At 35.9% G+C, this 115,343-nt stretch carries 93 protein-coding genes, 5 tRNA genes and 5 pseudogenes (2 of these 103 cut by a window edge); 61 read left to right on the forward strand and 42 right to left on the reverse strand.

What is annotated here, in order from left to right; genetic code table 11:
• Window positions 1–1,046: the 5' portion of an FAD-binding protein gene (locus PVV65_RS01080; protein WP_273788885.1), read on the reverse strand. The gene continues 202 nt to the left of window position 1, outside the view; only the first 1,046 of its 1,248 coding nucleotides appear in the window; the start codon lies at window positions 1,044–1,046; its stop codon lies beyond the left edge, outside the window.
• Window positions 1,047–1,092: 46 nt separating this feature from the next.
• Entirely contained in the window at window positions 1,093–1,341 is a 249-nt protein-coding gene (locus tag PVV65_RS01085) for a zinc-finger domain-containing protein (protein ID WP_273788886.1), read from the reverse strand.
• 325 nt (window positions 1,342–1,666) lie between these two features.
• On the opposite strand from PVV65_RS01085, the gene PVV65_RS01090 reads away from it, so the two are divergent.
• Together PVV65_RS01090 and ppx are read left to right on the forward strand one after the other, a co-directional pair.
• Window positions 1,667–3,850: an RNA degradosome polyphosphate kinase gene (locus PVV65_RS01090; RefSeq protein ID WP_273788887.1), complete on the forward strand. Its 2,184-nt coding sequence runs from the start codon at window positions 1,667–1,669 to the stop codon at window positions 3,848–3,850.
• 6 nt (window positions 3,851–3,856) lie between these two features.
• The gene (ppx, locus tag PVV65_RS01095; RefSeq protein ID WP_273788888.1) at window positions 3,857–5,374 is read left to right on the forward strand and encodes an exopolyphosphatase; all 1,518 of its coding nucleotides are present in this window, start codon (window positions 3,857–3,859) and stop codon (window positions 5,372–5,374) included.
• Between the two features lie 440 nt (window positions 5,375–5,814).
• On the opposite strand, the gene rnd is transcribed toward ppx, so the two are convergent.
• Window positions 5,815–6,969, reverse strand: coding sequence for a ribonuclease D (rnd, locus tag PVV65_RS01100; RefSeq protein WP_273788889.1), 1,155 nt, complete (start codon window positions 6,967–6,969; stop codon window positions 5,815–5,817).
• A 134-nt stretch (window positions 6,970–7,103) separates the two neighbouring features.
• Here rnd and aspS point away from each other — a divergent pair, with 134 nt between their 5' ends.
• Together aspS and parC are read left to right on the forward strand one after the other, a co-directional pair.
• Complete coding sequence (gene aspS / locus PVV65_RS01105) at window positions 7,104–8,897, forward strand: aspartate--tRNA ligase (protein WP_273788890.1); 1,794 nt, start codon at window positions 7,104–7,106, stop codon at window positions 8,895–8,897.
• Window positions 8,898–10,130: 1,233 nt separating this feature from the next.
• Window positions 10,131–12,380, forward strand: a complete 2,250-nt coding sequence (gene parC, locus PVV65_RS01110) for a DNA topoisomerase IV subunit A (RefSeq protein WP_273788891.1) — start codon at window positions 10,131–10,133, stop codon at window positions 12,378–12,380.
• A 500-nt stretch (window positions 12,381–12,880) separates the two neighbouring features.
• Here parC and PVV65_RS01115 read toward each other — a convergent pair whose 3' ends face one another.
• The 10 genes from PVV65_RS01115 to rpe form a co-directional block, all read right to left on the reverse strand.
• A complete protein-coding gene (locus PVV65_RS01115) occupies window positions 12,881–14,158 on the reverse strand; it encodes a multidrug effflux MFS transporter (protein ID WP_273788892.1) in 1,278 nt (425 codons plus the stop codon).
• Window positions 14,159–14,231: 73 nt separating this feature from the next.
• Window positions 14,232–14,564: a Grx4 family monothiol glutaredoxin gene (grxD, locus tag PVV65_RS01120; RefSeq protein ID WP_273788893.1), complete on the reverse strand. Its 333-nt coding sequence runs from the start codon at window positions 14,562–14,564 to the stop codon at window positions 14,232–14,234.
• 95 nt (window positions 14,565–14,659) lie between these two features.
• Window positions 14,660–14,893, reverse strand: coding sequence for a BolA family transcriptional regulator (locus PVV65_RS01125; protein ID WP_273788983.1), 234 nt, complete (start codon window positions 14,891–14,893; stop codon window positions 14,660–14,662).
• Between the two features lie 62 nt (window positions 14,894–14,955).
• Window positions 14,956–17,166, reverse strand: coding sequence for a phosphoribosylformylglycinamidine synthase subunit PurL (purL, locus tag PVV65_RS01130; protein ID WP_273788894.1), 2,211 nt, complete (start codon window positions 17,164–17,166; stop codon window positions 14,956–14,958).
• A 290-nt stretch (window positions 17,167–17,456) separates the two neighbouring features.
• Window positions 17,457–18,128: a phosphoribosylformylglycinamidine synthase subunit PurQ gene (purQ, locus tag PVV65_RS01135; protein ID WP_273788895.1), complete on the reverse strand. Its 672-nt coding sequence runs from the start codon at window positions 18,126–18,128 to the stop codon at window positions 17,457–17,459.
• 11 nt (window positions 18,129–18,139) lie between these two features.
• Window positions 18,140–18,379: a phosphoribosylformylglycinamidine synthase subunit PurS gene (purS, locus tag PVV65_RS01140; protein ID WP_273788896.1), complete on the reverse strand. Its 240-nt coding sequence runs from the start codon at window positions 18,377–18,379 to the stop codon at window positions 18,140–18,142.
• Window positions 18,380–18,467: 88 nt separating this feature from the next.
• Window positions 18,468–19,232, reverse strand: a complete 765-nt coding sequence (gene purC, locus PVV65_RS01145) for a phosphoribosylaminoimidazolesuccinocarboxamide synthase (protein WP_273788897.1) — start codon at window positions 19,230–19,232, stop codon at window positions 18,468–18,470.
• A gap of 196 nt (window positions 19,233–19,428) precedes the next feature.
• The gene (locus PVV65_RS01150; RefSeq protein WP_273788898.1) at window positions 19,429–19,977 is read right to left on the reverse strand and encodes an alpha/beta hydrolase; all 549 of its coding nucleotides are present in this window, start codon (window positions 19,975–19,977) and stop codon (window positions 19,429–19,431) included.
• Window positions 19,978–20,052: 75 nt separating this feature from the next.
• Entirely contained in the window at window positions 20,053–21,360 is a 1,308-nt protein-coding gene (gene purB / locus PVV65_RS01155) for an adenylosuccinate lyase (RefSeq protein ID WP_273788899.1), read from the reverse strand.
• A gap of 10 nt (window positions 21,361–21,370) precedes the next feature.
• On the reverse strand, window positions 21,371–22,045 hold the full coding sequence (gene rpe / locus PVV65_RS01160) for a ribulose-phosphate 3-epimerase (protein ID WP_273754234.1): 675 nt from the start codon (window positions 22,043–22,045) through the stop codon (window positions 21,371–21,373).
• A gap of 143 nt (window positions 22,046–22,188) precedes the next feature.
• Between rpe and PVV65_RS01165 the strand changes: the two genes are divergently transcribed.
• Window positions 22,189–22,722 (forward strand): flavin reductase, encoded by a 534-nt coding sequence (locus PVV65_RS01165; protein WP_273754233.1) that lies wholly within the window; start codon window positions 22,189–22,191, stop codon window positions 22,720–22,722.
• Between the two features lie 306 nt (window positions 22,723–23,028).
• A complete protein-coding gene (gene dksA, locus PVV65_RS01170) occupies window positions 23,029–23,445 on the forward strand; it encodes an RNA polymerase-binding protein DksA (protein ID WP_273788900.1) in 417 nt (138 codons plus the stop codon).
• Between the two features lie 60 nt (window positions 23,446–23,505).
• Here dksA and PVV65_RS01175 read toward each other — a convergent pair whose 3' ends face one another.
• Window positions 23,506–23,982, reverse strand: a complete 477-nt coding sequence (locus PVV65_RS01175) for a flagellar biosynthetic protein FliO (protein ID WP_273754231.1) — start codon at window positions 23,980–23,982, stop codon at window positions 23,506–23,508.
• 213 nt (window positions 23,983–24,195) lie between these two features.
• Between PVV65_RS01175 and PVV65_RS01180 the strand changes: the two genes are divergently transcribed.
• On the forward strand, window positions 24,196–26,733 hold the full coding sequence (locus tag PVV65_RS01180; RefSeq protein ID WP_273788901.1) for a response regulator: 2,538 nt from the start codon (window positions 24,196–24,198) through the stop codon (window positions 26,731–26,733).
• A 275-nt stretch (window positions 26,734–27,008) separates the two neighbouring features.
• Here the strand turns inward: PVV65_RS01180 and purN are convergent, their stop codons facing one another.
• Window positions 27,009–27,620: a phosphoribosylglycinamide formyltransferase gene (gene purN, locus PVV65_RS01185; protein WP_273788902.1), complete on the reverse strand. Its 612-nt coding sequence runs from the start codon at window positions 27,618–27,620 to the stop codon at window positions 27,009–27,011.
• Entirely contained in the window at window positions 27,617–28,696 is a 1,080-nt protein-coding gene (purM, locus tag PVV65_RS01190; protein WP_273788903.1) for a phosphoribosylformylglycinamidine cyclo-ligase, read from the reverse strand. The genes purN and purM overlap by 4 nt, the downstream gene beginning before the upstream one ends.
• A 159-nt stretch (window positions 28,697–28,855) precedes the next feature.
• Here purM and PVV65_RS01195 point away from each other — a divergent pair, with 159 nt between their 5' ends.
• From PVV65_RS01195 to PVV65_RS01225, 7 genes are all read left to right on the forward strand, one after another.
• The gene (locus PVV65_RS01195; RefSeq protein WP_273788904.1) at window positions 28,856–30,067 is read left to right on the forward strand and encodes an AI-2E family transporter; all 1,212 of its coding nucleotides are present in this window, start codon (window positions 28,856–28,858) and stop codon (window positions 30,065–30,067) included.
• Window positions 30,064–30,753, forward strand: a complete 690-nt coding sequence (hdaA, locus tag PVV65_RS01200) for a DnaA regulatory inactivator HdaA (RefSeq protein WP_273788905.1) — start codon at window positions 30,064–30,066, stop codon at window positions 30,751–30,753. Before PVV65_RS01195 ends, hdaA begins: the two co-directional genes overlap by 4 nt.
• A gap of 715 nt (window positions 30,754–31,468) precedes the next feature.
• Window positions 31,469–31,545 (forward strand) — tRNA-Pro (locus PVV65_RS01205).
• An 89-nt stretch (window positions 31,546–31,634) separates the two neighbouring features.
• Complete coding sequence (locus PVV65_RS01210; protein WP_273754224.1) at window positions 31,635–31,940, forward strand: ETC complex I subunit; 306 nt, start codon at window positions 31,635–31,637, stop codon at window positions 31,938–31,940.
• 46 nt (window positions 31,941–31,986) lie between these two features.
• Window positions 31,987–32,063: transfer RNA gene (locus PVV65_RS01215), tRNA-Arg, on the forward strand.
• A gap of 389 nt (window positions 32,064–32,452) precedes the next feature.
• Window positions 32,453–32,734: a type II toxin-antitoxin system RelE/ParE family toxin gene (locus tag PVV65_RS01220; protein WP_273788906.1), complete on the forward strand. Its 282-nt coding sequence runs from the start codon at window positions 32,453–32,455 to the stop codon at window positions 32,732–32,734.
• A 15-nt stretch (window positions 32,735–32,749) separates the two neighbouring features.
• Window positions 32,750–33,049 carry a HigA family addiction module antitoxin gene (locus PVV65_RS01225; protein ID WP_273788907.1) on the forward strand — a complete coding sequence of 100 codons (300 nt, stop codon included), beginning with the start codon at window positions 32,750–32,752 and terminating at the stop codon, window positions 33,047–33,049.
• 54 nt (window positions 33,050–33,103) lie between these two features.
• Here PVV65_RS01225 and PVV65_RS01230 read toward each other — a convergent pair.
• From PVV65_RS01230 to PVV65_RS01250, 5 genes and pseudogenes are all read right to left on the reverse strand, one after another.
• Window positions 33,104–33,839: pseudogene (locus tag PVV65_RS01230) on the reverse strand (tyrosine-type recombinase/integrase); the annotation flags it as partial.
• Between the two features lie 70 nt (window positions 33,840–33,909).
• On the reverse strand, window positions 33,910–34,071 hold the full coding sequence (locus tag PVV65_RS01235) for a hypothetical protein (RefSeq protein WP_273788992.1): 162 nt from the start codon (window positions 34,069–34,071) through the stop codon (window positions 33,910–33,912).
• Window positions 34,072–34,083: 12 nt separating this feature from the next.
• Window positions 34,084–34,835 (reverse strand): annotated as a pseudogene (locus PVV65_RS01240) (antA/AntB antirepressor family protein).
• A gap of 65 nt (window positions 34,836–34,900) precedes the next feature.
• Window positions 34,901–35,277 (reverse strand): annotated as a pseudogene (locus PVV65_RS01245) (hypothetical protein).
• Between the two features lie 272 nt (window positions 35,278–35,549).
• On the reverse strand, window positions 35,550–35,903 hold the full coding sequence (locus PVV65_RS01250) for a helix-turn-helix domain-containing protein (RefSeq protein ID WP_005773900.1): 354 nt from the start codon (window positions 35,901–35,903) through the stop codon (window positions 35,550–35,552).
• Window positions 35,904–35,990: 87 nt separating this feature from the next.
• Between PVV65_RS01250 and PVV65_RS01255 the strand changes: the two genes are divergently transcribed.
• The 6 genes and pseudogenes from PVV65_RS01255 (at window position 35,991) to PVV65_RS01285 (ending at window position 39,266) form a co-directional block, all read left to right on the forward strand.
• Window positions 35,991–36,197, forward strand: a complete 207-nt coding sequence (locus PVV65_RS01255; protein WP_273788908.1) for a DNA-binding transcriptional regulator — start codon at window positions 35,991–35,993, stop codon at window positions 36,195–36,197.
• Window positions 36,198–37,104: 907 nt separating this feature from the next.
• Entirely contained in the window at window positions 37,105–37,572 is a 468-nt protein-coding gene (locus PVV65_RS01260) for a crossover junction endodeoxyribonuclease RuvC (RefSeq protein WP_273788909.1), read from the forward strand.
• Window positions 37,565–38,439: pseudogene (locus PVV65_RS01265) on the forward strand (YdaU family protein); the annotation flags it as partial. The gene PVV65_RS01260 and the pseudogene PVV65_RS01265, both read left to right, overlap by 8 nt.
• 11 nt (window positions 38,440–38,450) lie before the next feature.
• Window positions 38,451–38,655: pseudogene (locus tag PVV65_RS01270) on the forward strand (hypothetical protein).
• A gap of 116 nt (window positions 38,656–38,771) precedes the next feature.
• On the forward strand, window positions 38,772–39,002 hold the full coding sequence (locus PVV65_RS01280) for a hypothetical protein (protein WP_273788912.1): 231 nt from the start codon (window positions 38,772–38,774) through the stop codon (window positions 39,000–39,002).
• 9 nt (window positions 39,003–39,011) lie between these two features.
• Window positions 39,012–39,266, forward strand: a complete 255-nt coding sequence (locus PVV65_RS01285; RefSeq protein WP_273754216.1) for a hypothetical protein — start codon at window positions 39,012–39,014, stop codon at window positions 39,264–39,266.
• A gap of 129 nt (window positions 39,267–39,395) precedes the next feature.
• Here PVV65_RS01285 and PVV65_RS01290 read toward each other — a convergent pair.
• Window positions 39,396–39,471 (reverse strand) — tRNA-Val (locus PVV65_RS01290).
• Window positions 39,472–39,643: 172 nt separating this feature from the next.
• On the opposite strand from PVV65_RS01290, the gene PVV65_RS01295 reads away from it, so the two are divergent.
• From PVV65_RS01295 to PVV65_RS01410, 24 genes are all read left to right on the forward strand, one after another.
• Window positions 39,644–39,720, forward strand: a tRNA-Asp gene (locus tag PVV65_RS01295).
• A gap of 297 nt (window positions 39,721–40,017) precedes the next feature.
• On the forward strand, window positions 40,018–40,383 hold the full coding sequence (locus tag PVV65_RS01300; protein ID WP_273754215.1) for an NADH-quinone oxidoreductase subunit A: 366 nt from the start codon (window positions 40,018–40,020) through the stop codon (window positions 40,381–40,383).
• On the forward strand, window positions 40,374–40,955 hold the full coding sequence (locus PVV65_RS01305) for an NADH-quinone oxidoreductase subunit B family protein (RefSeq protein WP_273788913.1): 582 nt from the start codon (window positions 40,374–40,376) through the stop codon (window positions 40,953–40,955). Before PVV65_RS01300 ends, PVV65_RS01305 begins: the two co-directional genes overlap by 10 nt.
• Before the next feature lie 16 nt (window positions 40,956–40,971).
• Complete coding sequence (locus PVV65_RS01310; RefSeq protein WP_273788984.1) at window positions 40,972–41,580, forward strand: NADH-quinone oxidoreductase subunit C; 609 nt, start codon at window positions 40,972–40,974, stop codon at window positions 41,578–41,580.
• A gap of 119 nt (window positions 41,581–41,699) precedes the next feature.
• Window positions 41,700–42,890, forward strand: coding sequence for an NADH-quinone oxidoreductase subunit D (locus PVV65_RS01315; RefSeq protein WP_273788914.1), 1,191 nt, complete (start codon window positions 41,700–41,702; stop codon window positions 42,888–42,890).
• Window positions 42,890–43,546 carry an NADH-quinone oxidoreductase subunit NuoE gene (nuoE, locus tag PVV65_RS01320; protein WP_273788915.1) on the forward strand — a complete coding sequence of 219 codons (657 nt, stop codon included), beginning with the start codon at window positions 42,890–42,892 and terminating at the stop codon, window positions 43,544–43,546. The genes PVV65_RS01315 and nuoE overlap by 1 nt, the downstream gene beginning before the upstream one ends.
• A gap of 163 nt (window positions 43,547–43,709) precedes the next feature.
• Window positions 43,710–45,017 (forward strand): NADH-quinone oxidoreductase subunit NuoF, encoded by a 1,308-nt coding sequence (gene nuoF / locus PVV65_RS01325; protein WP_273788916.1) that lies wholly within the window; start codon window positions 43,710–43,712, stop codon window positions 45,015–45,017.
• A gap of 64 nt (window positions 45,018–45,081) precedes the next feature.
• A complete protein-coding gene (gene nuoG, locus PVV65_RS01330) occupies window positions 45,082–47,151 on the forward strand; it encodes an NADH-quinone oxidoreductase subunit NuoG (RefSeq protein WP_273788917.1) in 2,070 nt (689 codons plus the stop codon).
• 22 nt (window positions 47,152–47,173) lie between these two features.
• Window positions 47,174–48,220 (forward strand): NADH-quinone oxidoreductase subunit NuoH, encoded by a 1,047-nt coding sequence (gene nuoH / locus PVV65_RS01335; RefSeq protein WP_273788985.1) that lies wholly within the window; start codon window positions 47,174–47,176, stop codon window positions 48,218–48,220.
• Between the two features lie 14 nt (window positions 48,221–48,234).
• Window positions 48,235–48,726 (forward strand): NADH-quinone oxidoreductase subunit NuoI, encoded by a 492-nt coding sequence (nuoI, locus tag PVV65_RS01340; RefSeq protein ID WP_273754345.1) that lies wholly within the window; start codon window positions 48,235–48,237, stop codon window positions 48,724–48,726.
• A 92-nt stretch (window positions 48,727–48,818) separates the two neighbouring features.
• On the forward strand, window positions 48,819–49,439 hold the full coding sequence (locus PVV65_RS01345; RefSeq protein ID WP_273754209.1) for an NADH-quinone oxidoreductase subunit J: 621 nt from the start codon (window positions 48,819–48,821) through the stop codon (window positions 49,437–49,439).
• 13 nt (window positions 49,440–49,452) lie between these two features.
• Complete coding sequence (gene nuoK / locus PVV65_RS01350; RefSeq protein ID WP_120102367.1) at window positions 49,453–49,761, forward strand: NADH-quinone oxidoreductase subunit NuoK; 309 nt, start codon at window positions 49,453–49,455, stop codon at window positions 49,759–49,761.
• Window positions 49,762–49,767: 6 nt separating this feature from the next.
• The gene (nuoL, locus tag PVV65_RS01355; protein ID WP_273788986.1) at window positions 49,768–51,732 is read left to right on the forward strand and encodes an NADH-quinone oxidoreductase subunit L; all 1,965 of its coding nucleotides are present in this window, start codon (window positions 49,768–49,770) and stop codon (window positions 51,730–51,732) included.
• The gene (locus PVV65_RS01360) at window positions 51,732–53,201 is read left to right on the forward strand and encodes an NADH-quinone oxidoreductase subunit M (protein WP_273788987.1); all 1,470 of its coding nucleotides are present in this window, start codon (window positions 51,732–51,734) and stop codon (window positions 53,199–53,201) included. The genes nuoL and PVV65_RS01360 overlap by 1 nt, the downstream gene beginning before the upstream one ends.
• Before the next feature lie 17 nt (window positions 53,202–53,218).
• Window positions 53,219–54,673 carry an NADH-quinone oxidoreductase subunit NuoN gene (gene nuoN, locus PVV65_RS01365; RefSeq protein ID WP_273754208.1) on the forward strand — a complete coding sequence of 485 codons (1,455 nt, stop codon included), beginning with the start codon at window positions 53,219–53,221 and terminating at the stop codon, window positions 54,671–54,673.
• Between the two features lie 2 nt (window positions 54,674–54,675).
• Window positions 54,676–55,479: a biotin--[acetyl-CoA-carboxylase] ligase gene (locus tag PVV65_RS01370; RefSeq protein ID WP_273754207.1), complete on the forward strand. Its 804-nt coding sequence runs from the start codon at window positions 54,676–54,678 to the stop codon at window positions 55,477–55,479.
• A gap of 53 nt (window positions 55,480–55,532) precedes the next feature.
• Window positions 55,533–57,209, forward strand: a complete 1,677-nt coding sequence (locus PVV65_RS01375) for a ribonuclease J (protein ID WP_273788918.1) — start codon at window positions 55,533–55,535, stop codon at window positions 57,207–57,209.
• 201 nt (window positions 57,210–57,410) lie between these two features.
• Window positions 57,411–58,736, forward strand: coding sequence for a proline--tRNA ligase (gene proS, locus PVV65_RS01380; RefSeq protein ID WP_273788919.1), 1,326 nt, complete (start codon window positions 57,411–57,413; stop codon window positions 58,734–58,736).
• A gap of 11 nt (window positions 58,737–58,747) precedes the next feature.
• Window positions 58,748–60,016, forward strand: coding sequence for a lipoprotein-releasing ABC transporter permease subunit (locus PVV65_RS01385; RefSeq protein WP_273788920.1), 1,269 nt, complete (start codon window positions 58,748–58,750; stop codon window positions 60,014–60,016).
• On the forward strand, window positions 60,016–60,696 hold the full coding sequence (locus PVV65_RS01390; RefSeq protein WP_273754203.1) for an ABC transporter ATP-binding protein: 681 nt from the start codon (window positions 60,016–60,018) through the stop codon (window positions 60,694–60,696). Before PVV65_RS01385 ends, PVV65_RS01390 begins: the two co-directional genes overlap by 1 nt.
• A gap of 66 nt (window positions 60,697–60,762) precedes the next feature.
• Window positions 60,763–61,050 (forward strand): succinate dehydrogenase assembly factor 2, encoded by a 288-nt coding sequence (locus tag PVV65_RS01395; RefSeq protein WP_273754202.1) that lies wholly within the window; start codon window positions 60,763–60,765, stop codon window positions 61,048–61,050.
• Window positions 61,051–61,055: 5 nt separating this feature from the next.
• Window positions 61,056–64,556 (forward strand): transcription-repair coupling factor, encoded by a 3,501-nt coding sequence (mfd, locus tag PVV65_RS01400; RefSeq protein WP_273788921.1) that lies wholly within the window; start codon window positions 61,056–61,058, stop codon window positions 64,554–64,556.
• Between the two features lie 391 nt (window positions 64,557–64,947).
• Window positions 64,948–65,214, forward strand: a complete 267-nt coding sequence (locus PVV65_RS01405) for a hypothetical protein (RefSeq protein ID WP_273788922.1) — start codon at window positions 64,948–64,950, stop codon at window positions 65,212–65,214.
• A 2,370-nt stretch (window positions 65,215–67,584) separates the two neighbouring features.
• Window positions 67,585–68,196 carry an invasion associated locus B family protein gene (locus tag PVV65_RS01410; RefSeq protein ID WP_273788923.1) on the forward strand — a complete coding sequence of 204 codons (612 nt, stop codon included), beginning with the start codon at window positions 67,585–67,587 and terminating at the stop codon, window positions 68,194–68,196.
• 92 nt (window positions 68,197–68,288) lie between these two features.
• Here the strand turns inward: PVV65_RS01410 and PVV65_RS01415 are convergent, their stop codons facing one another.
• Window positions 68,289–70,922, reverse strand: a complete 2,634-nt coding sequence (locus PVV65_RS01415) for a ribonuclease E/G (RefSeq protein ID WP_273788924.1) — start codon at window positions 70,920–70,922, stop codon at window positions 68,289–68,291.
• A gap of 606 nt (window positions 70,923–71,528) precedes the next feature.
• On the opposite strand from PVV65_RS01415, the gene PVV65_RS01420 reads away from it, so the two are divergent.
• The 3 genes from PVV65_RS01420 to prfB all read left to right on the forward strand — a co-directional run bounded on the left by PVV65_RS01420 (window position 71,529) and on the right by prfB (window position 76,698).
• A complete protein-coding gene (locus PVV65_RS01420; RefSeq protein ID WP_273788925.1) occupies window positions 71,529–72,758 on the forward strand; it encodes an N-acetylmuramoyl-L-alanine amidase in 1,230 nt (409 codons plus the stop codon).
• A 172-nt stretch (window positions 72,759–72,930) separates the two neighbouring features.
• Complete coding sequence (locus PVV65_RS01425) at window positions 72,931–75,399, forward strand: penicillin-binding protein 1A (RefSeq protein WP_273788926.1); 2,469 nt, start codon at window positions 72,931–72,933, stop codon at window positions 75,397–75,399.
• A gap of 170 nt (window positions 75,400–75,569) precedes the next feature.
• Window positions 75,570–76,698 (forward strand): peptide chain release factor 2 gene (gene prfB / locus PVV65_RS01430; RefSeq protein ID WP_273788927.1). Its coding sequence is split into 2 segments (ribosomal slippage): window positions 75,570–75,638 and window positions 75,640–76,698, totalling 1,128 coding nucleotides; the frame shifts between segments, so codons are not numbered across the junction.
• Between the two features lie 370 nt (window positions 76,699–77,068).
• Here prfB and PVV65_RS01435 read toward each other — a convergent pair.
• From PVV65_RS01435 to PVV65_RS01445, 3 genes are all read right to left on the reverse strand, one after another.
• Window positions 77,069–77,545, reverse strand: a complete 477-nt coding sequence (locus PVV65_RS01435; RefSeq protein ID WP_273788928.1) for a peroxiredoxin — start codon at window positions 77,543–77,545, stop codon at window positions 77,069–77,071.
• Between the two features lie 215 nt (window positions 77,546–77,760).
• Window positions 77,761–79,014: a tyrosine--tRNA ligase gene (gene tyrS / locus PVV65_RS01440; RefSeq protein ID WP_273788929.1), complete on the reverse strand. Its 1,254-nt coding sequence runs from the start codon at window positions 79,012–79,014 to the stop codon at window positions 77,761–77,763.
• 326 nt (window positions 79,015–79,340) lie between these two features.
• A complete protein-coding gene (locus tag PVV65_RS01445) occupies window positions 79,341–80,021 on the reverse strand; it encodes an alpha/beta hydrolase (protein WP_139413204.1) in 681 nt (226 codons plus the stop codon).
• A gap of 159 nt (window positions 80,022–80,180) precedes the next feature.
• Here PVV65_RS01445 and PVV65_RS01450 point away from each other — a divergent pair, with 159 nt between their 5' ends.
• From PVV65_RS01450 to PVV65_RS01490, 9 genes are all read left to right on the forward strand, one after another.
• Window positions 80,181–81,326 carry a cysteine desulfurase family protein gene (locus tag PVV65_RS01450; RefSeq protein ID WP_273754191.1) on the forward strand — a complete coding sequence of 382 codons (1,146 nt, stop codon included), beginning with the start codon at window positions 80,181–80,183 and terminating at the stop codon, window positions 81,324–81,326.
• 146 nt (window positions 81,327–81,472) lie between these two features.
• Entirely contained in the window at window positions 81,473–82,984 is a 1,512-nt protein-coding gene (sufB, locus tag PVV65_RS01455; protein WP_273754190.1) for a Fe-S cluster assembly protein SufB, read from the forward strand.
• A gap of 151 nt (window positions 82,985–83,135) precedes the next feature.
• The gene (gene sufC / locus PVV65_RS01460) at window positions 83,136–83,891 is read left to right on the forward strand and encodes a Fe-S cluster assembly ATPase SufC (protein ID WP_273788988.1); all 756 of its coding nucleotides are present in this window, start codon (window positions 83,136–83,138) and stop codon (window positions 83,889–83,891) included.
• Between the two features lie 7 nt (window positions 83,892–83,898).
• On the forward strand, window positions 83,899–85,161 hold the full coding sequence (gene sufD, locus PVV65_RS01465; RefSeq protein WP_273788989.1) for a Fe-S cluster assembly protein SufD: 1,263 nt from the start codon (window positions 83,899–83,901) through the stop codon (window positions 85,159–85,161).
• 10 nt (window positions 85,162–85,171) lie between these two features.
• Window positions 85,172–86,416, forward strand: a complete 1,245-nt coding sequence (locus tag PVV65_RS01470; RefSeq protein ID WP_273788930.1) for a cysteine desulfurase — start codon at window positions 85,172–85,174, stop codon at window positions 86,414–86,416.
• Window positions 86,409–86,810 (forward strand): SUF system Fe-S cluster assembly protein, encoded by a 402-nt coding sequence (locus tag PVV65_RS01475; RefSeq protein WP_120122310.1) that lies wholly within the window; start codon window positions 86,409–86,411, stop codon window positions 86,808–86,810. The genes PVV65_RS01470 and PVV65_RS01475 overlap by 8 nt, the downstream gene beginning before the upstream one ends.
• 83 nt (window positions 86,811–86,893) lie before the next feature.
• Window positions 86,894–88,513, forward strand: coding sequence for a site-specific DNA-methyltransferase (locus tag PVV65_RS01480; protein WP_273788931.1), 1,620 nt, complete (start codon window positions 86,894–86,896; stop codon window positions 88,511–88,513).
• 22 nt (window positions 88,514–88,535) lie between these two features.
• Window positions 88,536–91,265, forward strand: coding sequence for a DEAD/DEAH box helicase (locus PVV65_RS01485; RefSeq protein WP_273788932.1), 2,730 nt, complete (start codon window positions 88,536–88,538; stop codon window positions 91,263–91,265).
• A 574-nt stretch (window positions 91,266–91,839) separates the two neighbouring features.
• On the forward strand, window positions 91,840–92,406 hold the full coding sequence (locus PVV65_RS01490; protein ID WP_273788933.1) for a hypothetical protein: 567 nt from the start codon (window positions 91,840–91,842) through the stop codon (window positions 92,404–92,406).
• A 602-nt stretch (window positions 92,407–93,008) separates the two neighbouring features.
• Here the strand turns inward: PVV65_RS01490 and sodC are convergent.
• The 4 genes from sodC to PVV65_RS01510 form a co-directional block, all read right to left on the reverse strand.
• Window positions 93,009–93,533, reverse strand: a complete 525-nt coding sequence (gene sodC, locus PVV65_RS01495) for a superoxide dismutase [Cu-Zn] SodC (protein ID WP_273788934.1) — start codon at window positions 93,531–93,533, stop codon at window positions 93,009–93,011.
• A 408-nt stretch (window positions 93,534–93,941) separates the two neighbouring features.
• Window positions 93,942–94,298 carry a hypothetical protein gene (locus tag PVV65_RS01500; protein WP_273788935.1) on the reverse strand — a complete coding sequence of 119 codons (357 nt, stop codon included), beginning with the start codon at window positions 94,296–94,298 and terminating at the stop codon, window positions 93,942–93,944.
• Window positions 94,276–94,620: a hypothetical protein gene (locus PVV65_RS01505; protein ID WP_273788936.1), complete on the reverse strand. Its 345-nt coding sequence runs from the start codon at window positions 94,618–94,620 to the stop codon at window positions 94,276–94,278. Before PVV65_RS01505 ends, PVV65_RS01500 begins: the two co-directional genes overlap by 23 nt.
• A gap of 803 nt (window positions 94,621–95,423) precedes the next feature.
• On the reverse strand, window positions 95,424–96,650 hold the full coding sequence (locus tag PVV65_RS01510; RefSeq protein WP_273788937.1) for a UbiH/UbiF family hydroxylase: 1,227 nt from the start codon (window positions 96,648–96,650) through the stop codon (window positions 95,424–95,426).
• 180 nt (window positions 96,651–96,830) lie between these two features.
• Here PVV65_RS01510 and pcsA point away from each other — a divergent pair, with 180 nt between their 5' ends.
• From pcsA to PVV65_RS01525, 3 genes are read left to right on the forward strand one after another with little or no spacing between them, the layout of a single operon-like run.
• Window positions 96,831–97,649 carry a phosphatidylcholine synthase gene (pcsA, locus tag PVV65_RS01515; RefSeq protein WP_273788938.1) on the forward strand — a complete coding sequence of 273 codons (819 nt, stop codon included), beginning with the start codon at window positions 96,831–96,833 and terminating at the stop codon, window positions 97,647–97,649.
• Between the two features lie 29 nt (window positions 97,650–97,678).
• Window positions 97,679–98,725, forward strand: coding sequence for an enoyl-CoA hydratase/isomerase family protein (locus PVV65_RS01520; RefSeq protein ID WP_273754173.1), 1,047 nt, complete (start codon window positions 97,679–97,681; stop codon window positions 98,723–98,725).
• Window positions 98,722–99,135 carry a DUF6163 family protein gene (locus PVV65_RS01525; protein WP_273754171.1) on the forward strand — a complete coding sequence of 138 codons (414 nt, stop codon included), beginning with the start codon at window positions 98,722–98,724 and terminating at the stop codon, window positions 99,133–99,135. Before PVV65_RS01520 ends, PVV65_RS01525 begins: the two co-directional genes overlap by 4 nt.
• Before the next feature lie 287 nt (window positions 99,136–99,422).
• On the opposite strand, the gene PVV65_RS01530 is transcribed toward PVV65_RS01525, so the two are convergent.
• The 9 genes from PVV65_RS01530 to PVV65_RS01570 form a co-directional block, all read right to left on the reverse strand.
• Window positions 99,423–99,779: a hypothetical protein gene (locus PVV65_RS01530; protein WP_273788939.1), complete on the reverse strand. Its 357-nt coding sequence runs from the start codon at window positions 99,777–99,779 to the stop codon at window positions 99,423–99,425.
• Between the two features lie 103 nt (window positions 99,780–99,882).
• Window positions 99,883–100,692 carry an MBL fold metallo-hydrolase gene (locus tag PVV65_RS01535; RefSeq protein WP_273788940.1) on the reverse strand — a complete coding sequence of 270 codons (810 nt, stop codon included), beginning with the start codon at window positions 100,690–100,692 and terminating at the stop codon, window positions 99,883–99,885.
• Between the two features lie 10 nt (window positions 100,693–100,702).
• Complete coding sequence (locus PVV65_RS01540) at window positions 100,703–101,476, reverse strand: TatD family hydrolase (RefSeq protein WP_273754168.1); 774 nt, start codon at window positions 101,474–101,476, stop codon at window positions 100,703–100,705.
• Complete coding sequence (gene metG / locus PVV65_RS01545; protein ID WP_273788941.1) at window positions 101,466–103,025, reverse strand: methionine--tRNA ligase; 1,560 nt, start codon at window positions 103,023–103,025, stop codon at window positions 101,466–101,468. The genes PVV65_RS01540 and metG overlap by 11 nt, the downstream gene beginning before the upstream one ends.
• A gap of 76 nt (window positions 103,026–103,101) precedes the next feature.
• Entirely contained in the window at window positions 103,102–104,148 is a 1,047-nt protein-coding gene (locus PVV65_RS01550; RefSeq protein ID WP_273788942.1) for a DNA polymerase III subunit delta', read from the reverse strand.
• A complete protein-coding gene (gene tmk / locus PVV65_RS01555) occupies window positions 104,145–104,789 on the reverse strand; it encodes a dTMP kinase (RefSeq protein WP_273788943.1) in 645 nt (214 codons plus the stop codon). Before tmk ends, PVV65_RS01550 begins: the two co-directional genes overlap by 4 nt.
• A 29-nt stretch (window positions 104,790–104,818) precedes the next feature.
• Window positions 104,819–105,982: a D-alanyl-D-alanine carboxypeptidase family protein gene (locus PVV65_RS01560; RefSeq protein ID WP_273788990.1), complete on the reverse strand. Its 1,164-nt coding sequence runs from the start codon at window positions 105,980–105,982 to the stop codon at window positions 104,819–104,821.
• Between the two features lie 922 nt (window positions 105,983–106,904).
• A complete protein-coding gene (locus tag PVV65_RS01565; protein ID WP_273788944.1) occupies window positions 106,905–107,801 on the reverse strand; it encodes a septal ring lytic transglycosylase RlpA family protein in 897 nt (298 codons plus the stop codon).
• Window positions 107,802–108,381: 580 nt separating this feature from the next.
• A tRNA-Lys gene (locus PVV65_RS01570) sits at window positions 108,382–108,457 on the reverse strand.
• Window positions 108,458–109,727: 1,270 nt separating this feature from the next.
• Between PVV65_RS01570 and lexA the strand changes: the two genes are divergently transcribed.
• Entirely contained in the window at window positions 109,728–110,441 is a 714-nt protein-coding gene (lexA, locus tag PVV65_RS01575; protein WP_273754161.1) for a transcriptional repressor LexA, read from the forward strand.
• A 464-nt stretch (window positions 110,442–110,905) separates the two neighbouring features.
• Window positions 110,906–112,219 carry a 30S ribosomal protein S12 methylthiotransferase RimO gene (gene rimO, locus PVV65_RS01580; RefSeq protein ID WP_273788945.1) on the forward strand — a complete coding sequence of 438 codons (1,314 nt, stop codon included), beginning with the start codon at window positions 110,906–110,908 and terminating at the stop codon, window positions 112,217–112,219.
• Window positions 112,220–112,753: 534 nt separating this feature from the next.
• Here the strand turns inward: rimO and ttcA are convergent.
• From ttcA to murI, 3 genes are all read right to left on the reverse strand, one after another.
• Entirely contained in the window at window positions 112,754–113,626 is an 873-nt protein-coding gene (gene ttcA / locus PVV65_RS01585) for a tRNA 2-thiocytidine(32) synthetase TtcA (RefSeq protein WP_273788946.1), read from the reverse strand.
• Window positions 113,627–113,887: 261 nt separating this feature from the next.
• Window positions 113,888–114,505 (reverse strand): 30S ribosomal protein S4, encoded by a 618-nt coding sequence (gene rpsD / locus PVV65_RS01590; protein ID WP_273788947.1) that lies wholly within the window; start codon window positions 114,503–114,505, stop codon window positions 113,888–113,890.
• Window positions 114,506–114,676: 171 nt separating this feature from the next.
• A protein-coding gene (gene murI, locus PVV65_RS01595; RefSeq protein ID WP_273788948.1) for a glutamate racemase crosses the window boundary here: on the reverse strand, window positions 114,677–115,343 show its 3' portion. It continues 161 nt past the right edge of the window; 667 of the gene's 828 nt are visible here — the last part of the coding sequence; its start codon lies beyond the right edge, outside the window; its stop codon occupies window positions 114,677–114,679.

A 115,343-nucleotide genomic window follows, 5' to 3' on the forward strand; every position in this document is an offset into this window, starting at 1 on the left:
TCGTAAAGCAAAAGTGCTTTTGTTAATGAAAGATCTTTCAATGAAAGTACTTCTGCTAATGTTGCAGCATCTTCGATTGCCATAGCAGCCCCTTGCGCTGCAAAAGGTAAAGCTGCATGCGCACAATCGCCAACAAATACTTGTCTCTCTAAGCCTAGAAAACGATTTCGTTTCATGTGAAAGAGCGGCCAATACCTCCATTCATCAATATGATCAAAGATTTGTAATATTTTTGAATTCCAACCTTTAAAAAGAGATTTGAGTTTTTCTTTATCTCCTTTATGGGCCCATCCTTCTTTTGAACTTTCTCCATTCGTGATGGCAACAAAATTAAAAATTTTTTCTGATGACTGAAGGGGATAGACAACAAGATGATTGTTGGGGCCCATCCACGCTGTGATTGTCTTCATATTTTGCAACGAAGAACGAAAGTTTTGGGGAAGATTATCAGATTCTGTTGTTGCACGCCAAGCAATAAAGCCACTAAAATTTGCTTTTTCATGAAAAGGAGATTGTTGCCGTAATGTTGACCAAACACCATCACACCCGATCAGGAGGGGCGTTGAATAAAGCTGTTTTGTTGCTGTATCTGCTTTTATTGTCGTTATTTTAATGTTGGTTGCAGAGTGGGTAGAAGATATGATTGTTTCGCCTGCTTTGTATTTAATGAGAGGGTTTTCAATTACTGCATTATATAAAATTTTTTGTAAAGCCGCACGATGAATGGTCATATAAGGGGCTTTCCAATATTTTTCTGTTAGATTGATAAGATGAGCATGTAGACGTGTTTTTAAAGATATTCCATCTTTTAACGCAAGAAAATCTGGGATTATTGCGACTTCAGTGAGTTTGTTAAGAAGGTTCCAGTGAGCAAAAATAGACGTTGCATTTGGAGTGAGTTGAATACCAGCACCTATCGTTTCAAGTTGCTTACACTTTTCGAGGATGGTGCTTGCAATTCCTTTATGAGCAAGTGCTAAAGCGGTGCTTAAACCAGCAATTCCTCCTCCAACGATGATGGGTGATTTCTCCACAAATGATTTCATATTAAATAAGCAAAACTAAAAGAGTGGTAAAAAGCCCGATAACGCATTATACTAGATCTTCTGGATGATATAAACATCCTGTTGGGTTTGTTTGATCGTAGGAAAGTGAAGAAACATAACGATAAAGGGTTGAGCAATAAGGGCAGATTTTCTCATCTGCTGCTCCCATATCGATAAAGATATGGGGATGATCGAATGGTTGTGTCGCCCCTACACACATAAATTCTTTCACACCAATTTCAATTGTTTTATATCCAAGATCATTTTGGAAATGGGGGATGTTATGATCAGCCATGGTGTATAAACTCCAGAATAAATTGTTTCATCACGTATGATAAGGCTCTTCTATTTTACAAGCGTGAGTTTGTAATAATGCTTATAATAATGCAAGATTCTTTTTAAGGAAAAGTGCTCTTCTTTTATGCTATATAGAATAATTTTCATGTGTTTAGCACTTTGCGTATGGAACTTGTTTCTAAGTATTTTTAAATATTAAATGGAAACATAATAATAAAAATGAGACATTGATGTATTATGAAGATGATAACATATTATAGAGTGTTATGTGCGGTATTTCATCAAGGATTTTAGAAAGTATAAAATAAGATTAATGAGCATATATGGAACAGAGGGTGGTAGATAAAATTTCTATATCGGATATAACAATGAAAAATCCGGTGCGGTTTATTAATCGAGAATTTTCATGGCTACAATTTAATAATCGTGTTTTGATGGAAGCGGCTAATTCGAAACATCCTTTATTAGAACGCTTACAATTTCTTTCGATTTCAGCAACAAATCTTGATGAGTTTTTTATGGTTCGTGTTGCTGGTCTTGTAGCTCAAATTCGTGCTCATGTTACAGCGTGCAGTGCAGATGGGTATACTCCACAGGAACAACTTGATGTTGTGTTAGCTGAGATTTCACAGTTGCAGGCTCATCAACTACGGGAATTGAATGTTTTACGTGGTGAATTAAAAAAGAATAATATTGAAATTATTTGTTCTGATGATCTTTCAGAAATTGAAAAATCATGGCTTGAAAAATATTTTCTTGATACAATTTTGCCTGTTTTAAAACCTTTGCCTGTTAATTCTACACATCCTTTTCCCTTTATTCCTAATTTAGGGCTTTGTCTTGCATTTCAATTGTCCGAAGAGGCAGATCAATACGCATGTACAGTTTTATTGCCCATTTCAAAGCTTTTGAGGCGTTTTATTCTTCTTCCTCAAGAAGAAGGGCATGATTTTCGTTTTATTGCATCTGAAGATGTTATTTATCTTTTTATCAAATATCTATTTCCTCACCATGAGATTAGTGAAATTGGTATATTTAGAGTGATTCGTGATAGCGATATTGAAGTAGAAGAAGAAGCGGAGGATCTTGTTCATTTTTTTGAAAAGGCACTTAAAAGGCGGCGGCGTGGGCAGGTTATTCGTGTTGAATTTGACGCAAAAATGCCAGAGAATTTACGCCAATTTATAGCAAATTGTCTTGTTGTTCCTGATAACTGTATTCATGTTCTTGATGGGCTTTTGGCACTTAATATGGTTTCAGAAATTGTTTCTATTCCCCGTGATGAGCTCAAATTTATCCCCTATATTCCTCGTGTTCCGGAATCTCTTCGTAAACATAATGGGGATTGTTTTGCGGCTATTCGTGAAAATGATATTGTGATTCATCACCCTTATGAAACATTTGATGTTGTTGTCCAATTTTTACGTCAAGCTGCCCACGATCCTGATGTTGTGGAAATCAAACAAACACTTTATCGCACATCAAATGATAGTCCAATTGTTAGTGCTTTGATTGAAGCCGCTAAACGGGGAAAGTCTGTGACTGCTTTGGTAGAACTTAAAGCACGTTTTGATGAGGAAGCAAATATTCGTTGGGCACGGGATCTTGAATGTGCTGGAGTTCAAGTTATTTTTGGTTTTATTACCTTAAAAACACATGCCAAGATGTCTCTGGTTGTGAGACGTGAAGGAAAACATCTTTGTTCTTATGTTCATCTTGGAACAGGAAATTATCATCCCGTTAACGCTAAAACTTATACGGATCTTTCTTTTTTTTCCACGAACGATGATATCGCTCATGATGTTGTGTTATTGTTCAATTATATTGCGCAATATGAGCGTCCACATGAAACAATGAAGATTGCGTTTTCACCCTTAACTTTGCGTGGTCGTATTCTTCAACATATTGAAGAAGAAATTGCTCATGCCCAACAAGGAAAGTTTGCTGCTATTTGGATGAAAGTAAATGCATTGGTTGATCCTGAAATTATTGATGCTTTATATCGAGCTAGTCAAGCAGGGGTACAAATTGATTTGGTTGTGCGGGGGATATGTTGTTTACGTCCTCGTATTCCAGGAATTTCGGATAATATTCGTGTAAAATCAATTGTTGGGCGTTTTCTTGAACATAGTCGTATTTTTTGTTTTGGGAATGGTCAAGATTTGCCTAATGAAAATGCACTTGTTTACTTAGGCTCTGCTGATATGATGCCTCGTAATCTAAACTACCGTGTTGAAATATTGGTTCCAGTTTTTAATAAAATAGTGCGGCGGCAGATTCTTTTACAAATTATGGTGGCTAATCTCATTGATAATCAACAAAGCTTTGATATACTCAAGGATGGAACATCAAAACGTATCACACCGCAGAGAGGTGAAAGTCCGTTTAATGCGCAGGAGTATTTTATGGCCAATACAGGTTTTGCGGGGGAGAATGAGTCTTTTGAATCTTCCATTTTGCGCTTGGTTGCATTGCACCGGCAACGAGCTGAAATCTATAAAGACTGAAATCCAATGACATATAGAGATGCTCAAGGCCGGTTAAAAGGGCGTAAGCCTGTTGCTGTTATTGACATTGGATCAAATTCTGTTCGGTTGGTTATTTATGAGGGGCTTGTTCGCTCACCAACGGTTTTGTTTAATGAAAAGATCCTTTGTGGTCTCGGTCATGGTGTAGCAAGAACGGGATTTTTAGAAGAAAAAGCGATGAAAATGGCGTTGCAAACGCTCAAGCGATTTCGTACGCTTTGTCAACAAATTGGAGCTGATGAGGTCTATACTTTAGCAACAGCAGCAGCACGAGATGCAAAAAATGGTGTCACGTTTATTCAAAGTGCTGAAGATATTATACAAAATAAAATATATCTGCTTTCAGGAAGTGAAGAAGCGATGTATTCAGCCTATGGGGTTGTTTCTACCTTTTATCAGCCAAAGGGTATTTCTGGAGATCTTGGGGGTGGAAGTCTAGAACTTATTGATATTGATCATTCTGATGTCGGTGAAGGGATAACGCTTCCATTGGGTGGTTTACGACTACAGTATATGTCAAATAATGATAGTGCTGTTGCTGCAAAAATTGTACATGAGCAATTTTATAAATCTTCTGTCTCACGTCCGTGTAAAGGTATGGCACGTCATTTTTATGCTGTAGGGGGGACATGGCGTAATTTGGCGAAACTCCATATGGCAATGAAACATTATCGACTCCCAGTTATGCATGGCTATGAAGTTGATGCTATGGAAATGGAGAGTTTTTTACGTTTTGTAGCAAGCGGCAATATTGATAATATGAGGGGGATTGCGGCGGTTTCACAGAATCGTCGGAAACTTTTATCGTATGGGGCAATTGTCCTTATTGAACTCATTCAGTGTATGGGGTTTGAAAAGATAATCTTTTCTGGTGCTGGCGTTCGTGAAGGTTTTCTTTATTCACGCTTGCCACAGGCGATTCGACTTTCAGACCCTCTCATTGCTGCCTGTACAGAAATGGCTATTTTACGGGCACGTTCTCCAAAACAAGCAGAAGAGCTTATTAATTTTACGACGAATGCCTTTGATGTTTTTGGAATTTCAGAAACTGAGAATGAATGCCGTTATCGTCAAGCGGCTTGTCTTCTTGCTGATATTGGTTGGCGTATACATCCAGATTATCGGGGTAATGAAGCAGCCAATCAGATAGCACTAGGGTCTTACCCAGGAATTTCTCATGAAGGGCGCCTTTATGCAGCGCTTGCTGTTTTTTTTCGCAATACGAGTGTACTGATTGATAAAGAATCTCTTCCTATTTTTCAATTAGCAAAGCAAAATCTTATTGAGAAAGCACATATCCTTGGTGAAACCATGCGTATTGCTCATCTTTTTAGCGCTTCTGTTGCAGGGATTTTACCTCATTTACTGTGGCTTAAAAAAGAAGATCATATTGTTTTGCAGATTCCCAAAAATTATGCTGGATTATTAGGAGAACGCCCTCTTGGACGATTAAAGAAGTTATCAAAAATAATAAATCAACCTCTTGCTTTTAAAATTTCTTGATTTTTCCTCCTAATTTATTCGCGTTTTAGATCTTAAAAGATTAGGTATTGCAATTTTGATTAAGAATTTTTTTAAACTTTTATGAAAAAATTCGTGTTTTTTAGATTTTTTTAACAAGGTTGTTATTTGGTTGATCTGACAAAGATTAAGCTGTCCTCTTTAGTAAGCGTTTATTATTTAAGTTTCTAAATTTGTCAGCAGCAGATTTTATTTATCCTATGAGCATACCAGTTGATGTAGATAATAAGGAGCGTAAAGGATTTTTTTTATGAGAATGTTTCAAATTTATTCAAAAGTTCTTTTATATTATTTCAAATAAAATTGATTTTATAAAGTACGATTACAATTTTTTTTCTTTTGAGTTTCCGCTCATCGTAATATAAAATAGGTCCCTCTTTAGGAGATTTTATAGAAATCTTAGAATGTGGGGGAAATGCCCATTAAAGCTGTTTTGTGCTTATTTTTCCATCATTAAAGTAAAAACCTATCTGCCCCTTTAGGAGTTGTTCGGCTTTTTGACCAAATATTTCATAGCGCCAACCATTCATAGCGGGGATATTTTTCTTCGTTCCTCCATTAGCAATTTTTTCTAAATCATTAGATGTTGCAATAATTTTAGGGGCAATACTGTTTTCGTTTGCAACAAGTTTTAATAATACTTTAAGCAGATCAATAACAGCGGCTGTTGTATCATTGAGTGGATTATGTTTGGGGATGGGAGGTAAAGTAGAAAGGTCGACCTCTAAACCTTCATGGATAGCTTTAATTAATGATTGTGCAATTGAGCGTTTATCCCAATTTTTATTAAGACTGCGCAATCGTTTTAATGCAGTTTCATCTTTTGGTTGTTGGGTTGCTATTTCTATAAGACATTCATCTTTCATGATATGGCGACGGGGTATATTGTATTTTCGTGCTTCACGTTCCCGCCAAGCTGCTATTTTTTGTAATACAGCAAGTTCACGCGGCTTTTTAACTTTTCCTTTCACCTTTTCCCATGCTTCATCTTCTGGCATATCATAGGTTTTGGGATTCAAAAGGACTGCTATTTCATCGTTCATCCAGTGAACACGTTGATTTTTTTCTAACCTCTTTTTTAAGAGGAGGTAAACATCTCTTAGATGAGTGACATCAGCAAGGGCATAGAGCAGTTGTTTTTCAGACAGCGGGCGACAACTCCAGTCTGTAAAGCGGGAGGATTTATCAAGATGATGTCCTGTGCAGCGTTGTACAATTTGATCATAGGAGATAGAATCACCAAATCCACAAATTGATCCTGCTATTTGTGTGTCGAAGAGAGGGGAAGGAATAACACCTCCAAGATGATAAATTGTTTCAATATCTTGGCGGGCAGCATGAAAAACTTTGACAACTTTTTTATTGATCATAAGGTCAAAAAAGGGCTGTAAATCAATATCTGGCGCTATGGGATCAATGAGAACTGTAACATCTGGTGATGCGAGCTGAATTAAACACAGTTGAGGCCAAAAAGTTGTTTCGCGGATAAACTCAGTATCAACTGTTACAAAGTCAGAGGTACGTAGAGTGTTAAGTGCGATTTCAAGATCTGTTGTTTGTGTAATAAGATTCATCATTCTATTATAATTCAATAAATTTAAATTTGTCTTTTATTGACTTTATTTTCGCGTTTTTATTCTCATATCTTGACAAATGGTTATTAAAAAGCGTTTGTAGCGCATGTGAATATTATAATCAAAGGCAAAAAAACATGCACCGTTATCGTAGTCATCATTGTGCGGCTCTTCGTAGATGTGATGTAGGAACACAAGTTCGTCTTTCGGGGTGGGTTCATCGTGTTCGTGATCATGGAGGAATTCTTTTTGTGGATTTACGTGATCATTTTGGAATCACACAAATTGTTGCGGATCCAGCTTCTCCGGCTTTTAAAGTTATTGAAAAAGTGCGTTCTGAATGGGTTATTCGTGTGGATGGGGAGGTATGTGCACGTTCTGATGAGGTTATTAATGCAACGCTTCCAACAGGTGAGATTGAAATTTTTGCACAAGAGGTAGAAATTCTTTCAAAATCTGAAGAGCTTCCTTTACCGGTTTTTGGTGAGCCTGATTATCCAGAAGATATCCGATTAAAATATCGTTTTCTTGATTTGCGTCGGGAGACTATGCACAAAAATATCATGCGTCGGACTGAAATTATTGCGGCTATGAGACGGGCTATGCAAAATAATGGTTTTACGGAGTTCACAACACCGCTTTTGACAGCCTCATCGCCGGAAGGTGCACGTGATTTTTTGGTTCCAAGTCGTGTTCATCAGGGAAAATTTTATGCACTACCGCAAGCACCACAACAATATAAACAGTTGTTGATGATGTCAGGTTTTGATCGTTATTTTCAAATTGCACCATGTTTTAGAGATGAGGATCCACGGGCTGACCGTCTTCCTGGTGAGTTTTATCAATTAGATGTTGAAATGAGTTTTGTTGAGCAGGAAGATGTTTTAACAACTATGGAATCTATTATGCGTTCTATTTTTGAAGAATTTGCAAATGGAAAAACAGTGACACAAAACTTTCCTCGCATTTCTTATGATGAAGCAATGCGGAAATACGGTTCTGATAAGCCGGACCTGCGTAATCCGATTATTATGGAAGATGTTTCTCAGCATTTTTACAATTCTGGTTTCAAAGTTTTTGCCCAGATTTTAGCAAATGATGAAAATGCACAAGTATGGGCTATTCCGGCTAAAACGGGTGGAAGCCGTGCTTTTTGTGATCGTATGAATGGATGGGCACAAGGTGAGGGACAACCTGGGCTTGGTTATATTTTCTGGCGTGAAGAGGACGGAAAATTTGAAGGAGCAGGGCCTATTGCCAAAAATATTGGTGAACAGCGAACTGAAGCGCTTCGTATGCAACTTGGACTTGAAAGTGGTGATGCTTGTTTTTTTGTAGCAGGAGATCCCAAAAAATTTGCATCTTTTGCTGGAGCAGCTCGCACACGGGTAGGAGAAGAATTAGACCTTGTCGATAGAGAGAGTTTCTCTTTAGCGTGGATTGTTGATTTTCCATTTTTTGAATGGAATGAAGATGAGAAAAAGATTGATTTTGCCCATAATCCTTTTTCTATGCCTCAAGGAGGAGAAAATGCTCTTGAGTGTCAAGATCCTCTTACGCTTAAAGCTTTTCAATATGATCTTGTTTGTAATGGTTATGAGATTGCATCCGGTGGAATTCGTAATCACTTGCCTGAAATGATGCTTAAAGTTTTTGAACTTGTAGGACTTTCTAAGGAAGTTGTGAAAGATCGTTTTGGTGGTCTTTATCGCGCATTCCATTATGGAGCTCCACCCCATGGCGGTATGGCTGCGGGAATTGACCGCATCATTATGCTGTTGCAAGGTGTTAAAAATTTACGTGAAGTTGCTTTATTTCCTATGAATCAACAGGCACTTGATCTTTTGATGAGTGCGCCATCTGATGTTTCTTCTACACAATTACGTGATTTAGGAATCCGCATGGCTCCTCCTCACAAAAATAATTCATAAAATCGATTTATAGATTGTTGTCGTCTCTTTCTCAGTAGTGCAAAACTTTGATGCATCTCAAGAGAATATCTGTTGTTTATGGACTTAGAGAGGTAAAAAATGCTATTATATTAATCCTTCAAGAGGCATTGTTTATAAAAAATATCTCTCAATGTAGTCGATCTTGTGTTATGATGCTCGCTCGTAAAGAATATAATTGAAAACCTCATGAATGATATAAAAGCCATTGCCATCTTTATTGATAAAGGATAAGTTCATCATTTTCCTTTCTAGGTTTTTATATTGCTGGTGGTTTTTGTATGCAAAGGGTCTCAGTATTTGGTTCCTTTCTTAGATAGTCGCTCCTTCCTTTGTGATAAACAGGAAAGTGATTGTGATTGATTTATTATGAATAAATTGGAAATGAGAAAACTTTAGAATACTTGGGATTTTATTTTAAGTTGTAAATGAATAAATTATCTTTATATATCAATACCTTATCTGTATTTTGTTGAAGTTTTTACAAGATTATAAAAGATAATTATCTCTCTTTGTGTTTATGAAAATAATGCATTTTAGCTTCTTATTAACTTAATCTTAAGCACTCTATAAGCTTTGAATATTTTTTAAGTTTTTCATAGAAAAACGGGATGAAGTTGTTATACAATCCACCTTTATATTAAAAGATGATTTTAAAAAGGTGCTTTTGTTAGCCCTAAAAGGATGGAATAGCTCTTTATAGCCGTTAAATTATATCATTGGATTTAGTAAAGCTTTCGATAAGATTTTTGTTGAGAATAATCTGTATGCAAAATATTTTTTTGGAAGAAATTGTTGTTGTTGAAAAAATGATAAAAACTTATTTCACATCGTTTTGAAAAGTTATATCGTAACTCCAGTTTGCTTAGTAATAATGGCGTAGTTTTTTAGATTTTTATTTATTTAAAAAGACTTGTTTCTTTCCTTAACAATGAAAATATTTTCTACTTCTTTTGGTTTATTTTTTATCTTTTAAAGAGGATCTTGAAAGAAGTTTTCGATAATGTATTAAATATTTTCATATATTGTTTAGAACAAGAGGGAAGAGATATGTATAAATTTTTCAAATTGATATAATTTTCTGTTCATGTTCTAATTACAACGTTTATTTTTATGTTGTTGACTTTTAATAAAAAAGTTTACTCATAAAAGTTTTCATTAAATAAATCCTACACAATAATTTCTTATTATTGTGGGAATTTTTGTTCTAACATTATGTCTGATAAAATGAATTTACCTTTTGATGATGAACATATTGAGCCAATAGAATTACGTTCTGCTTTACAGGAACGCTATTTAGCTTATGCACTTTCTACGATTACGCATCGTGCATTGCCTGATGTGCGTGATGGGTTGAAACCTGTCCATCGTCGGATTGTTCATGCAATGCGTCTTCTCAAACTGAACCCTGGACAATCTTATGCGAAATGTGCGCGGATTGTTGGTGATGTCATGGGAAAATTTCATCCTCATGGAGATGCTTCTATTTATGATGCTTTGGTGCGTTTGGCTCAAAGTTTTGCGGTTCGTTATCCGTTGGTTGATGGACAAGGCAACTTTGGTAATATTGATGGTGATAATGCTGCGGCTATGCGTTATACCGAAGCACGCATGACTGAAGTAGCTGCGTTGTTGCTTGAGGGAATTAATGAAAATGCTATTGATTTTCGTTTGACCTATAATGAAGAAGATGAAGAGCCTGTTGTTCTACCAGGTGCTTTTCCTAATCTTTTAGCCAATGGTTCTTCAGGTATTGCTGTTGGTATGGCAACATCTATTCCTCCTCACAATGTTGCTGAGCTCTGTGATGCGGCGCTGCATTTGATTGCACATCCGGATACGCGTGATGAGGATTTAAATCAATTTGTACTGGGACCTGATTTCCCAACCGGTGGTATTTTGGTTGAAGCTAAAAAGAGTATTGAGGAATCTTATCGTATAGGGCGGGGTTTTTTTCGATTACGTTCACGTTGGCATCAGGAAACTGGTAACCGTGGTTCTTATGTGATTGTTGTAACTGAAATTCCCTATCAAATTCAAAAGTCACGCCTTATTGAAAAAACTGCGGAATTGTTGCTTGCGCGACGCTTACCAATGCTTGAGGATATTCAAGATGAATCAGCAGAAGATATCCGCATTGTGCTTGTTCCTAAAAATCGATCGGTTGATCCTGAACTTCTTATGGAATCCCTTTTTAAATTGACTGATTTTGAAGTAAGGTTTCCTCTTAATCTTAATGTTCTATCTTTGGGAAAAAGACCCAATGTTCTCTCGCTGCGAGAAAGTTTGCAACAATGGCTTGAACATCGTCAAGAAGTACTTATTCGACGCTCTAACTATCGGCTTGATCAAATTGATGGCCGATTGGAAACTCTTCATGGCTATCTTATTGCCTATTTGAATCTCGATGAGGTCATTCAGATTATTCGTGAAGAAGATGAACCGAAAAAGGAGTTGATTAAGCGTTTTGAATTAACAGAAAATCAAGCTGAAGCTATTCTTAATATGCGTTTGCGCTCTCTACGTAAGCTTGAGGAATTTGAAATTCGTAAAGAATTTGAAAATTTAAAGGCTGAAAAAGAAAAACTACAGAATTTGTTAGCTTCTCCTATAAAACAATGGAAAATGATTTCAGAAGAAATTAAAAAAGTTCGCAATACTTTTGGTCCTGAAACGCTCTTAGGAAAAAGGCGTACGACATTTGAAGAAGCACCAAGACATGATCTTGACGATATTCAACAAGCAATGATCGAAAAAGAACCGGTGACTGTTGTTATTTCTGAAAAGGGGTGGATGCGTGCTTTGAAGGGACATTTGAACGACTATAAAGCGCTTTCTTTTAAAGAAGGAGACCGTTTAAAGTTAGCATTTCCTGCATTTACGACCGATAAGATTGTGCTGATAAGTACTGGTGGAAAGTTTTTTGCGCTTGGTGCAAATAGTTTGCCTGGAGGACGAGGACATGGTGAGCCCATTCGTCTTGTCGTTGATATGGATGATGAGCATGATGTTCTTACAGCTTTTGTGCATCATGCAGAAGAAAAATTGCTCTTAGTTTCATCTCAGGGCAATGGCTTTATTGTTCCTGCTACAGAAGTGATTGCCAATACACGAAAAGGAAAGCAAGTGATGAATGTGAAGTCTCCTGATAAGGTAAAGCTTTGTGTTTCGGTCAATGGTGATCATGTTGCCGTGGTTGGTGAAAACCGCAAAATGCTTATTTTTTCTATTGAACAAATACCGGAAATGAATCGTGGTAAAGGGGTTCGTTTACAACGTTACAAGGAAGGTGGTATTGTTGATGCCAAGACTTTTAATTTATCAGAAGGCTTAAGTTGGCAGGATACCGCTGAACGAATCTTTAACCGTCAAGCTGGTGATCTCATTGAATGGATGGGAACACGTGCGGGTGTCGGACGTCTGGTTCCAAAAGGATTTCCAAAATCAGGAAAATTTACCAATTAAATAATAGAACGTTTTTATTTCAAACCTATAAAAGTGTAAAAGAAATGCTTATTTGTTTTTATTATATGATAATACATTAATTTATAATAATATTATTCTTATCTCAAATAAGAGGCTCTAATATCTATAGATTTTGTTATTTAAACCTTCTTGATGTTGAAACAATCAAAATGATTTGTTTGTACACCATAAATGAATTGGTATTGTAAATAGAAATTTATAAAGAAAAGAATTAAATTTTTTTTATGAATTGTTTCAAGTACCAAGAGCTGTTGTAAGATTGGGAACTGAAATATAAATGTAATAGGTTTACACGCTTCATAAGTGTGAGAATGATAGAAAGTTTATATCATTCATAAGAGCTGTCGTGAAATGATTTGATGCTTTGAGAAGTGTATTATCTTTAAAAAAATATACGAATATTTAAGTCAAGGGGGTCCTATTTGGAGGCATTCTGTTTTGTGTGAAAGGCATATCTTTCTTGTTCAAGAAAGATTTTATTAATTTTCTCTTAAGCATGATTGTTCGTTAGGATTATGATGATATTGCCTAAAGAGATGACCACGTTCAGCCCATAAGACAAGAAGGATAGCAACGAGACTGAGAAAGAAAAATCCTGCTGAGTTTGGAATGGTTGTTTCATTAAATTGTTGGGCTATAAAAAAGCTCAGTCCTGCACCGATAGATGTTTGGAGGAAGCCGGAGACAGAAGAGGCTGTACCAGCAATTTCTCCCACAGATTCTAGAGCAAGTGTATTAAAATTGGCCATAATACCTCCGCAGGTAAACATTAATATACAATATAATGTCATATAAAAGGGGAAAGGGATAACGCCACCTGCTAAGATAGATCCAATAAACCAAATGCATGAAGTGGCACAAAAGAGCAAAAGCATCGTATGGGCAATACGCCGCATTCCAAGACGTCCAACAAGTTGAGAATTCATAAATGATGAAAAAGCCTGAAATGCAGCACCGATGGCAAATGCTATTGGAAACCAAAAGCCTAAATTATAAATTCCTTCATAGGTTTGTTGTGATGTATTAACAGCAATAAAAATGCAGCCTAAAATGATGGACGTTGCGAGTGTGTAGCAAAGTGTTGTACGATTTGTCACAACAATCCATAAGTTGTGTTTAATGGAAGAAAAGGAAAGAGGGCGTTGTTCATGGAGTGTTTCAGGCAAGCGAAATAGAATCCAAATCATCAACCCAAAACTAATCATTGCCATGAAAACAAAAATAAATTGCCAGTGCCCGAGCAGTAAAATGATTTGTCCTGTTGCGGGACCAATCATGGGCGCCACAAGAAAAACCATCATAACAATAGACATGACTTCTGCCATTTTACGACCACTGTAGAGATCACGGACGACAGAAACTGTAAGGACGCGCATAGACGCTCCCCCAATGCCTTGCAAGACACGCAAAATAAGCAAGAGAGAAAAATCAGTTACAAAGGCACAACCAATCGCCGTAAATGAGTAAAAAGCAAGCCCAATAAGCATAAGTTTACGTCGCCCATATCGATCGCTGATTGGACCAAAAAATATTTGAGAAATACCATAACTAATAAGATAACTCGAAATGATATAATGTTGATCATTCTCGTTGAGAACATTTAATCCTTCCAAAATATTGGGCATAGCTGGTAACATGATATCTACAGCTATAGCGTTAATAGCCATGAGTGAAGCAATTAGAATAACAAATTCTTTATAACCAATTTTTTTTCTAATCGCATCACTATGCGTTTGTTCATCAACTGAATATGACATATGGCATCCTTGAAATAAAAAAATTTCTTCTGAAAACAGCTCTTTTTAAGAGTCTGAATAAAATGAAAGATACCTATGACTGATTACAAGGAATATTCTTTTCTTTCAAAATTTTCTGTAACTCATTGTTTTGAAACATTTCTTTAACAATATCACAGCCTCCGATAAATTCACCTTTGATATAAAGCTGTGGAATTGTTGGCCAATTTGAATAGTCTTTGATCCCTTGACGCAATTCGTCGGAAGTCAGAATATTAATCCCTTTATAATTTAATCCTAAATAGTTAAGGATTTGAACAACCTGTCCTGAAAAACCACATTGTGGAGCATCAGGTGTTCCTTTCATGAATAAAATGACATCGTTTGCTTTAATTTCGTTGTCAATAAAATCACGAATAGTGGTCATTTTTATCCCTCAATATTTCAGATTTTTATAAGTGCATAATGTTCGCACTATTTTTTAATCTTATTGAATGAGTGAATGCAAGAAGAAATTTTAGATTATTTTGGGATATTTGTTTGTAACATTAAGGCGTGAAGTTCATTTCCCATATTACCTTTAAGGGCATCGTAGACCATTTTATGTTGCTGAACACGGGTTTTACCACGAAAACTTTCAGAAATAACTTCTGCAGCATAATGTTCCCCATCTCCAGCAAGATCACGAATTGTTACAGTAGCATCAGGAATACCTTCACGAATAAGCTTTTCAATTGTATGAGCACTCATTGCCATCATTATTCTCCTATGTCGTTCATTTTTTCGCAAGAGTTGTTTTTAAGAGAAAGAATAAATTTTTACGCTTCACCCATAAACTGTGGAAACCAGTTCTCATAAGCTTGTGTAAGATTTTTTAATGAAAGTGTGAATATCTCATCTATATTAAGGGAATCTCCCTCAACGTGACCTAGCTCTATTAAAGAAACGGCATGGTTTTGTGCATGCTCTTTAAGACTGTTGAGAGCATCAGGCTTGACGGCTAAAAGATAACGTCCTTGGTCTTCTCCAAAAAGTTCTGCATGGTGGGGAGATTTATTGCTTAATTTTACCTTGATTCCTTTACCTGCTTTAATGACCATTTCTGCAAGTGCAATCGCTAGTCCTCCATCAGAAATGTCATGAGCGGCATGAACAAAACCGTTATGAATGACATCTCGGACAAATTGACCATGCTTTTTTTCAAGTTGTAAATCTACAGGGGGAGGGGCACCTGCATCAATATTTAAAATGTCACGTGCATAGATTGATTGTCCTAAATGAGAGCCGCAATCTCCCACTAAAATGATACTATCTCCATTTTGCATACCACTTATTGTTACCATTTTTGACCAATCACTTAGAAGGCCTACACCAGCAATTGTAGGGGTAGGAAGAATAGCTTCTCCATTTGTTTCATTGTAAAGAGAAACATTGCCTGAAACGATAGGGAAGTCGAGGATTCTGCAAGCTTCTCCGATGCCTTTAATTGCAAAAACGACTTGTCCCATGATTTCAGATTTTTCAGGGTTTCCAAAATTGAGATTATCTGTCGCAGCTAGTGGTATTGCACCTGTCGTGCTAATATTTCTCCAGCATTCTGCAACAGCTTGTTTTCCTCCCTCATAAGGGTCTGCTTCACAATAACGCGGTGTTACATCAGAAGAAAAAGCAAGAGCTCGTTTACTCTTATTACTGACGCGGATAACGCCTGCGTCACTTCCTGGACAAATAAGGCTATTTCCTTGGATAAGCGTATCATATTGTTCATAAACCCATCGTCGTGAACTTTGATTAGCAGAATTCAATAAAGTCAAAAGCACATCACCAAGATTCTCAACTTTTTTGACGTCTTCTGCTTTCAGAGGTGTTTTTTTTGCAGGTTCACTCCAAGGACGATCATAAACAGGTGCTTCATCACCAAGTTCTTTGATGGGAAGATTAACAACTTCTTCTCCTTGATGAAAGACACGGAAACGTAAATCATCAGTGGTTTTTCCAATAATGGAAAAATGGAGCCCCCACTTATGAAAAATTGCTGCTGCTTGTTTTTCTAGCTCTGGTTTAAGGACCATGAGCATGCGCTCTTGACTTTCAGAAAGCATCATTTCATAGGCTGTCATATTTTCTTCACGAACGGGAACTTTATCGAGATTAAGCTGTATGCCTAGATTTCCCTTTGCACCCATTTCAACGGCAGAAGAGGTGAGACCTGCGGCTCCCATGTCCTGAATAGCAACCACGGCTCCAAGTTCCATGAGCTCTAAACATGCTTCAAGAAGACATTTTTCTGTAAAAGGATCACCAACTTGAACGGTTGGGCGTTTTTCACTGATTGAATCATCAAATTCAGCAGAAGCCATTGTTGCGCCACCAACACCATCGCGCCCTGTTTTTGCACCAAGATAAACAACAGGGAGTCCGATTCCTTGTGCTTTGGAATAAAAAAGAGCATCTGTCTTTGCAATACCGGCAACAAAAGCGTTAACGAGGATATTGCCATTATAGCGCTCATCAAAATTGACTTCTCCACCAACTGTTGGAACACCAAAAGAATTGCTGTAACCACCTATTCCAGACACAACACCAGAGACAAGATGGCGTGTTCGAGGGTGATCAGGAGCACCAAAACGCAATGCATTCATCGCTGCAACAGGACGGGCACCCATTGTAAAGACATCACGTAAAATACCACCAACGCCTGTCGCAGCCCCTTGATAAGGTTCGATATAAGAAGGATGATTATGACTTTCCATCTTGAAAACAACACATTGCCCCTCACCAATATCAACAACACCAGCATTTTCACCAGGACCTTGAATAACACACTTTCCTTCTGTGGGAAGCGTTTTGAGCCATTTTTTAGAGGATTTATAGGAACAATGCTCGTTCCACATTGCAGAAAAAATTCCCAGTTCAGTAAATGTTGGTTCTCTTCCGATTAATGTCAGGATACGTTGATATTCATCCTCTTTTAAGCCGTGTTGTGCAATGAGCTTTGGTGTAATCATAATGTTATTACAAGGATTCATGAGTATTTACCCGTCAAATTAATCGAAGTTTAGCATTTTATTTTTTTTAATCTAGCAGCTTAGATTATGGAAGACTATGTGGTTTAATAAAAAATATTCATCTATAAGCTGAAGATCTCGTTCGTTAGGTTGGATGGGTTTCAAGACCAAAAACAATCTTAAATGATTATGTTTTGAGAGTATAATATCCATTGTTATTTGTATAGAATTTCTGTTTATAAATTTACAGCACGAGAAATGATATAGACCTTTGTTTTTTTTAGTTATTGAGTACAAGGATTTTTTTAGCATCACCTATTGACTAATTCTAAAGCACTTTGAAAAAGTAAGCGACCGTCAATCCCTCCATGAGCAGGTTCAATAAAGTTTTCAGGATGCGGCATCATACCAAGAATATTACCAGCTTTATTAACAATACCAGCAATATCTTTTATTGAGCCGTTAGGGTTTGTATTTTCTGCATAGCGAAAAACAATTTGTTCATGATCTTCCATCTGTTTTAATGTTTCGCTATCAGCAAAGTAATTTCCATCGTGGTGGGCAACAGGACAACGAATAATTTGTCCTTTAGAATAATATCGAGAAAATTTTGTCTTGGCGTTAACGACTTCAAGTTTGACTTTACGACAAACAAATTTTAAGGAAGCGTTACGCATTAAAGTTCCCGGTAATAATCCAGCTTCCAACAAAATTTGAAATCCATTACAAACACCTATTATCGTAATCCCTTTTTGTGCTTTTTCACGAATAGCTTTTAAGATGGGGGTTCGCGCTCCAATAGCCCCACATCGCAAATAGTCGCCATAAGAAAAACCACCTGGAATAATAATAACATCTACATCTGGAATTGTTGTTTCTGTTTGCCAAATTTTTAACGGCTCAACTCCTGTTATATGATGCACTGCTGCAATCATATCTCGGTCGCGATTTAATCCAGGAAGTTGAATGATGGCAGTTTTCATGGGTGTTCCACTTACAGAAGTTCGATAGTATAATTTTCAATGACAGTATTTGCGAGTAATTCTTCACACATCTTCTCAAGTTTTTTCTTTGCTATTTCAGGTAGTTGATCATCAAGAACAATATCAAAAACTTTTCCTTGACGAATGGAGTGAATACCTTCGAAAGCTAAAGTTTTTAAAGCACCGACGATTGCTTCTCCTTGTGGATCAAGGACGCTTTCTTTTAAAGTAACTGTAATGCGTGCTTTCATTTTTTGCTTCCTGTTTTTAAAAGACCCTTTTCTTTGAAGAGAAGTGTATTGATAGAAGGGGGTAATTATTTTACCTTGATTCGTTTTCTTATTTTACCAAGACAGGACCACTTGGCCGAGTTGGTTCATTTTCATTCATAATACCAAGGCGTTTGGCAACCTCTTGATAGGCATTAATAAGTCCTCCCATATCACGACGAAAACGGTCTTTATCCATCTTTTCTCGTGTTTGCATATCCCATAGTCGTGCAGAATCAGGTGAAATTTCATCAGCAAGAACAATGCGCATTGTTTCATCTTGCCACAGGCGGCCAAACTCCATTTTTAAATCAATTAACTGGATATTGACACCGGCAAAAAGCCCAGAAAGAAAATCATTAATACGAATTGAAAGTTGCATGATATCTTCTAGCTCTTGTGGGACAGCCCACCCAAAAGCAGTGATATGTTCTTCTGTCACCATCGGATCATCGAGAGAATCATTTTTATAGTAGAACTCAATGATAGACTGCGGTAGTGGGGTCCCTTCTTCTAGTCCTAAACGTTTTGCAAGAGAGCCAGCCGCGACATTGCGAACAACAACTTCCAATGGAATAATTTCCACCGCTTTAATAAGCTGTTCGCGCATATTTATGCGTTTGATGAAATGTGTTGGGATACCCAAACGTCCAAGATGGCTAAAGATATGTTCCGAAATCCGGTTATTTAAAACCCCTTTTCCGTCGATAATTTCATGTTTTTTTGCATTAAAGGCCGTGGCATCATCTTTAAAAAACTGAATATACGTTCCTGGTTCAGGTCCTTCATACAAAATTTTGGCCTTGCCTTCATAAATACGGTGGCGACGATTCATAATAATTCTCTATTTATCTTGAGAGGTTTTTAATAACATTAGCAAGTGATACTATCCTAATTGATCGAAATTCTCAATGATATTGCTATGATACTTTTATAATTTTTGTCATGGTACACATTGACCTAAAGATAGAGATACAGAGCAATGAGAAAAAGGATACCTTCTTTGGGATCAAATTTTTGTAAGTTTTGGATCAGATTTTTGCAAGAAATTGAGAAAGAACCATAAGCCCTTCTGGCCAAGGTCCGTGTCCAGATTCGGCGTTAATATGGCCAGAATAGCCAGCATCAACAAGGAGTGAACCCCAGTCATGGGCGATTTTTTCTGCTACTGAAAATTGACAAAATTCATCGTTGCGGCTGGCTATGATAATAGAAGGAAAAGGTAACTTTTGACGATGATAAGGGCCAAATGTCATTAAATGTTTGGGACGTATTTTTTCATTAGCGACATCGGGAGGCGCCACAAAGAAAGCGCCACAAATTTTTTCTGCATTTTGTACAGTTGCTTGAAGTGCGGTAGGAACACCTAATGAATGAGCAATAATCATAACGGGCCTTTGAGCTTGTGCAATGGCGGTTTTAACTTCATTAACCCACTCGTCACAAACAGGTTTTGACCAATGGGCTTGCTCTACACGGCGGGCTGTCGACAGTTTTTTTTCCCAACGTGTTTGCCAATGATCAGAACCAGATCCTTTGTAGCCAGGAATAATAAGAATATCGAGTTGATTTGCTTTCATGAATTATTATTTTCTTTGTTACAATAGTTTTTTTGATCATAGAGGGAATAGCTTCGGGCTTTCTATATTGTTGTTCTACTGCTGTTCAAAAACACGTTTAAAAATCGTGTTGATATGTTTGGTGTGGTAAGAAAGATCAAATTTTTCTCGAAGCTCTGCCTCACTTAAAACTTTGCTAACATCTTTGTCGTTGAGCAGTTCTTCTAAAAAATCTTTTCCTTGTTCCCAAACCTTCATCGCATTTCGTTGTACAATCCGATACGAATCTTCGCGGCTGATTCCTGCTTGTGTGAGTGCCAAAAGTACTCGTTGTGAGTGAACAAGACCTCGAAATTTATTGAGATTTTTTTGCATATTTTCTGGATAGACAATTAAATTTTCAATGACGGATGTGAGGCGAGAAAGAGCAAAATCAAGTGTAATCGTTGCATCAGGGCCAATGTAACGCTCAACAGATGAATGAGAAATATCGCGTTCATGCCAAAGTGCTACATTTTCCATAGCAGGGAGTGTAAATGCTCGAACCATCCGGGCTAATCCCGTTAAATTTTCTGTTAAAACTGGATTGCGTTTATGAGGCATTGCTGATGAGCCTTTTTGCCCTGGTGAGAAATGTTCCTCTGCTTCGAGAACTTCTGTTCGCTGTAAATGGCGTATTTCTATTGCTAACCTTTCAATAGAGGACGCAATAACACCAAGTGTTGCAAAAAACATCGCATGACGATCCCGTGGTATAACTTGGGTGGAAACGGGTTCAGCACGCATTCTCAAGGCTTTTGCAACGTATTCTTCAACGCGTGGATCGATATTGGCAAAAGTTCCTACAGCGCCTGAAATCGCACAAGTAGAAATTTCTTCGCGTGCTGCAAGAAGGCGTTTGCGACAACGGAAAAATTCAGCGTATGCGAGAGCGAATTTGACTCCAAATGTTGTTGGTTCAGCATGAATGCCATGACTTCGCCCAATAGTGATAGTTTCTTTATGTTCAAAAGCACGTCTTTTTAAGGCTTCAAGAAGTTGGTCTATATCCTTGAGCAAGATATCACTCGCCCGCATCAATTGAATGCTCAGCGTTGTATCAAGAACATCAGATGATGTCATGCCTTGGTGGATAAAACGTGCTTCGGGTCCAATGAATTCAGCAAGGTGGGTTAAAAAAGCAATAACATCATGTTTGGTAATGGCTTCAATTTCATCAATACGATTGACATCAAATTCAGCGGACTCTCCTTTTTCCCAAATGACTTTAGCGGCTTCTTTCGGAATAACTCCCAGTTGAGCAAGAGCATCACAGGCATGGGCTTCAATTTCAAACCAAATACGATATTTCGTTTCGGGGGACCAAATTGCTACCATTTCAGGGCGGGAATAACGTGCGATCATTATTTTTTCCTTATTGTGAGAGAAGTGCGGCTTGGCGTAATGCACTCATGCGTGTTTTGTAAAGCTCTTTGTTTCCGTTTTTATAAATTGCAGAGCCTGCGACAAATACATTTGCACCAGCTTTTGCAGTTATTCCAATTGTATCAACGGTGATACCACCATCAACTTCAAGATCAATAGGGCGGTTTGCAATCATACTTTTAACGCGCTTAATTTTATCTTTTATTTCTGGAATAAAATTTTGTCCACCAAAGCCGGGATTGACTGTCATGATGAGGATGAGATCTAATTGATCAAGCAAATATTCAAGGACATGTTCAGGAGTGCTTGGATTGAGTGCAACGCCTGCTTTTTTACCCATTGCTTTGATTGTTTGGAGTGAACGATGAATATGGGGACTTGCTTCAGCATGAATGGTTATAATATCTGCACCCGCTTTTGCAAAAGCTTCCAAATAAGGATCAACCGGTTTAATCATCAAGTGGACATCAAATATTGCTTTAGTTAATGGACGCAGAGCCTTGACGATTTCAGGGCCAAAGGTGATATTAGGAACAAAGTGTCCATCCATAATATCGAGATGGAGCCAATCTGCACCAGCATCAACAACATCTAATATTTCTTGCCCAAGTTTAGAAAAATCAGACGCCAAGAGCGAAGGTGAAATGAGATGAGAATGGGGCATAAAAATCTCCTTGATTGGCTGTTTTATCATGTCGCTGTGTATACACAAATATCTTTTGTGTTATGACGAAAAAGAAAAATACGTATTATAGATTTTTTTATACAAAGATCGCTTGAAATTTTAAAGTTTGATAAGTGAAAGATATGTCGAATCATAAAACATGTTTGAAGCCTGAACTTCAAGATAATATTACCGTTTCTTCGCAAGAATATCGAGATGCTATGAGCCATTTTGCAGGCGCTGTGCATATTGTGACAACAGATGGCATTAAAGGAAAGCGTGGGGTGACTGTTTCAGCGTGTTGCTCTTTATCAGATGATCCTCCAACTCTTCTTGTTTGTCTCATGCGCCATAATATGAAGAATCATGTGTTTATGGAGAATGGAATTTTTTGTGTTAATAGCTTGGCAGGAAAACATCGTCCATTAGCAGATATTTTTTCGAGGCGTTGCAATGTTACACAAAATGAGCGTTTTGATATGGCTCAATGGAGAACTTTGCAAACAGGGGCACCTAGTCTTTCAGATGCTTTAGCATCTTTTGACTGTCGTTTAATTTGTTGGCATGAACATGCAACCCATTGTGTATTGATTGGTGAAGTTGTTGCAATCAATCGTAGTCAAGAAAAAGATGCTTTGATGTATTTGAAGCGTGGATATCACACTTTGCCTTTATAAAGATTTTTATTTTTTTTGCATGGATGAAATGATTCATTGGTATTCCATTTAAATTTAGTGCACTGAAGAAGGAGGAGGGGGATGGTTCTGAACTTTAATTTTTCTTCTTTTGAGGTTTCTCAATAAATGAGAAAGATGATTTTGGGATGATCTTTGATCAAAAGTCCAAACTTAGACAAAAAAGTAGTTAAAGCTAAATTTGAACATATTTTTAGATTGTTATGAAAAAACATTTTACTCTTGTGTTGAGGAGTATTGCACAATATATAGACCCCACAGAGCAGATGTGGAGGTTTTTTTTATTGCATGAGCGAAGAGATTGATGGTCAATATCGCCCTAGTGAAGATGAGCCTTTTATGAATGAACGTCAGAAGGCGTATTTTCGAGCTAAATTGGTTTCTTGGAAAAATGATATCTTAAAAGAAGTGCGTGAGACTTTGGAAAATTTGCAAGAAGAGAATGTTGGTCAACCAGATTTAACTGATCGGGCATCTTGTGAAACTGATCGTACAATTGAATTACGTGCTCGTGATCGTCAAAGGAAACTTATTGCAAAAATAGATGCTGCCTTGGAGCGAATTGATAATGGGACATATGGTTTTTGTGAAGAAACAGGCGAGCCTATTAGTATAAAGCGTCTTGAGGCTCGGCCGATTGCCGTTTTGTCACTGGAAGCACAAGAGCGTCACGAACGACGTGAAAAAGTTTATCGTGATGATTGATGATTAAAATCATGAGAACGATAAACGAATGAAGTTACGTGAGTAATCAAATTGTATATTTTATTTTGGAGTGGTAGGAATAAACAAAGATGGCTCTTGCCTCCCTTCAATTTCGGCTGTGATGGCTGAATCTTTTACTGCTTGATTCGTAAAAGAAGAGGAGACTTTATCTGGCGTATCGTTTCCTTCTGTAAGAGAGGGAATAGGATGGGGGGGGATTTCTCTCTTTTCTGTTCTGGATGTGCTGGTAATATCGGATTCTACAACCATATCTGTTAATCCACCAATAAGGAGTAAATGTTCTTTATTATCACAACGGACTAAAACAAGGCGGCGTGTTCGATCTATAGAAATTGATTCACATAATGCTAACCGTGATAGACTTTTTTTTCTATTAGTGTTGAACCTTCTCATATTTAAACGGCGTAAAAACAATATAATTACCATAAGAGCTATGATTGTTATTATAAAAAACAAAAAACTTATCGTTATGTTTGCAGCAGATACACCTATTTGGTCTGATAACCAGATAACCATAGATTTTCTCCCATTATGGTATGGAAACTACCGTTTTTTATTGAGATAAATTTATAAACACACCCTTAAAAGATCCACTTAAAGACAAGAAATAAACTTTTTAACATTAAGTGAGCTTCCTTAGAAAGATGATATCATAGTATATATTTTATAACAATGAATATAAAGGAAGTTTCTTGATATAAGAAACAGTTAAATCTAAGGCAAAGAGAGATGGATAAAGATTTTGAGAATAATGAAAGATCAGCGTCTTCGTTTTCTGTGCGTCGGAGAGTTGTGATTTTAGGTATTATTTTTATCTTCGTTTTCCTTTTCACTGTGGGCATTTTAGATTTTTTTTATCCACAAAGTTATTTGCAAAAGGCTGTGGTAGCATCTTTTTTGATTCTAGCAACGATCGGTGTTGCAACACTCATTTTAAGTGGAATGGGAATTTTAAGGTACCACGCATCGTGGCAGCATGAGGATTTTGATTTTAACATCTTTAATAAGGGCGATGATGCAGTTGTAATCTCTGATCTTTCTGGTTTTGTTTATTATTCTAATCAAAACTATCAAAAAATTCTAACCTATAAGCCTGAAGGGTCTTGTTATAGGGTTATTGCTGATCTTCCAGGAGCTGGTGCACTTTCCTATCGCCTAAAAGTTGCAGCCTGTAATAATCTTTCAGCACAAGAAGAGTTAAGAGTAGAGCAACCAATTTTTACCGATTCTACACAAAAAAAATCTGTTTGGTATAACATCTCTGTTCAACCTATTACAAAACAGAAAAAAAAGCTTTTATTTTGGCGCATTAGTGATATTTCGCATTTACAACAAACCCGAGAAGTTTTTTTCTCTAACCTTCAAGAGGCGATTAATCACTTAGATCAAGCTCCTGTTGGTTTTATATCCATTAATGCACAAGGTACACTTCTTTATGCCAATGCGGTTTTTGCTGAATGGTTCTCTATTGATTTAGCAAATTTTTCGGTTGGTCAATATCATTTTGATCCATTATTTGAGAGCGTTGGCGCTAAGAGTTCATGGAGTGATATTTGTTTACAAACCAACAGATATCAAAACTCAGGTTACTCTTTACCTTATAGATTTTCATTATGTTTAAATTCACAGACGATAGGAGAGAAAATATTTCATTGTTTTATTTCTACTTCTTCTCTCTTAGAGGAGGAAGCCGTTTATCGTATTGTGATTATTCCACAACAAATAAAAAAAGAAGAGGATGATCAATCAAAATTACCGAGCATATTAGAAGAATATTTTGATGCGAGTCCTTTTGCAATCGCTGTGGTAAATCAGGAGGGGCAATTGATTCACATGAATAATGCTTTTTCATCACTTACGGAATCTATGGATAAGACTATCAATTTTTATGATATTATTTCTCGTCGTGATTGTATACAGTTAGAGCGTGCCTTTCAAAAAATTGCGACCAATAAAAATTATTTTGTTTCTTTGGAAACGGTTCTAGAAAAGAATGAAGAGCGCCATTTACGCCTCCATGTGATGTCTATACCACCCTATCATGGTGATACTCTACAAGATTTAGTTATTATCTCTGTCATTGAAACAACAGAACAAAAAACACTTGAAGATAAAATGATGCAAAGTCAGAAGATGCAAGCTGTTGGACAATTGGCAGGCGGCATTGCTCATGATTTTAATAATGTTTTGACAGCAATTTTAATGTCATGTGATCTTCTTTTAAATACGCATCGTAGCTCTGATCCTGCTCATGCTGATCTGATCAATATTAAAAATAATGCTAATCGTGCAGCTGCTCTTGTCCAACAATTACTCGCTTTTTCTAGAAAGCAAACACTTAGACCTGAAGAAGTTGATTTTACAGAGTTTTTATCAGATATTCGCAATCTGATTTTACCACTTTTAGGGAATAATATTCAGCTAAAAATTATCCATGGAAGAGATTTGTGGAGCGTTGAAGTCGATCAGGCATCTTTCCAGCGTGTGATTATGAATTTGGTTATTAATGCGCGTGATGCCATGTTTGATGGAGGTATTGTTACGATTGCTACAAACAATGTTACAAAACAACAAAGTGCTGAATTTAATCATTTTGGTTTAGCAATTGGTGAATATGTGCAATTGACTATTTCAGATACAGGAACTGGGATATCTGCTGCTATACAAGAAAAAATGTTTGAGCCTTTTTTTACAACCAAAGAAGTTGGAAAAGGAACAGGCCTTGGTTTATCCATGGTTTATGGAATAATCAAGCAGAGTGGTGGGTATATTTATTGTGAAAGTAAAGAGGGAGAAGGAGCAACATTTCATATTTTTCTACCCCGTTATATCCCAGATATAAAAGGAGAAATTTCTCAAAATATTGAAAAAGAGGAAGAGAAAGATATAGACTTAACAGGATCTGCGACTGTTTTATTGGTTGAAGATGAGGATGCGGTCAGAATGGGGGGGGTAAGAGCTCTTCAAATGAGAGGATATACAGTTTTAGAGGCGGCAAGTGGGGTGGAAGCCCTTTCTATTCTTGAGGAAAAAAAAGGCATTGTTGATATTATTGTTTCCGATGTGGTGATGCCAGAAATGGATGGGCCCACTTTATTGAAGGAAGTCCGTAAAAACTATCCTGATATCAAGTTTCTTTTCGTTTCTGGATATGCAAAAGATGCTTTTGCTAAGAATCTTCCAAAAGATGCTGTTTTTGGTTTTTTATCTAAACCTTTTACACTCAAACAGTTAGCTCTAACAGTTAAAGAAACACTTTCATCATGACACAAAAATAGATGCAATAAAAAAATTGATGTTTTAAGATTTTTTAAGAAAAATAGAGAGTATTTTGATCAATAGAGAGCGCATGGTAATGTCCAGAAAACGAAATCAAAAAGAACGATTTGGAAATTTAAATAAAACTCAAAAAAGATTGCACATTCTACGCAAGAATTTATGAAGAAATAGACTTCACCTGGTAAACTTTAAAGTTTTTTATTATAGATCTAAAGATAAACTCTATTTACAACGTTAAAAAATGTTATAGATCGCTAATATCCTTAAAAGGATAAGAGTTGTTGTTGCGTATCGGCTATACCACTCTTTCCTTCAATAAATGCTTTTAAGGCTTCTGGATAGAGTTTATGCTCTGCTTTAAGAACTCTTTGCGCTAAGCACTCAGAGGTATCATCAGGATAGACCGGAACAGCTGCTTGGGCAAGGATTTTTCCAGCATCCATGTCTTCTGTAACAAGATGAATAGTGCAACCTGTAATTTTTACGCCTGCTTGTAAAACTCTTTCATGTGTGTTTAAGCCTTTAAATGAAGGTAAAAGAGAAGGATGAATATTTAAAATTCGTCCCTCATAAAGTTTTACAAAACGCGATGAGATAAGGCGCATATACCCCGCAAAGCAGAGAAAATCCGGTTTATATTGATCTAAAATCGTGAAAATACCTTCTTCATGCTCTTCTTTTGTGTTGTAGATTTTACGATCAATAATATGAATAGGTAAGTTATAATTTTGTGCTTTTTCAATACCATTTGCGCGTGGATTATCGCAAATAACTGCGACGATTTTAGCAGGATATCCCTTTTGTTGGCTTGCTTGGGCAAGGGCGACCATATTGGACCCATTACCAGATATGAAAACGACGATTTGTTTTTTCATAAATGCAGTACCCCTTTATAAAGTATTCCCTTATTTTGATCTTCGCGTTTTGTTAAAGTGCCAAGAGGTGTCACAGTCTCTCCATTTTTTTCAAGAGCTTGCGTAATTGTTTCAGCGGTATGCTGTGCTACAATAATGATCATGCCAATACCACAATTGAATGTTCGTAACATTTCTGTTTCTTCTATTTTACCTTGTTTGGCAATCCATGAAAATACGGAGGGAACATTGATATTAGAAAGATTAATTTCAGCGCAAAGAGAAGAGGGAATGACACGTGGAATATTTTCAGGAAAGCCTCCACCCGTAATATGCGCTAGAGCTTTAATTCCTTTGTATTCTCGCATGATGGGAAGAAGCGATTTCACGTAAATGCGTGTTGGTGTCAGGAGTGCTGTACCAAGGCTGTTTTGGGGGGCAAAAGGGGCAGGGTCATTCCATTTGAGATGACTTTGTTGAATGATTCGTCGAACAAGCGAAAAGCCGTTGGAATGAATTCCAGAGGCGCTTAGACCTAGGATAATATCGCCTTCTGTCAAGTCTTTTGAAGGGAGCAGCATGCTGCGTTCACATGCGCCTACAGCAAAACCTGCTAGATCATAATCACCTTCTGCATACATGCCTGGCATTTCTGCGGTTTCTCCCCCAATAAGAGCAGCACCGGCTTGTTTACATCCTTCTGCAATGCCAGAAACAATTGCCGCACCTTGTTCAGGATCAAGTTTTCCAGTTGCAAAATAATCCAGAAAAAAAAGAGGTTCCGCCCCTTGTACAAGTAAATCATTGACACACATAGCGACCAGATCAATACCAACAGTATTATGGTGTCCACCTTCAATGGCAATTTTTAGTTTTGTTCCCACTCCATCATTGGCTGCGACTAAGATAGGATCTGCAAACCCGGCTGCTTTTAAATCAAAAAGGCCACCAAAACCACCAATTTCTGCATCTGCTCCGGCTCGTTTTGTCGCACGTATAAAGGGTTTAATTTTTTCTACCATAGCATTACCCATATCGATGTTTACACCGGCTTTTGCGTAGGTAAGATTATTATTTGTAAGATCTTGATTGCTCATTGGAGCCTTCCTTTAGTGGAAAATCAGGTTTTAATGTTATTCAATGCCATGATAGAGTTTTCTCTGCAAGAGATATTGGAAAGAAAATAAGCAACTTTACTTGTACCTTATTTTGAAGATGTTTATAATTTTTGTGAAGAATTTTTTTTAGGATATTTTATGAGCAAGATATCAGATAATCATGGACAGTCTTCGTGGGAACTTATGAAAAAGAAAGGGAGTGAGAACACATCCCGTAACCGTTATAAGACTTATGTGCCTGCATATACGCAATTACCTTTGCCGAATAATATGAAAAGACAAATCTTTTTTTGGCTGGGAGCGCTGATTTTTTTTATTCTTTTTATGTTCGTTTTTGGATCAATTTTGCTTCCTTTTGTAGCAGGAATTGTGTTGGCTTATTTTCTTAATCCCATTGTTCAATTGCTTGAAAAGTTTGGTATTCGTCGTGTTTTTGGTACTGTCCTCATTACCTTATTTATTGTTATTATCTTTGTTGCTGCTTTAGTTATTCTGATTCCTATTATTAGTTCGCAAATACAGCAATTTGTGAGTGATGGCTTACCTGTTTATATTAATCGTATTCAAACCTTTTTTGTTGAACATGATTTTGATTGGATAAGGCACTATTTTGGAAGTGATCCAAATGAATTACGGAGTAATATTAAAGGGCTTTTAGGAGAAGGTTCTGATTTTATTACATCTCTTTTGAATTCACTTTTGAAATCAGGAAAGTCTATCGTTAATATCGTTAGTCTATTTGTTGTGGCACCTGTGGTAACATTTTATATGTTATTAGATTGGCCACGTATGGTGACAGCAATTGATTCGTTAATACCGCGTGATCATCTTGAAACCGTTCGAAGTATTTTTCATGAAATGGACAGAGCTATAGCAGGCTTTGTTCGTGGACAAGGAACCGTTTGCCTCATATTGGGGGGCTATTATGCTATTGGTTTAACGATTGCAGGGCTCAATTTTGGTCTTTTGGTTGGTATGTTTATTGGCCTTATTAGCTTTATTCCTTATATCGGAACAATGAGTGGTTTTCTCCTTTCTGTTGGGATTGCATGGGTCCAGTTTTATCCCAATAATTGGGGGGGAATCATTATTGTGATGGTACTTTTTTTAATTGGTCAGTTTATTGAAGGTTATATTCTTCAACCAAAACTTGTTGGTTCATCAGTGGGATTACATCCCGTGTGGTTGATGTTTTCGCTTTTTGCTTTTTCTTCACTCTTTGGTTTTACTGGTATGCTTGTTGCTGTTCCTGCAGCGGCGGCTGTGGGTGTTTTAGTTCGTTTTGCCCTACATACTTATCTTAGTTCTCAGATGTATTCGCGAAGTGGAAAGTCGGAGACGCTAAAATGAATGGGCGAGAAACGCAATTATCTTTAAATTTTCCTTATGAACCGATTTTTCAATTTGATGATTTAGTCGTGACGGATAGCAATCGTATGGCTTTTCAGCTTATTGATCATTGGCCCAATTGGCGCTTACCTATTGCCGTTTTGGTTGGAAAAGAAGGAGCTGGAAAAACGCACTTTTCGAGTATATGGCTGCAAAAAGCAAATGCATTTAGGATTCAGCATAATAAAATTGATCAAGCTGTTGCTATGGCTTCTTTAGGTAGATCATTTTTAATAGAGGATATTGATTCTGGTGAAATTAGTGAAACAGAACTTTTTCATTTAATTAACAGTGTTAAGCAAACAAATGTTGATGCGCGACAAGCTACTTTATTGATGACGGCACGAACACTCCCTTCTACTTGGAATCTAAAGTTAAATGATCTAAAAAGTCGTCTTAATTCGGTGATGTTCGTTGAAATTAATCAGCCTGATGATGCATTGTTAACAGCTGTTGCCTTTAAGCTTTTTTCCGATAGACAGCTTATTGTACATCCAGATACAGTTTATTATCTTATCAGCCGTTGTGAACGTTCTTTATTTTCATTGAAACATGTTATTGATTCTGTTGATCAATTGGCGTTACAAAGAAAAAGAAAAATAACGCGTGCTGTGATTGCCGAAGTTTTGAATAGAAAAAAAACGTAAATACTTCTTATCATGGCTTTACATGTTCTTCCTTTTATTATTGTTTGAATATAAGGAAGGACACGTCATTTAAGTTTTCTGCTTTTAATATCTGTTAAAAGTAAAGGATATTATTTTTACTTTTTCATGCGTGCAAGAAATGGCTTTGAGATTTTATTGGATGAGTATTTTTTTTCATCACTTTTACAAGCTATATATTTTTGCATTTGAAAATGTTTCTAAAAAGAGCCCCTTATTCTATTTATCATAAAAATTTTTATAGTTTGAAAAAATGTTTATTGTTTATGGACTTGAATTATAGGAAAAGCGAGAGTTTTTTCATCTTTGGAAGAATAGAAAAGGGAGAAAAATGCTTAATAGAGATGGATTTTATAGTAAGTACAGTGGAAATATTATATTTTCTTTAGGAATTTTTTTTGTAATATCTAAGTCGTTTTTTAAACTCTATCTGTAGAATGTGTTCTGATACAGTGGATAGTTTCCTTAAAGCAGAATAAAATTATGAAACCCTTATAAGAGGTGCATTATTTTTTACATCGGTTAGATTTTTGTACGGATTCTATTTTTGCGAATAAATGTGTTATTGAGGAGAAAAAAATTTAAAAACATTCTTTTTTGTAAAGAAATGCAACAAAATTGAAAAAAAGTACGTTTTTTCTCTTGCACTTCTATTGTGAAAATTTTAGGAAATGTGCATCAAATAGATGTTAAATAGCGGAGCGTAGCGCAGTCTGGTAGCGCACCTGATTTGGGATCAGGGGGTCGTAGGTTCGAATCCTATCGCTCCGACCATATTTGATGAGGTGTATGAGGATGAACCAATTGGGTACGTGTGGTGAAAAACAATCATTAAAATATTGTATAATCTGAAGGGAAGAGGCATGGTCGCACGTATTTATAGTCCTGCTAAAACAGCTATGCAGTCAGGTAAGGGGAATACAGGCTTTTGGATTCTACAGTATGAGCCGATAAAAGCAAAAATGCTAGAGCCTCTTATGGGTTACACAGCGACATCTGATATGAATAGTCAGGTAAGAATCCAATTTAATAGAAAGGAAGAAGCCATTGCTTTTGCACGCAAGAATGCTATCCCTTATCGTGTAGAAAAAACACATATGTCGATTCGGCGTGCCGTTTCTTATTCTGATAATTTTCGCAGTAATCGGCAGCAATCTTGGACACATTAAGTTAGAGATGCTATTTTAGATTGGGAAAATAATCAGTTGGGTGTTTGGTCCCGTAGCTCAGCTGGATAGAGCAACGGCCTTCTAAGCCGTGGGTCACAGGTTCGAATCCTGTCGGGATCACCATATTTAAGAAAATTAATAGATAATAGATAGAAGTATTCAAGAGTTTTCCTTTCATTCTATTAATTTATTTTCTGTCCCCCCCTGAGTCTTTTCATGTTTTTTATTGGTTGTTTGTGTATAAAATGATGCCATGCTGTTTTCTATTCAGCCTAGAAGTGCTTTAAGCTGTGATGGGGGGAATGCTATATTTATATAAAATCAATAATTTATATAAAGGTTAGGGAATTTTATGGTTATTGATTTTATTAGCTTGTTTTTCTGTCTATCCCGAACCTTTTTATAGATTATTTTCAATCATTTTATCCAAATATGAAACTAAATTTGGTCGTATAGAACTTGACTCTTATTTTTATTAATCGTATAGTTATGATATACGATAAGGGGTGGTAATGGCAATTGTGAGTTTCAAACATAAGGGCTTAAAATTATTTTATACAACAGGTTCCACAAAAGCGATTCGACCAGATCACGTAAAAAAATTACGCGTTATCTTGACAGCTTTAACAAGTGCTACGACGCCTGAAATGTTGAAAGCACCTGCCTTTAAAATGCATCCTCTTAAAGGTGAACTTACAGGATACTATTCCATATGGGTGAATGGAAATTGGCGTGTTACTTTTCGCTTTATAGGAACAGATGTGGAGCTTGTTGATTATCAAGATTACCATTGATGAAAGGAATAAAAAATGATGCATAATCCTGCACATCCGGGTGAAGTTTTAAAAGTAGCTTTCTTAGAAGAAATGGGGCTATCAATACAAAAATTAGCTGATCACCTCCATATGACAAGAGCTTCTCTCTCAAGAGTGATTAACGGACATGCTTCTATGAGTACCGAGCTTGCAGTTAAATTAGAGTTGGCTGGTTTTAGTAAAGCAAAATTTTGGTTAGATATGCAAACAAACTATAATTTATGGCAAACAATGCAACAAGCACAACCACCTATTTCTCCTCTAGTTTCTGATGATAATCAAACAAATATTTGATTTTATTCATAATTTTATGATGCTTTGCTTTATTTGTAGTTGCTATCCATTGCCTTAGTTTTTTTGAAGTTTTTTAATTGCTTCTATTGCAAGGCGTTTACTATCGGCTGTTTTGGTATAAAGGGATGCCATTTTATCTTCTGTCCAGCCCCAAAAAAAGCGCTTTCATTTGTGAAACTGTAGCACCAGCATTGGCGGCACGTGTTGCAGCTAATTTTCGCAATCCATGGGCTGATTTTTTAATACCCGCCGCATTACACGCCTTACGAAATAGATTGCCAAAACTTTCTTTTACGAGTTTATTTCCATTTTTTCCGCAGATGAATGTTTCATTACCAATAGGACCAATTTTAAGAGTTTCTGCTAATTCAGGTAAAATTGGTAAAAAAACGTCTGTTTTAAATTGGCTCTTTTCTGTTTTAAGATGGATGATATTATCTTTGACATCTTTCCAGCCGATACGAACTGCATCACCACGACGCAAGCCGGTATACAAAAGGACGTCAATCCATACACGTTCATGTGTACCATGGGAGCAATGGTGATAATATCTGTCTATGTCCTCTTCTAGCCATGGTAGTAATCCCTCTCTGTTTAAAGATTTTGGTGCTTTTATATTAAAAGCGGGGTTTCTATTTAAAAGAGCATTATCAACCGCCCAATTAAAAAGACCGTTTAGAGAAGTTAAAAAGTGTCTTGCTGCTGCGGGAGTATCACGCCTTCTGTCTACAGCATCAAGAATATGTTGTTTTTCTATACTTTTATATGAGCGATCACCAAAAATCTTAGCATTCCCAAAAAAACTCTGCATTATCATAAACTACAGCATCATCATAAACAGCAGCATTATTATCATATATTCAGCAATTGCCATCATGTGATAAGTTTCTTTCCTTTTCAATAAAATCACCTAAGGTACCTGCTTTGATATAAGCAAAATCTCTCAATGCACGGATACGATAAGTTAACTTATTTCCGTATATCCAAATTGTCTCATCAGTCAGTTCGTATTTCTTTTCCATAGTGACAGCCTCTTAATGCATGCTTTGTCTTTTAAGCTCTTGTGACAGCACACCAATTCCTTTTGCTGTGATTTTTGCGCAAGGAATGACTTCTTCTATTCCACTAGCGGTTTGAAGTGTGATGGTTGGACAGTCCATCAGTTGCTTTTGGATTTTGTCTTGATAAGGAAGTAAATTTCCACCTGCTGCACGTCTATAAACCCAACCTTTTTGCTGTAAGAATTGAATGAATTGTTTTGGTTGCATCTCGAGGATTTTCGCGGCTTCTGTAAGACCGAAGAGTCCATTATGACGCTGTAAACTTTCAAGTGCCATGGCTTTTGGTTTAAGGGTACTCACTTCACTTTTTAAGGTCTCTAATTGTGTGACGCTTTCTAAAAGCAGTTTTTTTTTACAAAGAGAGGGTTTTCTAGAGCGTTTGCAAGATTTAATTGAGGGAATTGTTTTACACGCCGCTCGCATTCAATGAAATATTGACGGGCTTCTTTACCTTTTTCGTTACGCTCTAACATGGAAAGTTTTTTTGCCATGTCTAAGGTAAGGTGGTATTCCATGCTTGGACGCCCTCTTAAGGATTTCGCTAAAATTTTAGCGAAAATTATAAAATCTTGATTTTCTTGGAAATTATATTCTTTAATACGATTTTTAATCCAATCTCTAAAATTGGAATTAACTTCCAAAAATGCATGCAATTCACGTGCGTTGACCGTTTGAACGGTTTCGTGTTTGATTGTATTTTGTTGGATAGCAATAGGCTTTTCCATTACGAACCTCATATTGACGGGACTTGATGAATGAAAGGGGCGCTTTTAAATGCGCCCTTCAGAATTTAAAGCACATCACAAGTACGCAAACGGTGTTGTTGTTCGTAAGAACCGTACATTGCATCGTCATATTCACGCTGTTTTATATCGTCTAAAAAAAACCGTATGCTGTGCTGTGTAAAATAAAGTCGTGAGATATGTTTTCGTTGAAACACTGTTCTTCACTTTCTCTAAGATAAAATTCCGCGATATCTTCAGAAATGTCTTCACAACTATTCTCAGAAGGATTTATACGAAAGATTTGGATTGCATCATCTCCCTCATCAACAATGCTTAGAATTTGGCTTTCATCAAGTGGTCCAGACTCTGCAATGTTTTGATCATCATCATTATAGACAACTAATAAAATTTCATCAGAATTTATAAGAATTGGATTTTCCATAATTTTTCCTCCCTAACGCCTCTTGGCAATTGTTTGTGCGTGGTTTATGGAATATATATAATACGCATAATGCATACATATCAACAATAAAATATGCATTATGTATATTTTATTTTTAACGATATAAAAATCTTGTAAGAAGATTTTTTCTAAATGACGATTCTCATGAAAGGAGAAAGTGAATGGTTATGAAAACAATAAAAAGTGATATAGAATTAGATAACAAAATTATGCAGCTGGTTTCTACATTTAGTAATGAAAGAAAAAAGCTTTTATTTTTTTTCTTTTGCATGCAGGCGATTTAAAAGGTGAAGAATTGTTTCTTTATCTGGCTGAGTTGTTTTTTGTAGTAGATTAATAATTTGCTCATCAACGGTTTGTTTTGTCGCGGGGATTGGAAAGGAGGGACCGTCTCCCTCTCCGGTTAATAACCACCCTTCACTAATTCTAAATGCTTTTGCATATTTTGCAGATGCCCGTGATATTCCTCTTAATCCTTGTTCGTGCTGTATATAGCTAGAGTAGTTCCAGCCAAAATATCTAGCTGCTTCTTTTGCACTCCTAAAACCACGCGCTAAACGTGCTTTTATTAATCTAGCAGATTGGTCTATCGTGTTACTAAGCATTTTTATCTCCTTAATATATTCATATTGCATATAATTGGTATGCATTTCGACTTGACTTTTAAGTAGTCATAATGCATATCATTTTTTATGGGAAAAATAGCAGTAAAACAGTTACGTAAAAATCTGAATTTAACTCTGAAAGAAATGGCAGAACGGTTAGGCGTCAACAAATCAACAGTATGGCGTTGGGAAAATATGGTGTTCCTTCAAGGGGAGCCGTTGCATATCTTCTCGAAGCGTTATGGAATAAACAATCACCTCCAACGTCTTCTTTTGTCAACGGTTTCAGTTTGAGTGAAAAGCCGTGTGAACAAAATAAGATGGTACAACCTCAATATGAAGAAAGGAAATAAAGATGGATTACGGTTTACCAATATCATTACTGTCCATATCGATTATTGTTTTGAATATTATTGTATTTTTTCATTGGTATAATAACAGATAGGAGAAGAAAATAAGATAACTAAAGACTTAGACCTTACAGCTTGTTTTTAGTGTATAACTCTTTATTTAATCTTTTATTCATCGCGAGTGAGGGAACGATATAGAGTGCGTTCTGTCTTGGATATCTTAGCCCAAAAATTCAATCTTTGTGTCTCTGAAAAACGAAAAAAGCCAATGCAATAAAAAGCTTTAAGTGTTTTATTGGGATAGTTAGAGGAAGTATGTTCTACAATAATATTTATAGGATTTACTATATCTGGTTGCATAGCTTGAATAGTCAATAAAATTGTAAGTTCCTTCTTACTCTCTACATTAAACAGGTCAAATGTACTCTCTGGTTCCGGTTTTAACTGAGGATCTATTAAGTTGATGTGTTTAGGTTTTATAGGGATATTGACGCTTTGTTCTTTAATAATTTTGTGATTTGGACTGGGATAGAGAGCTTCAACAAATTGAAACGGATTTTGGGGATCTAGCCAGATATTATTTATCTTAATTGCTTGTTTTGTGGGATTGTAGAAGGTTAAATCTACTTTGAATGTGGGATTTTCATTTGAATCGTAAGGTACATTTGCTAGCGTTTTTGTATAATTAATTTGTAATTTAGGCCCTAGAGATTGTTGTTTGCGTTTTCATATCTGTCCAAACTGAAACACTAGCATGAATAGCAGTAGCAGCGAGAGATATTGTAGAAAAGTATTCAAATATCGTTAACATTTCCCCCCCTCATTTCAAAAATAACTAATGGAACATTAAAATGACTAACACGATTCTCTGTCTTGATCTAGGTACTAAGACTGGCTGGGCTATATGTGGTGCTGATGGTCACATAACAAGCGATACAAAACATTTTCAATCACGCCGTTTTGAAGGCGGTGGTATGCGTTATCTGCGCTTTAAGAAATGGCTTTCTGAACTAAAGAGGTCTGTTGATGAAATTGACGCGGTGTATTTTGAAAAAGTACGCCGGCATGTGGGGACTGATGCAGCGTATGTTTACGGTGGCTTTCTAGCAACTTTAACGGCTTGGTGTGAACATCATCAGATACCGTACGAAGGCATTCCAGTTGGTACGATTAAGAAAGCGACAACGGGGAAGGGTAATGCTTCAAAAGGAGAAATGATTAAAGCGGTGTGTGCAAAAGGGCACGCGCCTAAAGATGATAATGAAGCAGATGCTTTGGCAATTTTATATTTAAAGAAAGAAGGGGGTACACATGTCTAATGGTATGCCATGGGTAAGATTTTATTTGTATGACTGGATAAGTGGTACAAATGGAATGACATTGGAGCAAAGGGGCGCTTATATGACGCTTCTCGTTCTCATGTATGAAAAAAAAGCACCACTTAAAACAGATTTTGAAACGCTTGCACGCGCTTGCAATTGTTCGCAGAAAAAATTTGCAGCTATTGTCGAATACTAATGAGGAATGATAAACTTGTTGAGACAGATAATGGATTGTGGAATACGCGCGTTGAAGAAGAGCTGAACGATTTTGCTGATAAAAAAGACAACATATCGCAAGTTCGTAGTGAAGCTGGTAAAAAGGTGTGCAAGCAAAATCAAGCTATAAAGAACCAGAATAAGAATATATATAAAAAAACTAAAACTATCATTTTAGCAAAAAAAGAAATTAATTCTGAAAATTTAGAAACAAACGATTTGGTTCAAGAGCCAACAGAGGTTGATACCCTCCAAAGCCAATCAGAACAAAACACAACATCATCAGAACCCCAACCTCCCATTCACGAGCAAGAAAACGTTCCGAAAAAAGCCAAGCAGGTTAATACTGATCGAGGTTGTCGATTGTCTGCTGATTTTGAACCCAATTATGATTTTGCACTTGCAGAGGGCTTGCCTCCAGAGCGTATCAAAGTCGAAATGGCAAAATTTCGTGACTACTGGCGTTCAAAAGCCGGTGCAAATGAATCAAAATCGATTGGCAAGCAACAATGGCGTAACTGGGTACGCAAGGCGATTGATGATTTAGAAAAAACAAAAAACACAAACAACAATGGTGGAAACAATGGAAACTTTTCAAAAGATCAAAGAACTCGTGGTGGTATCGGAGAGGCAATCCGTAACCTTATCCGTAAAGAAATCTGTCTCTTCTGTTAGCGGCTTTAGCCATTTTTTTTTATGATTTTAGGCAAAGCTTTTCAGCTTGGCAAGAAAAGCGAGCGGCAAAAACAAACAGAGACAGCATTAAAGAAAGCGAGAACACGCCTTGAGGTAGAAAATGAAATTAATCAAAAAAGTGATGCTGGTGTGCGTGCTGCTTTGTCTCGTTGGATGCGCGGCCAATAGGTCTGTTTCTTGTGTTGGTTGGTTGCCCATTTATTTAGACAAGCAAGATCTGAACGCTCTCAGTCCCAATTTAGCAAGAGATATTTTAAAGCATAATCAACAGGGAGCACGCTTATGTGGGTGGCAAAATGAGTAGCAATCAAAGTAAGCGGGGAAAAAACCTTTCGGAAACAGAACGACGGCTGCTTCACGAGATGATAGAAACCTATCAAGGCTTAAAGATGATGTCAGGCATTATGAAGTGGATTACCTTCATTATCTTTATCTTTGTAATGGATTTGTCCCGTTTCATCGATGCCATAGAAAATAGCTTCTCACACTTTAAAAAGTGGCTCACGAAGAGTTAAGGAAGATTTATGTTTGATATTCCTAATAGAATTAGATTTTTAAAAACTCATCATAATGGTGATACAAGCTTAGCACAGGAGAGCCTCTTAACATCAGGAACGAATCTTCAATGGCAAGAAATTTTAAATGATCTTCTTCTAGGTAGTCATCATTATAGTAGAAAAAATAAAGCCAAAAATTATGATACTAGTTTTCCTCTTAATTTAGGAAAAGAGAAATATCGTAAGATTTTTTATTCTAAAGTTCTCATAAAAAATACCTAGAAAAGAAGTTCTGATTCGCAATAATTGAGAGGCATGTTGCAAAATCCTATTCCCTCACCTTTATTCTAGCTCCCCTAACCCTAAAAAACATATGAAAAATAAATAAGTTACATAAAAGGTGAAAGCATATGGTGGGCGATGAGAGACTCGAACTCCCGACATCCTCGGTGTAAACGAGGCGCTCTACCAGCTGAGCTAATCGCCCAATGCAATGATCAGCAATTGGATGGGTCCTCTTTAAGGAAAAAATTTTCTAAACGCAAGAATAAAGATGGTATTTGATAATTTTTTAAAAAAATGCATAATCCTTCTTGACATAAACGTGTGAACCCCTTACACGACCGCTTGTACCAAGAATAAGTTGGTGTAAAGAATGCGCGGGTGTAGCTCAGTTGGTTAGAGTGCTGGCCTGTCACGCCGGAGGTCGCGGGTTCGAGCCCCGTCACTCGCGCCATTTCTTGTTTCCTTATGGGATTTCTTTTTAAGATATTCATGTGCTATGGATTAGGTAGTGAAGTGTCTACTTTTTGGGGGATATGTTTTTTCTTCCTTTTTACATGGTTTATAAGAATAGGGCTTGCGTCTTTCGTTGCTCTGCGTTACCTATGCCGATAAGAAAAGTATCGCTCTGTATACCTTTTAAGCATTATGAGTAGAATGAATAGAGCGATTATTTGAATTTATCTGTTTGACCTCGCAATATCGAGTCATTGTGTTAAGTTCTGGTATTTTGTTACGATGGAAGAGGGTTATGGCTTATTTATTGAGCTCTTATCTACCAGTTTTGATTTTTATTATTGTCTCAGCAGTTATTGCTGGGGTTTTGTTGATTACACCGTACATTGTAGCATACCGTTCTCCCGATCCTGAAAAGTTATCGGCTTATGAATGTGGATTTAATTCATTTAGTGATGCACGCATGAAGTTTGATATTCGTTTCTATTTGGTTTCAATTTTGTTTATTATTTTTGATCTTGAAGTTGCTTTTCTTTTTCCTTGGGCCGTTTCATTCGAATCGATAGGTATATTTGGCTTTTGGTCTATGATTGTGTTTTTAGCGATTTTGACTATTGGATTTATATATGAATGGAAAAAAGGAGCGCTTGAATGGAATTAATATCTAATAATTCAACGATTACAGCTCCAAAACCAAAGGGAATCATCGATCCCAATACCGGTGAATTGATAGGATCAGATGATAAGTTTTTTCGTGATATTAATGCGGAATTATCAGATAAGGGTTTTTTAGTTACCTCAGCCGATGCTTTGATTACTTGGGCGCGCACTGGTTCTCTCATGTGGATGAGTTTTGGCTTAGCTTGTTGTGCTGTCGAAATGATGCAGTGTTCCATGCCTCACTATGATAATGAGCGCTTTGGATATGCCCCACGCGCTTCGCCCCGCCAATCAGATGTGATGGTAGTTGCAGGTACTCTAACAAATAAGATGGCACCAGCTCTAAGAAAAGTCTATGATCAAATGCCGGAGCCGCGTTATGTGATCTCTATGGGATCGTGTGCTAACGGTGGTGGGTATTACCATTATTCTTATTCAGTTGTACGTGGGTGTGATCGTATTGTGCCTGTGGATATTTATGTTCCAGGGTGTCCTCCTACAGCGGAAGCGTTGCTGTACGGTATATTATTGCTGCAGAAAAAAATTCGTCGTACAGGTTCCATAGAGCGATAGGGGTTTCATTATTATGATGAATGAAACATTGGTTGAACTTTCTAACTATTTGAAAGACAAATTAGGCGATAAGCTTGAAGAAACCATTCTTGCATTTGGTGAATTAACGATTATATCGCGTCTTGATGCAATTACAGATGTGTTAATGTTTGTTCGTGATGATTCTCGCTGTCAGTTTATTAATATTACAGATATTAGTGGAGTTGATTACCCATCTCGCGATAAGCGTTTTGATGTCTCTTATCAATTATTGTCTCCTCGTGAGAATTTACGTTTACGTGTTAAGGTTCGTACAGATGAAAATACTCCAGTTGCTTCTGCGTGTTCTATTTATCCTGGAGCAGAGTGGTATGAGCGTGAGACGTACGATATGTACGGGGTTTTATTTTCAGGGCATCCCGATTTAAGGCGGATTTTAACGGATTATGGATTTGAAGGGCATCCTTTACGTAAAGATTTTCCCGTAACTGGATTTGTTGAATGTCGTTATGATAATGAAGCAAAGAGAGTGATTTATGAGCCTGTTGTTTTGCGACAAGAGATGCGCAGTTTCGACTTTCTTTCTCCTTGGGAAGGAGCACAATATGTTTTGCCATGTGATGAAAAAGGAGATGTCAAGAAATGATATGGGGGCTGATAAATCTTTAGGTTAGGGTGTAGGTCTTTAAAAATACCAGTTTTAGGTATAATGAGAGTTTTTGTTAACGTTTGATATGAAGTTTTTTAAAAAGCAAGGGGTTGATTGTGGCTGAGGTCAATGTTCGAAACTTTAATATCAATTTTGGTCCGCAGCATCCTGCAGCGCATGGCGTTTTGCGCATGGTTTTGGAATTGGACGGTGAAGTTGTTGAGCGTGTAGATCCGCATATTGGATTATTGCATCGCGGTACTGAAAAATTAATGGAAACAAAAACATATCTTCAAGCTGGTCCTTATCTGGATCGTTTAGATTATGTTGCTCCTATGAATCAAGAGCATGCTTTTGTACTTGCTATTGAAAAATTATTAGGGGTTAAAGTTCCAAAGCGAGGGCAATTAATACGTGTTTTGTTTTCTGAAATTGGACGTATTCTTAATCATTTGCTTAACGTAACGACACAGGCGATGGATGTTGGTGCTTTGACTCCACCACTTTGGGGATTTGAACAACGTGAAAGATTGATGATTTTTTATGAACGTGCGTGCGGGGCACGTCTTCATGCCAATTATTTTCGCCCCGGTGGTGTGCATCAAGACTTACCAGAATCCTTAATTGAGGATATTGGTAATTTTATTGATCCGTTTCTTATTGCTCTTGGTAAGCTTGATGCACTTATAACACCAAATCGGATTTTCAAACAGCGTAATGTAGATATTGGTGTGGTGAGTATTGATGAGGCTTGGGCGCGTGGTTTTTCTGGGGTTATGATTCGTGGAGCCGGTGTAGCATGGGATTTGCGTAAGAGCCAACCTTATGAGTGTTATGATGAAATGGAATTTGATATTCCTGTAGGTAAGAATAGTGATTGTTATGACCGTTATTTGATTCGTATGGAAGAGATGCGGCAATCAGCAAAAATTATGCGCCAATGCGTGAATCGTTTGCTTAGTACTGAAAAAAATGGACCAGTTTCGAGTTTAGATCGTAAAATTGTACCCCCAAAGCGAAGCGAAATGAAAAGTTCGATGGAAGCGCTTATTCATCATTTTAAACTTTATACAGAAGGTTTTCATACGCCTCCTGGTGAGGTATATGCTGCTGTGGAAGCTCCAAAGGGTGAGTTTGGAGTTTATCTTGTTTCTGATGGAACCAATAAGCCTTATCGTGTCAAGTTGCGTGCTCCTGGGTTTGCTCATCTTCAGGCTATGGACTTTTTAACCAGAGGGCATATGTTGGCGGATGCTACCGCTATTTTGGGTTCAATTGATATTGTTTTTGGGGAGGTTGATCGCTAATGTCCGTGCGCCGTCTTGCAGATGATATCTCACAGCCCGCAGAGTTTTCTTTTACAAAGGAAAATCAGATATGGGTGAAGAATACCATAGAGAAATATCCTGTAGGGCGCGAGCAGTCTGCTGTTATTCCATTACTCATGCGTGCACAAGAGCAAGATGGTTGGGTTACGCGTGCTGCAATTGAGCATATTGCCCAAATTCTTTCTATGGCTTATATTCGAGTTCTAGAGGTTGCAACTTTTTATACTCAGTTTCAACTTAAACCTGTAGGGACAAAAGCACATATTCAAGTGTGTGGTACAACTCCCTGTATGTTACGTGGATCTGATGAATTGATTAAAGTTTGTCAGAAAAAAATTCATCATGATCCTTTCGTTACTAATCCGGATGGAACATTATCATGGGAAGAGGTAGAGTGTCTTGGCGCTTGTGTTAATGCTCCCATGGTTATGATTTTCAAGGATACTTATGAAGATCTTACAGCTGAGCGTCTTGAAGAAATTATTGATGCATTTGAAGCGGGAAAAGGTTCTGAAATAACGGTTGGTCCACAAAACAGTCGTCAATCATCGGAGCCGATTAGTGGTTTAACCTCTCTTCTTGAGGATGAAGAAAAAAGGAAATCTCTCAAATCTTCAAAGAAAAAAGGATCATAAAGGAATGGGGGGTGAGTGAGATATTTTTTTGAAAAGATATTTCATTATTTTATCCACATTATAACAATGTTTAATTAAAAGTAGAAAGTTTTTAAGAAATTTAAAAAAATTGCATTTGAGGAAAAGCTAAAAATGCTACGGGTAATAGAGAAAAAGGTGGGGTATGCTCGCTGATAAAGATCGTATCTTCACCAATATTTATGGTTTAAAAGACAAATCGTTAAAGGCTGCGATGTTGCGTGGGCATTGGAGTGGTCTGAAAGAGATTATTGATAAAGGTCGTGATTGGATCATCGATGAAGTGAAAGCGTCAGGTTTACGTGGGCGTGGTGGTGCTGGTTTTCCTACAGGAATGAAATGGTCATTTATGCCCAAACAAAGTGATGGTCGTCCTCATTATTTGGTTGTAAATGCTGATGAATCAGAGCCTGGGACATGTAAAGACCGTGATATTTTACGCCATGATCCCCATACTCTCATTGAAGGATGTGCAATTGCTACTTTTGCCATGGGAGCAAATGTTGCTTTTATTTATATTCGCGGTGAATATATTCGTGAGCGTGAAGCACTGCAAGCGGCTGTTGATGAGTGTTATAGTGCCGGTTTACTAGGTAAAAAAACAAAATATGGTCATGCATGTGATATTATTATTCATCATGGTGCGGGTGCTTATATTTGTGGTGAAGAAACGGCTCTTCTTGAGAGTCTTGAGGGAAAAAAGGGACAACCTCGGCTTAAACCACCATTCCCTGCAAATATGGGAATTTATGGATGTCCAACGACTGTTAATAATGTAGAATCTATTGCCGTTGTTCCAACGATTTTGCGTCGGGGTGCTTCCTGGTTTTCATCAATTGGACGTGCAAATAATGTTGGAACGAAATTGTTTATGGTTTCTGGGCATGTGAATGCACCTTGTACATTTGAAGAAGCTCTTGGTGTTTCTTTTCGTGAGTTAATTGAAAAACATACCGGTGGTATTCGTGGAGGTTGGAATAATCTTTTGGCAGTTATTCCAGGTGGTGCTTCTTGTCCAGTTGTTCGTGGAGAGGATATGGTTGATGCGATCATGGATTTTGATGGGATGCGCGATGTCGGGTCTTCTTTTGGTACCGGTGGTGTTATTGTTATGGATAAATCAACGGATATTATCAGGGCAATTTGGCGTATAGCAGCTTTTTTCAAACATGAAAGTTGTGGTCAGTGTACGCCATGTCGTGAGGGTACGGGGTGGATGATGCGTCTTTTAGGGCGTATGGTTGAGGGAAGAGCTCAAAAACGTGAAATTGATCTTTTGTTTGAAGTGTCTAAACAGGTTGAAGGTCATACTATCTGCGCTCTTGGTGATGCAGCAGCATGGCCTATACAGGGATTGATACGAAATTTTCGCCCAGAAATTGAGCGTAGAATTGATGATTATACACGAAATGTTGTGCAAAGGAAAAATATTGCTTTGGAAGCGGTTGGATAGAGATTTTTGTTTTAAGAGCAATGAAATGCAAGTTTAAGTGGATTATCCGCAGGCTGGATGAGTGATGATAAATATCAAAGTTGATGGTAAAGAGATTGAAGTCCCTGATTACTATACGTTGCTTCAGGCAGCGGAGGCAGCTGGTGCTGAAGTACCACGTTTTTGTTTTCATGAAACTTTATCAATTGCTGGAAATTGTCGCATGTGCTTGGTTGAGGTTAAGGGAGGACCTCCAAAACCTCAGGCTTCTTGTGCGATGGGGGTTCGTGATTTGCGTGCAGGGCCTAATGGTGAAGCACCAGAAATTTTTACCAATACAGAGATGGTAAAGAAAGCCCGTGAAGGTGTGATGGAGTTCCTTCTCATCAATCATCCTTTGGATTGTCCTGTCTGTGATCAGGGAGGAGAATGTGATCTTCAAGATCAAGCAATGCTCTATGGACGTGATTGTTCTCGCTATACAGAAAATAAGCGTGCTGTAGAAGATAAATATATTGGTCCTCTTGTCAAAACGGTTATGACACGCTGCATTCATTGTACACGTTGTGTCCGTTTTACAACAGAAGTAGCAGGTATTTCTGAGCTTGGATTGATCGGTCGTGGTGAAGATGCTGAAATTACGACATATCTTGAAAAAGCTATGACATCTGAGTTACAGGGCAATGTTATTGATCTTTGTCCAGTAGGAGCTTTAACTTCAAAGCCTTATGCATTTCATGCACGTCCTTGGGAGTTGATTAAAACAGAATCGATTGATGTTATGGATGCGCTTGGCAGTGCGATCCGTATTGATAGCCGCGGCCGTGAAGTGATGCGGATCATGCCGCGTACGAATGAAGATGTAAATGAGGAATGGATCTCTGATAAGACGCGTTTTATTTGGGATGGGTTACGAACTCAGCGTCTTGATAGACCATATGTACGCAAAGATGGAAAACTTCAGCCTGTAAGTTGGGTAGAAGCTTTTGAAAAGATTAAAATGGTGGTTTCTAAAACCTTGCCAGAAAAAATAGGGGCAATTGCAGGGGATCTTGCCTCTGTTGAAGAAATGTATGCCCTTAAAGCATTACTGATCTCGTTGGGTTCAAAGCTTTTTGATTGTCGTCAAAAAGGAGTTGCTTTGTCGCCAGAGTTTGGACGTTCGAGTTATATTTTTAATCCTACAATTGCGGGGATTGAACAAGCTGATGCATTGCTCATTGTGGGCTCTAATCCACGCCATGAAGCTGCTGTTTTAAATGCGCGTATTTTAAAACGCCAACGGATGGGAAATTTTCCTGTTGCGCTCATTGGAGAGGAAGTGGATTTACGTTATCCTTATTCTTATCTTGGATCTGGGGGTGATGCTTTAAATACACTTATTGGTGGAGAGGATGCTTTTTTTAATGTTTTAAAAAAAGCAAAGAGACCTCTTATTCTTATCGGAGAGGGGGCGATTTGCGGAAATGAAGGGTTATCTGTTTTAAAAAACCTTGCTAAATTAGCGGATAATATTGGTGCTCTTAGTGAAGAATGGAATGGATTTGGGATTCTTCATAATGCAGCGTCAATCGTTGGAGGGTTAGATATAGGCTTTACTTCTAAGCTTGGGGTTGCAAATATTCTTAAAACCTGTGAAGTTTTATTTTTGCTTGGTGCTGATGAAGTGGAATTGACCAATATAAAAGCGTTTAAAATTTATATTGGTAGCCATGGTGATAATGGTGCGCATGCGGCTGATGTTATTTTACCTGCATCAACTTATACTGAAAAATCAGGACTTTATGTGAATACAGAAGGGCGTGTTCAAATGACAAATCGGGCTGGTTTTGCTCCAGGTGAAGCAAAAGAAGATTGGGCTATTTTGCGTGCCTTATCAGATGTTTTAGGACAAAGACTCCCCTTTGATTCTCTTTCTCAATTAAGACAATGCTTATTTAATGATTACCCACATCTTTGTGCCATTGATGATATAATGCCTTCTGATATAAGTGGTCTTAAGGCGCTTGGTTCGAAAATGGTTTCCCTAGAAAGTCAAGCATTTACTTCTATGGTTAAAGACTTTTATTTGACAAATCCGATAGCACGTGCTTCTGCCGTTATGGCTGAATGTTCATCTCTTACAAAAAGCCGTGCTATGCAAGCTGTAGAGTAAGGGCAAAGGAAAAGGAATAATGATGTATGATTTCTTTATGACTTGGCTGTTGCCATTACTTATTGTCGTTGGAAAAACGCTTCTTCTTTTGGTCGTTCTGTTGATTTTAGTTGCTTATCTTCTCTATGCAGATAGAAAGATTTGGGCTGCTGTACAATTGCGACGTGGTCCCAATGTTGTTGGTCCGTGGGGATTACTACAGTCTTTTGCAGATTTAATTAAATTTGTTGTGAAAGAACCTATTATCCCAGCAGGTGCAAATAAGGGGGTTTTTCTTTTAGCTCCTTTTGTTTCAGCAACACTTGCTTTATCAACTTGGGCTGTTATCCCTGTCAATGAGGGATGGGAAGTTGCAAAGATTAATGTTGGATTGCTTTATATCTTAGCCATTTCATCTCTTGAAGTTTATGGTGTTATTATGGGGGGATGGGCATCAAATTCAAAATATCCTTTCTTAGGAGCTCTTCGTTCAGCAGCACAAATGGTTTCTTATGAAGTTTCTATTGGTTTTGTTCTTGTGACTGTTATTTTAGTAAGTGGTTCGTTGGATCTCACAACCATTGTTCTTAAACAAAATCATGGACTTGGTACAACTCTAGGTCTTCCTTTTAATAGTTTTCTCGATTGGAATTGGCTCATTCTTTTTCCAATGTTTATTATCTTTTTTATTTCTGCGCTCGCAGAAACAAACCGTCCTCCCTTTGATTTAGTGGAAGCAGAATCTGAGCTTGTTGCTGGTCATATGGTTGAATATTCTTCAACGCCATATATGCTCTTCTTTCTTGGTGAATATGTTGCTATTGTTTTAATGTGCGCATTAACAACCATTTTATTTTTAGGCGGTTGGCTCCCTCCTTTAGATGTTTGGTGGCTTAATTGGGTTCCCGGTATCATTTGGTTTGTTCTAAAAGTTTGTTTTGTATTTTTTTGGTTCGCTATGGTCAAAGCTTTTGTTCCACGTTATCGTTATGATCAACTCATGCGGCTTGGTTGGAAGGTTTTTCTTCCTCTCTCGTTAGCAATGGTTGTCATAACTGCTGCTTTTTTAAAGTATAGTGGTTTTTCTTAAGAGGAGTTTTTATGATGTCAGTTTTTTTTCAGGCAGCAAAGTCACTTCTTCTCTTAGAGTTTATGAGTGCTTTTTTCTTAGCTATGCGTCAATTTTTTGCACCAAAGCCTACGATTAATTATCCTTATGAGAAGGGTTTTGTTTCTGAGCGTTTCCGTGGAGAACATGCACTTCGTCGTTACCCAAATGGTGAAGAACGCTGCATTGCTTGTAAATTATGTGAAGCAATTTGCCCTGCACAAGCAATTACCATTGAAGCAGGACCGAGGCGTAATGATGGTACACGGAGGACTGTCCGTTATGATATAGATATGGTTAAGTGTATTTACTGTGGTTTTTGTCAAGAAGCTTGTCCAGTTGAAGCTATTGTAGAAGGGCCAAATTTTGAATTTGCCACAGAAACGCGAGAAGAACTGTATTATGATAAAGAAAAGCTTTTAAGCAATGGAGATCGCTGGGAGCGAGAAATTGCTCGTAATATATTGATGGATGCACCTTACCGTTAAGTGTATCATTTGAGGTATCGGATAATTTTTCCGATAAATTGTAATCTGGTATGAAGTTTGTACCAATTATTTAAATAATTAAGGAGAAGCCCATGCTAACAGATCTAGCGGCGGCATTTTTCTATTTGTTTGCTTTTATTATGCTAACAAGTGCAGTGATTGTTATTACAGCACGCAATCCTGTACATTCTGTTTTATTTTTAATATTGGCATTTTTTAATGCTGCAGCTTTATTTTTGCTTGCAGGAGCAGAGTTTTTGGGACTGATTCTGCTTGTTGTTTATGTTGGAGCTGTCGCTGTTTTATTTTTATTTGTCGTTATGATGCTCGATGTTGATTTTGCTGAGTTAAAGAGTGGCGCTCTTCGATATGCGCCTATTGGAGCTCTTATTGGCGTTATTATCGCTGTAGAATTGATTGTTGTTTTTGTGAGTAGCCATTTTTCTCCAGTTCTTAAAACGCATGTTACACAGCCAATGCCAGATTTAGGGCAGCGAACAAATACACAAGCATTAGGAGATATTCTCTATACGGATTATGTTTTCTATTTTCAAATTGCTGGAATAATTTTATTAGTTGCAATGATTGGTGCTATTGTTTTAACACTTTGTCATAGATCGGGAGTTAAACGACAATCCATCGCAGAGCAAGTTTCTAGAACAGTAGAAAGTGCTATTGAAATCAAGCAAGTTGAATCAGGTAAAGGTATTTAAGGGGGCTATGGTTATGTATATCGATATTGCGCATTATCTTACTGTTTCTGCTTTGATGTTTACAATTGGTATTGCTGGAATTTTTCTCAACAGAAAAAATGTGATTATCATTTTGATGTCTATTGAGCTTATATTACTCTCCGTTAATATAAATTTTGTCGCATTTTCGGCATTTCTTCATGATCTCGTTGGTCAGATATTTGCTTTATTTGTCTTAACCGTCGCAGCTGCTGAAGCTGCTATTGGTTTAGCAATTCTTGTCGTTTTTTTCCGTAATCGTGGTTCCATTGCGGTTGAAGATGTTAACGTAATGAAAGGCTAACCCGTGATGTATTATACGATTGTCTTTCTTCCGCTTTTGGGTTTTTTAATTGCAGCATTAGGTGGAAAAACCATAGGAGATCGTGCAAGCGAGTTGATAACATGTAGCTTTATGGTGATTGTTGCCATATTGTCGTGGATAGCATTTTTCAATCTTGCACTTGGTCATACTTTAGCGATTGATGTATTCGTATTACATTGGCTTACCATTGGTGATTTAAGCTTTGACTGGGCTCTTCATATTGATACATTAACAGCTGTTATGCTTATTGTGGTAAACAGTGTTTCGGCATTAGTGCATATTTATTCAATTGGTTATATGCATCATGACCCTTCAAGGTCGCGTTTTTTTTCTTATCTTTCTCTCTTTACATTTATGATGCTGATGTTGGTGACATCCAATAATTTGATCCAGATGTTTTTTGGCTGGGAAGGTGTAGGACTTGCTTCTTATTTGCTTATTGGTTTTTGGTTTCAGAGAGATTCTGCGAATAAAGCTGCAATGAAAGCTTTTGTGGTTAATCGTGTTGGAGACTTTGGTTTTCTCTTAGGAATATTTAGTGTTTTTGTTTTATTCCAATCGGTTGATTTTGCTTCTATTTTTGCAAAAGCCGCAGACAATAGCTTTATACAAAATATGACATTTTTAGGTTGGCAGCTTGATGGACAAGCAGCAATTACTGTTACATGTCTTTTATTATTTATTGGTGCGATGGGAAAATCAGCACAATTTCTTTTACATACTTGGCTGCCTGATGCTATGGAAGGACCAACGCCTGTATCAGCTCTTATTCATGCTGCTACAATGGTCACAGCTGGTGTTTTTATGGTTGCGCGTATGTCACCAATTTTTGAACTCTCTTCGATTGCTTTGACAGTGATTGTTATTATTGGAGCCACAACTGCGTTTTTTGCAGCAACTGTAGGATTGGTGCAGAATGATATTAAACGTGTTATTGCTTATTCTACATGTTCACAACTCGGGTATATGTTTGTCGCCCTTGGTGTTGGAGCTTATGGAGCAGCTGTTTTTCATCTTTTTACCCATGCTTTTTTTAAAGCCTTATTGTTTCTTGGTGCGGGTTCTGTCATTCATGCTGTCTCCGATGAACAAGATATGCGAAAAATGGGTGGGTTACGCAAGCATATAAAGATAACTTATTGGATGATGATGATAGGCACCATTGCCTTAACAGGAGTTGGGATTCCAGGAACAGTTTTCGGGACTGCTGGTTTTTTCTCCAAAGATGCGATTATAGAATCTGCTTTTGCATCGCATAATATTGCGGCAGGATATGCTTTCTATCTTCTTGTTATTGCTGCCTTTTTAACAAGTTTTTACTCATGGCGGCTTATCTTTATGACATTTCATGGTAAACCACGCGCTACAGTTGATATTATGCATCATGTTCATGAATCTCCCCCAGTGATGTTGATTCCACTGTTTATTTTATCTCTTGGAGCAATATTTGCTGGTGTTGTTTTTCACCCTTATTTTTTTGGTGACTTATATGATGCTTTTTGGAAGGAAGCATTATTTACAAGCAGCCACAACCACATTCTTCATGATGCGCATCATGTTTTTAATTGGGTAAAGTGGTCGCCATTTATAGCAATGGTTTTTGGGTTTATGTTTGCCTATTTGTTTTATATTTCTTTTCCATCTCTTCCCAAGAAAATGGCTCGTATTATGCCAGGAGTATATCAATTTCTTTACCAAAAATGGTATTTTGATCAATTATATCACTTTTTGTTTGTTCGTCCTATCTTTAAGATTGGTTCTTTTCTTTGGAAAGTGGGGGACGGTAAAATTATTGATGGTCTAGGTCCGAATGGTATTGCAGCACGTGTTGTTGATATTACAAATAGAGTTGTTCGGATGCAAACAGGCTATCTTTACCACTATGCATTTGCGATGCTGATAGGTATTGCATTGCTGATTACATGGATGATGATCGGGGGCGTGAACTAATGACCGATTGGCCTATTCTTTCTACGGTTACATTTTTGCCACTAGTGGGTGTACTGCTTATTTTATTTATCAAAGATGATAGTGAAGCTGCGCGCCATAATATACGCAATGTCGCACTTTTTACGACGATATTTGTTTTTATTATTTCTTTAATTATTTGGGTAGGATTTGATTCTAGAAACCCGAATTTTCAAATGGTTGAAAAATTCAGTTGGCTAGGGGATAGCATTAGCTATCATATGGGAGTTGATGGTATTTCTATTCTTTTTGTTGTTCTTTCAGCTTTTCTTTTGCCTTTTTGTATTTTAGCAAGTTGGGAGAATGTTAAAGAGAGATTAAAAGCTTATATGATTGCTTTTCTTCTTCTTGAAGTTGCCATTATTGGAGTCTTTTGTGCTCTTGACGCAATATTATTTTATGTTTTTTTTGAAGGTAGCCTCATTCCAATGTTTATCATTATAGGGGTGTGGGGTGGTTCACGTCGTGTTTATGCAAGTATCAAGTTTTTCTTATACACTTTACTTGGTTCAGTGCTTATGCTGGTTGCACTTATGGCTATGTATTGGCAGGCAGGAACACTTGATATACCAACTTTACTCAATTATCAGTTTCCTGCCCATATGCAAATATGGTTATGGCTTGCATTTTTTGCTTCTTTTGCTGTTAAAATGCCGATGTGGCCAGTTCATACTTGGCTCCCTGATGCTCACGTGGAAGCACCGACAGCAGGTTCTGTTATTTTAGCTGGTGTCTTACTCAAATTAGGTGGGTATGGTTTTCTTCGTTTTTCTTTACCTATGTTTCCTATTGCTTCAGCAGATTTTGCCCCTTTTGTTTTCACATTATCGCTTATTGCAATTATTTATACCTCATTGGTTGCACTTGTTCAAAGTGACATCAAAAAACTTATTGCATATTCCTCAATAGCGCATATGGGATATGTAACGATGGGTATTTTTGCTGCGAATGAACAGGCAATACAAGGGGCTATTTATCAGATGCTATCGCACGGAATTGTTTCCGCAGCTTTATTCCTTTGTGTTGGGGTGATCTATGATCGCTTGCATACGCGTGAAATTTCAGCATTTGGTGGTTTAGTGAATAATATGCCCAAATATGCTGTTGTTTTCTTAATCTTCACGATGGCAAATGTCGGTCTCCCTGGAACTTCAGGATTTTTGGGTGAGTTTTTAACCTTAATAGGTGTTTTTCAAGTGAATAAATTGGTTGTTATTTTAGCGACAACAGGTGTTATCTTATCAGCAGCCTATGCCCTTTATCTTTATCGGCGTGTGGTTTTTGGTTCCTTGGATAAAGAAAGTTTAAAAGTATTGGTAGATCTCTCTTCGAGGGAAAAATTTATTCTTTACCCGATGGTTATTCTTACAATATTCTTTGGTATCTATCCAACGCCACTTCTTAAAGCGACGGCGTTTTCTGTAGAAGCCCTCATCAATAAATTACACTAGATAAGGGAAGAATTCTCATGCAAAGTCAAATAATAACACAATTAGTCTTAATTCTTCCAGAGATTTTAATTGCATTAGGGGGAGTAGTGTTGCTTTTGGTTGGTGTTTATTCCAATGCACGCGCTTCTTTAACGGTGACAGGTTTAGCTATGGCTCTTCTTGTGGCAACCATTATTATTCTCATCGTTTTTCCAAAGACTGGCTTATTTCAAACCAATGCGCTTATTATTGACCCTTTTGGTCGTTATATGAAAGTTTTAACGCTTATTGGTGCACTTTTTGCTCTTATTATGTCTGTTGGTTTTGCTAATGCGCAAAAGTTCAATATATTTGAATTTCCAGTGCTTGTTCTTTTAGCAACTCTTGGCATGATGCTGATGATTTCAGCGGGGAATATGCTGTCACTTTATATGGGATTAGAACTACAGTCCTTAGCTTTATATGTTTTAGCAGCGATTAATCGTAATAATGTAAAATCTTCTGAAGCCGGTATAAAATATTTTGTTTTAGGAGCATTATCTTCAGGGATGCTGCTTTATGGCATTTCTTTGCTTTATGGTTTTTCCGGTCAAATTGGTTTTCACGAAATAGCCATTGCTTTAAAAGGTGAAAGCTTACAATTGGGGGTCATTTTTGCAATTGTTTTTATTTTAGCGGGGTTGGCTTTTAAAATTTCTGCCGTTCCATTTCATATGTGGACACCTGATGTTTACGAAGGTGCCCCAACACCGATTACAGCATTTTTTGCTGGGGCGCCTAAAGTTGCTGCAATGGCGCTCATTATTCGTGTGATTGTTACGGCCTTTATTCCCCTAGGGCGTGTTGATAGCGCGATGCCTGCATGGCAACAAATTTTGGTTTTCATGGCAATTGCATCAATGATTCTTGGTGCGTTTGCTGCAATTGGTCAAAATAATATTAAGCGCTTAATGGCTTATTCGTCGATCAGCCATATGGGCTATGCACTTGTTGGTTTATCGGCTGGAGATATGCTTGGGATAAAAAGTGTTATTCTTTATATGACCATTTATCTTGGTGTTACTCTTGGCTCATTTGCTTTTATCCTTGGAATGCGATCTCAGAGTGGTAATGTTGAAAATATTTATGATCTTTCAGGATTAGCAAAGACGAATCCGTTTATGGCGATTGTCATGACAATACAGCTTTTCTCGCTAGCCAGTATACCCCCTATGGCTGGTTTTTTTGGGAAGTGGTATACATTTTCTGCTGCTGTTCATGCTGGTCTGACACCACTTGCTATTGTCGGTATGATAGCGTCCGTTGTTGGCGCTTTTTACTATTTACGAGTTATTAAAATTATGTGGTTTGATGACGTAAAAACGCATTTCGTTATTTTATCAAAAGAGCTTCAGTTTTGTCTTAGCCTTTCCGCATTATTTATTTTATTTTATACCTTTTTTGGAATTTGGTTTGCCGAATTGGCAGAAAAAGCAGCTGCTGCATTGTTTTAATTATGGTCTATATTTTATCAGATTTTGCAAAGAAACAAGGATACACTGTTGAAGCCTACGACAGCGTTGATTCAACAAATCTCATTGCGCAACGAAAAGCGCAAACTGGACATCAAGGTTATCTTTGGATTGTTGCGCAAGAGCAATTACAGGGAAGGGCAAGGAGAGGGAGGGTATGGAATAGTCCAAAAGGGAACCTTTATTCTAGTCTTTTGTTAATGGATAATATTGTTCATCAAACCGCTGCTCAACTTGGTTTTGTTGCTGGAGTCAGTGTAGCAGAGGCAATAAAACAATTTATAAAAGATGAAAAGAAAACAAACAATATTGTAAGCTTAAAATGGCCAAACGATATTTTGCTCAGAGGAGCAAAAAGCTCTGGAGTTTTGCTCGAAATTCTAAAATTACCATCACAACAAGATGTATTGGTTATTGGTATTGGAATAAATGTGAAACATCATTATGAAGATGCTCCCTATCTCACTTCAAGCTTAAAGAATATTGGTTTAAATATTGAACCAGCACAATTATTTACAGTTTTGACGGAGTATTTTGCTAAAAATTATCTGCTTTGGAAGCAGCTTGGAGGATGTGATATAATCCGCAAAAAATGGCTTTTATATTCTGCTCACCTTGGGCAATACATCAAAATAACTAATGATGAAAAAATTATTGAGGGTATTTTTGAGGGGCTTGATCATGATTTTAACTGCATCATAAAACAAAAAAATGGTGAGACAAGTATTATAACAGCTGGAGATGTTCATTTTGGTTTGGCAGCTTCTGTTCATGAAAATCGTTATTAATTTATAAAGTTTTATTTTACCATCAGATTATCTTAATGATTTAGGAGATGTTTATGGTTGCAACCAATAAGAATGAATTTGTTTTTTTACCTCTGGGAGGTGTAGGTGAAATAGGGATGAATTTAGCCGCTTATGGATTTGGCTCCCAAAATCTTCGTGAATGGCTGCTTGTTGATATGGGCGTTAGTTTTGCTGGCTCTGAATTACCGGGGGTCGATCTTATTTTTCCTGATATTCGTTTTCTAGAAAGTGAAAAACATAATATACGTGGTCTTATTTTAACACATGCACATGAAGATCATTATGGAGCTGTTCTTGATTTATGGCCAAAGTTACAAATTCCAGTTTATTGTACAGCTTTCACAGCAGGGTTATTGGAGAGTAAAAGGCAATCAGATTTTGAATCTCATAAAATGCCATTTAATATTTTTAAAGTAGGGGATTGTTTTCATGTTGGTCCCTTTGCCATAGAATCTATTGCTGTTAACCATTCGATACCAGAGTCTGTATCTTTAGCCATTACAACATCTTTAGGGACTGTAATCCATACGGGTGATTGGAAAATTGATCATACCCCTTCGCTTGGAGCTGTAACAGATGAGAAAAGATTTCGAACGTTAGGCGATAAAGGTGTTTTAGCATTGCTTTGTGATTCCACAAACGCATGTCGGGATGGTATATCTCCATCAGAGCAGCAGGTTCAAACCAGTCTTTCTGAGATTATTTCGAAAGCTGAAGGACGTGTTGCAATAGCAACTTTTGCTTCTAATATTGGTCGGATACGTTCTATTTCTCTAGCTGCTCAAGCTGTTGGGCGTAAGGTTCTTGTTATTGGGCGTTCCCTTAAGCGAAGTATTATGGTTGCACAAGAGCTTGGTTATATGGATGGCTTAGCGCCATTTGTAACGGAAGATGATTATAGTTACATCCCACGAAAAGAACTTGTTTTAATTGTCACAGGGAGCCAAGGTGAGCCATGTGCAGCTTTGGCTAAGCTGTCACGTGAGGGAATGAGGAATATTGCGCTTTCCACTGGAGATACTGTTATTTATTCATCACGAAGTATTCCAGGAAACGAAAAAGCGATTCTTGATATACAAAATCGCTTCATCGATTTGGGTATTAAAGTTATTACGAATGAAGATGCACTTGTTCATGTTTCAGGTCATCCCCGTCGTTCAGAACTTTTACAGATGTATGATTGGATAAAACCACAGATCCTTGTGCCTGTGCATGGTGAGGCAATGCATCTTACTGCTCAAGCCGCTTTAGCGCGTCAAGCAGGGATTAAAATTGTTAGGAATATTAGAAATGGTAATATGCTGCGTCTTGCACCAACGCCTGTAGAAGTTATTGATCAAGTGCCTGTTGGTCGTATTTATAAGGATGGATGTCTTCTTGGAGATGAGTATGAGCTAGGGATTCGTGAGCGTAGAAAATTAAGTTACGCTGGTCATGTTGCTGTTTCTCTCCATATGAATAGCAAGCATGAGTTGTTTGGTGATGTCGGTTTAAGCATATTGGGACTCCCTGAGAATAATGGAGAGGGGGAAAAATTAAAAGATATTCTTTTAGAGGTTGTGGAAAATACAGTTTATAATATTCCACGCATGAAGCGAAAAAATAATGAAGTTATTCGAGAGGCAACACGACGTGCAGTGAGAGCGGCTGTTTATGAAATTTGGCAAAAAAAACCTCTCTGTACAGTTTTTTTACATCGATCAAAATAAAGCATTTCTATATTACGTTATTAAAAAGAAGAGCATTCTTATTTTATTGCTCAATAAGAAAAATAGAGAATAAAGCACAATAATTTTTTAAACAATAAGATCGTTATATTTGTAAGTATTCAGAATGCGACTATAGATAAATAGAGAGGGTATGTTAAATTGTTCCGATATGATAGATCTGAGTAGGAGTTAATTATTTCAATGCGTCTTTCTCAATATTTCCTTCCAATTTTAAAAGAGAATCCTAAAGAAGCAGAAATTGTTTCTCATCGTTTCATGTTGCGTGCTGGGATGATTCGACAACAAACATCCGGGATTTATTCTTGGCTTCCTTTGGGAAAAAAAGTGCTTGATAAAGTTTGTAAAATTATTCGTGAAGAGCAAGAACGTGCTGGTGCAATAGAAATATTGATGCCTACAATTCAATCTGCTGATCTTTGGCGTGAAAGTGGCCGTTATGATGATTATGGTTTAGAAATGCTGCGCATTAAAGATCGTCAAAAGCGTGATTTACTCTATGGTCCAACAAACGAAGAGATGGTAACAGACATTTTTCGTTCCTATGTTCGTTCTTATAAAGACCTTCCACTTAATTTGTACCATATTCAATGGAAATTTCGTGATGAAATTCGTCCACGTTTTGGTGTGATGCGGGCACGAGAATTTTTAATGAAAGATGCTTATTCTTTTGATCTTGATTATGAAGGCTCTAAAACATCTTATAACCGTATGTTTGTGGCTTATTTACGCACTTTTTCTCGCCTTGGCTTAAAAGCCATTCCCATGCGTGCAGATACAGGCCCAATAGGAGGGGAACTCAGTCATGAATTTATCATTTTAGCTGAAACGGGAGAGAGCGCTATCTTCTGTGATAAACAATTTCTTGAACTGAACGTTCCCCACAGTTCAATCGATTTTAGTGATAAAGCTGTTTTAGATGATACTGTTAAACAGTGGACATCTTTTTATGCAGCGACAGAAGAAATGCATAATGAAGAAGAATGGACTAAAATTTCTGAGAAAAATCGTCTTTCAGCGCGTGGTATTGAAGTCGGGCATATTTTTCACTTTGGAACGAAATATTCTGTTCCAATGGGAGCAAAAGTTATGGGACAAGATGGAAAAGAGCATGTGGTCTCTATGGGATCTTATGGGATTGGACCTTCACGCCTTGTTGCGGCTGCTATTGAGGCTTTTCATGATGAAAAGGGAATTATTTGGCCAAAGTCGATGGCACCGTTTGATTTTGGGATTATCAATATGAAACCTGATGATGAAAAATGTACAAAAGCATGTGAGTTTCTCTATCAGGGATTAAAGGATGCTGGTTTTGATCCATTATTAGATGATAGAAATGAACGTCCTGGATCAAAATTTGCAACAATGGATTTGATTGGCTTGCCAACGCAAATCATTGTTGGTCCTAACAGCATTGCACAGAATGAAGTTGAAATTAAAGATCGAAAAACTGGTATAAAAAAATCTCTAACGGTTGAAAATGTGCTCAGCCAACTTTCTATAATTTAATAGGAAATGTTATGAAGAGGCTGAAAAATAAATGGTTTTCATCTTATGAGTGGATGATTGCTTTTCGTTATATGATTCCCAATAAAAAACATGTCGTCGCATCGGTTATTTCAATTATTTCTCTTATTGGGATTATGTTGGGAGTCTTTGCTCTGGTTGTTGTTATGGCGGTGATGAATGGCTTTCGTACAGAACTTCTTAACCGTATTCTTGGTATGAATGGGCATCTTATTGTTCAAACAATTGATGCTGGTTTTTCTGATTATAAGACTCTTATTTCTTCTTTAGAATCTAAAAATGGTGTGAAGTTTGCTTTACCTGTTATTGAAGGTCAAGCACTTGTTCAAGGTGAAGCTCAAGGTGGCTCTGGTGCTTTAATTCGTGGTATGCGCAAACAAGATTTAGAAAAACTTAAGACAGTCTCTCAAAACATTAAATTAGGTTCGATTTCTCGTTTTGATCAAGAAGAAGGTGTTGCAATTGGAAGTGGTTTAGCAGAAAAATTGGGGCTTACAGTTGGGAGGGATCTTCGTATTATTACCCCTGATGGTGATGAAACTCCTTTTGGCGTTACACCACGTGTAAAAGCTTATAAAGTCGTTGCTATTTTTGAAGTTGGTATGTCTGAATATGATTCAATATTTGTTTTTATGCCTCTCCATGAAGCACAAATGTTTTTTAATTTAGGCGATAAAGTTCAGTCTTTAGAATTATTTTTAAACGATCCTGATGCTGTTGATCAAATAAAACCAATGATAGAAAAAGCAGTTGATCAACAGGTCTATTTAATTGATTGGCGTACTCGTAATCAGGCTTTTTTTTCAGCTTTACAGATTGAACGAAATGTCATGTTTTTTATTCTTTCTCTGATTATTCTTGTTGCTGCTTTAAATATTATTTCAGGCCTTATTATGCTTGTAAAAGATAAAAGTCATGATATCGCAATTCTACGCACAATGGGTGCACAACAGAGTGCGATTTTGCGTATATTTATTATTACAGGAATGATGATTGGTTTTATTGGAACGATATTAGGCTTAATTTTAGGTGTTATCGCGACCGCGAATATTAATCATATTCAAGACTTTATCTCTTGGTTATTTAATGTCGATGTTTTTAATCCTCAACTTTATTTTTTAACAAAACTGCCTGCACAAATTGAGTGGAAACAAACTGTTTTGGTTGCTATTATGGCATTATTCTTATCATTTCTTGCTGCGCTTATTCCTGCATGGCGTGCTGCTAAGCTAGATCCTGTGCAAGCCTTGAGGTACGAATAATGACAGCGATTTTAGAGCTTGTAGAGATTGAAAGACGCTTTTTTGAGAGTCATAAGCCGCTCATTGTTTTAGATAAAGCAAATTTTATTCTTAATCGTGGAGAGCTTGTTGCACTTGTTGCACCATCTGGTGCCGGGAAATCAACACTTCTTCATATTGCTGGGTTATTAGAAAAACCAACAGCCGGTGATGTGATGTTACGGGGCGTTTCTTGTGCAAAGCGCTCTGATAGTGAGAGAACAGCTATCAGACGAAATGATATTGGTTTTGTCTATCAATTTCATCATTTACTTCCAGAGTTTACTGCTTTAGAAAATGTTATGATACCGCAAATGATAGCAGGATTAAACAAGTCCATCGCAGAAGATCGTGCGCGTAAATTATTGATGTATTTACGTGTTTCTCATCGGGCGAATCATCGTCCCTCAGAGTTATCGGGAGGAGAACAACAACGTGTTGCTATTGCACGTGCCGTAGCAAATGCCCCTTCGGTTCTTTTGGCGGATGAACCTACTGGAAATCTTGATCCCGTAACTTCAGCTTATGTTTTTCAAGCTTTATCTGTTCTTGTTCGTCAGTCTGGTCTTTCTGCTCTTATTGCAACACATAATTACGCTTTGGCAAAGCAAATGCATCGTCGAATTACACTTAAAGAACAGAAGATTATTGAACTTCCTTAAAGGCAAGGTATAAATTTTATACGACTAATTGAATGGTTTATATTACTTTATTCAAGGAGACTTTTTATGACAGTTTTTGTCGTTGACAAAAATCAATTGGATATACGTCGCCGCCGGTTGATTTTTCGTGCATGGCATCGCGGTATTCGTGAAATGGATCTCATTTTTGGACATTATGTTAATGCTAATATTACTTCAATGAATGATAAAACACTCTCTGAATTTGAGTATATTATGTCTTTTGATGATCGCGACTTACTCACATGGATTACCGGAGAAATGTCACCTCCCCCTGAAATTGATAGTCCTCTTTTTCGTGATATTATCAATTATCGTAATTACTTAACTTATTGATTTAAATGCCTATATTTAAGAAAATTATCATTCCCCCCAATAGTTCTGCTCATATAATTTTTGATGGCGTTACTGATGGATTTGAAGCCTTTGCCCTTGCCAAATTAAGATTAGAAATTGCACAAGGTAAACCACTCATCTATGTTGTCCGAGACGGAACAAAAATTGCGCATTTACAACAAGTTTTAAATTTTATTGAGCCCCATTTACCCGTCCTTCAATTTCCTGCATGGGATTGTTTGCCTTATGATCGCGTGTCACCAGGAATTGCTATTATGGCACGTCGACTATCAGCATTGGCACGCATGGCCAATTTACGTCAAAATCCACAGGCTGCAATTATATTAACAACAGCAAATGCAATTATGCAAAAATTGCCTCCTCGTGAAATGATAGAAGCTCAGCTTATTCACGCACATGTTGGCCAACGCCATAATATGGGGCATTTTATTCAATTCCTAGAAACCAATGGTTTTGAACGCGTTACGGTTGTCCGTGATGTTGGTGAATTTGCTGTAAGAGGAGGAATACTAGATATTTTTTCTCCTATGGATATTGAGCCTTTACGTCTTGATTTCTTTGGAGATACCCTAGAAAGCATTCGTGTATTTGATCCAGAAAGTCAAAGAACAACACGCCAAAAAACTGAATTTTTATTACAGGCAATGAGCGAGGTTGTTTTGACAGATGAATGCATCAGCCGTTTTAAAAGCAATTATACCCGTACATTTGGTGTATCACAAAAAAATAATATGCTTTATGAAGCAATTGCTCAAGGTCGACGTTTTGCTGGTATGGAACATTGGCTTCCATTTTTTTATGAAAATCTTGATACTTTTTTTGATCATTGTGGTAATTTACCGCTTGTTTTCGAACATCTTATAGAAGAAGTTTTTGTTGAGCGCTATCGCCTTATTGAAGACTATTATAACGCGCGTAAAGAACGCGAAAATGATAAAGAAAATACGACGTCTTATCATCCGATAGATCCTAATCTTCTCCATTTAACGCCAGAGCGTGTTTTTGAATATGTGCAACAATCTTCACAGCGTATTGATTTTTCGCCTTTTAATATTCCACAAAGTTTGGAACAAACAGTTATTCACGCACAAGTTAAACAGGGATATAATTTTGTAAAAGAGCGGAATGCACAGGAAAAAAATGTTTTTTCAAGTGTTATTGATTACATCGCTTTTTTACGCGCTGCTGGTAAAAAAGTGCTTTTAGCATGTTGGAGTGAAGGATCTCTCAATCGTTTAATACAAGTTCTTGATGAGCATGGATTGAAAAAAATAGAAGTTGTAAAATCTTTGCAAACAGTTAAAGCAACCCCACGAGATCGCATATTAGCAGCTGTTATCATGATAGAACATGGTTTTGAGGCTGAAGATTTAGCTATTATAGCAGAGCAAGATATCTTAGGTGATCGCTTCATTAGATCGCCAAAGCGGCGTAAAAATAATACAAATTTTATTTCTGAACTTTCTGCTTTAAATTCTGGTGATCTTGTTGTGCATATCGATCATGGTATTGGCCAATTTGTTGGTCTTAAAACCATCACAACCACTGGAATTTTACGAGATTGCCTTGAAATTAAATATGCTGGAGGTGATTTACTCTTTTTACCTGTTGAAAATATTGAACTTCTTTCACGTTATGGCTCAGAAGGAACAGAGGTAGCTTTAGATAAATTAGGGGGTGTTGCTTGGCAAGCACGTAAAGCTCGGCTTAAAAAACATTTATTGGAAATGGCCGGGCAATTAATTGGTATAGCTGCGGAGCGTGCGACACGTGCCGCGCCTGCTTTACTTCCACCAGTTGGACCATTTGATGAGTTTGTTGCTGGTTTTCCCTATGAAGAGACAGAGGATCAAATGAATGCCATTGATGCCGTTTTAGATGATTTAGCCTCAGGAAAGCCGATGGATCGCTTGATATGTGGTGATGTTGGCTTTGGAAAAACAGAAGTAGCTATTCGAAGTGCTTTTGTTGCAGCATTAAATGGATATCAGGTCGCTGTTGTTGTACCGACAACTTTGCTTTCACGTCAACATTACAAGACTTTTATTTCGCGTTTTCAAGGATTACCTGTTAAAATTGGTCATGTATCAAGGCTTGTGAGAGGGAAAGAACTCACACAAGCCAAAAAAGGGATTTCAGATGGTACGATTGATATTGCTATTGGAACCCATGCACTCTTAAGTGGTGCAGTCGATTTTTTACGGTTAGGTCTTCTCATCATTGATGAGGAGCAACATTTTGGGGTAAAACACAAAGAGCGTTTAAAACAGCTTAAAAGTGATATTCATGTTCTTACACTTTCAGCAACCCCCATACCACGAACTTTAGGATTGGCATTATCGGGAGTACGTGAACTTTCATTAATCACCACTCCACCCATTGATAGAATGGCAGTTCGTACTTTTATTACTCCATTTGATGCCCTTGTTATACGAGAAACATTACTTCGAGAATACTACCGTGGTGGACAAAGTTTTTATGTTTGTCCTCGTATTTCTGATCTGGCTTTTGTAGAAGAATACCTTAAAATGCATGTTCCAGAGCTCAAATTCGTTATAGCACATGGACAAATGCCGGCTGGACAACTTGATGATATTATGAATGCATTTTACGATGGACAATATGATGTTTTGCTATCGACAACCATTATTGAATCCGGTCTTGATATTCCAACAGCCAATACATTAATTGTGCATCGTGCTGAAATGTTTGGTCTTTCTGCACTTTATCAGTTACGAGGGAGGGTAGGGCGCTCAAAACAACGTGCTTATGCACTTTTTACATTTCCTTCTGGTAAAGTTTTAACATCTGCTGCTGATCGTCGTCTTAAAGTGTTACAATCTCTTGATACATTAGGGGCTGGCTTTCAATTGGCAAGTCACGATATGGATATTCGTGGTTCAGGCAATTTTTTAGGTGAAGAACAATCAGGACATATCAAAGAAGTTGGATTTGAACTCTATCAAAAAATGCTTGAAGAAGCTGTTGCTGAATTAAAAGATGGAGAGCTAAGTGAGGATAAGCAATGGTCACCTCAAATCTCGCTCGCTACAACTGTAATGATACCAGAAAGTTTTGTGCCTGACTTATCATTACGTATGGGGCTTTACCGACGCTTGACAGAACTCGAAAATTTAGAACAGATTGATGAGTTTGCAGCGGAGTTAATCGATCGTTTTGGTCCTTTGCCCCTTGAAGTTCAACACATCCTTAAAGTTTTTCATATCAAAATATTGTGTCGAAAAGCCCATGTAGAAAAATTGGATGCTGGACCAAAGGGTATTGTCATACAGTTTCGCAATAACTATTTTGCCAATAGTATTGCTCTTGTTCAATGGGTGAAAAAACAAGGTTCAATGGCAAAAATTCGTCCAGATCAAACTATTGCTCTTATTCGGAATTGGTCTACCGTTGATGAAAGACTTATTGGAGCTGCTACGATTATGACACAGCTTGTGGAAATGGCAGAACAACATTCTGTTTAAAGCAGTTTCTCTACTTTTCAGAACTGTTTCTTATGCTTGTAAAATTATTCTATAAATAATAACCACTTATTGATTTTTTGTAAGAATAAAATTTAAGTTTATAATAAAGATAATCTCTTATATATTTATTTTAGGTCCTTTATTATAATACATATTGATATAATAAGAAAAATTTGGATCAAAATAACATGCTTTCTTCATTACAAAAATTTCTAACGATAGTTTTTTTGTTACTGCCTTGCATATATGGCGTAAAAGATACTCATGCTGAGTTATTTTCTGAAGAACAATACCAACGTTTTAAAAACAAAAATTTATCTCTAGAGTACATATAGCGAGAGAGTACGAAATAGGAGAACATGAAGAAAAGCTGATTAAAGCAAAAGAGTATTTGAAAAAAACTCCATTATTTAACGAATGGAAAATGAATGAGAAGAATGGAGGTGAATATGAGATAATGAAAAATTATCTCATATTCGTTATTAGTTGTAAAACGTTAGAAGATATATTGCAGAGTGATATAGGCGCTATTTTGCGTAAAGATTTTGATTGGGCAAAAGATGCAATTCATTCAATAAGTTCTAGTTTAGTCAGGGACATTAAAGAATTACTAACAGATGGCTCTTATAGCTATGAAAAAAAATATTTGATAATGTAAAAAATGATATCATAGTAAATGGTTGGTTTGTGGAAAGTGGGCCTATGTTTTGTAGAACTATAAAAGAATTACATAATATAATGCTTCCAAATAAAAGAAATAATACCATAAATCGCATCCGTTCTCATGTCGAAGAATGGTTTAATTAAAGGGCGGATTTTTTTACAATGTGTGAAAAATAGAATAATATCTAATATTATCATAATAATATACTTAAAAAGTTTGATGAAAAATAGCGCTATAATAATATTAAATCAAAAGTTTTCTTAGGTGAATGGAGTAAAATTATAATAATATAATAAACAATAGGTAACATGTATAATAAATATGTTATTTATAATATATTTTTTAATTTTTATTTATTATGATTTTGTTGCTAATTTCTACAGCTATTTTTACGCACATTACAAAGTTGAAAAACTATATTTATAAAGTGGTGCACTATGTGCATATTTAAGATAATTATAGAGCTATCTATTGTTTAGGAAATGAAAAGCATTAACTCGCTAGAAATCAAGAGCTTTGTTTTAAATCACGAATGATGCAATTAAGTCGACATCTAAATATGTATAAAGCATCGCTGTTAGGATTGTATTTATAGGGAGATTAATGATCTCAGAAAAATTAATTTTCCCTTTAAGTTTTAAAGAAATAAACTTTAACAGTTTGTTTATCCAGTTTATGATGAGAGAGAATTTTTTAATTTATTTATAATTATGTTAGTTTTAAACATTAAAAAATGTTTTGATTTGGTTATCATTGATAGCTTTTCTTCTAAAATAAATACAAGACCCAATAAAATACTTTAAAAGAAAAAATGACTTTTATTCTTATTTTCTTATTAGAGGTTAACATAATTTTAAATTGAAAAGATAGGTTATGGGTAGACTACCCCCATTTTTTTATAAAGCTTACTTCTTATAGAAATTTTTGATTATACAGCTTTAAAGATTTTTAAGTTATCAATCGCCTCTGATCTATTTATTTTAAACATATCCCCCCCCCATCTATAACTTTAGAAAGAACCGCTTAGAGTATTAATGCTTTTTATGTTTATAGTGTTTCGATAATTTTCAAGAAGCGATCATAATCTTTTGATATTATTTAAGAGTCAAAAAAATTCTATAAAGCTTTGCTTACCTTCTTTTAAAAAAGCAAGATATGTAAAAACAATTTTTCTGAAATCAATAGTGGTTCAAACTTTTCTTTCATAATATGTCTGTTATGAATCGTAAAAGCATAGGAGGGCAATAAAAATATCAATTATTTTTTTAAGCTTTCAAAGACATTATGTTTTGTCAAAAATATTCTATTTGGATGACCTTGAAATTATTTAATTTCTTATGAAGAGGACTTTTCTTCTCTTTATAATTCTCTTATCAAGAGTATGTTTTCGGATTATTTATTTATATATGATATATATGCAATGCTATTGAGATAAAATTTTATGATTTTATTCAATTCATTTTTAAATCATCAGATTCATAATGTATTTTTCTTCATTGAGGTATATGAGAGCCAAAAGAAGTATAAATTTATACGTTTTGAGTAAAAAGGAGTTTTTAAATTTTTCAGATAATTCTATATGTTTCATAAGAGAGATAAAAAGAAACTTTTTCTATCTTTTAAATAGGTCTATTATAAATTGAAAAGATTTCAATTGTTATCGATTTTTCAGCAAAAAAATATGTCTTTTAATTAATAAAAAAAGATAACTCACATATATTTTGTCATTTGATTTTACTTTTTTAGCAAGAAAACTAAATATAGCTTTATGACAAAGATATATTGCTATTATTTTGTCAAAAAGACAAAAAAACAGTCTGTTAGCAAAAAACTTTCTTTCTATTGTTCAGGAGTTTTAGATAATTAGCAGCTTTAATCCATCAAATATTTCAATAATACCATAATAAATAACTTTATTTTCGTGGATTACAAACAGTAAAATTTAATCAATATTTTGAAGCTTTGTGCATTTTAATATTTGTTGCTAAGACTCTATAACATAATTCAAGAGTTGTTTATTTAAGTGTAAATTTGTAAGATTTTTAGAAGTGCATAGAAGTTTATTTTAATTGATATTGCATTATTGATTCGTTTGTGTAATCTTAGTGCGAATGCGTAGAGGTGTTGTTTTAATGGATAAATTTCATCAACTTCCTGTGTGATAAAGAGGGGAAAGCTATATGGGTGTATAAAAGTTTACCTAGATCGTCGTAGTTTTTTCTCTAAATTTGACTTTTTTTTTTATATTGAAGTAAAAATAATAAAATTAAGTTTTATTTCATTATAATCTAATAAGTTTAAATTGGAATTATACTTAATATTTTTTTAATTACTTAAAAGCGCGTTGAAAGGATTAACTTAATCATGTCGCATAAAAATTTTTATTCTGCTGTCTCAATATTAGTTGGAGCAGCTGCCTTTTTTCTTATAGCTGGTATTTCTGCAAATGCGCAGACTTTATCACAAGGTTGGTACAAAGTTTGCAGTAAACAGAATGATGTTGATATTTGTAATACAATGAATACTGTATTATCAAATACAGGACAACCTTTAACGGCTTTTAATCTTGTTGAAATAAAAGGGAAGCAAAATGAAAAACGTATAGGTATTCAAGTGCCTACAGGTCGTTTTTTGCCAGAAGGTGTTCACATTCAAATAGGTGATGGTTTTTCTAAAAAAATTCCTTATATCATTTGTAATGGGCCAAGTTGTATTGCTAATGATGTCTTAGACGATAAGCTTATCGCAGCTATGAAAAGTGGTACAAAAATGGTTGTAACTACAGTTAACTTCCGTGGTTCAGCTAATCCCATTGAATTTTCTCTTAACGGATTTACAGCTGCGTACACCGGTCCTGGTATGGAAGAAAAAGATTTCCAACAAGAACAAATAAAGCTGCAGCAGGCCATTCAATCAAATCAAAAAGAAATTGAAGAGCGTATGCGGGCTGAGCAAGAGAAAGCAAAGCAGAAATAATACACACACACACGCCATAGAATTGGTTAAAACTTTTTCTATGATCGTTTATTTAGACCGCCACAATTTTTTGTGGCGGTTTCTTTTTATTGTTAATTTTTTGAAAGAGTTCTGCGCTTCCACCAACCAATACGCGCAGTTTTAGGAGAATCACTAGATGTTGATGAAATAACAACGGGTTGGTTAATTGTTTCTTCAATTTTGGAAGGAGAAGGTTCGACAGCTTTCTCCATCTTCATATCAGTTTCTTTCTCTAATGTTTTTTGTATTTCTGTTGCTTCTTGAGAGGATGTTTTTTTACGTGTTCTACGTGTTGATTTTTTAGTATTTTCAGGAGTTTTATCCTCATTCTCATGAAGAGATTTATTTGCTTTTTTTGTTCTAATTTTACGTGCCGAACCGCTTTTAGTTTTTTCTTCAAGAGATTTTTGTTCTACAATATTTTGATCATTCTCTAGAGAAAGATTATTTTCTGCCGCCCTTGAAGAAAGTGTTTTACGCTGTTTAGATTTATCCCTTGTATCATCAACTTTTATCGTTTCATCTTGCTGTTGTACCTCGAGAGCCTGTGTATTGTTTTTTATTTCTTCAAGTTTAGAAGATTTAGCCGATGGACCACGACCTTTGTGAAGCACTGCTTTAATTTCTGCTAAAGCCTTCTTAGCAAAATCTCCGACTGGTTCTGCATAAGGAATGCGAACCTGATGAAAACTATTATCTTGATTTCGTCGACCACCACGACGCCCTCGACGACGTCCTCGACGGTAAGAATCATCATTCAATGTATCTTCTTTTTTATGAACGTCGGAGAGAGAATGATCAGCAATTTCATCGTAGCGATTTTTGCGTTGACGTTTTTGATTTGTTTCAATGGAAGGAGGATTTTCAATAGATTCACTTTTTATGAAAACAGAATTTTCAATTTCTTGCTTATTGTCATCTTCCAATGAAGATCGAGAAATGCTTTCTGCTATTGTGCCTTTAGAAATAACAAGATGTTGTGTTCCAATACTATCATCTGCCTCAATACTAATATTGAGTTTAAAGCGTGTTTCTAAATTAACAAGAATGTTGCGTTTGTGATTTAACACATAAAGCGCTGTCGCTACGGGTGTGCGCACAATAATATTATATTGCGAATTATGAAGAAGATATTCTTCAATTGAGCGCATGACATGTAAGGCAATTGATGATTCAGAACGTATACTTCCTGTTCCTGCGCAATGGGGGCAGGGGTGTGTTGTACTTTCTAAAACTGATATGCGAATACGTTGACGACTCATTTCTAAAAGGCCGAAGTGTGAGATATGGCCAACTTGAATACGAGCACGATCATTTTTCAAACAGTCTTTTAATTTTTTTTCGACCAGTCGCACATTGCGTTCTTCAAGCATGTCAATAAAATCAATCACGATTAAACCAGCAAGATCACGTAAGCGTAATTGACGTGCTACTTCTTCTGCAGCTTCAAGGTTTGTTTGTAAAGCTGTCTTTTCAACAGAGAATTCTCTCGTAGAGCGTCCAGAATTAACGTCAATAGCAACAAGTGCTTCTGTTTGATTAATAACAAGATAACCCCCAGACTTTAAAGAAACCTGCGGTTGCAACATTTTATCAAGCTGAATTTCAATATTATTTCTTGCAAAAATAGGCGTAGGATCGCGATAAGGTTGCACGACTTTTGCATGACTTGGCATAAGCATACGCATAAAGTCTTTCGCTTCACGATATCCTTGGTCTCCAGAGACAAGAATTTCACTAATGTTCTTATTGTAAAGATCTCGTATAGAACGCTTTATAAGATTACTTTCTTCATGAACAAGGCATGGTGCCGTTGACTCGAGTGTCAAAGTACGAATCGTATCCCATAACCGCATAAGATATTCATAATCGCGTTTGATTTCAGCTTTTGTTCTATTAGCGCCAGCCGTTCGTAAGATAACGCCCATACCTTTTGGAACAGCTAATTCTTTTACGATTTCTTTAAGACGCTTACGGTCTTGCACATTCGTAATTTTTCGTGAAATACCACCACCGCGTGCTGTGTTGGGCATGAGAACAGAATAACGACCTGCTAGAGAGAGATATGTTGTAAGGGCAGCGCCTTTATTTCCACGTTCTTCCTTGATAACTTGCACCAGCAAAATTTGACGTCGTTTAATCACTTCTTGAATTTTATACTGGCGCCCTTGTTTTCTTTGATATGTTGGGAGCTCTTCACGGATGTCTTCAGCACCAACCATTTCGATTTCATCATAAGAGACATCGGCATTTAATATCTCTTCTGTATGATTAATTGTTACAGATTCGGATGCAATATCATTTTCAACATTGGTTGCTATGACATTGTTTTTCGCATTTTTTTTTGTTCTTCTAGAGCGTTTTTTATTTTTAGTTGTTTCTTCCTCAAAAACATCTGCTGGATTTTCCCCTATAGCTGCTGCTTCCTCTTCTTCAAGAAGAGCAAGGCGATCAGCAATAGGAATTTGATAATAGTCAGGATGAATTTCAGAAAATGTTAAAAAACCATGTCGATTTCCACCATATTCGACAAAAGCTGCTTGAAGAGATGGTTCTACACGCGTAATACGTGCAAGATAAATATTCCCCTTGAGCTGTTTTTTATGTTCTGATTCAAAATCAAGTTCTTCAATTTTGTTGCCGTGAACAACAACAACACGTGTTTCCTCCGGATGAGAGGCATCTATAAGCATTTTGTTTGACATAAGTTAATATCCTGAAGGCGACATGCACAACTTTATTCAAACGAACGGTGTAATTATTCATAGACGTAAAGGGCTGTCTGCCATAAAAGGGAAGTACCAGAAAAACAGGACGGAACACCACATGTAGATGCATGACTGCATTTACACCATTTCTCATCATTATCTCCATCTGTTTTTTATGACACATATTTTAAAAAAGTCTCTGGTAAAATAATCTTTAAAACAGTTCGGATATCCGAACCAACGAATCTTAAATAATGCAATCCTAATTTTATAACATAGAAATTTTTCATCCATAACAAAGTCTCAACGGATAATATGCAACAACCCCTTTAAAGACAACTTACTATCAGTTATAGATAATTGGATCTATTATCAGCTAGGAAGCACCAATATTCTTTTATGTTGATATCATGCTTTTGGCAAGTAACAATGTAAATCATGTATCATGATAATATTTTTATTACCTTAATTTCGTTTTTTATAATGGGGGAGTTTAACATTTATTGAAAAATAGACAATAAATTTAGTGTACCTTTTTTATATAACCAAGATAAATTAGTACAAATGTCGTTGTAGAATACTTTGCTTATGATAAGAGGGCTTATGATAAGATTTTTTTTGATCCAAAAGCTGAAAACAGCCTATTGGGACGTTATTGTGCAATTCATATACTTTTTATTATTTTTTTTGTTATGTCAAACCACTGTTCAAGCTGCGGATCCTTTGAGACTTATCAATTTTCGAACCATTGGTGATAGTGCTCATACACGTATAATTGCGCTTTTCAATTCAAAACCAGATATTCGTTTGCAGATTTTAGATAGGCCAGCACGTTTGGTTATCAATTTACCTACAATTGACTTTTCAATGCAAAATATGTCTTTAAAGAAACAGAATGCATTATCCGTTATGCTCTCAGATATGCGTTATGCTTTCTCTGACATACAAACTTCACGCATTATTTTGACAAGCCAAACAGCTTTTGTTGTTGAAAAAAGTATCGTAAAAAAATTAGATAATGGTTTATGGCAGTTACTGGTTGATATTCATAAAAGTACGCAAGAAAAATTTGATAAGATATTAAAGAGCCAGCAAAGGAGCAATTTTGATACAAAACTACCGTTGATTCCGGCGCAAAATTTTCGCGTTGTTCTTGATCCAGGTCATGGCGGTATTGATGGTGGTGCACGGGGGGTTACTGGAATTTTAGAAAAAGATGTAACTTTAGATTTTGCGCGTGCATTGCGAGAAGAATTACAAAAATATCCGCATATTAGCGTTATTTTAACGCGTGATTCTAATGTCTTTTTAAGATTAAGCGAAAGAGTAAAAAAAGCGCAAGAGTTTGGTGCTGATCTTTTTATATCTATTCACGCAGATACAATTGATGTTCATTCCCTTCGTGGAGCCACAGTGTATACCATATCAGATAAAGCCTCTGATGCCATTGCTAAATCTTTAGCTGAAAGTGAAAATAAAGTTGATTTGCTTGATGGTTTGCCTGCAGATGAAACGCTTGAAGTTACAGATATCTTGCTGGATCTTACACGACGTGAAACGCATACATTTTCGGTTAATTTTGCAAATAGTGTTATTTCAAGTTTATCAAAGAGTCATATCAACTTAATCAATAATCCTCATCGCTATGCTAATTTTCAAGTTTTAAGAGCTTCAGATATTCCCTCTGTCTTGATAGAGATCGGGTATCTATCCAATAAAGAGGATGAAAAATTATTAAACGATCCTCATTGGAGAAAACAGATGGCTCTCTCAATTGCTCATTCTATTCGTCAATTCGCTGAATATAGACAGAAAATGCTACAGCCTCTTTAAATTTTTAAGAAAATAGAGTAATTAATATGGGATTTTAATTTACCCTAGTATAAATATAAAGATAGAAAACAAATTTTCTTTTTTCAATCTTGTGTGCGTGATATCCACGTGGTGTGATTGAAGTTACATATTTTTTCTTTGATCAATTCTTAAGAAAGCGACAGCCGTTTTTATGATGATTTTTTTTAAATATCTTCCTCGTTTTTTCGTTGCTACTGGACTTTATAGCGCAATAACATGGGGTGTTATGACCAGTGGTCAAGCAAATGCACTTCCTGATTATGAAGTTCTTTCACTTTATGAGCCACCGGTAATGACTCGTGTCCATGCTTCTGATGGCCGTCTTATGGCAGAGTTTGCAACAAAACATCGCCTCTATTTACCGATTCAATCAATCCCAAAGCTTGTTAAAGATGCTTTTATTTCGGCTGAAGATAAAAATTTTTATCATCATTTTGGTTTAGATCCCGAAGGACTTTCTCGCGCTTTGATCAATAATATTCGTAATATTGGTTCTGGAAGACGTCCTGAAGGCGCATCAACTATAACGCAGCAAGTCGCTAAAAACTTCCTTTTAAGTTCAGAAACAACGTTAGAGCGTAAATTTAAGGAAGCTATTTTAGCAATGCGTATTGAGAAAACTTACTCAAAAGATCATATTCTCGAACTTTATCTCAATGAAATTTATTTGGGGCGTGGTACTTATGGTATAGCAGCTGCCTCTTTGACCTATTTCAATAAATCCGTCAATGATCTGACGTTAGAACAATGTGCTTATTTGGCTGCACTTCCAAAAGGACCAGCAAATTATGATCCATTTAAGAATACACAGCGTGCTATTGATCGGCGCAATTGGGTTATAGATCGGATGGTTGCAAATAGTTATATAACCCGTGAACAAGGTGAAAAAGCAAAAGCTAAACCTTTGGGAGCGAGAATACGTGGAAGTGATAGCTATGTTTTTGCAGCTGATTATTTTACTGAAGAAGTACGTCGCCGTTTAATGCATCGCTATGGGGCTAAAACACTTTATGAAGGTGGGCTGTCCATCCGTACAACGCTTGATCCTAATTTACAAATAATTGCTCGGCGGGCTTTGCAAAATGGATTAATTAAATTTGATCATGCACACGGATGGCGTGGAGCTTATGCGCATATTGATAAGAAAGATGATGATTGGGGGGCTGAGCTTGCAAATATCACAGGATTAAGTGATGTTCCTGAATGGCGTTTAGCGGTTGTTCTTTCTGCAAATCCCAATAAAATAGAGATTGGTTTACAACCGCAGCGCGAAGCTTCTGGTATGCTCTCAAAAAAACGAGAAATTGCTGTTTTATCTGAAGCTAATTCAAAATGGGCACTCCATGTTGTGAAAGAAAATGGTTATCGAAGAACTGTTCAGAGCTTGTCTCATGTTCTGCAAGTTGGGGATGTCATTTTTGTTGAAAAGCTACCCAATACAAATAACACTTATCGTTTACAACAAATTCCTAAGGTTGAAGGTGCGATTGTTGCTATGGAGCCGCACACAGGGCGCGTTCTTGCAATGGTGGGAGGTTTTTCTTTTGCAGCATCTGAATTTAATCGTGCAACACAAGCTTATCGTCAGGCTGGTTCTGCATTTAAGCCCATTGTGTATTCAGCAGCACTTGATAATGGGTATACACCAGCATCGGTTATTTTAGATGGTCCCATCGAAGTTCGCCAATATAATGGTGAGGTTTGGCAACCTAAAAATTATGGTGGTACTTTTGCAGGACCTTCAACGTTGCGTTATGGTATTGAGCATTCTCGTAATCTTATGACAGTAAGGCTTGCCAATGATATGGGAATGCCTCTTGTCGCTGAATATGCAGAGCGTTTTGGCGTGGTCGATAAATTACAACCTTATCTTCCCATGGCCCTAGGAGCCGCTGAAACAACAGTTTTACGAATGGTTACAGCTTATTCTGTCATAGCTAATGGAGGACGCTCTATTAAACCTTCTTTGATAGACCGAATTCAAGATCGTTATGGGAAGACAATTTATCGTCATGATGATCGTATTTGCGAAAATTGTAATGCGAATTCATGGAATAATCAAAGGGAACCCACTTTAATTGATGAGAGAGATCAAGTTCTTGATCCTATGACAGCTTATCAGATTACATCGATGATGGAAGGGGTTGTTCAGCGTGGTACTGCAGCGCGTTTACGTTATCTCAATAGGCATATTGCTGCTAAAACAGGAACAACCAATGATTCCAAAGATGTTTGGTTTATGGGATTTACCCCTGACCTCGTCGTTGGCGTTTTTGTTGGCTACGATCAACCAGCATCGTTGGGATACAACGGGACGGGAAGTTCATTGGCAGCACCTATTTTTGGTGAATTTATGGAAGATGCTTTTAAAGGAAAACCGGATGTTCCCTTTAAGATGCCGAAGGGTATGATTTTAATGCCAATTAATCGAAAAACAGGAATGCTTGCGGAAAGAGGAGATCACGATGTCATTATAGAAGCATTTAAACCAGGAACTGGTCCTGCTGATATATATCAAGTCATTGGGGGGACGGATTCTTTTCAAGAAGGTGTTCCAGCAATAACCACTTCTCCACAAGTTAATAAAGCCCTTGAAAGTGGAACAGGGGGGCTGTATTAACCAACGAAATCTCCTTTTCTATGAGTCTTGGTTTTTATCTGTTTTTTTAATAGTGTTGGCCCTGTAAATAGAAAGATGGATCCGTTCCATTTTTTTGATAAAAGCTATTGAATTTGTGTAAAATGTTAAGAACATACCAGAAAGAGTGTAAAAAAATACGGTGTTAAATTATGCGAGCAGAAATAGAAACATTAGTTGATGAAATCCGACAAGCAATTCAGTTGCTAAGGGGGCATCTTTAACTGGGATCAATCATTAAAGCGTCTCGAATATCTTAATCAAAAAGCAGAAGATCCTAAACTTTGGGATGATGCACAACAAGCACAAGATATGATGCGTGAGCGTCAGCGTCTTGATGATTCAATCTGTGCTCTTTTATCATTTACAAAAACACTTGAAGAATGCATTGAGCTCATTGCGATGGGGGAAGAAGAAAGTGATATTGAAATTATCGCTGAGGCGGAAAATTCAATACGTAATCTTAAAAGTGAGATCGATAAAAGGCAAATTGATGTGCTTCTTTCAGGAGAGGCAGACCCTAATGATACCTATTTAGAAGTTCATGCAGGGGCGGGTGGAACAGAAAGCCAAGATTGGGCTTCTATGTTGTTGCGTATGTATATGCGCTGGGCTGAATACCATGAAATGAAGGTTGAAGTTTTAGAAATTCATGATGGAGAAGAGGCAGGAATAAAGTCAGCGACGATTCTGGTAAAAGGGCATAATGCTTATGGATTGTTAAAAACAGAATCAGGCGTTCATCGCTTAGTACGAATTTCTCCATTTGATTCGAATGCAAAGCGCCATACCTCTTTTGCAAGCATTTGGGTTTATCCAGTTATTGATGATGATATTGAAGTTGATGTTTCAGAAGCAGATGTACGTATTGATACCTATCGTGCATCGGGAGCAGGAGGACAACATGTTAATACGACAGATTCTGCCGTTCGTATCACACATATGAAAACGGGTATTGTAGTTCAATGTCAAACGGAGCGTTCTCAGCATAAAAATCGCGCCACAGCTTGGTCAATGCTCCGTGCTCGCCTTTATGAAGAGGAACTCAAAAAAAGAGAAGAAGAAACCAATGCTGTTGAATCTTCTAAAACAGAAATTGGATGGGGACATCAAATTAGATCTTATGTTATTCAACCTTATCAACTTGTAAAAGACTTGCGTACAGGGATTGAAAGTACTGATCCACAATCTGTCCTTAATGGGAACTTAGATTCATTTATAGAGGCTGCACTTTCTCAACGTATTTATGGAAAAGACAAAGAAATTGAAGATATTCACTAATGATATATCCCTCCTTCAAGCTGTGTAGATTTATTTCTTAAATTGCTTGTTTTATTAATGCTGTGATATATAGATAACTCTTGCTAGGTGTAGGATTCAAAGAGGTGTTTTTTTGTTCCTTTTTTCAAAGTCTTTTCTCACAAGTCAATTCTTCTTATGACAGGAACACGTGAATTTTTTGATTCATTTAAGATAAGAAAAATCTGAAAGGAGAGAATTTACGATATCATGAGGATTAATTTAAAGAATAAATAACCAGCTAATCTTATAAATTAACATATTATAAAAATTGAATTCTTTGGAAAAATAAAATCAATTGAGGAGGAACGCCATTGCTTTTAAATATCGTATACTCCTAGCTCATATGTCATTATGACGATAGTAAAAGCTTTGCTGCTGCTAAAACATTTTCAGCGTGTCCAGATACGCTCACTTTGCGCCATTCTTCTATGATTTTTCCATTTGCATTAATTAAAAAAGTGCTTCGTTCGACACCCATATATTTGCGTCCATACATACTTTTCTCTACCCAAACACCATAAGCTTCAAGGGTTGTTTTTTCTTCATCAGAAGCCAAAATGACATCAAGCCCATGTTTTACTTTAAATTTATCGTGTTTTTTTACATTATCTGGAGAGATGCCAATAACAGCAACACCGATTTCATCAAATTTCGTTTTTAATTTTGTAAAATCAAGAGCCTCGCTTGTGCATCCACTCGTGTCATCTTTGGGATAAAAATATAAGACAACAGGCTTGTCCCTAAAGTCAGAAAGACAAACCATCTCTCCTCCATCACGTGGCAAGTTAAAATCAGGAGCAAGAGTTCCTTTCATTGATTTTATCATGTTCTATCTTTCTTTTTGAGTTAAAAGATCAATTAGCAGCATGACAGAGAAGGAATAAAGTTTCAACTCTTTAGAAGAAAATTATTTCAAAGTTTTTTTGCTATCATATAGAAATTATTCTTTCATAAAAATTAAATAAAAAATGAATAAAGGAGGTACAAGAAACATCACTCTCATGGAATAAAAATCTATAGAATGAATAAAACATCAATAGATCATAGAGATTTGATCAATACATGCTTTTTCTTACCAAAAGAAAGTTTAATAATTCCTTCTGCTGTGACATCTTTTTCAATAACAAGGTATGTTTCATCCTTTATGACTTGATCATTAACACGTATCCCTCCACCTTGAATATGACGGCGTGCCTCACTGTTTGATTTTGCAAGTCCTGCTTTTACTAAAAGAGAGAGTAATCCAGCACCCGTTTTTAATTCTATTGTGTTCATTTCAACTGTTGGAAGATTTTCTCCAAGTGTTTTTTCTTCAAACGTTTTGCGGGCAGTTTCTGCGGCTGCTTCGGCAAGAGTCCGCCCATGCAACATTGCGGTAATTTCTGTTGCAAGAATTTTTTTTGCTTCGTTAATTTCAGTCCCTTGTAAGAGAGAAAGTTTGAGAATCTCATCCATGGGTAATGTGGTATAGAGCTTTAAAAATCGTGTTACATCAGCGTCTTCTGTATTGCGCCAATATTGCCAAAATTGATAAGGCGAAAGCATATCAGCATTAAGCCACACAGCACCATTCAATGATTTACCCATTTTGGCACCGGAAGAGGTCGTCAGCAATGGTGATGTTAATGCATATAATTGTGGTGTTCCTAAACGATGCCCTAATTCGATTCCGTTAATAATGTTGCCCCATTGATCAGAGCCCCCCATTTGCATACGCAGGCCGTAACGTTTATAAAGTTCAACAAAGTCATAAGCTTGCAGAATCATATAATTAAACTCTAAGAAGGACAAAGAGTGTTCACGCTCAAGTCTGAGTTTAACAGAATCAAATGACAACATACGGTTGACAGAAAAATGTTTTCCTACATCACGCAAAAATTCTAAGTAGTTTAAATTGCACAACCATTCAGCATTATTCACAATACAAGCATCGGTTTCTCGATCACCGAATGTCAAATAGTTAGCAAATACCTTTTTAATACCATCAATATTAGCTGCAATATCATCTTGTGTTAGAAGCCGTCGTGCTTCATCTTTAAAGGAAGGATCACCGATCAATCCTGTCCCTCCGCCCATCAAAGCAATGGGGCGATGTCCCGTTTTTTGTAGCCAATAAAGCATCATAATCTGAAGAAGACTTCCAGCATGTAAGCTTGATGCTGTTGGATCAAATCCAGTATAAGCACTTACAGTTTCTTTTGAAAAAAGATTATCTAAGCCTTTTTCATCCGAAATTTGGTGGATAAAACCACGCTCACTCATAATATGTAAAAAATCAGATTTAAAGGCAAACACAGAGTTAATTTCCTAATTTAAGAGAGCAATCATTTTATATAATAGATGATTATATAATGGATCATTCATGCTTTATCTACCATAAATGACATATATCACAAGAGAACCAGAAATATTCGTAATGAAGATAATAATACGGGTATCATTCCCTTTTTACGCTTAAAAAGATAATTTAACAAAAACCAGTAAATAAAAAAAGACACTTTTTTATCTTCGTTTCTATCCTAAAATAAAACTTAGAAAAATCGCAAATACAGTCTAAAAAAATAACATTGTTATGATCAGGGATGGTTTTTGCTGACTTTTTATAAATCTGTTGTATTTTCCTAAGTAAGTGAAAGTATTTCAGGAGGAGGAGCGAGAAATTCATTGGTGATATGATTATCCAAATAGTGGGCACATCGTTCAATAAGTTCTTCATGGCATCCACTAAAAAAGTGATTAGCTCCTTCTAGTATTTCTTGTGTAATGATAATACCTTTTTGTGTTTTTAATTTATCAACAAGCATTTGAACGTCTTTTGGGGGGGCAACTTTATCGATACCACCATGAATGATAAGCCCAGAGGAGGGACAAGGTGCAAGAAATGAAAAGTCATAAACATTAGGCTGAGGGGCAACAGATATAAAACCCTCAATTTCCGGTCGGCGCATTAAAAGTTGCATGCCAATCCATGCTCCAAATGAATATCCTGCTACCCAGCAATTTTTAGAGTCTGGATGTTGTGTTTGCACCCAATCGAGAGCTGCTGCAGCATCTGAAAGTTCTCCTATTCCATAATCAAACTCCCCCTGACTGCGACCAATACCACGAAAGTTAAAACGTAAAGTTGTAAAGCCACGTTGTTGGAACATATAAAAGAGATCGTAGACAATTTTATGATTCATCGTTCCACCAAATTGAGGATGAGGATGCAAAATGATTGCAATGGGTGCATTTTTTTGTTGGGAAGGTTGATAACGTCCTTCGAGCCGACCCGCGGGACCGTTAAAAATAATTTCTGGCATAAAATGCTCCTTAAATGCTATAAAAGGCTCTCATTGACCTTGGTCGACTTTTACCATAGAATCCTAAATAATCATTAGATATTCTTTTTTAAGTGCACTTTTCAAGAAAATTGCGTTATTTTTTTTAATCAATTATAAGATTAATGATTGCGATGTAAAATGGTTATAAAACGCCGATATTTTGATCATAACGCAACAACACCACTCAAGAAAATAGCGCGGATAGCGTTACTGGAATCTTTAGAGACATTTGGTAATCCATCATCCGTTCATAGGGAAGGGCGTGCTGCTAAAACTTTATTGCAAAAGGCACGTCGACAAATCGCTGAAAATCTTAAAACAGATCCAGATAACGTTGTCTTTACCTCTGGTGCGAGTGAAGCAGCAATGACTTTGTTAACACCTTTTTACACGATGGGGAATGCAAAGGTTCAATTTTCTCATCTTTACCGAGGAGCAACTGAACACCCTTCTGTTGCAGAGGGAGGGCGTTTTTCTAGAGAATTGATAAGTGTCATTGCTGTTGATCAAGATGGGCTTATTCAACAAGATAAATTAGCATCACTCTTAAGGGCTCACGATAAAACAAAAGGTTTACCTCTTGTTGCTATTCAAGCAGCAAATAGTGAAACGGGTGTTATTCAACCGTTAAAAGAAATAGCGCCTATTGTTCGTGATTTAGGTGGTACTCTTATTGTTGATTTATCACAATATATCGATAAAAATCTTGTTGATATTCATCAGCTAGGAGGAGACTTTTTTATACTCTCTGCACATAAAGTTGGTGGTCCTAAAGGCGTTGGTGCTTTTGTTTCATGTGGCAATCTCCTCATGCCACATCCTCTTATTACTGGAGGAGGACAAGAAAAGGGCTTACGGGGAGGAACAGAAGCATTGCCTCTTATTGCTGCTTTTGGAGCAGCGATGACTGATCGTCTCACGCAGGAAGAGATAAAACAGTTACTATATTTACGTAATAAATTAGAAGATGGGCTTCAAAAAATAAGCCAAAATGTTGAAATTTTTGGCAAAAGAGTTCAACGTTTGCCGAATACAACTTACTTTACCGTGAAAAATATAAAAGCTGAAACCATGCAAATTGTTTTTGACTTAGAAGGTTTTTCAGTATCATCTGGTTCTGCTTGTTCTTCGGGAAAAGTAAAACAAAGTAAAGTTTTGGAAGCAATGGGGTATCATGTTCCAAATGGTGCCATTCGCATTTCGCTGGGACGTGACACAACCTCTAAAGATATTGATGATTTTCTATTATTTTTTTCTCAAATGATAAGCAAGAAAAAGGGATAAAATTAGAATTATTTTAAATAATAAAATAACTTTGATTGAAATTTTAGCACTTTGCCTATAGCCTAGGAAATGACTTACTTAATTTTAATCTTGTAAAACAAGACTTTTAGTTACCGGTTTTTGATGCCAAAAGATGGAGAAGATTTATGCCGGCAGTAGAAGAAACGATACGCCAAGTCCGTGAAATAGATGTTGACCAATATAAATATGGCTTTGAAACGAAAATTAAAACGGATAAAGCACCGAAAGGTTTGAATGAAGATATTATTAAATTTATTTCTGCTAAAAAAAATGAGCCTGAATGGATGCTAACATGGCGCTTACAAGCTTACCGCCGTTGGTTGACAATGCAAGAGCCTCATTGGGCACGTCTTGAATATCCTAAAATTAATTTTCAGGAGCTTTATTATTATGCTGCTCCTAAAAATCATACAGGACCAAAATCTTTAGACGAAGTGGATCCTGAGTTATTAGCAACATACGAAAAACTTGGCATTCCTCTTAAAGAACAAGAAATTTTAGCTGGGGTAAGAAAACAGTCTGATCCCTCTACATTTGATGACAGTGTGTCTATATCAGGGCAAGTGGCTGTTGATGCGGTCTTTGATTCTGTTTCGGTTGTGACAACATTTAAAAAAGAACTGGCACGTGCTGGTGTAATTTTTTGTTCTATTTCAGAGGCTATTATTGAACATCCTGAGCTTATTAAAGAATATTTGGGAACAGTTGTACCGGTGGGGGATAATTATTATGCGGCCTTAAATGCAGCTGTCTTTACAGATGGTTCATTTGTTTATATTCCTAAAGGAGTTCGTTGCCCTATGGAGCTTTCAACTTACTTTAGAATTAATGAACGCAATACAGGGCAATTTGAGCGAACATTGATTATTGCTGCTGAAGATTCCTATGTTTCTTATCTTGAAGGGTGTACAGCTCCCCAACGTGATGAAAATCAACTTCATGCTGCTGTCGTTGAGCTTGTTGCCCTTGAGAATGCAGAGATTAAATATTCTACAGTACAAAATTGGTACCCTGGCGATAAAGATGGAAAGGGTGGTATTTATAATTTTGTAACGAAGCGTGGAGATTGTCGAGGGCATAACTCTAAAATTTCATGGACACAAGTGGAGACTGGTTCTGCGATTACTTGGAAATATCCATCCTGTTTACTGCGTGGAGATAACGCGCGTGGAGAATTTTATTCTATTGCCGTTGCAAACGGTCATCAACAAATTGATTCCGGTACAAAAATGATTCATTTAGGAAAAAATACCTCCAGTCGTATTATTTCCAAAGGTATTTCTGCTGGTTTTTCAAATAACACTTATCGAGGACAAGTCACAGCTCATCGAAAAGCACAAAATGCGCGTAACTTTACACAATGTGATAGTTTGTTAATTGGGAATGATTGTGGGGCCCATACAGTGCCTTATATTGAAGCAAAAAACGCAACAGCTCAATTTGAACATGAAGCCACCACATCAAAAATTTCTGATGACCAACTTTTTTATGTTATGCAGAGAGGAATTCCCGAAGAAGAGGCAATTGCATTAATTGTCAATGGTTTTGTAAAAGAAGTTATTCAAAAACTTCCCATGGAGTTTGCTGTCGAGGCTCAAAAGCTTATTGGTATTAGCCTTGAGGGGAGTGTTGGATAATTCTATTTAATGAGATAAATTGAAGAAGAGCTGTAATAGTAGACAATAATGTAAAAAAATAACTTCTATGGTGATTACAAAAGGAGATGGGTGCTAAGAAAAAATAGTATGCATTAGTATCTGAAAAAAGCAGCCAGAACAGGATTAAATGATGTTAGAGATAAAAAATTTACGTGCCCGTATTGCTGGGACCGATACAGAAGTTATTCGTGGTTTAAACTTGACGGTTCAAGATGGAGAAGTTGCCGCGATCATGGGACAAAATGGTGCCGGAAAATCAACTTTATCTTATTTGCTTGCTGGTCGTGATGATTATGAAGTAATAGAAGGCGATATTCTCTATAATGGACAATCAATTTTAGAAATGGATCCAGCAGAACGTGCTGCATATGGTATTTTTCTTGCATTTCAATATCCAATGGAAATACCAGGGGTAGCAACGATGGAATTTTTAAAAGTCGCGATGAATTCTCAACGCAAAGCGCGAGGTGATGAAGAGCTTAAAATTCCTGAATTTATAAAATATGTTAAGGAGGTTTCAGCTAAGCTTGAAATAGATATGGACATGCTAAAACGTCCATTAAATGTAGGTTTTTCAGGGGGAGAAAAAAAACGTGCTGAAATTTTACAAATGGCACTTCTTGAACCTAAACTTTGCATTTTAGATGAAACGGATTCTGGTTTAGATATTGATGCATTAAAAATTGTTGCAGATGGTGTTAATAAACTTCGGGATTCAAAACGTTCATTTTTAGTGATTACCCATTATCAACGGCTGCTTAATTATATTATTCCAGATACGGTACATGTTCTCTATAAAGGACGAATTATTAAAAGCGGAGATAAATCCCTAGCGCTTTATTTAGAGCAAAATGGGTATGCTGATCTTATCAGGGAGGCAGTTTGAAGGTATTATGAAGGTACAACAAAACTTGTTAGCGGTTGAAGAAAATATACTTAGTAATTTTAATCAGTATATCAATGAGCTACCGGGTAGTAAAGCCGTGTGTGCAATCCGCAAGAAAGCTATTGATCAGTTTCTAACGACACGTCTTCCTTCTCGTAAAATCGAAAATTGGCACTATACCAATCTGCGCACATTACTGAAGTCTGTGAGCAATTTTTCAAAAGATCAAGACAATCAATCGGTTGATACATTACTTTCAGAAAGCGCTGTTTTTTCCATGAACAATGGAAAAGTAGCAACGCGGTCAAAGATAGACAAAATTACAGTAAAACGCCTTTCAGATGCATTAGAAGATAATTCTGTATTGATAGGTCAAAACATTTCTGATGAGGACTTCATTGGGCAATTAAATACAGCTTTCGTTACAGATGGTTGGCTTTTTCACATTCCTGAAAATACAAAGTTAAATAGATGCATTGAATTACAAAATATACAAATGGGAGGACAATCTCATACTTTTTCAGACATAAAAGTTGATAAAAATAGTCAAGTTATATTTGTTGAACATCAGGTTGGCAATGATCAAGATGCTTTTGTCAGTTCAATATTTTCATTAAATATTGCCGCCCATAGTGATGTTACTTGGATTCTTATTCGCAATCGTGGTTTTAATTCTACGCAATTTGGTCGATTGCGTGCTGTTCTTGCTCAAGGAGCAAAATTATCACTTTATGTCATTAATATAGGGAGTCAACTTAATCGTCAGGAAGTCGATATTGAGTTACAGGGGGAAAAATCTGATTTTCAATTACGCGTTATAAATTTACTATCAGGACAAACACATAGTGATCTTACAATGACTGTTCGTCACGTGGAAGAAAATTCAACATCAACTGAAATTATACGCAATGTGGTTACAGATAAGGCTGTGGGTGTTTTTCAGGGGATCATACGTGTTGCTCAAAAAGCGCAAAAAACCGATGCACGCATGGCTTGCAATAGCCTTATCCTTTCAGATGATGCAGAATTTAATGCAAAGCCTGAATTGGAGATTTTTGCTGATGATGTTGCCTGCGGCCATGGCGCAACAGTTGCAAATATTAATCATGATTATCTTTTCTATCTTATGGCGCGCGGTATCCCCTTTAAAACGGCTCGTGCTCTTTTGATTAAAGGATTTATTGCCGAGCTTATTGATGACATCAAGCAAGGTGATATCCAGACTGTTTTGGAAAATATCATTGGTCAATGGCTTAAAAAAAATGTTTAAGAGAGAAAAAATGGAAAATGACGTACAAACGCTCAATTATAATGTCGACGAAATTCGACGTGATTTTCCTCTTTTGCATCATCAAGTTTATGGAAAGCGATTAGCATATCTTGATAGTGGTGCTTCTGCACAAAAGCCGCAATCAGTACTCAATGCAATGAATAATTATTATCACCATTGTTATGCTAATGTGCATAGGGGAATATATTTTTTAGCCAATACAGCAACACAATCCTATGAAAATTCTCGTGAAACTGTTCGTGTTTTTCTAAATGCTCAAAAAGCTGAAGAAATTGTTTTTACGAAAAATGCAACAGAAGCGATTAATACGGTTGCTTATGGTTGGGCTATGCCCAAACTCAAGGAAGGTGATGAAATTGTTCTAACAATCATGGAACATCATGCAAATATTATTCCTTGGCATTTTCTGCGTGAACAAAAAGGGGTGAAGCTTATTTTTGTTCCCGTTGATGAAAATGGTGTTCTGCATATTGAGGATTTTCAAAAGGCTTTAAGTGAAAAAACGCGGCTTGTCGCTATAACGCATATGTCTAATATATTAGGGACTGTGCCTCCTGTTAAAGAGATGATTAAACAAGCACATCAAAACTCTATTCCTGTTCTTGTTGATGGTTCTCAAGGAGCAATACATTTAACCGTTGATGTACAAGATCTCGATTGTGATTGGTATGTCTTTACAGGACATAAGCTTTATGGTCCCACTGGTGTTGGCGTTCTTTATGGTAAGGAACACCGGTTAGAGGAAATGCATCCTTTTCAAGGGGGAGGTGAAATGATTGAAGAGGTAACAACCGATAAGGTTCTTTATAATGCTCCTCCTTATCGTTTTGAAGCAGGTACACCTCCTATCGTTGAAGCTATTGGATTAGCTGCGGCCATTGACTATATACAAGAGAGAGGTCTCAGTACAATTCATGCCCATGAAATGTCTCTTTCAGCTTATGCGCATGAAAAGCTTAAAACAATTGAATCATTGCGTATTTATGGTCATTCTCCCAATAAAGGAGCGATTATATCATTTACAATTGAAGGTATTCACGCTCATGATATCGCTATGTTTATTGATAGAAAAGGGGTTGCAATACGTGCAGGAACTCATTGTGCACAGCCTTTATTACAGCGGTTTGGTTTAACATCTATTTGTCGTGCATCGTTGGCTATGTATAATACTCAAGAAGATATAGATCAATTGGTCAAAGCATTAAAAGAAACAAGGACATTTTTTAATGGGTGAGTTAATAGAAGAGCGTCATTCTACAGAATCTGCTGAAACTGTAAGCGAAAATAAAAAATCTTACATATCAACAATTCCCGCAGAAGAAATTGATCGTATGACGAATGATATTATTGCTGCTCTTAAAACAGTTTATGATCCAGAGATTCCTGCTGATATTTATGAGCTAGGACTGATTTACCGTATTGATATTGAAGATGATCGTTCAGTAAAAATTGAAATGACTCTTACAGCGCCAGGCTGTCCTGTTGCTGGTGAAATGCCAGGGTGGGTGGAAAATGCTGTCAGTGCTGTTGAAGGGGTTTCGCATGTTGAAGTCACTATGACTTTTGATCCACCGTGGACGCCTGAGTGTATGTCAGAAGAAGCGCAAATTGCTGTCGGATGGTACTAAAAGTATTGTTAAGAGACTCTAATTTAGCCATTCATGAATAAGCTGTTTACTTTTCACAAGCGTTTAAATTTAAGGACGATCGCATGAGTTATAATAAACAAAAATTAGAACTTAACTGGATTGGAAAAGAAAAACGCCCAAAACTAGAGCCTCGTATCTTATTAGAAGATCTTGAAAAATCTTATCACGCTTCGCATCAAATATCATCCCAAGATATTTTTGATAATAAACTTATTTTTGGTGACAATTTGCTCGCACTCAAAGCGCTTGAACAAGAATATATGGGGAAGGTAAAATGTATCTATATCGATCCGCCTTATAATACAGGCAATGCCTTTGAACATTATGAAGATGGTTTAGAGCATTCCATATGGCTCAGCCTTATGAGAGATAGGCTAGAATTGTTACATCATTTACTGGCAGATGATGGTGCGCTTTTTATGCAGTTGGATGACAATGAAATACATTATGCTAAAATACTGTGTGATGAGTTATTTGGACGTAATAATTTTGTTGCTAATCTCATATGGCATAAAAAAAGAGGAAAGGATAATTCTTCTCGTTATTTTAGCACAACCCACGATCATATCTTAGTTTATGCAAAAAACTTTTCAAAATTTTATATTAATCGAATTGAATTAGATGATGTAACAAAAAAAGCATATGTAAATCCAGATAATGATTCAAGAGGTGCATATCGTATTCTTGGGTTGTGGGCTAGACAGCAAGGCGGATCTGAATATGAATACACCACCAAAACAGGGAAGTTTTTTTCTAAACGCCTTTGGCTTGTTAATCTAGAAAGTATGCAGCAGTTAGATAAAGAGGATCGCCTTCTTATTAAAGGAAATAATTTATACCGTAAATTTTTTCTTTCAGAAAATAAAGGAAGTATTCCAGAAACTATCTGGATAGGTCTCTCCAATAATGCAAATGCTAAAGATGAATTAAAAAAAATATTTATTAATCATGAAGTAGAGTTATTTAATACGCCGAAACCTGAACATCTTCTTCAAAGAATTATTAAGATATCTACAAATCCCGGTGATCTTGTACTAGATTCCTTTGCTGGTTCTGGCACGACCGGTGCTGTTGCCCATAAAATGGGACGCAAGTGGATTATGATTGAACTTGGTGAACATTGTCATACCCATATTATCCCTCGTTTAAAACAAGTGATTGATGGAACTGATCAAGGGGGAATTTCCAAAAGTGTTAATTGGCAAGGTGGCGGTGGATTTCGCTATTATCGCCTTGCACCTTCTCTGTTACAAAAAGATCCATGGGGACAATGGATTATTAGTCGCGAATATAATGCTGCGATGCTTTCAGAAGCAATGTGCAAGCATATGGGATTTACCTACGCACCTGATGAAAATCATTATTGGATGCAAGGGTATTCAACTGAAACAGATTATATTTATGTCACAACAAGCGCTATGACCCATGAACAACTCCGTATAATGAGTGAAGAGGTAGGCTCTCATCGCACGTTGCTGATTTGTGGCACAGCCTTTGATACAAAATCAGCATCCTTTGAAAATCTTACACTCACTAAAATCCCCCGTGCAGTATTAGAAAAATGCGAATGGGGAAGGGATGATTACAGTTTAAATGTGTCCAATCTTGAACCAGTGATTGTAGTAAAAGAAAACAACAAAAATAAAGATATTGCGCAAGCAGAATTAGATCTATTTGAATAATATATAAAAAGCGGAGTTTTTCATGAACACTGTTGAAAAAAGAATTTCTTCTCGCTTATCGTTACGGGATCCTCAACGTGAATCTTTAAATATTTTGGTAAAAATCTTAGAAAATATAGAACTTTCTAAAAATGCTGATTTGGTTGCAGAGTTGAAAGTGATAAAAAATCTTTATCCTTCTGTACAAGATTTTGAACGAAACTTTCCCTCTTTTTGTTTTGCCTTAGCAACGGGTGTTGGGAAAACGCGACTTATGGGTGCTTTTATCAGCTATCTTTATTTAACAGGTCGCAGTCGCCATTTTTTTGTTTTAGCGCCAAATTTGACTATTTATGAAAAGTTAAAACAGGATTTTAGTCCCCAAAGTTCGAAGTATGTTTTCAATGGAATGAGTGAATTTATTGCCAATAGACCCGTTATTATTACAGGTGAAGATTATGAAAGTGGTAAAGGTATTCGTGCTGATGAACACCATTATCACGGACAAAAGCGTTTGTTTGAAAATAGGGATACAGCCTTTATCAATATTTTTAATATTTCTAAAATTAATACAACGGATAATAAAAAAGGTGCACTAAAGTCTAGTGTTCCGCGTATTAAACGCTTACAAGAAACGATTGGCGAAAGTTATTTTGATTATCTCGCAAATCTTCCTGATTTAGTTTTGTTAATGGATGAAGCACATCGTTATCGTGCTTCTGCTGGTGCATCGGCAATTAATGAGTTAAAACCTATATTAGGAATAGAGCTTACAGCAACACCAAAAACAATAGGGGCAAAACCTGTAAATTTTAAAAATGTTGTTTATCATTATTCACTTGCAGAGGCTATGAGGGATGGTTTTGTAAAAGAACCTGCGGTTGCTACACGTAAAGACTTTCAAGCTCAAAATTATACATCTGAGCAATTAGAATATATTAAATTACAAGATGCGATTCATGCCCATGAAAATGTAAAAGCAGATTTAATTACCTATGCCAAGGATTATAACAAAAAATTCGTTAAGCCTTTTATTTTAGTTGTTGCTCAAGATACAAATCATGCACAGAAATTGCGTGACTTTTTGGAATCAGAAGATTTTTTTTCAGGGGCTTATAAGGGAAAAGTCGCAGAGATTCATACAAAACAGTCGAATATAGAAGAAGATCAAAATATTCAAAAGCTTATTGCGATTGAGGATCCTCATGAACCAACAGAAATTGTTATTCACGTTAATAAATTAAAGGAGGGGTGGGATGTTAGCAATCTCTATACGATTGTACCGTTGCGTGCATCTGCGTCAGAAATTTTAACAGAACAAACTATTGGGCGTGGATTGCGTTTGCCTTATGGATATAGGACAGGTGTAGAAGCTATTGATCGTTTAACAATTATTGCGCATGATCGTTTTCAAGATATTATTGATCGTGCAAACGATCCAAACTCCATTATAAAAAAACATATTGAGATTGGAACAGGGGGGGATATACCCCCTGAAAAGACAGATATAGTGACAGTTCCAAGTCAAGCAGAAGCTTTATTGATGCAAACAGTGGTAACGCGTCATTCTGATATAAATGGAGCATCTGATTTACAAAATATCATGTTACGGAATACAAATTTCCCTATATTAACGCCCGAAGAGCAAGAAATTGCTGCTATCACGTGGAATATTATCAAAGAGAATAATAATTTACCAAGTTCTCAAATGCTTTTTTCTGCGCCGATACAAGAAAAAATAAGCAATAGAATTATGAGCACCATGCCACTAGCACAGCAGTCTCTTGTGTCAAAAGTCGTTACAATTATGACAAAACAATTATCAGAATTGATCATAGATATTCCCAATATTGTACTTATTCCTTCGCGTGAGGTTACTTATGGTTTTTCTGATTTTGATTTGAAAAATCTAGAAAGCTTAAATTTGCAACCTGTTAGTAAAGAGCTTTTAATTCGAGAATTGCGGACACATAAAAGCATTTTTCTCACTTCTAAGAATGAATATGTTAAAGAGCCTCATCTTGAAAATTATATCATTCGTGATTTAATTGATAATGACTTTATCGATTATGATAGCCATACGCTGTTATTACGAAAATTGGCTGGTCAGATGGTTGAGCATTTCCGATCTTATTTACCCAATGATACGGCCGTTGAGAATGTATTAATTCATTATCAGCATAAACTTAATAATTTTATTGTTGCACAATTAAGAGAACATCAATGGGAGACACAAAAAGATTATGACGTTAAAGTGACACGAGGTTTTACAACTTTAACACCTATCCATTATGTATTGCCACAAGGGACATCTCCTGTTGATTTTAGGAATATTCCAGCCATTAAAAGCAATATTAAAAAACTTGTATTCAGCGGCTTTAGAAAATGCTGTTACCCTTTGCAAAAGTTTGATTCAGTAGAAGGGGAATTACGATTTGCTCAGATATTAGAGGATGATGCCCAAGTATTGAAATGGATGAAACCCGCACGAGGTTTTTTCAAGATCGAATATGATAAAGGATCAACTTACGAACCAGACTTTGTGGTGGAAACGAGGAATGCTAAATATCTTTGTGAGCCTAAAAAAGCCTCTGAAATACAAAATGCTATTGTTTTGAAAAAAAGAAAAGCAGCAGTTCAATGGTGTCGTCATGCAACGCATTATTCTGTCACGCATGACGGAAAACCATGGTATTATGTTCTTATTCCGCATGACTCTATTAAGGCAAACAGCAGTTTTGAAGGTTTGTGTGCAGAGTTCACTATCTCATAAGTTTTTTTATTTATGAATGATAAGTTGAATTAAGTATCTGAATCCTATTTTCACTTCTTATGCTATTGCTTTTTAAACACTATAAAATTCTTAAATCAAAAAATTATTCATTCTTTCTGAACTTCATTTGATAACTTAATAGATACAAATAAAATATTTTAAAAAACTGAACTATTTATTACTCTTTCTCTTGTAAAATTGAAGCGCAATGAAATAAAATATAACAGCAGATTTTAATTTTTTAAAGAAAAATCCGACAAAAAAATTTACAGCTCGAGAAATTGCACAATGGATATTTGAAAATTATCCGGAAAAATGCCGCCAAAAACAAAAGCGTTCAACGGCAACAATCACTCCTCTTAAGAATGATACAGCACTTATTCAGCAAATTGTCGCTGAAATAGGATCTAAGCGTCCACACTTACAAAAGCTTTATCCAGAAATTAAAACCACTGAAGGACGTCCACGGCAGTATTATTTCACCCAATCAACAGATAGTGCTGAAATTGATGAAAGAGAGAGCATTACGACGTCTAAGACAGATGATAGCGTTAAAGAACATGATTTTTATCCATTGTTATCTAAATTTTTATGGTCAGAGCTTGAAGTTTATAGCAAACGGATTAACGAAAAACATTCTCGTAATAAACACGGCTCTGGTGGGAATAAATGGCTTTATCAAGATCTCATAGGAATACAGGATTTAAGTAAAGAATGGAATCGTGAAATCAAAGATTGCATTTTGCAATATTTTGATAAAAAAACGAAGCTTTGGTCTTTTGAAGTTAAAATTCTCATTAATCGTTCAAATTTACGAAAAGCATTTTTTCAAACAGTAAGCAATTCTTCATGGGCAAATTTTAGTTATTTAGTTGCGAGTGAAGTTGAAGGTGTTGATACATTAAAAGAGCTTCGGATGCTTTCAAGCTTGCATGGAATTGGATTTATAAGACTTGACAAGGAAAATGCTTCCGAGAGTGAGATCATAATTCCAGCTAAAGAACGGAGAGATATTGATTGGGATATTGCTAATAGATTAGTGGAGGAAAATAAAGACTTTCTTCATTATATTAAGCTCATTCGTCAATTTTATCAAACCGGTGAGATGCATCCATCCGATTGGGATCATATGGGGCCATGAAGGTTATTTTAAAAAGATTCTATTGTTTAAAAGTTCTTTTTCAGAGTGATAAAAAATTACTATCACTGTTTTATTTGAATGATTATATTGATTTATAATGATAATTAGTCTCACTTAACTTAAATGAGAGATTAGAATATTGTAACACTCAATCATTTCAAACCATCTTATATCGATATTTAAATCGAAACTTTTGCATACGCATCAAGTGGGAATGAATAAACTCTGTTTAAAACCTGTTCCATTTTGCGCGTAGGGTATTTCATTAGATATTAGACTTAATGATTATAATTTATTACAAATTTTCTATTATAGAGAATTATAATTCAACTTTTTTGCTTTATTTACATCAAGCATTGAAATATATGTTCTCTTATATTGAAATTTTCTCACGAAGAATTTTGTTAGTCGTGATTGCTGTTCCTCTTGATTATATTTAAGTCTTTATCATCTATATTAAGCATTTAAAGAGAAATATGAACTTTATAAAATATTGTCAAAGGTTATTTTAATCTCTTGAAGTGGGCTTAAAAAATAAATTTCTATTATATTTTATGATAAGGGGAGTGTATACAATACCACTTACAACAATGTTCTCTTATTTATTCAATAACGCCGCACGCCAGGCGCGCACCACCTCCACCAAGCGGTAACGGTTTATCTGATTGATTATCACCCCCTAAATGAATCATTAATGAGCGCCCTGTAATTTCAGAGATTTTTTTCAATCGTGGAGCAAGAACGCTCATCGTAGCATATCCTTGTTTATCAACATAAAGTGCTGGTAAATCACCAAGATGACCATCGACATTATAAGGTCCCAAATGTCTTTCGGTATGTTGAGGATCATAATGTCCTCCTGCGCTCCCACCAATTATGCCATCTTTTGTATTACATGAATGATTTTCATGTACATGAAAACCATGCAGCCCTTCTGGTAAAGTCGATAAATTAGGGATGAAAACCAAACCGTATGTGTTTTCTTCAATTTTAATGCTACCAATAGCCTTTTTTGAATTATTATCTTCTAGTTTATAAATATTCACTGTTGCTGATAGCGCTAATGCAAAGTTTTTATGTATTAGAAATGCCATAACAACGAATAATAAGAATAATATTTTTTTCATAAAATACCTTTATAATTACTTTAAATAAATTATTTATAAAATAATCTTAATTAAAATATTTTATTATTAGTATATATTATTAATATATAAAAATATTATAAATTTAATTTAAGAAAAATAAAATATACATAAATACTAACTCTTATAAATAATAGATTAAAGTATATTTTTGAACATAACTTCTGTTTTTTTTCTATAAAAATCTAGCTTTTACAGATGGATAATTATATCTCGCTTACCTTTCTTCAAGGGATGCTTAAAAAAATATTTTTTTTGAGATATATTAAGAAATTAATCAAGTTATTTTAATAAGTTAGCTAATAATATAATGATCATTTCAGTTAAAAGCAGAGCATATAATTTGTTGATGTTTTAATGTTCTGTTCATAGAAAAATGATAATAGCTTTCTATTCATTGTGAAATTTATAAGAGAAGAAAGTACTATGATTAATATAAATTTCCCATAAAATACAGCATATGCCAACACCGCCCCCCATTCCGGATCCTATCAGTGCTCCTATTATTGTTCCGGTAGAAAGTGCTACTTCTATACCCATTGCGATAAGTGGACCAAATCCCGGAAGAGCAATATAACCATAAATAGCAAGAGTTGCTGCGATTGCTCCTGATATGCTACCATTTAAACCGCCAATGAAAGCAAATTCTTTAATAGAATGATAGCACTTTTTGAAAAAAAAATTCTTACAACGATGAATAGAAACGTTACTGTAAGTTTTAAACTCAATCATATTTTTTTCTTTCATTTTGAATGCTAACTGTTCCTGAATAGTCAACGGACACGAAAAAATGAGACTTTTTAAATTTTACTAAAGCACGCCAGATACCTTTGTCATCTAAACGCAATCGTTTAATGTTCTCAAAACCATTTTGCATAAGACAATTTTTAATTTGTGAAGCAGTAAATGAATTTTGACCTATTTTAGTGACATTTTGACTAGAGCTATAGGTAAAGGCTTGACAATAAGGAAGATGAAAAATTTCACTGATTGAAGTAGTGACGATCGATAAAACATATACAATCATCATAAAAAAAATACTTAACTTTAAAATATTAGTTAGTTTCATCTTGTCACTCTCTGTTGAAACAACACTTTATTAACTGTTGTATTGCTAACTTAGTTCCAAAGATGGTTTTATTTTTAATATTATAATTAATAAAAAATTTGAAAATTTATTGCTTAACTAAAATTATTTTTTATATATAAATTTTATATTTAATACAGAATTATAAGGAATATATTTTTTTTGAATTCTTCATATCAATATACTAAATATATAGAGTAATTTTTTAGATAATATGAGATTTAGACATATTAATTATATGTATATTATTATACAATCTTAAAGAAACTGGTGTATAAATAAAAGGGGAATAAAATGTCGCTTAGACCGGTCTCAAATATGAAGGAGCTCTAAAACATTAGAGGATGACAAACAGTCCTAAAATATACATACAGACTTACCACCTTCATAAACGTAAAAGTGATAGTGTTTAATAGTTTTTCATTTATATTATTAATGCAAGTGCTACTGCGAGAAACGAGTTTAAATGCAAGATGTCGCTTTAAAACAAGCACGGAAATCAATAGAATAAACATTCTAGTATGAATTTTACAAAACTGATAAAGCTTTGAATTATATTTATGTCTTAAAATAATGAATTAATTTCTTTTTATACTATACTATACTATAATATACTATAATATAATATTGTATTATTTAGTAAATAAGTATAATTTAAAAATACATTATTATGTAATAACCATTTCTTTGGTTATTTATAGGTTATATAATTATTATTTTTTTAGTTTACACGAGTACGTCAGATACAAAATTAGCATTTATTTTTAGCTATTATCTCTTATCTGTCAATAGAGCTGTTTAGGTGATTTTATTGGAAATATTGACATCATTTCCTTGAAGCCGTAACCGGGATACATACCTTCGCGCATAAATAAATTACGTAATGGTGAGCAATGATGTAATAGACCAAGGCCAATACTGCGCATGATATGAACAGGAAACATATGAGAAAGTAAAGCAGAGTTGAGGGTATGAACAGCGCTACTACGGATTAATATATCTGGTTTGCGGTATTGGTTATATTGTGTAACAACCATTTCAGAGTTGGAATCGGATATTTGGTTGGGTAAAATATCAATCAAAGTTTGAACATCACGGAATCCTAAATTTAGTCCCTGGGCTCCAATAGGGGGAAAAACATGAGCAGATTCGCCGACTAAAATCGTTCGATTTGCAGCAAAATGATGAGCGAGAAGCCCCGAAAGCGGCCATGCTTGAATTGATGTTTCTAAGGTTAGTGTTCCAAGCATTGATTGCATTTTATTTTCGATTATTTTTGTAATTGCTTTTGCTTCTATATTCAATAATTCTTCAGCACGAGAAGGGTGAACAACCCATACAAGACTGGATCTTCGTCCAGGGAGTGGAACCTGTGTAAATGGGCCATGTTCTGTATGAAATTCAGTTGATGTATTTTGATGAGAAAATTCATGAGAAAAATTGAGAACAAGAGCTTTTTGTGGATAGTTCCACTGTTTAACAGTTATCTCGGCTGCGGCACGGGTAAGAGAGTGGCGTCCATCAGCAGCAATAACAAGAGGTGTTTGAATGACTTTATCATCAGCAAGAGTAATAGATACATGGCTTTTCGTGTGATGAAAAGATTTAGCTTCAGAAACAAACCTTTTAATATTAGGCATCTGTGCAACAGCATCGACTAAAGCAGAGTTCAATTCTGCATTGGGTATATTATATCCAAAAGCTTTTTCACCAATTTCAGCAGAAGAAAAGTGCACCGTAGGTGCACGCACAATCCTAGAAGTTATATCGATAATTCTCATGTACGATAAAGCAGCAGCTCGTTTTTGAAGACTATCCCAAATATTAAGTTTTTGGAGTGTGCGTATTGCAGGCATCATAAGAGCTGTTGTCCGTAACTCATCTGTATGAGCAGGGGGGCCAACAAGAAAAACAAAAAAACCCTTATGTGCAAGCCTTAGCGCGGCTAACATCCCGACAGGACCTGCACCAATAACAGTAATAGCTTTATGTTCTTTCTTTTCAAAGATCACAACAAGTTAAGCCTTTCTTCAATAGAGCAAATATTTTAACATTTCTAAATGATTGCTCTCTTTTTATTGTATGAAGCTCTTCTATTATATTATGTAATAAATAATGCGATATAAAAAAGTAACCTTTTTATAATTTTTTTATGCTGAGTCATATCATGAGTAAAAATGGCGTATTGGTAGATGGATGAAGACTGTAAAAACGAGGATAAGAAAACCTTGAAACGTAAACTAACAAAAAAAATCAAAACAAATGCTAAATTATTACGCCATAAAAAAGTAACAATGCCACAAGCAAAGGCTTTTTCTGTTCATTTACTAACAGCTTCGGGATCATTTTTAGCGTTTCTTTCTCTTATATCGGCTTCTCAAAAAGAATGGACAGCTATGTTCTGTTGGCTTGGGCTTGCACTTCTTGTTGATGGTATAGATGGACCCATTGCACGCAAACTTGATGTTAAATATGTACTTCCAACATGGTCTGGAGAGTTGTTAGATAATATCATTGACTACGTAACTTATGTTTTAATTCCTGCTTTTGCCCTCTATCAAAGTGGTTTTATGGGGGTAGGGTTATCGTTTTCATTGAGTGCAGTCATTGTTATTTCATCGGCTATTTATTATGCTGATACGGGTATGAAAACCAAAGAAAACTTTTTTAAAGGATTTCCTGTTGTTTGGAATATGATGGTTTTTACACTTTTTGTCGTAAGACCAGAGGAGTGGATTACCTTTATCATTATTGTTTTATCGGCCATTATATCTTTCTTACCAATTTATTTCATCCACCCTGTAAGAGTCTGTCGTTTGCGGAGAATTAATTTTCCAATTTTTCTCTTATGGTGTTTCTTTGGTGTTGTCGCTTTCTTTTATCAACTAGAGGCTCCATATTGGGTTAAAATAGGAATTTCAATAACAGGGATTTATATATATTGTATTGGCGCGATCATGCAAATATTTCCCCAACTTGGGGCAAAAAGTATAAAAAAAACAATAGATTAGTTGTTTTAAGGTTTTAAGAAGGGTGTGAAATGAAAATTGATTTTGGAGCAGATAATGATATTTCTTTTGCGAAAGAAGGGTATGCTGGTATTATAAAGCTCACACGCCCTTTAGCATTAAACGCTCTTAGTCAACGAATGGTTTCCGCTTTAAAAAAAGCTCTCAAGACGTGGAAAACGGATAGTGATATTTCATGTGTCTTAATTGAAGGAGAGGGACGTGCTTTTTGTGCTGGTGGAGATGTTGTAGAAATCTATCAGATGGGGAAAAGTGCCTCTGCTTATCAATATTTTAGAGAGGAATATAGTTTAAATGCTTATATTAAACGTTTTCCAAAGCCTTATATCTCTTTCTTAAACGGTATTTGGATGGGAGGAGGGGTCGGTATTTCGCTGTATGGTTCTCATCGAATTGTTACAGAAAATACAGTTTTTGCTATGCCAGAAGCTGCGATTGGATTTTTTCCAGATGTTGGTGCAGGTTTTTTCTTACCATCTCTTCCTAATTATTTTGGTATTTATCTTGCATTGACCGGTGCAAATATAAAATGGGGAGATTGTTTAAATTTAGGATTAGCAACACATGCTGTTCCTGAAGTTAAGTTCGATATTATTAGGAAAGCAGTTATTGAGCAAGGAGATCCTACTTTAGCTTTAAATGAGCACGCAATTACAAAAAATTATGAAACGAGTCATGAAATACGGTGTATTATTAACACTTGTTTTAGTGCGCAGACATTAGAAGAATGCCTTGAATTGCTTTATAAAAAAAGTAATGAAGGTATTTTATTTGCTAAAGAATGTTATGATATTTTGCAGGCACGTTCTCCGATAAGTTTAAAAGTCATCTGGAAACAAATGAAACAAAATGTACCTCGAACTTTGGAAGATTGTATAAAAATTGAAAACCGCATCGCACATCATATGATTAATTCCCATGATTTTTATGAAGGGATACGTGCTATGTTAATCGATAAGGACAAAACACCCAAATGGCAGCCAGATAAACTTTCAAATGTAACAGATGAAATGATAGAGGCTTATTTCCAACCTGTTGAACGAGAGTTATTATTGTGAAAAATAATTCACACAAACGGATTTCAAAAATCAACTTAATTTATAACTGTTATTTACGATTTTTGGCGCTTATTTGCTTGAGCTTGAGTGTTTTTTATTGGATACGCTTAGTTGGTGTCTTTCCAGGTACTCTATGGCGTTTTGATCTTATGCCTTGGCAGTGGCAGTTTGCATCAGCAATATTGGCTATTCTCTATCCTATTGCCTTGATTGGACTTTGGATGTATTCATTATGGGGCATTATTTTATGGTGTAGTGCGGCGTTGATTGAAATAATAACAATCTATTATTCTAATTTTATTTATCAGCCGTTTGTACCATTATTTCATGGAATATTATTTTTAGTCTTTGTGATCCTACGAATTATGATGATTTTTTTTGAAAGAATAAAAAATAAAAAACGATTGTGATTGAAACTTTCGAGCCAGAATAAAACAGCATCGGTTTTCAATCTAACTATCTAACTATAAAATCATCCAAGTTTTTAAAATTAAAAAATGCGCGCTATAGTTCAGCGTGTTCGAAAATGATAACCATTCTTTCTTTTTCTTTAAATATATGTGTTGTCTGGCAATTATAAAACGTACCTTCTCATTAAAAGTTCCATAATATATATTATGCAATAATGTGATTATGATAAAAATTGGCTTTAAGTAAAAAAGCAAAACTACTTAAAGCCAAAAAACAACAAGAAAAATTATTGTACTAATTTACAACGTTTCATATGTGCAAGATCACTCAAAACAGCATTACGATTATTTAAAGCTGAAATTTCATTACTTTCATTTGATTTTGCATCTATAAAGAAAAAGGCAGGTAGAAAAAAGAGACCTGCAGCTGCTAAAGCTACATTTTTATTTCTTGTTTTAGAACGCTCTGCAATTGTAGCATCGATTTGACGTTTATTAGCAAGAAACTCTCGTTGAATATCAGCACAACTCATTGTTCCATCATGTATTGTAGTAACTGAAATATTTTTTTCTAAACGCCCACCACATGCTGACAAGAAAACTGCTAAAACTATAATATACATTACTTGCTTAACATTATGCATAAAAAAACCTCATCTTTAAGATAAATAAGAAGATAATCCAAAAATGCCAATTATGACAAAAATAAGATAAAATAAAGGATAATTTTAAAAAGGTACTTTTTATTTATATATCTGTTTCAAAAATAAGACCTTGATATGCAGGCTTTACATAAGCAGGAACGTAATTGACAACCTTATTGTAATCTAGCGATCTGTCCATATGTGTAAGTATGGCTTGTTTGGGCTTTAAATATTCTATCCATTGTAATGCTTGATCAACAGAAAAATGACTCGGATGAGGTTTAAATTGAAGGGCTTCAATGATAAGAACATCCAAATCCATTAATTTGGATAATGTTTTTGCAGGAAACTCACTAACATCTGTACAATATGCAACATTTCCAATACGAAAACCTAAGGAATGAATATTTCCATGGTATTGTAAATGCGTATTAACGCTTATTTCGCCCCCCTGCCCCTGAATAATAAACTGGCTATCTTCATTGATAAGATGTTCTTTTAAGATGGGTGAATAAGAGGAATCTTTTGGTGTTTGAAAACAATATCCGAAAGCATTCTTGAGATGCTCTAATGTAAACCTATCTGCATAGATATCGATTAAACATTTTTGTGCAAGGGCATAGCTGCGTAAATCGTCAATACCGTGGATATGGTCTGCATGAGAATGCGTGTAAAGAGCAGCATCAAGATGACTTACACGGGCATCGATCATTTGTGAGCGAAAATCTGGACCTGTATCAATAACGACCGTTGTTTTTTTTTCTGATGATTTAATGCGTTCAACTAATAAAGAACTTCTGTAGCGTTTATTTTTAGGGTTATTGGGATCACATATACCCCAATCACCATTGGGGCGTGGGACACCTGGAGAGGGACCACAGCCTAATATTGTAAATCGGTACTGATCGCACATAGCTTTTGCCTTATTTCATTTTGCTAAATAAACGAAAAGCATTCCGGGTTGTTATCTGCGCTGTTTCTTCAATACTTAAACCAATTGTTTCAGCTAAAATAGCTGCTGTATAGCATACAAAAGATGGTTCATTGGTTTTACCCCGGTAAGGAGTGGGGGCTAAAAATGGTGCATCTGTTTCCACCAGCAACTGCTCATGGGGCACAATTTTTGCTATTTCACGGATTTCAAATGCATTTTTAAAAGTAAGAATACCTGAAAAAGAAATATAACCCCCAAGTTCAATGCCAGCACGAGCAAGCTGCATTCCAGATGAATAACAATGAAGAATAAAAGGAAAAGCCCCTAGCTTTATCTGTTCGCGTAAAATTTTCTCCATATCGATATCTGCATTGCGTGAATGTATAACAAGAGGAATCTGTGTTTCTCGAGAAGCAATGATATGTTCTTGGAATACTTTCTTTTGCTCTTCTGGTGTAGAATAATCATAATGGTAATCAAGCCCCCCTTCCCCAAATGCAACAATTTTAGGGTGTTTTGAGAGTTGTATAAGCTCTTTGGCTGTAATATCTTGTTCTTCATGCGCATGATTAGGATGGGTTCCAACGGAACAAAAGACTTGATCATAGTTTTGCGCAATAGCTAACAGTTTATCTAACTTACGAACATGGGTTGAAATTGTGATCATACGTCTAACGTCAGCATCAAAAGCCCGTTGGATAACATTATCCAAATCTTGTGAAAAATCTTCAAAATCAAGATGACAATGTGTATCAATGAGCATGATGAGAATCTTCTTTCTTCAAGAGATAACGAGGGAAAATTGGTTCTGGTGGTGGAAGATCAAGCCCTTCTTGAATTTTTGTATGGCTTATATGATACAACAACCGATCATTTTCAGCAACCGCAAGGCTATTAAGAAGTTTTGTTGCTGACTGGGGAATGAAAGGCAAAAGCATAATTCCTATTCGTCGCAAGATTTCGACAGTTATATAAAGGACTGTAAAAAAACGCTCTTGATCATTCTTTCGTAAACTCCAAGGCTGTTCGTTGGCAAAATAGCGATTGGCATCTGCTATAAGTGAAAAAATAGCTGAAAGAGCTAAATGCATACTATGAGAAGACATTGCTTGGTGCACGGCTTCAAGCACTTGAAGAGATTGTTCTAAAAGCTGTTTATCTTGAACTAAAAATGCAGCGGGTCTAGGAACCTTTGCATCACAATTCTTGGCAATCATAGATAAGGAACGCTGTGCTAAATTACCAAGATCATTAGCAAGATCGGCATTAATACGGCTCACAAGGTTTTCATGGTTATAACTACCATCATGTCCAAAGGGCACTTCACGAAGCAGAAAATAACGAACCTGATCAAGTCCATAATGATCAACCATTTCAAAAGGATCAACGACATTTCCAACAGATTTTGACATTTTTGCACCACGATTAAGTAAAAAACCATGTGCAAAAATATTTTTAGGCAATTCAACTCCAGCAGACATTAAAAATGCTGGCCAATAAACGGCATGAAAACGAATAATATCCTTACCAATGATATGCGTATTTGCAGGCCAAAAATCACGTTTTTTTGAATTTTTATTAAAAAAATCAATTGCTGATAGGTAATTTGTAAGCGCGTCAACCCAAACATACATTACGTGTTTGGGATTATCAGGAACAGCAACTCCCCAATTAAAATTTGTCCGTGAAATAGAAATATCTTTTAAACCCGATTTGATAAAACTTATAATTTCATTACGCCGCTCGAAGGGAGCAATAAAATCAGGATGTTTTTCATAATATTCAAGAAGCGCCTTTTCATAACGAGAAAGTTTAAAAAAATAACTTTCTTCTTCATTCCATTCAACAGGAGAACCTAATTCCTTCTCACGACGAATATTATCGGGTCCAATTTCCGTGTCTTTCTCTTCATAATAGGCTTCTTGGCGAACCGAATACCACCCCTTATAATGGCCAAGATAAATATCGCCATTCTCTTCCATCTTTTTCCAAATTTCTTGACACGTTTGAGAATGGCGCTCTTCTGTCGTGCGGATGAAATCATCGTTAGAACAATTTAATACCGTAAGCATTTTTTGAAACACAGCACTATTACGATCTGCAAGTTGCTGAGGTGTCATGCCCAATGTTGCTGCGGTCTGTTGCATCTTTAGACCATGCTCATCTGTACCAGAAAGAAAAAATACATTTTTTCCGTTTAATCGTTGAAAACGGGCTAAGACATCACTTGCAATGGCACTATAGGCATGCCCAATATGCGGATTACCATTAGGATAAAAAATGGGAGTTGTTATGTAATATGTGTCACACATGTCGTACTCGTTGTAAAACGCTATAAATAAAAGATATAATGACATAACGCCTGTTCATCACATTGTCACGGAAAAACTAAACTTCATGAATGATCTTATGAACTCTAAAAAGTAAGTTAATAACAAACTGCTTCTTATCGAGATTAAACAATTGTATTTCCTCTATTTCTTGATGAATCTCCTGCCATTTTTGCGCATATTTTTTTGAGAGAAATAAATTTCCTTTTTCAACGAGCATGAGAGCTTTTTGTTGAGTTTTATCAAGAATTTCATCACAAAATTGTTGAAATTGGAATGGGGAAGAAACAGATGAAAGTGTTTGAGCAAGCGTGTGTACAATCGTTGCATTACAAATAGGTTGCTCTAGCAGAGAATCAATTGTTTTAATAATTTCAAAACCACCATGACAAATAAGTAAAGCCGCTTTTCGAGGACTTCCTTTGGATTTTTTAATAATTATTTCAATCGTTTTTTCATCAGGTAAATCCTGATTGCTGAAAATATGTGTAATGACTTTTTTCATTTCATCATGACTCAACGGGCGAAAAGAAATTTTTTGACACCGTGAATGAATGGTTGGAAGTAATCTTCCTGAAGAATGCGCGATAATAATAAAAAGAGTCTTTACAGGAGGTTCTTCAAGTATTTTAAGAATTGCATTGGCTGCATTTCTATTCATATCGTCTGCAGAATCAATAATAATAATACGCCATCCATTATCTTGCGATGTTCGGCTTAAAAAATGCATAACATCACGGATATCATCAATGAGTATTCCTGTTTTAAACTTTTGTGTTTTTACATCAAATCGACGTGAAATATACAAAAGACCAGGATGACTCCCCTGTGTAATTTGGCGCCATGGAATAGAATGAAGATCGGGTTTTAAGAAATTTCCCTTTTGAGAACTTAAAATATTCCAAGCAAGATGAAACGCTAATGTCGCTTTTCCAATTCCATATTCTCCTTCAAATAATAACGCATGATGCAAACGCCCTTCTTTAAGCATTTGTGTCAAAAAGTGACGAACATCTTCATGACCAAAAATAACGTTATTCTGGGACGGAGATAAAATTGTATCAATATCATCATATTGGCGTAAGATATTTATGACATCACTCATGAAAATTGATCCAACAATATCTGATGACAAAAATTTTTTATTTGATTCGCAACAACTTCCACCGAGACACTCGCATCAATAACGCGAAATCTCTGTGGCTCTTGTTTGGCCAATTGAAGAAAAGCTTGACGCCTTTGTTCTTGAATTTCTAACTTATCTTTTTCAAAATAATCGATTGCTTCTGTTTTTTTTCTTCGCAAATTTGCACGCTTTATACCACACGCTGCTGGCATATCTAATAAAAATGTTAAATGAGGCATGATACCATTGAGTGCAATACACTCTAAAACAGAAAGAAGAGAAGAATTGACGGTTTCATTGAGCCCTTGATAAACGCGTGTAGAATCAATAAAGCGATCACATAAAACGATTTTACCTTTTTGCAAAGAAGGCGCAATAATCTCGGCAACATGGTCGGTGCGTGCTGCTGTAAACAAAACAGCTTCAATCAACGGTCCATATTGTTGTGCCTGCCCTGACAACAAAATATGCCGGATTGCTTCAGCCCCTGGTGTTCCTCCTGGTTCTCGCGTTGTAACAACATCATAACCTTGGTAAGAGAGATATTCAGCAAGTAAAGAAATTTGCACTGTTTTTCCTACCCCGTCCCCTCCTTCGAATGTGATAAAATAACCTGACACGTATAAACCTTAATTCTATTAGCGCGTAACTATAAATATTTCCGTAACCATCCAATTGTTATTTCATAGAATGCATCTTTTACTTTTGTAAAGAAACTTCCTTCTCGAACATTTTCGCCGGCAAAAACTGGTCTTTCCAAAAGAACCTGTTTATCTTCTAAAATTTGAATAACCCCAACTGATTGCCCTAAAATAATGGGTGCTTTCAATGGTCCATGATATTTAATTTTTGCTTTAACATTGACTTCTTTTTCATTTGAAAGCATAAAACTTATCGGCTTTTTAACAATAAGTGGAACAAAATTTTCTTTACCGCCATAAACAGAAGCACGACCAACCATTTTTTCCTTTGTAAAAATCGTTTTGAGATCAAAAGCTGTCATTCCCCATTGAAGAATACGTTCTATTTCCTTTGTATGTTTTTTACCATCTTGCAAACCATTGATTGCTAAAAAAAGACGCCGATGATTTTTATAAATGGTGGCAACCATTGAAAATCCTTCTTTTTCACTGTAGCCAAAACCAAATCCTTCTACACCTATTTCCCTAGAAATAAGAGGGTTTTTATTTCGTTGAAAAATATTATTCCACGTAAAATGAGGCTCACGATAAAGTGTATAATAATCTGGATATTCCTTAGCAATATAACGCGCTAATATAATCATATCGCGCACTGTTACAAATTGTCCCTCTTCGGGAAACCCTGTTGCATTAACAAAATGGCTTTCAGATAGTCCAATTATTCTAGCGCGCTGATTCATCAGCTTTGTAAAATGAGACTCATCTCCGGATATTCCTTCAGCAAGGATAATAGCAGCATCATTTCCATTCATAATAATTAAACCACGCAAAAGATCAGACACACTGATTTCTGTCTTTATTTTTGCAAACATAGTGGTTGTACCGGAAGGTGCCCCACCCTTGCGCCAAGCATTTTCACTAACCTTGAATTTTTGGGTACTTCTTAACAATCCCTCCTTTAATTGATGAAAGACGACTTCCGCTGTCATTAATTTTGCTAATGAAGCAGGAAAAAAAGGAATATCACTTTGTTTTTCATAAAGTATTGTTTCTGTATCATCATCAAGTAACAACACTTGTGAGGCAGAAGTTTGAAAATCTTGTGCTCTTCCGCACGGGTTAAATGCTAATATTCCCCATAAGGTCAATAAGACCCTTAATGTTGTACACATAGCCGCTCCTCCCATCCCAAAATCAATACAAAGAATCATTATATAGGAAAGAACTCTTTTATTTCTGTAAATCGGGAAATTATTGACAACATGAGGTTTTATCTTTTTCATGGGTAGGATATTAATTTATTTATGACAAGTGATCACTTTTTAAACTTAAAGCTGACCCAAATATTGTAAAATTCTCTTTTGATTTTTTCCTTTTTGAATCAATTAAAATCACTCTTTTACCCTCTATAAGTAGAGTTAGTATAAGGGTGAAGATTATTAAAGAGAGAGTAAAAATACTTTTTATAAATTTCTCAACTGCCAAGGATTATTGCAAAACATAAGAGTTTTGCAAAATGTATGATGGTATTTCGTTTAAGTTTCATACATGTAAATAAGGGGGATGCCTAATGGCTTTACAATTTTATTCTTTACGAACGCTGTCATAAAATAGGCTTGAGAGCCAGATATGTCTCCTTAAAACGAGCACGTGTGAATTGACAACGCAAAAGGGTATTTTGTTTGAGGTGTTTAGTTTAAGTGAAGAGAGTTACTCCATCAAGAAATCAGTAAAAAAGCATGAGGAAATACATAATCTCTTCATAAGATATTATTACCTTGGGTGGCTATCGAAGGCCGCAAAGTCAAATCAAAAGGGAATATTTTTTGCTTTTTAGCTTTTATATTCTTTACCAATTAGACTGTGCAATCATTTCAGATAATTACACCAACAGGTTCATACAATCCTCTTACCTTCATTTGGTAAAAGCTGTCACCACAGAAAAAGTTCGTGTTTGATGAGCAAATACAGTCATAAAACTAAAAAAGATCGGCAACGGATTGGAGAGATACCTTAAATTATTAATAGTAACACTCTTCCCCTTTTTTAATAGTTTAATTTGAAAATGATATCGATTAAAAATCAACAGATTTTTTAAAAAAGTTGTAACCAATTGAGCTTTGTTCTTTTGTTTAGTTTATTTACAGAAGCAACTTGATCAAATGGCACTGGCTTATTAACCATGATAGGACCAATTTCTGGTAATTTTACTGCAACAGCTTTATTATGTTTCTCCTGTAAAACAGAATCTGCTTTAGCTAACTTTTCTCTGTTTTCTATATTGTGCTCCTTGAACAAAACAGTTTCTCTTTTTTTCGAAACCTTTTCTAACGCTAATGAATATGAAGCAGCATTTCCAGGAGTATAAGAGGCCATTAAATATGCATCATCATAATAACCAATAGGTGCTTCAGCAATATATTCTACTTTAACATCTGCGACGCCCCTATCTACATAACCAAGTATTGTCGCAGCTTGCTTTGATAAATCAATGATACGGTCTTTCATAAAAGGTCCGCGATCATTCACTCTAACAATGAGTGAGGATCCATTTTTCAAATTAGTAACACGAGCATAGCTAGGCAAAGGCATTGTAGGATGAGCAGCAGTCAAAAGATTCATGTCATAAATTTCACCATTTGCCGTTAAACGCCCGTGAAAATCCGAACCATACCATGATGCTTCGCCAACACGTGCATACGTTGGATCATTTTCAGGATAATACCACTTTCCTTTTATCTGGTAAGGTTTACCAACAATCGCTCGCCCACGTTTTTTGGTTTCTGATTGATTTTTATTATTGGATATTTTTTTCGGTAGAACAGAAGTATTTACGTCAATTGGTTTATTATGATAGAAATCTTTTATTGAAAAATGTGCGGTTTCGCTTGAGCAACAAGACACCAATGATTGAGAAATAACGATCATAGAAAATAATTGAAATGTTTGTTTGATAATAGAAGTAAATTTCTTTTTACTATTTGAAGGCATCTATTCAGTCCACTTATTTCTGTTAAGTACTGCTGTAAAAACCACATCACGCTTCTTGCACGCGAGAGAAGAATTCACGCTTTTAAATGATATCCCTCGCGCATATACCATCCTTGAACTCGCCTCTTTTATCAAAAAATTAACATATTGTTAACTATTTTATGATTGTCATAAAAAATAAATGCGCTATATAAAAGTATAAAAAAATAAAAACTATATAAATCAATAAGTTATAGAAAATCTATTTTATATGATAAGTTGTGAATAAATACAAATTGTAAATAAGTATGACGATTTTACCAACTTATTTCATGTAATGCGGCGGGTATTAAAAACAGCCCATGAATTACGAAAACGTGTAGCCACACTTGCTATCAGCGCAGGTGTAATTATATCGCAAGTTCTAAAGCACTTTCGGATTGGGCAGAGGAGAACTCTATAGAAAAAAGCTGCGAGAAAAGGATTGGCTACAGAATCAATAAAAAAGCTTCCCCCAAATTAGGGCAGTTAAAAAAATAAAAAAAATCAAAATAAAAAAGATTCTTAAATTTTTGTATAGCCTATTGAGATTCTTTAGAGTTGGTGAGCGCGCAGGGATTCGAACCCTGGACCTACTGATTAAAAGTCAGTTGCTCTACCAGCTGAGCTACGCGCTCTCACACAAGCTATTTAGTTTGCAGACTATCTAGTTTGCAGAAAGTGAAGGGAACATACGGTTGACTTTTCATTTGGTCAACACTTTTTGAAAAAAATATTATTATTTTTTTTAGTTATCAATAATTTTCCGTTTTTTTCCTTTCTTCGTCATTGTAGAGTTGCTCTTTGATCTTCTTTTTGAAATCTCGATGCAAAAATAATTTAACGATAAAAAATATTTTATAGATTAGAAATGCTCAAATTACAAAAAAGTCCCTCCCTCTCTCCACACATAGGCTATTAAGCATCATGGATAGAGCAGAAAAATACTTCCTACTCTATATTACTTTTATATCTTTATGTTTTAATTTTTAAGCATGAACGAGATTTATAAAATAACATATTGATTTATAATAATTTATCATTTTCTCTCTCAATACAAAGAGAAGAATAAATCGATTAAAAAAGAAATGAAAATGTCTTTTGTATTTTCTTTCAATAAGCAGAAATTATCATAACATGAGGGGCGGTAAAATAGCTATGGTAGTGTAAAGCTTTTGAGATGTAAAGATAGCGTTGCACAATAGATCTTATGTTATTTGCAAGATCATCTTGAGGAAAGCGGCACATTAAGAGATATCTTATTTTTAATAAATATGCGAATGAGCAACAATGGCATTTTGAGGAGGTGGCTTTTATTCAGGCACGATGATTCTATAACGAAAGCCAACTATTTTATAGAATAAAGCAGATGTTAAACAAAAAAATTTGGTCTCATTGAAAATATCTGACATGACTCTAAATTATGCTTATTATTCTAGCTATAGATAATTTGACTAAACAATAAAAAACAACAGAAACAATGTGAAAAATAATTCTAAATATACATAAAGTGATCCGTCACGCTATTGAAATAATCTATTTTATTTAACTTTTTATATGAGAAAATTATAAAACACGTAGATATACAAAAAATAAAAGAATAACTCTGACCACAAAATTGGGTATTGAATAATTCATTCAGAGCTACAAAATATTTTTTATATGTCATTTAATATTATTATAGTTTTATAATATATAAATAATATTATGATAAATTTATTAAAATAAATTTCATACTTATCATATATTAAATATGTCTATAAATAAACATGTTACCTCATTAACTTCACTTATAAGATCAAAAATTAAAGAAAATAATTTTGATTTAGCAAAATAAATTTAGAATTATTATAATATACACTTGTTTTTTTACTGTAATCTTTTTTATTCTTTTGATTGGAACATTGAATGCTGACATGTAAACAATATGAGCTCCTCTTGTTTATTCACAATCATGTAAAAGAAACAGGTGTTCCCCCTTCTTTTGAAGAAATGAAAAATGCTTTAGAACTTTCTTCAAAGTCTGGCATTCATAAGCTCATTGTAGCCTTAGAACAGCGAGGTTTTATACGTCGTTTACCCAATCGTGCTCGTGCAATAGAGGTGATTCGACTCCCTGAGAAAATAACATTTAGCCTTTCTTTAGCACGTAAGATTTCTCCCAGTATGATAGAAAAAAATAAAAGAAAAATATCAACAAACTTAGCTAATCTTGAAAATTTTGAGGAAGAAGAAAAAAAAAATACCACAATTCCCATTATGGGACGTATTTCTGCGAGTGTACCCGCCTCTGCTATACTGCAACAAACAAGCACACTTTCTCTTCCACACGATATGGTTAATACAGGTGAGCACTATGCATTAGAAGTTAAAGATAATTCTATGGTGGAGGCTGGTATCCTTGATAAAGATACGATTATTGTGAAACGTCAAAATACAGCAATATCAGGTGAAATTATTATCGCATTTATTGATAAAAAAGAGGCAACATTAAAACGTTATCGACGCAAAGGAACCTCTGTTGCATTAGAAGCCGCCAATCCTCACTACGAAGTACGTACATACAAATCCGAACGTGTAGAAATACAAGGTAAACTTACCGGACTTATTCGCAAATATTAAAAAACACACCTATATACGCGATAAATATCGCAATAAAATGTAGTAAAAAAACTGCTGAGTATTTTTTGATATTGTGCCACACGCAGTTGACTTTCTTCCTACAACCAAAGGATTCAACCAATTCGGTTTATAAACAAATTTAAAACCTTATCGAGTGAGTTTTGGTTCTCTTTTTCTCTCATATGTTGTTCACTTAATACAAGGCTCGACAAGTAAGCTTTAAAATATTCACCAAATACTCTAAAAGATCTTGAATGCTTTGAAGGAGTCTGTCTTAATATCATCGCCCTCAAAACAGCATTTGACAGTGTAATAAAATAAATTTGTAAGCACACACAAAATAATCTAGAAAAAAAATAAAATAAATTTATAACAGATTGTTATCTATAAAAATAAAGAACATTTCTTACTTTTAAAGTCAATAAAAGCGAAACGCAATCGTTCACAGTAATTATAGGATCATCATGATAGCACCTCGTATTAGTTTTGTCTCTCTCGGATGCCCAAAAGCACTTGTAGATTCTGAGCGAATTATTACAAGTCTCCGTTCTGAAGGGTATGAAATTTCGCGTCAACATCAAGGAGCTGATGTCGTTATTGTGAATACCTGTGGTTTTCTTGACTCTGCCAGAAAAGAATCATTAGCCAATATTGATGAAGCTCTCAAAAAAAATGGAAAAGTGATTGTAACAGGGTGTCTTGGTGCTGATCCTGAGGTTATTCGCCAAGAATACCCTAATGTATTGGCCATTACAGGACCACAAGCTTATGAAAGTGTTATACAAGCTGTTCATACAGCAATTCCCCCTGTTCATGATCCTTTTCTTGATTTAGTTCCTCCCCAAGGTATTCGTTTAACACCACGCCATTATGCCTATTTAAAGATTTCTGAAGGATGTTCTAACAGCTGTAGTTTTTGTATCATCCCTACACTGCGTGGTGATCTCACTTCACGTCCCATCAGTGATGTTCTTCGAGAAGCTGAAAAACTTGTACAAGCAGGTGTAAAAGAGCTCTTGGTTATTTCACAAGATACAAGTGCTTATGGTATTGACCTTAAATATCTCGAAAATTCTTGGAAAGGTCGAACAATCAAAACAAAATTCTTTGACCTTTGTCGCGAACTAGGTAATATGGGCATTTGGGTGCGTATGCATTACGTTTATCCTTATCCCCATGTGGATGAGATTATCGAACTTATGGCGGCAAAAAAAATTCTCCCTTATCTGGATATACCTTTTCAGCATGCATCACCGACTGTTTTGCGTCATATGAAGCGTCCTGCTCTTATGGAAAAAACAAACCGTAGAATTGAAAAGTGGCGAAAAATATGTCCAGATCTCACCTTACGATCAACATTTATTGTTGGATTTCCAGGCGAAACAAATGAGGATTTTAATATGCTTCTAGAATGGTTAGAAGAAGCGAAAATTGAACGCGCTGGATGCTTTAAATATGAAGAAGTAAAAGGAGCCGTTGCAAATGATTTGGGATTAGAAAATATTCCTGAAGACATAAAAGAAAACCGCTGGCATCGTTTTATGGCAAAACAACAACAAATTTCTACACATCTTTTAAAGAAAAAAATTGGAAAAAGACTCCAAGTCCTTATCGATGAAAGTCAAAGAAAAGTTGCCAAAGGACGTAGTCAATACGATGCTCCAGAAATAGATGGTATTGTCCACATATCATCACGACGCCCCTTGCGTGTCGGTGAATTTGTCACCGTTAAAATTGAACAATCTGATGCCTATGACCTTTATGGTATAGCCGTTTAAAAATTGAACTTATTTTCATCCCAATGACGAAGTTTTCCATCAGAGTTAGTTTATAAAAAAGCACCAGTTTACAATAGGGTTGGGTTACTTGTGTGACTCACTTCACGAGAATTTATAAGCAATCCCTTCCCTGAAGGATCACTGTACATTCTAAAAATACTTATTTTTATCAAGTTCTTAAAACAATTTTGGTTTATTGTTCTAAATAATGGTGATTTACGGCACAACAGGATAAGATAAAATCTACAAAGTTCTCTCATTTTTACATTAAAAAAGAGAAAACCAATAATTTATATCATTTTCCCATTTTCAATATTATGATAGTTATTGGTTCTTTAAAGAAAGCTTTTTAAATTGTGTTTATAAGTACAAGAGCTTCACTTGTGATATGTGGGGGGATGTTTTTTTATAGATAAAATAAGAAAATTTAAAATAAAACTCCTACGATTGTTAAATTGCAAAGCAATAAATTATCATTATAAATAAGTACCTTATCTTAAACTGATTAAACTTATTTTTTAGATCTCATTTTTATTAATACATTTTAAAATCAAAGAACTTCTTATCAAGTAAGTGACTTGGGCGTACATTCGTTAAAGCGCGAATCATTGTATCTTTACGTCCTGGCATTTGTCTTTCGATATTTTTCAGCATTTCTTTCATTGCATTACGTTGTAAACCATCTTGACTACCGCAAAGATTACAAGGAATAATTGGAAATTGCATTGCTTGAGCAAATTTTTCCATATCTTCCTCAGCGACATAGACAAGAGGACGTAACACAAAAAGATCACCTTCATCATTTTTAAGTTTTCCAGGCATAGCGGCTAATCGACCACCATGAAACAAATTCATAAAAAACGTTTCCAAAACATCATCACGGTGATGCCCCAAAACTAATGCCGAACAGCCCTCCTCACGTGCAATGCGATAGAGGTTACCACGTCGCAATCGAGAACAAAGTGAACAATATGTCTGTGTTTCTGCCAATTTATCTGTAACAATGGAATAAGTATCTTGATATTCAATACGATAGGGAATTTTATAAGAAGTGAAAAAGTCTGGAAGAATATGTTTAGGGAAACCTGGTTGCCCCTGATCAAGATTACAAGCAAGAATTTCAACAGGTAAAAGACCACGCCACTTTAAATCTAAAAGAAGTGCTAATAAGCCATAAGAGTCTTTTCCGCCCGATAAAGCAACAAGCCATTTTTTTCCAGTAGAAAGCATAGAAAAATCATCCAAAGCTTGTCGCATATGACGCAAAAGTCGTTTGCGCAATTTATTAAATTCCACACTTGAAGGAGCGCGCCGAAATATTGGATGACAATCATCTGCTTTGCTTGCCAAAAGATCATCCTCTTCGTTTTCTTCTATTGCCTGATATTCAACGGAAACATCATTCATAAGACCATATCCTGCACAAGTAATAGCTCATATTGCAAAGATAGAAATAAATATAAAGCAAGCTTACATTTAAGTTTTTTAACTTTATAAAAACAGATACGAAAAAAAGAAATGGAACTATATAAGCTTATAACACTAGAATAGTGTAATAAACTTAATATAGAACCATTTGAAAATACTTTCTAACTTCAAAGATTATAAAAACAACACAACAGTTTGAAGTTATAATAATAGAAGAGAAACAACTTTTCTCATAAAAAATTATCGAGAATAAAATTCAACGACCAAATTAGGTTCCATTTGCACAGCATAAGGAACATCTGCAAAGGCAGGAATACGTGTAAAGATCGCTTTCATATGTTTATGATCTGCTTCAATATAATCGGGAACATCACGTTCCGCTAACTGTACTGATTCTAAAACCAACACAAGTTGTTTTGATTTTTCCCGAACCTCAATAACATCACCTGGCTTACAACGATACGATTGAATATTTGTACGTCGCCCATTTACATTCACATGACCATGATTAATAAATTGGCGAGAAGCAAAAATCGTAGGCACAAATTTTGCACGATAGACAACAGCATCCAAACGCGATTCTAAAAGACCGATAAGATTTTCACCTGTATCACCTCGACGACGAGCAGCTTCCACATAAGTTTTATGAAATTGCTTTTCTGAAATATCGCCATAAAACCCCTTCAACTTCTGTTTAGCGCGCAATTGCACCCCATAGTCAGAAAGTTTTCCTTTACGGCGCTGCCCATGCTGACCTGGACCATAATCACGACGATTGACAGGAGATTTTGGACGACCCCAAATATTTTCTCCCATACGTCGATCAATTTTATATTTTGTTGTTTCGCGTTTACTCATCGCATTTCCTTTAAAATAAAACACGAGATCTGAAGATCCCAAGGAAACGCGCCCTCCTCTGCCTTTAAACATAAAAGACTGACAGAATAGCTTAACATACCAATTATGCAAAGCTATCCACGGGACACGTCAATGACAGCTATTTTCTTGAAAGAAAAAGCTGGAGTATCTTTATTGATCCCGTATCCCAAAGTCAACTCTTTTCATCAGTTTTAAGCCAAATCCTTTTAACAAATTCTCCGTTGAAGAAGTGATATTTTTCGATGTCAGCAATGCAAAATCTTGATATTTCTTTACGGGGTGCTGATGTATTTTTTTCGACAAGGGCAATAATGACCTGATATGTTTGGCGATCGCTTTTGCTGGATCAATCCAGTCAACGGACCATAGAGCTTGTTCACGAAAGAAGTTAATCAAAAAAGGATAATGCGTGCAGGCTAAAACAATAACATCAGTATATTTGCCATTTTTTTCCACAAAACATGGCAAGATTTCTTTTCTTAACACTTCTAAATTGATAGATTTTCCCCGTAAATAATCTTCAGCAAATCCAGCAAGCTTTTCACTTCCTACAAGCTTAACATGACACTGTCCAGCAAAAGAGTTAATTAATTCATTTGTATAGGCACGTTTAACCGTTCCAGGAGTCGCTAATACGGAAATAAAACCAGATTTCGTTTGCTCAGCAGCTGATTTAATTGCAGGAACCGTTCCCACAAAAAGAACATGAGGGAAATTCTGTCGTAGATCTGCCATCATCAATGTAGAAACAGTGTTGCAAGCAATTACACATAAGGCGGGATTATAGCGTGCTAAAAGATTTGTAAAAATCTTTAAA

Source organism: Bartonella sp. ML70XJBT, from assembly GCF_028618425.1.
Classification (GTDB): domain Bacteria; phylum Pseudomonadota; class Alphaproteobacteria; order Rhizobiales; family Rhizobiaceae; genus Bartonella.

What these genes read in the sequence shown, in the direction of transcription:
- PVV65_RS01085 (WP_273788886.1), bottom strand. Translation starts at nt 1,341, where the DNA reads ATGGCTGATCATAACATCCCCCATTTCCAAAATGATCTTGGATATAAA.
- PVV65_RS01090 (WP_273788887.1), top strand. Translation starts at nt 1,667, where the DNA reads ATGGAACAGAGGGTGGTAGATAAAATTTCTATATCGGATATAACAATG.
- ppx (WP_273788888.1), top strand. Translation starts at nt 3,857, where the DNA reads ATGACATATAGAGATGCTCAAGGCCGGTTAAAAGGGCGTAAGCCTGTT.
- rnd (WP_273788889.1), bottom strand. Translation starts at nt 6,969, where the DNA reads ATGATGAATCTTATTACACAAACAACAGATCTTGAAATCGCACTTAAC.
- aspS (WP_273788890.1), top strand. Translation starts at nt 7,104, where the DNA reads ATGCACCGTTATCGTAGTCATCATTGTGCGGCTCTTCGTAGATGTGAT.
- parC (WP_273788891.1), top strand. Translation starts at nt 10,131, where the DNA reads ATGTCTGATAAAATGAATTTACCTTTTGATGATGAACATATTGAGCCA.
- PVV65_RS01115 (WP_273788892.1), bottom strand. Translation starts at nt 14,158, where the DNA reads ATGTCATATTCAGTTGATGAACAAACGCATAGTGATGCGATTAGAAAA.
- grxD (WP_273788893.1), bottom strand. Translation starts at nt 14,564, where the DNA reads ATGACCACTATTCGTGATTTTATTGACAACGAAATTAAAGCAAACGAT.
- PVV65_RS01125 (WP_273788983.1), bottom strand. Translation starts at nt 14,893, where the DNA reads ATGGCAATGAGTGCTCATACAATTGAAAAGCTTATTCGTGAAGGTATT.
- purL (WP_273788894.1), bottom strand. Translation starts at nt 17,166, where the DNA reads ATGAATCCTTGTAATAACATTATGATTACACCAAAGCTCATTGCACAA.
- purQ (WP_273788895.1), bottom strand. Translation starts at nt 18,128, where the DNA reads ATGAAAACTGCCATCATTCAACTTCCTGGATTAAATCGCGACCGAGAT.
- purS (WP_273788896.1), bottom strand. Translation starts at nt 18,379, where the DNA reads ATGAAAGCACGCATTACAGTTACTTTAAAAGAAAGCGTCCTTGATCCA.
- purC (WP_273788897.1), bottom strand. Translation starts at nt 19,232, where the DNA reads ATGAATCGTCGCCACCGTATTTATGAAGGCAAGGCCAAAATTTTGTAT.
- PVV65_RS01150 (WP_273788898.1), bottom strand. Translation starts at nt 19,977, where the DNA reads ATGAAAGCAAATCAACTCGATATTCTTATTATTCCTGGCTACAAAGGA.
- purB (WP_273788899.1), bottom strand. Translation starts at nt 21,360, where the DNA reads ATGATCGCACGTTATTCCCGCCCTGAAATGGTAGCAATTTGGTCCCCC.
- rpe (WP_273754234.1), bottom strand. Translation starts at nt 22,045, where the DNA reads ATGCCCCATTCTCATCTCATTTCACCTTCGCTCTTGGCGTCTGATTTT.
- PVV65_RS01165 (WP_273754233.1), top strand. Translation starts at nt 22,189, where the DNA reads ATGTCGAATCATAAAACATGTTTGAAGCCTGAACTTCAAGATAATATT.
- dksA (WP_273788900.1), top strand. Translation starts at nt 23,029, where the DNA reads ATGAGCGAAGAGATTGATGGTCAATATCGCCCTAGTGAAGATGAGCCT.
- PVV65_RS01175 (WP_273754231.1), bottom strand. Translation starts at nt 23,982, where the DNA reads ATGGTTATCTGGTTATCAGACCAAATAGGTGTATCTGCTGCAAACATA.
- PVV65_RS01180 (WP_273788901.1), top strand. Translation starts at nt 24,196, where the DNA reads ATGGATAAAGATTTTGAGAATAATGAAAGATCAGCGTCTTCGTTTTCT.
- purN (WP_273788902.1), bottom strand. Translation starts at nt 27,620, where the DNA reads ATGAAAAAACAAATCGTCGTTTTCATATCTGGTAATGGGTCCAATATG.
- purM (WP_273788903.1), bottom strand. Translation starts at nt 28,696, where the DNA reads ATGAGCAATCAAGATCTTACAAATAATAATCTTACCTACGCAAAAGCC.
- PVV65_RS01195 (WP_273788904.1), top strand. Translation starts at nt 28,856, where the DNA reads ATGAGCAAGATATCAGATAATCATGGACAGTCTTCGTGGGAACTTATG.
- hdaA (WP_273788905.1), top strand. Translation starts at nt 30,064, where the DNA reads ATGAATGGGCGAGAAACGCAATTATCTTTAAATTTTCCTTATGAACCG.
- PVV65_RS01210 (WP_273754224.1), top strand. Translation starts at nt 31,635, where the DNA reads ATGGTCGCACGTATTTATAGTCCTGCTAAAACAGCTATGCAGTCAGGT.
- PVV65_RS01220 (WP_273788906.1), top strand. Translation starts at nt 32,453, where the DNA reads ATGGCAATTGTGAGTTTCAAACATAAGGGCTTAAAATTATTTTATACA.
- PVV65_RS01225 (WP_273788907.1), top strand. Translation starts at nt 32,750, where the DNA reads ATGATGCATAATCCTGCACATCCGGGTGAAGTTTTAAAAGTAGCTTTC.
- PVV65_RS01235 (WP_273788992.1), bottom strand. Translation starts at nt 34,071, where the DNA reads ATGGAAAAGAAATACGAACTGACTGATGAGACAATTTGGATATACGGA.
- PVV65_RS01250 (WP_005773900.1), bottom strand. Translation starts at nt 35,903, where the DNA reads ATGCTTAGTAACACGATAGACCAATCTGCTAGATTAATAAAAGCACGT.
- PVV65_RS01255 (WP_273788908.1), top strand. Translation starts at nt 35,991, where the DNA reads ATGGGAAAAATAGCAGTAAAACAGTTACGTAAAAATCTGAATTTAACT.
- PVV65_RS01260 (WP_273788909.1), top strand. Translation starts at nt 37,105, where the DNA reads ATGACTAACACGATTCTCTGTCTTGATCTAGGTACTAAGACTGGCTGG.
- PVV65_RS01285 (WP_273754216.1), top strand. Translation starts at nt 39,012, where the DNA reads ATGTTTGATATTCCTAATAGAATTAGATTTTTAAAAACTCATCATAAT.
- PVV65_RS01300 (WP_273754215.1), top strand. Translation starts at nt 40,018, where the DNA reads ATGGCTTATTTATTGAGCTCTTATCTACCAGTTTTGATTTTTATTATT.
- PVV65_RS01305 (WP_273788913.1), top strand. Translation starts at nt 40,374, where the DNA reads ATGGAATTAATATCTAATAATTCAACGATTACAGCTCCAAAACCAAAG.
- PVV65_RS01310 (WP_273788984.1), top strand. Translation starts at nt 40,972, where the DNA reads ATGAATGAAACATTGGTTGAACTTTCTAACTATTTGAAAGACAAATTA.
- nuoE (WP_273788915.1), top strand. Translation starts at nt 42,890, where the DNA reads ATGTCCGTGCGCCGTCTTGCAGATGATATCTCACAGCCCGCAGAGTTT.
- nuoF (WP_273788916.1), top strand. Translation starts at nt 43,710, where the DNA reads ATGCTCGCTGATAAAGATCGTATCTTCACCAATATTTATGGTTTAAAA.
- nuoG (WP_273788917.1), top strand. Translation starts at nt 45,082, where the DNA reads ATGATAAATATCAAAGTTGATGGTAAAGAGATTGAAGTCCCTGATTAC.
- nuoH (WP_273788985.1), top strand. Translation starts at nt 47,174, where the DNA reads ATGTATGATTTCTTTATGACTTGGCTGTTGCCATTACTTATTGTCGTT.
- nuoI (WP_273754345.1), top strand. Translation starts at nt 48,235, where the DNA reads ATGTCAGTTTTTTTTCAGGCAGCAAAGTCACTTCTTCTCTTAGAGTTT.
- PVV65_RS01345 (WP_273754209.1), top strand. Translation starts at nt 48,819, where the DNA reads ATGCTAACAGATCTAGCGGCGGCATTTTTCTATTTGTTTGCTTTTATT.
- nuoK (WP_120102367.1), top strand. Translation starts at nt 49,453, where the DNA reads ATGTATATCGATATTGCGCATTATCTTACTGTTTCTGCTTTGATGTTT.
- nuoL (WP_273788986.1), top strand. Translation starts at nt 49,768, where the DNA reads ATGTATTATACGATTGTCTTTCTTCCGCTTTTGGGTTTTTTAATTGCA.
- PVV65_RS01360 (WP_273788987.1), top strand. Translation starts at nt 51,732, where the DNA reads ATGACCGATTGGCCTATTCTTTCTACGGTTACATTTTTGCCACTAGTG.
- nuoN (WP_273754208.1), top strand. Translation starts at nt 53,219, where the DNA reads ATGCAAAGTCAAATAATAACACAATTAGTCTTAATTCTTCCAGAGATT.
- PVV65_RS01370 (WP_273754207.1), top strand. Translation starts at nt 54,676, where the DNA reads ATGGTCTATATTTTATCAGATTTTGCAAAGAAACAAGGATACACTGTT.
- PVV65_RS01375 (WP_273788918.1), top strand. Translation starts at nt 55,533, where the DNA reads ATGGTTGCAACCAATAAGAATGAATTTGTTTTTTTACCTCTGGGAGGT.
- proS (WP_273788919.1), top strand. Translation starts at nt 57,411, where the DNA reads ATGCGTCTTTCTCAATATTTCCTTCCAATTTTAAAAGAGAATCCTAAA.
- PVV65_RS01385 (WP_273788920.1), top strand. Translation starts at nt 58,748, where the DNA reads ATGAAGAGGCTGAAAAATAAATGGTTTTCATCTTATGAGTGGATGATT.
- PVV65_RS01390 (WP_273754203.1), top strand. Translation starts at nt 60,016, where the DNA reads ATGACAGCGATTTTAGAGCTTGTAGAGATTGAAAGACGCTTTTTTGAG.
- PVV65_RS01395 (WP_273754202.1), top strand. Translation starts at nt 60,763, where the DNA reads ATGACAGTTTTTGTCGTTGACAAAAATCAATTGGATATACGTCGCCGC.
- mfd (WP_273788921.1), top strand. Translation starts at nt 61,056, where the DNA reads ATGCCTATATTTAAGAAAATTATCATTCCCCCCAATAGTTCTGCTCAT.
- PVV65_RS01410 (WP_273788923.1), top strand. Translation starts at nt 67,585, where the DNA reads ATGTCGCATAAAAATTTTTATTCTGCTGTCTCAATATTAGTTGGAGCA.
- PVV65_RS01415 (WP_273788924.1), bottom strand. Translation starts at nt 70,922, where the DNA reads ATGTCAAACAAAATGCTTATAGATGCCTCTCATCCGGAGGAAACACGT.
- PVV65_RS01420 (WP_273788925.1), top strand. Translation starts at nt 71,529, where the DNA reads ATGATAAGATTTTTTTTGATCCAAAAGCTGAAAACAGCCTATTGGGAC.
- PVV65_RS01425 (WP_273788926.1), top strand. Translation starts at nt 72,931, where the DNA reads ATGATGATTTTTTTTAAATATCTTCCTCGTTTTTTCGTTGCTACTGGA.
- PVV65_RS01435 (WP_273788928.1), bottom strand. Translation starts at nt 77,545, where the DNA reads ATGATAAAATCAATGAAAGGAACTCTTGCTCCTGATTTTAACTTGCCA.
- PVV65_RS01445 (WP_139413204.1), bottom strand. Translation starts at nt 80,021, where the DNA reads ATGCCAGAAATTATTTTTAACGGTCCCGCGGGTCGGCTCGAAGGACGT.
- PVV65_RS01450 (WP_273754191.1), top strand. Translation starts at nt 80,181, where the DNA reads ATGGTTATAAAACGCCGATATTTTGATCATAACGCAACAACACCACTC.
- sufB (WP_273754190.1), top strand. Translation starts at nt 81,473, where the DNA reads ATGCCGGCAGTAGAAGAAACGATACGCCAAGTCCGTGAAATAGATGTT.
- sufC (WP_273788988.1), top strand. Translation starts at nt 83,136, where the DNA reads ATGTTAGAGATAAAAAATTTACGTGCCCGTATTGCTGGGACCGATACA.
- sufD (WP_273788989.1), top strand. Translation starts at nt 83,899, where the DNA reads ATGAAGGTACAACAAAACTTGTTAGCGGTTGAAGAAAATATACTTAGT.
- PVV65_RS01470 (WP_273788930.1), top strand. Translation starts at nt 85,172, where the DNA reads ATGGAAAATGACGTACAAACGCTCAATTATAATGTCGACGAAATTCGA.
- PVV65_RS01475 (WP_120122310.1), top strand. Translation starts at nt 86,409, where the DNA reads ATGGGTGAGTTAATAGAAGAGCGTCATTCTACAGAATCTGCTGAAACT.
- PVV65_RS01480 (WP_273788931.1), top strand. Translation starts at nt 86,894, where the DNA reads ATGAGTTATAATAAACAAAAATTAGAACTTAACTGGATTGGAAAAGAA.
- PVV65_RS01485 (WP_273788932.1), top strand. Translation starts at nt 88,536, where the DNA reads ATGAACACTGTTGAAAAAAGAATTTCTTCTCGCTTATCGTTACGGGAT.
- sodC (WP_273788934.1), bottom strand. Translation starts at nt 93,533, where the DNA reads ATGAAAAAAATATTATTCTTATTATTCGTTGTTATGGCATTTCTAATA.
- PVV65_RS01500 (WP_273788935.1), bottom strand. Translation starts at nt 94,298, where the DNA reads ATGAAAGAAAAAAATATGATTGAGTTTAAAACTTACAGTAACGTTTCT.
- PVV65_RS01505 (WP_273788936.1), bottom strand. Translation starts at nt 94,620, where the DNA reads ATGAAACTAACTAATATTTTAAAGTTAAGTATTTTTTTTATGATGATT.
- pcsA (WP_273788938.1), top strand. Translation starts at nt 96,831, where the DNA reads ATGGATGAAGACTGTAAAAACGAGGATAAGAAAACCTTGAAACGTAAA.
- PVV65_RS01520 (WP_273754173.1), top strand. Translation starts at nt 97,679, where the DNA reads ATGAAAATTGATTTTGGAGCAGATAATGATATTTCTTTTGCGAAAGAA.
- PVV65_RS01530 (WP_273788939.1), bottom strand. Translation starts at nt 99,779, where the DNA reads ATGCATAATGTTAAGCAAGTAATGTATATTATAGTTTTAGCAGTTTTC.
- PVV65_RS01535 (WP_273788940.1), bottom strand. Translation starts at nt 100,692, where the DNA reads ATGTGCGATCAGTACCGATTTACAATATTAGGCTGTGGTCCCTCTCCA.
- PVV65_RS01540 (WP_273754168.1), bottom strand. Translation starts at nt 101,476, where the DNA reads ATGCTCATTGATACACATTGTCATCTTGATTTTGAAGATTTTTCACAA.
- metG (WP_273788941.1), bottom strand. Translation starts at nt 103,025, where the DNA reads ATGTGTGACACATATTACATAACAACTCCCATTTTTTATCCTAATGGT.
- PVV65_RS01550 (WP_273788942.1), bottom strand. Translation starts at nt 104,148, where the DNA reads ATGAGTGATGTCATAAATATCTTACGCCAATATGATGATATTGATACA.
- PVV65_RS01560 (WP_273788990.1), bottom strand. Translation starts at nt 105,982, where the DNA reads ATGTGTACAACATTAAGGGTCTTATTGACCTTATGGGGAATATTAGCA.
- PVV65_RS01565 (WP_273788944.1), bottom strand. Translation starts at nt 107,801, where the DNA reads ATGCCTTCAAATAGTAAAAAGAAATTTACTTCTATTATCAAACAAACA.
- lexA (WP_273754161.1), top strand. Translation starts at nt 109,728, where the DNA reads ATGCTGACATGTAAACAATATGAGCTCCTCTTGTTTATTCACAATCAT.
- rimO (WP_273788945.1), top strand. Translation starts at nt 110,906, where the DNA reads ATGATAGCACCTCGTATTAGTTTTGTCTCTCTCGGATGCCCAAAAGCA.
- ttcA (WP_273788946.1), bottom strand. Translation starts at nt 113,626, where the DNA reads ATGAATGATGTTTCCGTTGAATATCAGGCAATAGAAGAAAACGAAGAG.
- rpsD (WP_273788947.1), bottom strand. Translation starts at nt 114,505, where the DNA reads ATGAGTAAACGCGAAACAACAAAATATAAAATTGATCGACGTATGGGA.